Origin of the sequence: Occultella glacieicola (assembly GCF_004353825.1) — a bacterium.
Taxonomy (GTDB): domain Bacteria; phylum Actinomycetota; class Actinomycetes; order Actinomycetales; family Beutenbergiaceae; genus Occultella; species Occultella glacieicola.
On record NZ_SMNA01000011.1, the window covers coordinates 1 to 115343 of the forward strand.

Sequence of the window (115343 nt, forward strand, 5' to 3'; positions counted from 1 at the left end):
GGCCCGGGCGGCGCTCGCGGCGGCCGAGGCCGCCGCGGCTGGGTCCGACCAGCGCTCCGACGCACGCGAGGCGCCGGCGCCGGAACCGGACGTGGACCCCGTCGGCGCGCCTGACCCCACCGGCCCCGAACCGACAGGTGACGACGCGACCGATGCCCCGCCGTCGGCCCCCACCGAGACCACCGACACCGGACCGGCGGCCGACAGCGCCACCCAGGCACCGCCGTCGGGCGCCGACCTGTCCGAGTCCGCGGCCGCGATCGTCGCCGGCTACCGGTTCGAGGGCGGCATGCTGCCCCTCGGCGCGCTCGTCGAGGGCGACCGGGCGATCGCGGGCGCCCAGATCGGCCTGCCGCTGTCGATGATGAACCGCCACGGACTGGTCGCCGGCGCCACCGGGACCGGCAAGACCCGCACGCTGCAGGGGATGGCGGAGGGCTTGTCGGCGGCCGGGGTCCCGGTGTTCCTCGCCGACATCAAGGGTGACCTGTCCGGCCTCGCCGTGCCGGGGGTGGGCAACGAGAAGCTGCTCGCTCGCACCACGAGCCTCGGCCAGGACTGGCAGGGCGTCGCCTACCCGGTCGAGTTCTACTCGCTCGGCGGGATGGGGCACGGCGCCCCCATCCGCACCACCGTCACCGACTTCGGCCCGCTGCTGCTGTCGAAGGTGCTCGGGCTGAACGACACCCAGGAGTCCTCGCTCGGCCTGATCTTCCACTGGGCCGACGCCCAGGGACTCGCGCTGCTCGACCTCAAGGACCTGCGGTCGACCATCGCCTACCTGACCTCCGACGACGGCAAGGACGAGCTCAGGGGCATCGGCGGGATCTCGACCGCGACGGCCGGGGTGATCCTGCGGGAGATCGTCGCGTTGCAGGCCCAGGGCGCGGACGTCTTCTTCGGCGAGCCCGCGTTCGTCACGTCCGACCTGATCCGGCTGGCCCCGGACGGGCGCGGCGTGATCTCAGCCCTGGAACTGCCGTCGGTACAGGACCGGCCCGCGCTGTTCTCCACGTTCCTGATGTGGCTGCTCGCGGACCTGTTCAGCGACCTGCCGGAGATCGGGGACGCCGACAAGCCCAAGCTCGTGTTCTTCTTCGACGAGGCACACCTGCTCTTCAACGACGCCTCGAAGGACTTCCTGGCGCAGGTGGTCCAGACGGTGCGGCTGATCCGGTCGAAGGGCGTGGGGATCTTCTTCGTCACCCAGACCCCCAAGGACGTGCCCGGCGACGTGCTCGCCCAGCTCGGCAACCGGGTCCAGCACGCCCTACGGGCCTTCACCCCGGACGACCAGAAGGCGCTGCGAGCCACGGTGCGCACGTTCCCCGAGTCCGCCTACGACCTCGAGGAGCTGCTGACCTCGCTGGGCACCGGCGAGGCGGTCGTCACCGTGCTCACCGAGAAGGGGGCGCCGACCCCGGTCGCCTGGACCAGGCTGCGGGCACCGCAGGCCTCGATGGACCCCGCGCCCGAGGCGACGCTCGCCGCGATGGTGGCCGGGTCGCCGTCGAACGCGACGTACGGCACCGCGGTCGACAACGAGTCGGCCTACGAACTGCTGACCCGGCGCATCGACTCCGACCGGGCCGCCGCCGCGGCGGCGGAGCAGGCCGAGGCCGAGGCGAAGGCGAGGGAGAAGGAGGAGGACGACCTGGAGCAGATGCAGGAGAAGCTGCGCCAGGACGCGGCGAAGGAGGCCGAACGCGCCCAGCGGGACGCCGAGAAGCGGCGGGCCTCGACCTCCCGGAGCGCACGCGGCGGCCTCGATTCGTTCCTGCGCAGTGCCGGCACGGTACTCGGCAGGGAGATCACCCGGTCCATCTTCGGCACCCGCAGACGCTGACGATCCCCCGCCGACCCGCTCTCTGCGGTTCGGCGAGGGATCGCCTCGGGATTCAGCGTCCTCCTCAGAACGTGCCCGCTTCGATCGCGGCGGTGCGCTCGGCCTGCTTGGCCGCGTCCTTGGGGTACACCCGGTAGAACAGGAACCAGTAGCCGGCGTTCAGCAGGTACGGGACCGTTACCAGGTAGAGCATCACCTGCTGGAGCCCGAGGGCGTCGGCCAGGAAGCCCATCGCGAGGGTCATCAGCGCGCTGATCGCGCCCTGGATCAGGGAGAACAGCACGGCGAACGCCGTCGCCGAGAGCTGCTTGGGCGCCACGGTGGAGACCATCGGCAGCACGCAGGCGGAGAACCCGACCGAGGCGATGAGGCCGAAGGCGAAGATCACCGCGTAGATGGCGAAGCCCTTGCCCCAGTCCATCTGCAGCGCCACGTAGGACATGCCGGCCATCGCGACCAGGTAGATCTGCATGAGGATGATGCGGCCCTTGGCGCCGAACTTGCGGACGAACAGGTCGCCGAGGAGTCCGCCGACGAACGCGGACACCGCCATGCCTGCCGCGAACACCGACCACAGGATCGCCGCGCCGGGGATGTCCCAGCCGCGCACGTCGACCATGTAGGTCACGAAGAAGGAGAACAGCACGAGGCTGGTGACCAGCGGGAGCATGCCGGCCAGGAGGCCGATGGTGGGGATCTTGAACAGCTTCGCCGCGTCGGAGATCTTGAACCGGCCCACGTCGGGGTCGTCGGAGATCGAACTCTGTCGCTTGGGTTCCTTGACGAACAGCAGGATCAGGATGCCGGACAGGACACTGAGGCCACCCATGGTGAACATGCCGTAGCGCCAGCCGTTCGGGTCGTTCGCGAACAGGGCGATGGCCGGGCCGAGGATCATGCCGAGCACCGAGCCGATACCGCGGACGGTGCCGAACGCCCGGCCGCGGGTCTTGTCGTCGAACAGGTCGCCGAGCAGGCCGTTCACGATCGGCTCGGAGGCGACGGTGCCGATCACGCCGATGCCGTACAGGATCACCAACCAGGTGAAGTTCGGCGCGAGGCCGGCGGCGGCGGTCCACAGCCCCCAGACGCCGGTGACGATGAACAGGACCTTCTTGCGGCCGTAGCGGTCGGCGGCGAGCGCCCAGGCCGGTCCGAAGATCATCCGGGCGAACCGGGCCAGGCTGGCCAGGATGCCGAGCGCCCCGAGGGAGAGCCCGAACGCGTCCCGGATCAGCGGGAAGAACGTGTTGATGAGCGAGTTCTCGGAGTTGTCGATCGCTCCTGCGACCGCGAGGGCGCCGACGGCCTTGCCGCGGCCCTTCGTCTCCGGGGTCTCGGTCGCGACCGGACCGGTCGGGGCGACCGGGTCGGCGGTCGCCGTCCGGCCGGCGCCCTTCACTTCGTCGAGCACACTCATGATCTGCCTCTCTGCAGCCGCCGGAGGGTCCGACAGGGCCGACCGGGGGGTTGGTGGTGTGCCTCCATTGAGGCAGTCGATGGCAACCTCCGGACATCTGTTGCCACCCGTTGCCGGGTGGTTGCCGGGAGTTGTTCCGGGGTTGCCATGCGTTGCCCCGGAGCGGGTGTCCCGGACCGGGCGGGGGCGCGCGTGCGCAGGCGACCTCGTTGGCGTCGCGCCGGCGCTGCTACCCGAGCTGCTCCAGGAGTCGGCGCAGGTTGGCGGCGACCACGCCGGCCAGCTCCCACCTGGAGTCGGGTTCCAGGGATCGGGCGATCCCCTCGTAGGAGATGCACTGGTGGACCAGGTTCGCGATCGGTGCGAGAGCGAGCGCGCGGTCGGTGTCCGCTCCCGGTGCGTGCGCGCGCCAGACGGTGGCGAACTCCTCGAGCACGGCGTTCCCCGCGGCCGGGTCCTTCTCCCGTCGGCCGTTCGCGAGCAGCGCGGCGTCCAGGAACGGGTGGGCGATCGCCGCGTCGGTCCAGTCGTAGATGACCAGCCGGCCGGCACCGGTGGCGACGTTGCCGAGGTGCAGGTCGCCGTGGGTGAGCGTGTCAGGGACGCCGCACTCGGCCAGCTCCCGCAGGTGCTTCTCGACGCGGCGTCCGAGCGCGGGCAGTCCCGCGCGTTCGTGCTCGGTCAGCCGGGACAGTTCGACGCTGCCGGTGAGGACGTCGGCGAATGCCGCCAGGGTCGGCTCGATGGTGCGATCGGGACAACCGGCGCCCCTGAGCGCGTCGACGTGCTCCAGCGAGCGACGCTGCAGTTCGGCCATCGTCCGCGCCGTCCCGAGGGCCACGTCCGCGCCCTCGGGTTCGGCGGCCCCGCCGGCGTCGGTCTCGGGGAGCGGGTCGAGCAGGAGCCAGCCACGGGCCGGGTCCGTCGCACGGACCGTCGGCACCCGTTCGGGGTCCAGGGCACCGACCGCGACCGTGATCGCCGGCTCGGCGTGGAACCAGTCGCACGCGGCCTTGAGGTACAGCGGCACGTTCGCGCCGCCGTCGCCGCGGCAGTCGAAGCGGACGACGGCGGACAGGCACCAGATCTTGACCGGTTCGCCCGGTCCCTCGCGACGTAGGCCGAGCGCGGCGATCTGCCGATCGAGCCACGCGGTCGCCTCGTCGAGCCAGCCGGTCCGGTACCAGTCGGGGCGGGCCGGCGGGGTCGGGACGACGCCGTCGCGCTCGGCGAGGGCGAGCACGACGGCGGCACGCACCTCCTCGGGCAGCGTCAGCCGGTCGAGGTGGTCCACCGCGACGCGCTGACCGGTGGGCCATGAGGGCGGGTCGGGGACGTCGAGCACCTGCACCACCGTGTGGTCACCGACCAGCCGGGCCGGGGCGACCGGCCGCGCCGCCGGGAGGCCGGTCGCCGCTCGCAACTCGGTTGCCGAGAGCCATCGGCCCGGAACGCTCGGCAGGGTGCGGGTGCCGTCCGCGGCGAGCGTGGTGAGCAGGTCGGTGCCGGCGATCGCGGCGACCCAGACCCACCCGTCCTGCTCCCGCGACGCCGTCATGGGCCCATCCTGCCTGTCGAGAGTGCTGAAATGGTCGCCATTTCCGCACCCTCACCGCCGGGCGCGTCGCCCCACCGCGCGGCTCACCCTGTCGAGAGTGCTGAAATGGTCGCCATTTCCGCACCCTCACCGCCGGCGCGGGAGTGCTGAACCGGCGCCCACTTCCGCACCCTCACCGCCGGCCTCGGCCGGGTCAGCCGGGTGCGCCGGGCCCGGCGTGGGCGGCGGCCGCGCCACCCGCGACGAGCCGCCGCCTCGGGTGTTCCGATGTCGCACGCCTCGGCGGCGTTCGCGCAGGTCGTACCTGCCGGAGAAGCGATCGCCCCTCAGGCCGGAACGATATTGACCAGCTTCGGTGCTCGGACGATCACCTTGCGGATGCCCCGACCGTCCAGGGCGCGCTGCACGGCGGGGGCGGCCAGCGCCAGCTCCCGCAGCTCGTCCTCGCCGATCGACGGCGGCACCTCCAGCCGGTCGCGGACCTTGCCCTGCACCTGCACCACACAGGTCACGGTCTCCGCGACCAGCAACGCCTCGTCCGGCTCCGGGAACGGGTGGTAGGTCAGCGACTCGTCGTGGCCCAGCCGTGCCCACAGCTCCTCGGCGATGTGCGGGGCCACCGGCGCGGTCATCAGCACCAGCGGCTCGATCGCCTCGCGGGCCACCCGCGGGACGGAGGTCAGGTGGTTGTTCAGCACGATCAGCTTCGCGATCGCCGTGTTCGGGCGCATCGCGGACATCTCGGTGCGCACGTCCGCGATCGTGCGGGCCACCACGCGACGGGTCTCCTCGTCCGCCGGGGCATCGGTCACGGTCAGCTCACCGGTGTCCTCGTCGACGGCGTTGCGCCACAGCCGCTGCAGGAACCGCTGCGCGCCGACCACGGCGCGGGTGTCCCACGGCCGCGAGACGTCCAGCGGACCCATGCTCATCTCGTAGACCCGGAACGTGTCCGCGCCGTACGCGGAGTACATCTCGTCCGGGGTGACCATGTTCTTCAGGGACTTGCCCATCTTGCCGTACTCGCGCTGGACCACCTGGCCGTTCCAGGTCCACACCGGGTCCCCGTCGGAGCCGACCTCCTCGACGACCTCCTCGGCCGGCACATGCACGCCGCGGGCGTCGGTGTAGGCGTACGCCTGGATGTAGCCCTGGTTGAACAGCTTGTGGAACGGCTCCACGCTGGAGATGTGCCCCAGGTCGAACAGGACCTTGTGCCAGAACCGGGCATACAGCAGGTGCAGCACCGCGTGCTCGACGCCGCCGACGTACAGGTCGGCCCCGCCGGTGGTCACCGTGCCGTCCGGGCCGGTGCGCGGGCCCATCCAGTACTTCTCGATCTCCGGGTCGACCATCGCGGCGGTGTTCGCCGGGTCCAGGTAGCGCAGTTCGTACCAGCAGGAACCGGCCCAGTTCGGCATCGTGTTCGTGTCGCGACGGTAGACCTTGGGCCCGTCACCCAGGTCCAGCTCGACGTTGACCCACTCGTCGGCGCGGGCCAGCGGGGGCTCCGGGGAGGAGTCCGCGTCATCGTCGGCGTAGGTGCGCGGGGAGAAGTCCGGGACCTCGGGCAGCTCGACCGGCAGCAGCTCGTCCGGCAGCGCGATCACGCGGCCGTCGTCGTCGTAGACCACCGGGAACGGCTCGCCCCAGTACCGCTGCCGGGAGAACAGCCAGTCCCGCAGCCGGTAGGTGACCGTGGCGGTGCCGACGCCCTTGTCCTCCAGCCAGGCGGTGATCGCGCGCTTCGCCTCGGCGACGTCCAGCCCGTTCAAGCTGACCTCGTCGTTCGCGGAGTTGATGGTGACGCCGTCGCCCGTGTAGGCACCGCCGTCGAAGCCCGACGGCGGTTCCACGGTGTGCACGATCGGCAACTGGTAGGCGGTGGCGAAGGCGTGGTCGCGCTGGTCACCGCCCGGCACGGCCATGATGGCGCCGGTGCCGTAGCCGACCAGCACGTAGTCGGCGATGAACACCGGCAGCCGGTTGCCGTTGACGGGGTTGACGGCGAACAGCCCGGTGAACACCCCGGACTTCTCCCGGCCCTCGGCCTGGCGCTCGATGTCGGTCTTGGCGGCGGCCTGCGCCCGATACGCGGCGACGGCGTCCGCCGGCCTCGTGTGCCCACCGGTCCACGCGGAGTGGGTCCCCTCGGGCCACTCGGCGGGCACGCCGGCGTCCAGCAGCGGGTGCTCGGGTGCCAGCACCATGAACGTCGCACCGAACAGCGTGTCCGGCCGGGTGGTGAAGACCTCGATCTCGGCCACCGCGGGAGCCGCGCCCGTCGCGGCGACGGAAGCACCGCCGTCGCCCCCCGCGACCGCGAAGGTGACCCGGGCCCCCTCGGAGCGCCCGATCCAGTTGCGCTGCATGGTCTTGACCTTCTCCGGCCAGTCCAGCCGGTCCAGGTCATCCACCAGCCGGTCACCGTAGGCGGTGATCCGCATCATCCACTGGCGCAGGTTGCGCTTGAACACCGGGAAGTTGCCGCGCTCGGAGCGACCGTCCGCGGTGACCTCCTCGTTGGCCAGCACCGTGCCCAGGCCCGGGCACCAGTTCACCGGGACGTCCGCGACGTAGGCCAGGCGGTGGGTGCCCAGCACGTCCTCACGCTCGGCCGCGGTCAGGTCGGCCCAAGCCCGACCGTTGCCGGTGGCCCGCTCCCCCGACTCGAACCGCGCGACCAGCTCGCCGATCGGGCGCGCGGCGCCCACGCCGCCGCCGGGCCGCGGCGCGTCGTGGTCGTACCAGGAGTTGAAGATCTGCAGGAAGATCCACTGGGTCCAGCGCACATAGCCGGAGTCGGTGGTGGCGAAGGAGCGACGCTCGTCGTGCGCCAGGCCCATCCGCAGCAGCTGGCGCCGCATCGTCTCGATGTTCTCGTCGGTGGTGATGCGCGGGTGCTGGCCGGTCTGCACGGCGTACTGCTCGGCCGGCAGCCCGAACGCGTCATAGGACAGGGCGTGCAGCACGTTCGCGCCGGTCATCCGCTTGAACCGGCCCACGACGTCGGTGGCGATGTAGCCCAGCGGATGCCCCACGTGCAGCCCCTTGCCCGAGGGGTAGGGGAACATGTCCAGCACATAGAACTTCTCGGCGGGAACCTCGCCGTCGCCGGCCAACCCGCCGGTCGGGTTCGGCGCGTTGAAGGTTCCCTCGGCGGCCCACCGCGCCTGCCAGGAGAGTTCGATGTGCGCCGCCAGGTCCGCGGTGTAGCGGTGGGCTGGGATGGCGGCGTCGGTGACGGCGGTATCGGTGACGGAGGCGTGGTGCTCAGACATGTGCGTTTCCTTGGGCAGGGCCACCGACAGGCGGCGGCGTCACGGAGGCTGACATGAGAAGACCTCCCGGATAAGGGAGGTCGGCCGCGCTGACGCGGCGCCACAAGGGGCGCCCGCTGAAGATCAGCGCGGCTGGCTAAGCAGCGAGTCCGTGAAGAACATGCCCACCAGCCTACCGCAGCCCGATCCGCGCAGCCGCGACGATTCCCGCGCAGTGATTGGTCTGGTCAACCAGACCAGACCAATCTAGCCTTGCCACATGGGTGCCCAGGTCAACGTCCAGGAGGCGAAGACTCGCTTGTCCGAGCTGCTCAAGCGGGTTGAGGCCGGGGAGTCGATCACGATCGCGCGCGCCGGCAGGCCGGTGGCCGAACTGCGGCCCGCCCAACCGGTCGCCCCCGTGTTCGGCGGACTCGTGCCCGGCCTCGTCGTCGGGCCGGAGTTCTTCGAGGAACTTCCCGAGGACGAGTTGTCGCGCTGGGACGGGACGCCATGAGATACCTCCTCGACACCCACGTCCTGCTGTGGTTGGCGAATGAGGCCGAACGGGTACCGGTCGAGACTCGGAACCAACTGGCGCAGGCGTCGGGCCGCGTGGTCTCGAGCGCCTCGGCGATGGAGATCGCACTCAAGACCAGGCTGGGAAGGCTCACGGGTGGCCACGCGATCACGACCGGCTGGCAGCGCGTCCTGTCGAGCTTCCTGGCCGACGAACTCCCGTTGTCCGGTCCGCACATGCTCTATGCAGGCGGTATGGATTGGGCGCATCGTGACCCGTTCGACCGGATGCTCGTCGCACAGGCACTGCTCGAAGGGCTCGTCCTGGTCACCCTCGACCGCGCCATCATCGCGCACGCCGAGGTCGAGACCCTGTCCTGGTGAGCGCCACTCTCGCCACCAATGGTTCCCGCGTCGTCAGGTCGCGTCGATCCCCGCAGTGCTCTCGCGGACCACGAGCGTGAACGGAACCTTCTCGTCGACGGCCGCCGCCGGCCCGGTCCCGGCCGCGAGCTGCGCCTCGAGCATCCGCAACGCCACCTCGGCGAGCGCCGACCGGTCCGGGGAGATCGTGGTCAGCGAGGGCGTGACCGCCCGCGCGTACGGGATGTCGTCGAAGCCGACCACAGCCACGTCGTCCGGCACGTGCAGGCCGCGCAGGTGCAGCGCACGCATCGCGCCGAGGGCAACCCAGTCGGTCACGGCGAAGATCCCGTCGGGGGCTGCGGCGCCGAGTTCGAGCAGGGCCCGGGCCGCGCGTTCGCCCTCCTCCCCCGAGTTGGCCGTGATCGGCACCATCAGCTCGGGAAGCACCGGCAGGCCCGCGGATTCGAGCGCCTCGACGTAGCCTTCCTGGCGGGGCCCGGCGGTCGCCCCGACCAGCGCGATCCGGCGTCTGCCGAGATCGAGGAGATGCTCGACGGCGGCGCGTGCGGCCTCGGTGTTGTCGATCGCCACGTGGTGGGCCGCGTCGCCGAACGTCTGCTCACCGAGGAGCACCAGCGGGGTGCGGTCGGTGCGCTCGGCCAGGTCCGACGGCGCCAGGTGCTGGGCGCTCACGATGAGGCCGTCGATCCGCTGCGGGAAGCGGCCCTCGAGCGCCTCCCGCTCAGCCGCGTGGTCGCCGCCGCTCTCGTGGATGAGCACGAACCACCCGCGGGCCTCGGCCCGTTCGACGACCCGGCCGGCGAGCGCCGCGAAGTACGGCATCTCCAACCGGGGCACCACGAGTGCGATCACCCCGGACCGACCGCGGGCGAGGTTGCGGGCCGAGAGGTTCGGGCGGTAGCCCACCTCCGCTATCGCGGCGAGGACGCGGGTGCGGGTGCGCTCGGTCACGTGCGCGTACCCGTTGATCACGTTGGAGACCGTCTTCATCGACACACCCGCGATCTCGGCGACATCGGTGAGCCGCGGCTGCGGCGACCTCCGGTCCTGGACCACGGCGGTCACCCTACCGGAGCCGTGCCGCCCGGTTGCGGGCCGAGGGGCGCGCCCCCGGACCGGGCGCCGGTCACGATCCGAAGACGCGGGCGGCCTCGTCGACGAACTGGGCGGCGGCGTCGGCCGGGGTCGCGGCACCGAACCCGACGTCCTGGTTCAGGCGCGGGAACGCAGTGCCCTGCAGTTCGCCGTAGCCGGTGGGCCACGCCTCCGGAGACGGCCCGACCTGGCCGGCGATCTCGTCCACGAACGCGACGGCCCGTCCCTCCGCGGTCTCCGGGTCCAGGGCGAGCAGCTCACGCGAGCTCTCCGACGGTGGCACCCCGAGGGTCAGCCCGATGGAGGTGACCGCACGCTCGTCGTTCAGGAGGAAGTCGATCAGCTCGGCAGCGGTGTCCTGGTTCGCCGAGGTGTTCATGACGCACCAGAAGTCGAGCGCCTTGACGAACTGCCCGTCCAGGGACCCCGCCGTCAGTCCCGGCACCGGACCGACGGCGAGCGGGTGCTCGGGAACCAGCGGCTGCAGGAACGCGACCTGCTGCACCCAGCCGAACGTGACCGCGGCGTTGAGCTGCGAGAGCTGCGACGTCTCGAACGTGTCGCTCTCGGCCGTGACGTCCGGCGGGGGCACGGCCCCGGCGGCCCGCAGGTCCTGCCACATCACCAGCCACTCCTCGATGACGCCGGCACCCACGGCCAGGCCCTGCTCGTCGAACAGGTCGGTTCCGTGCTGGCGAGCCCAGACCTCGAACATCTGGAAGTCGCCGCCGGCGTCCGTCGACCCGTACTTGCCCGGCCCGGCCGCCTCGGCGAAGGAGGTGCAGAACTCGGTGAAGTCGGCCCAGCTCCACTGCTCGGGCAGCTCGAGGCCGTGCTCGGACGCCAGGCCGGTGTTCCGGAACGTGGCGTGCGTGATCGAGGACTGGCCGATCCCGTAGAGGCCGTCGTTCAGGGCGCCACTGGTGGCCACGTCCTCGTCCAGTGCGTCGGTGTCGATGACCTCGCCCACGTAGTCACCGAGGTCCAGCAGGGCGCCCCGGTCGGCGTACTCCGCCAGGAACGTCATGGACATCCGCAGCACGTCCGGCCCGTCACCGCCGGCCACCTGGGTGGCCAGCCGGTCCCAGTAGTCGCCGAAGGGAGCCTTCTCGGTGGCGATCGAGGAGTCGGGGTGGTCCTCACCGAACGCCGCCAGGGCCCCCTCGATGCCCTCGTGCGCCGGCTGGCCGCCGTACCAGGCGACCCGCAGAGCGTCCCCGTCCGGCCCGCCGCCCGAGCCGTCGGAACCGGAGCCACCGCCGGCGGAGCGGCAACCGGCCAGGGCGCCGGCCACGAGGGCGGCGCCCCCGGCGCCGAGGAATGCACGTCGATCGATCGTTGACACGGTGACCTCCATTGGTCGCGGCGTGGGCCCGGTCAGGCCCAGCGCCAGTTGTGGGGACGGTGACGGGGTTGGTAGTGCCCCTGGGGTAGGTCGTCCGCGGCGCGCAGCAGCCACTGGACGAGCCGGCGGTGCAGGTCGGCACGGATCTCGCCGTACGCGGGGTCGTCGCTGAGATCGTGGGTCTCGGCGGGGTCGTTGACGAGGTCGAACAGGGCGTCCGCGCCCGTGTCGTCGACGACGAGTTTGAAGTCGCCGGCGACCAGCATCCGCATCTCGCCGCTCATCGTGACGCTGTTCAGCTCGTCGAAGGTGGGCCCGTCGTAGGGGAAGTGCAGGGGGGGCCGGTCCGCCTCGGTGTAGGAGACACCGCCGTAGCCGGACTCACCGAGGATGCTGCCGAACTCGCCCCCCGGGGCCGGGGCGCCACGCAGCAGCGGGGCCAGAGAACGGCCCTGCACGCCGGCCGGGATGGGCTCGTCGAGCCACTCGGCGATCGTCGGGAGCAGGTCGACCATCGAGACGAGCTCGTCCCGGCGCTGCGGCACGATCCCCGGTCCGCGGATGGCCAGTGGAATACGCATCAGTGCGTCCGACATCCCGGCACCCTTGCGCTGCAGTCCGTAGTCACCGAGGAAGTCGCCGTGGTCGGCCAGGAACACGAACAGGGTGTTCTCGCACACGTCGCCGAGGTGGTCCAGCAGCCGCCCGATCTGGTCGTCGATCAGGCGCAGCATGCCGAGGTAGTTCGCTCGGTAGCGCCGCCAGTGCGCGTCGTAGCCCGGCCGCTTGTCCTCGATCAGCCTGCGCAGCCAGCGGTAGCGCCAGTCGAGGGAGTCCAGGACCTCGGGGCCGACGGCCCGCTCCGGCACCTCGGCCTCGGCGAACATGCTGAAGTACGGCTCGGGAACCTGGTAGGGGTTATGGGGCTCCGGGAAGGACAACCAGAGGAGGAAGGGCTGCTCGACGGCGGTGCGTGCGAGCGCGTCGACGGCTCCGTCGACGATCCGGTACGGGAGCTGGGCCCGGACCCCGAACGGGGTCGGCACGGCGGACACGCCGTGGTCCAGCTCGCGCAACCACGCGTCGAAGGCGACGTGGACCGGATCGGTGCCCGGTCCGCCGTCGTGCAGGTACGGCCCGTTGAAGGTGTCGAAGTCGGCCGGGCCCCGATGCATGTGCGGCTTGCCGCTGAAGTGCAGCGAGTAGCCGGCGCCGCGGAGCAGGTCGAGCAGATCGGTGGCGTAGCGCGCGAACTCCGCGGTGCTGTTCTGACGTACGCCGTGGGCGCTCGGGAACCTGCCGGTGAGCAGACTGGTGCGGGCCGGCACGCACACCGGGCTGGAGGTGTACGCGCGCGGGAACCGGGCGCCACCGGCGAGCAACCGGTCCAGCCGCGGCATCGTGTCCGGGCCGCCCTCGCCCGCCGTGAAGCCGGCGCGCTGCTGGTCGGTCATCAGCAGCACGATGTTCGGCCGGTTGCTGGAGGTCATGGGGTCGGAGGTTCCTCTCGCGGGGGTGGAAAGGAATCTACAGCGCTGTAGAACGGGAAGTCCAGAGGCTCGGGAGGGCAATCTCTAGCGCTGTACCGATACCCGCCGACGGCCGAGCGCGGTCGGGCCGACGAAATGCCGGCCCGACCCGCCGCGCGCGGACTCAGGCTCCGGCGTGGGTCCGCGCCGTCGCGAGGGCGAGCCGCAGCGCCTCGTCACCGGCGCGGCCGATCCGCTCGGCCAGGGCCGGCGTGGCGGTTCCGGCCACCCCGAAGTCGTCCGTGGAGGCGTACACCGCCGTCGGGGCGATCAGCGCGCCGAAGTAGGCGAACAGCGGTCGCAGGGCCTGATCGATCGCGAGCTGGTGCCGTGAGGATCCGCCGGTGGCGCCGAGCAGCACACTCTTGCCCCGCATCGCGACCGGGTCCACGAGGTCAAGGAAGGCCTTGAAGATGCCCGCGTACGAGCCCCGGAACACCGGGCTCGCCGCGATCAGCAGATCCGCACCCTCGACGGCGCGCAGGGCCTCGTCCAGCGCGGGGCTGGGCAGACCGAGCACGGTCGCGTTCGCGACGTCGACCGCATGCTCGCGCGCCTCGACGGTGCGCAGATCGACCTCGACGCCTGCGGTCGTCGCGGCCTCGGCGACGGCGGCGAGCAGGTCGTCGGTCAGGGTCCGGGTGGTCGAGGGGAAGCCGACGCCGCCGGTGAGGGCGACGATCTTCAGGGTCCGGCTCATGAGGATCGGAGCTCCGTTCGGGTACGAGTCGTGGGGGTGGTGGTGGGGGCGTCGGACACGGCGGCCCGCAGCCGCTCGCAGATGCGGGTCAGGGCGGCCTGGTCGTCGTCGTCGAGCCCGGCGTCGACGAGCGCCGCGATGTGACGCACGTGCCGCCGTCCGATCTGCTTCTGCAGCAGCGCCCCCGCGTCGGTGAGGACGACGACCACGCCGCGACCGTCGTCGTCGGCCTCCCGCCGGGCGACCAGCCCGGCACCGGCGAGCCGGTCGACCATCCGCGACAGACTCGGTTGCGAGATCAGCAACCGGGCGTTCAGGTCGCGAAGGCGAGCGGCGCCGTCGGGCATCCGGGAGAGGTTGAACAGCACGTCGTACTCGCGTGAGCTGAGCGGCTCGAAGTCCTTCGCAGCCTCGAACCGCTGCATCAGCGTGACCTGCGTGCGGAACAGCGACTCCCACGCCGTCGCGGCGGTCCGGGTGGTCATGACGCGGTGCGGCCGGTGACGGTGTCCTTGACGACCTCGCCCTGGGTGACGTCGGTGAGGTCGACCTCAGCACCCCTGGCCGCGACCAGCGCCGCGTGCGTGGGGCCGTCCGGCACGTGCGCCGGCCGGTTCTTCGCGAACTCGGCGCGCAGCGCCGGAACCACCTCGCCGCCGAGCAGGTCGAGTTGCTCGAGCACGGTCTTCAGCGGCAGGCCGGCGTGGTCCATCAGGAACAGTTGGCGCTGGTAGTCACCGAAGGACTCGCGGAACTCGAGGGTCTTGTCGATGACCTCCTGCGGGCTGCCGACGGTCAGCGGGGTGGCATCGGTGAACTCCTCCAGCGAGGGGCCGCCGCCGTAGACCGGCGCGTTGTCGAAGTACGGCCGGAACTCGCGCACGGCGTCCTGGGAGTTCTTGCGCATGAACACCTGCCCGCCGAGGCCGACGATCGCCTGGTCGGCACTGCCGTGCCCGTAGTGCTCGAAGCGCTGGCGGTACAGGCCGATCAGCTGCTTGAAGTGCTCCTTGGGCCAGAAGATGTTGTTCGCGAAGAAGCCGTCGCCGTAGAACGCGGCGAGCTCGGCCACCTGCGGGGAACGGATCGAGCCGTGCCACACGAACGGGGCGACGCCGTCGAGCGGGCGCGGGGTGGACGTGAAGCCCTGCAGCGGGGTGCGGAACCGGCCCTCCCAGTCCACCACCTCCTCGTCCCACAGCTGGCGCAGGAGCTGGTAGTTCTCCACGGTCAGCGGGATCGCCTGGCGGATGTCCTTGCCGAACCAGGGGTAGACCGGGCCGGTGTTGCCGCGGCCGAGCATCAGGTCCGCGCGACCGTCGGAGACGTGCTGGAGCATCGCGAAGTCCTCGGCGATCTTCACCGGGTCGTTCGTCGTGATCAGGGTCGTCGAGGTGGACAGGATGATCTTCGACGTCTGCGCGGCGAGGTAGCCGAGCATCGTGGTCGGCGAGGAGGGGACGAACGGCGGGTTGTGGTGCTCCCCGGTGGCGAACACGTCCAGGCCGACGTCCTCGGCGTGCTTGGCGATCGTCAGGATCGCCTTGATCCGTTCGCCCTCGGTGGGGGTCTGGCCGGTGGTCGGGTCGGTGGTGACGTCCCCGACGGTGAAGATCCCGAACTGCATCTGAACTCCTCCTCGATCTTCATGCATTTGCATGATTCCAAGGGCTTCAACGTACGACGGCGTCAGGTATTCCCGGATGATGGCTCGCCGCTCGAACGCGAGGTTGTTGGCCCCGATCCGAGGAGACAGGCCAATAAACTTGCGTTCGAGCGCGACCCACAGCCGGACGGTCGGTCAGGGGCGGGCGTTCTCGAAGACGTCGGCCACCTCGGCCAGGGAGCGGATCAACTCGGGCAGCCGGGACCGGCGGGTGGCGTACCCGGCGACCAGGTCCGCGGACACGGGGACCTGAGTGCCGCCGTCGACCCCTCCCTCACCGCCGGGACCACCGACCGCCTGCAGCGCGGTGGCCAGGTCGGCGGCGCCGTCGAGGGCGTACCAGCCGAGGGCGGCGGCACCGAGGGCGGTGCCGCCCGCGTCGGAGGCGATCGCGAACGGCCGCCCGATCGTGGCGGCCATGACCTGGCGCCACAGCTGGGCCCGGAACGGCCCGCCGGTGGCCCGCACGGCCCGTACCGGCGCGGTCGCGTCCAGCAGGTCGACGATGGTGGCGACCTGCAGGCACACGCCCTCGACCGCGGCCCGCAGGAAGTGGGCCCGGCCGTGATGGTGGCGCACCCCGAGGAAAGCGCCGGTCAGGTCCGGGTCCCACAGCGGCGCCCGTTCGGAGAGCACGTACGGAAGCATGACGAGTCCGTCCGCGCCGGCCGGGACCTGGGTCGCGAGCGCGAGCAGTTCGGTGTCCGCGTGGCCGTGGGTGAGCAGGTCCGGAGTGAACGTCTCCCCCGCCCACCGCAGCGTGATACCGCCGTTGCTGACGGCCCCGCCGAGCACCCACAGGTCCTCGGTGAGCGCGTAGCAGAACAGCCGGCCGGCGTCGTCGGTGACCGGGCCGTTCACCGCCATCCGGACGGCCCCGCTGGTGCCGAGGGACAACCCGGCGATGCCCGGCGTGATCGCACCGGTGCCGAGGTTCCCGAGCGGGCCGTCCGCCGCGCCGACCGCCACCGGCAGGCCCGCGGTCAGGCCGGTGGCATCGGCGACCTCCGCGGCCAGCGGCAGGGTGGCGGTGGTCGGCAGCACCTCCGGCAGCTGGTCGGCGCTGATCCCGGCCAGGGCCAGCGCCTCCGGGGACCAGGCGCGCGAGTGCACGTCGAACAGCCCGGTGGCCGAGGCGCTGGAGAGTTCGGTGACCAGGTGACCGGTCAGGTGCTCCAGGACGAGGTCCTTCAGGCCGATCCACCACCGGGCCCGCGCGACCAGGTCCGGCTCGTGCCGGCCGAGCCACCTGAGCTTGACCAGCGGGCTCATCGGGTGCACCGGGGTGCCGGTCAGCCGGAGCAGCTCCGCGCCACGACCGGCCGCGCGCAGTTCCCGGGCCTGCGGTGCCGAACGGGCGTCGGCCCACGTGATCAGCGGGGTCAGTGGCACCGAGTCGGCGCCGAGCCCGATCAGCCCGTGCATGGCGGTGGACACAGACACCCCGAGGATCCGCCGACCGTCCAGCGAGGCGACGACGTCCGCGAGGGCCGCGTCGATCGCGGCCAGGATGGCGGCCGGGTCCTGCACCTGCCAGCCCGGGTGGGGCTGCTCGAGCCGGTACTCGCGCAGCGCCTCCGCGGCCGCGGCCCCCACGGCCGTGGCGGACCGGCCCGCCCCGGTCGCGTCGGCCACCTCGAAGGCGGCCACCTTCGCGGCCGTGGTGCCGACGTCGAGACCGATCAGCACCGGGAGCGGGCCCGCCATCGCCGAGCTACTCCTGGATCGTCGCGGCCTGCGCCACGACGGCCGCGACCAGGTCGGCGTCCGCGCCCAGGCCCGCCTGCAGGGTGTTCAGCACCGCCGGCACCACCTCGGCGAGGTCACCGGAGTTCGCGGCGTCCTGCGCCGGACCGGCGCCGGGGTCCTTGACCGGGGCACCGACACCGCGCAGGTGCAGCACCCACCCGGCCAGGGTGGTCGCGGCGCCGACGGGGACGCGCCCCGCGGCTCGTTCGGCGTTCAGGGTGGGCAGGGTCCGCACCGGGAGCTTCTGCGAGCCGTCGTTGGCGATCTGGGCGAGCAGGTGGCGTACCCGTTCGTTGCGGTACCGGTCCAGGAGCGCGGCCCGGTAGGCGCTCACGTCCTCGTCCGGTAGGCCGAGGTTGGCCTGTGCCTCGTCCCAGAACTGCTCCACCCAGGCCAGGCACCTGGGGTCGGCGATGGCCTGGTCGATGGTCGTGTGGCCGCGGACGCTGCCCACGTAGGCGAGCTGGGAGTGCGACCCGTTGAGCAGCCAGAGCTTGCGCCGTTCGTGCGGGGCCACGTCGTCGACGATCTTCACGCCGGCGTCCTCCCAGCGGGGCCGGCCGGCCGGGAACGTGCCCGAGACGACCCACTCGCTGAACGGCTCGGTCGGCACCGGGGAGGCGTCGTCGTAGCCGCGCTCGGCCGCCACGTGCTCCCGGTCCTCGGGGGTGGTGGCCGGGGTGATCCGGTCCACCATCGAGGTGGCGAAATCGACGTTGGCCGTGGTCCAGTCCACCAGGGACTCGTCCACGAGCGCGGCGAGCTCGGTGACCAGGGTGCGGGTCACCGCGCCGTTCTCCGGCAGGTTGTCGCAGGACAGGATCGTCAGCGCACCGGCGCCGGCGGCCCGGCGGGCGAGCAGCCCGGCGACCAGCTTCGCCGGCATCGTGGTGACGGAGGAGCGCGGGTCCTCGCGCAGCGCCTCGACGTCTGCGAGCACCTCCGGACGCCGGGCGTCGAGGTGGTCGCCGTCGCCGCGCACGTACCCGTGCTCGGTCACGGTCATCGTCACGATGGCCAGCGCCGGGTCGGCCAGGTAGCCGAGGTAGGCGTCCTGCTCCGACGCGGCATGCACGGCCGACAGGGACCCGATCAGCTCGTAGTCGTCACCCTCCCGGCCGCGCACGATCAGCGTGTACAGCCCGTCCTGCGGGCCCAGTGCCTCCGCCTGGTCCGGGCGGCGGCCGGTGAAGGCCGCGATCCCCCACTCGCCGGCGTCCGGGGCGTGGTGGGTGTACCAGGCCTGGTGCGCGCGGTGGAAGTTGCCCACGCCGAGGTGCACGATCCGCACCGGCGCGGCGGCCGGGGCGTCGGGTAGGGACCGGGACAGACGAGGGGTCGCACTCACAGCTTGAACACCTTTCGCGGGTTGTTCGCCACCAGGTCGGTGATGGCCTCGAACGCCTCATCCTCGGGGAGCCGGTGCTCGGTGACCAACTTGGCGATGTACCCGGCGTCCAGGCGGCGGCTCATGTCGTGCCGGGCCGGGATCGAGCAGAACGCGCGGGTGTCGTCGATGAAGCCGGACGTGCGGGAGAACCCAGCGGTCTCGGTCACCGCGGACCGGAACCGCTGGATGGCCTCCGGGGCATCGATGAACCACCACGGCACGCCCACGTACACCGACGGGTAGAACCCGGCCAGCGGCGCGAGCTCACGCGAATAGACGGTCTCGTCGATGGTGAACAGCACCAGGTGCAGGTTCGGGTGCGTGCCGTAGGCGTTCAGCAGCGGCCGCAGGGCATCGGTGTACTCGACCGCGATCGGGATGTCGCAGCCGACGTCGGCGCCGTAGGTCTGATGAGTGGGTGTGTGGTGGTTGCGGCGCACGCCCGGGTGGATGGTCATGACCAGGCCGTCGTCGCAGGACATCCGGGCCATCTCCGAGAGCATGTGCCGACGGAACGCGGTGGTCTCCTCGGCCGTGGCCGACCCGGCGCGGGCGGCGGCGAAGATCCGGCTCGCCTCCGCCTCGGAGAGGATGTCGGTGCGGGCGTCGATGACGCCGTGGTCCGCGGAGACGGCGCCGTGGTCGACGAAGTACCGACGGCGGTTCTCGAGCGCGCCGATGTAGCCGGCGTAGTCGCCGGTGCCGACCCCGGAGACCTCGCCGAGACGGTCCACGTCGGCGGTCCAGGTGGCCAGCGCGGGGTCCAGGTACTTGTCGGGGCGGAACGTCGGGACCACGCGGCGCGTGAACGAGGCGTCCTGGGCGAGCGCCTCGTGCGCGGACAGGTCGTCGCACGGATCGTCGGTGGTGGCCATCACCGCGATGTCGAAGGCGTCCATCAGGGCGCGCGGGCGGAACTGCGGGGTCGCGATCTTCGCGGCGATCTGGTCGTAGATCGCGTCTGCGGTCTCCGCGCTCGGGCGCTGCGTGACCCCGAAGATCAGGCCAAGCTCGTCCTCGAGCCAGTACCGGACCGGGGTGCCCCGGTAGGCGGACCAGTTCGAGCACAGGATCCGGAACGCGGCGCGGGCGTCGTCCTCCGAGAGCGGGCCGCGGCCGACGCCGAGGTCCGCGAGCGAGGCCCCGTGCGCGTGCAGCATCCGGTTCACGTAGTGGTCCGGGGTGATCAGCAGCGAGGTCGGGTCCCGGAACGGGATGTCCTCGGCGATCCACTGCGGCGGCACGTGACCGTGCGGGGAGATGATCGGCAGCTCCTTGACGGAGTCGTAGAGCCGGCGTGCGACGGACCGCTGGGAGGGGTCCGCGGGGAGCAGGCGATCGGGGTGGACGTCAAGGGCTGCGGTGGCTGACATGGTCCTCATCCTCTCGGACCGACCGCCACGGTTGGCAACCCGTTGCCAGGTGTTGCCACGTCGGACCGTGGTCGGTCACGCTTCGATGGCGCTGGTGGACTCGCGCACCACGAGCTTGGTGGGCAGCACCACGGCCTCGGTGGAGCGGGACTGGGCCCCGCGCGAGATCGCGAGCACGTTGCGCGCCGCGGTCACCCCGAGGGAGTGCAGCGGCGAGGCGACCGTGGTCAGCGCGGGGGTCACGATCTCGGAGAGGTTCGAGTTGTCGAACCCGACCACGCTCACGTCCCGCGGCACCTGACCCCCCATGGCCCGCACCCCGCGCATGAATCCGATCGCCATCTGGTCGTTGTAGGCGACCACCGCGCTCGTGCGCTGGCGGGCCCACTCGGCGGCCGCCGCGACACCGCCGTTGACGGTCGGCGGGTACGGGCCGACGCGACGGACCCGCAGCTCGAGCTCCATGCCGGCCTCCCGCAGGCCCCGCCAGCGCATCCCGTCCGCCCAGGACGCCTCCGGGCCGGCCAGGTAGCAGACCTGCTCGTGTCCGAGTTCGCCGAGATGCTCGGCCGCCCGCCGCATCCCGCGCAGATTGTCCGTGACCACGCTGGGGACCCCGGTGACCACGCGGTTCAGCACGATCACCGGCTTGACCTTCGCGATCTGACGGATCGCCGAGTCCGACATCCGCGAGCTCGTCAGGACGATCCCGTCCACCGTGGACAGGGCCCGCTCCAGGACCGCCCGCTCCCGCTCCGCGGACTCCTGCGTCTCGGCCAGCAGCATCGTGTAGCCGGCCTCGTAGGCGGCAAGCTCGGCACCCCGGACCACCTCGAAGAACACCGGGTTCGTCACGTCCGCGAGGATCACCGCGATCATGGACGTGCGGGTGGTGGACAGGGCGCGCGCCTGCGGGTTCGCCCGGTACCCGAGTTCGGCGGCGACCGCGCGGATCCGCTCGGCGGTCTCGGCGTTCACCCGCCCGGGCCTGGAGAAGGCCCGCGAGACGGTCGACGGCGCGACCCCGGCGGCCTTCGCGACGTCGTAGATCGTGGTGGATCGGCCTCCCGGCGGCGCTGCCACGCGGCGAGTCTAGGAGGAACTGCAACAAGTGGCAACCGCTTGCCGTCCGGGTGGGTCGCTGACTGAATGGAGGAACCGGACGCTGGCGCGCCCCGACGTCGACGTCCCGACCGAACCGCCACCCGAACCAGGAGCGATGACCCATGTGGACCCTGTCCGGATTCTCCGATGAGATCTCACCCGACCTTCAGGTGCAGGCCTCGACCGCGAAGGACCTCGGCCTGACCCATATCGAGTTCCGCAGCGCGTGGAACACGAACGTGCTCGATCTGGATGCCGATCAGTTGGCCGAGGCGAAGCGCATCCTGGACGACCACGGCCTCAAGGTCTCCAGCATCGGCTCCCCGATCGGCAAGATCTTCATCGACTCCGACTTCGGCCCGCACCTGGACCGGATGCGTCACGCCGCGAAGGTGGCCGAGCACTTCGGCGCCCCGTTCATCCGGATCTTCTCGTTCTACCTGCGTCCGGGCACCGACCCGGCCTCGGTGCGCGACGAGGTCATCACCCGGATCCGCGCCCTCGCCGAGGTGGCCGCCGAAGCGGGTGTGGTCCTGCTGCACGAGAACGAGAAGGAGATCTACGGAGACATCCCGGAGCGCTGCCTCGACATCGTGGAGTCGGTCGACTCCCCCAACCTGCGCCTGGCCTGGGACTCCGCGAACTTCGTCCAGGTCGGCGTGCGTCCGTTCAGCGACGGGTACGCGATGCTGCGCCCGCACGTGGTCTACATCCAGATCAAGGACGCCCACCTCGCGAACGGCGAGGTGGTCCCGGCCGGCCGCGGCGACGGCGAGCTGCTGGACACCGTCCGCGCGCTGCGCAGCGACGGTTTCGACGGGTTCTTCTCCCTCGAGCCGCACCTGAGCCAGGCCCACAGCCTCGGCGGCTTCTCCGGTCCCGAACTGTTCACCGAGGCATGGCAGGCTTTCACCGACATGCTCAAGGCCGAAGAGATCCCCTTCGCCTGAGCGGCCACGCACGATCTATCGACTGGAGAAACCTGTGCCAACGGCGGCGGTCATCGGCTGCGGTGACATCTCGATCGTCCATCTCGAAGCCATCTCCTCACTCGGCGCGGAGCTCGTCGCCGTGGCGGACACCGACGCCGACCTCGCGCACGCGACCGGTGCCCGCCTCGGGGTCGCGGCCTTCACCGATCACCGACGCCTGCTCGCCGAGGTCCGCCCGGACGTGGTGCACGTGTGCACCCCGCACGACCAGCACGTGAACGTCGCCCTCGACGCGATCGAGGCCGGAGTGCACGTGATCACCGAGAAGCCGCTGGCGCACACGATCGCCGACGGTGAGCGACTCGTCGCCGCGGCCGAGGGAGCCCCGGTCAAGGTGGGCGTCTGCCTGCAGAACCGGTACAACGCCCCGAACGCCCGGATGAAGGAACTGCTCGACTCCGGCGAGCTCGGCGCGGTCCTGGGTGCCTCCGCCGGGGTCTACTGGCATCGGAACGCCGCCTACTACGAGGCGAAGCCGTGGCGGGGCACCTGGGCGCGCAGCGGCGGTGGCCTGCTGATCAACCAGGCCATCCACACGGTGGACCTGCTCCAGTGGCTGCTCGGCGACGTCGAGCAGGTCCGCGGCCACGCGGCCACCCACGTGCTCGGTGACGCGATCGAGGTCGAGGACACCGCCGAGCTGATCCTGGACCACTCCGGCGGCGCCCGGTCCGTCATGTTCGCCACGAACGCGCACTCGGTGAACGCCCCGGTGTTCGTCGAGGTCCTCACCGAGCAGGCCACCCTGACCATGCGCGGCGACCTGCGGGTGCACTACACCGACGGACGCACCGAACACGTCGCCGAGCGCACCGCGACCTCGAGCGGACGGGCGTACTGGGGCCTGTCCCACGAGCTCCTGATCGGTGACTTCTACGCCAGGCTCGACGAGCCGGAGCCGTTCTGGATCTCGCCCGCCGAGGCGGCGAAGTCCCTCGCGATCCTGAAGAGCATCTACGCGCAGTCCCCTGACCTGGGCGCGCCCGCCGAGGCGGTCCCGCTGACCGCGGGCCGGCGCTGAGGGCGACGCGGAACTGAGACGGTCGCGCCCCGGCGCGGTCCGCGTGCCACGATCTAGACCAACCGCCCACACCCTCCCCGACGCGGCGTGTCGGGCCGATCCGAACCTCACCCACACACCCGGAAGGACACCCACAATGAGTTCGTCCCCCAGCGCGACCGCACAGGTCGGCGTCGTCGGACTGGCGGTCATGGGCCGCAACCTCGCGCGCAACTTCGCCAATCACGGGCACACCGTGGCCCTGTACAACCGCACCCAGGCGCGCACCGACGACCTGATGGCGGCCCACGGCAGCGACGGCAACTTCGTGCCCGCCACCTCCGTCGAGGAGTTCGTGGCCAGCCTGGAGCGCCCGCGCCGGATCATCCTGATGGTCCAGGCCGGTGCCGGCACCGACGCCTCGATCGAGTCGCTGCTGCCCTACCTCGAGGAGGGTGACATCGTCGTCGACGGCGGCAACGCCAACTACGAGGACACCCGGGTCCGCGAGGAGAACCTGCGCGCGAAGGGTCTGCACTTCTTCGGCGTCGGCATCTCCGGCGGGGAGGAGGGCGCCCTGAACGGCCCGTCGATCATGCCGGGTGGCTCCAAGGAGGGCTACGCCCAGATCGGCCCGCTGCTGGAGGACATCTCCGCGAAGTACGAAGGCGAGCCCTGCTGCGCCTACATCGGGCCCGACGGTGCCGGCCACTTCGTCAAGATGGTGCACAACGGCATCGAGTACGCCGACATGCAGTTCATCGCCGAGGCCTACGACGTGCTGAAGGCCGCCGGCCTGGACACGAAGGCGATCTCGGACGCGTTCCGCGAGTGGAACACCGGCGACCTCGACTCGTTCCTGATCGAGATCACCTCCGAGGTGCTCGACCAGGTGGACGCGAGCACCGGCAAGGCGCTCGTCGACGTGATCAGGGACGCCGCCGGCCAGAAGGGCACCGGCCGCTGGACGGTCCAGAACGCCCTCGAGCTCGGGGTGCCGGTGAACACCATCGCCGAGTCCGTGTTCGCCCGCTCGGTCTCCGGGCACGCGGACCTGCGGGCCGCCGGACAGGCGAGCCTGACCGGCCCGGACCAGACCTTCACGCCCGACGACGTCGCCACCCTGGTCGAGGACGTGCGCCAGGCGCTGTGGGCGTCCAAGGTGATCGCGTACGCGCAGGGTCTCGACCTGATCCGCACCGGCAGCATCCAGTACGGCTGGGACATCGACGTGGCCGAGGTCGCGAAGATCTGGCGCGCCGGCTGCATCATCCGGGCCCGCCTGCTCGAGCGGATCCGCTCCGAGTACGCGGCCGGGAACCTGCCGACGCTGCTCGCCGCGCCGAGCATCAGCGAGGGCCTGGCCAACGCCCAGAAGGGCTGGCGCCGGGTGGTCGCCGACGCGACGTTGGCCGGGGTGCCGGTGCCGGGCTTCGCGAGCGCGGTGTCGTACTACGACTCGGTTCGCGCCGAGCGCCTGCCCGCGTCCCTGATCCAGGGTCTGCGGGACTTCTTCGGTGCCCACACCTATCAGCGCGTCGACGTCGACGGCACGTTCCACACCGAGTGGTCCGGCGATCGCTCGGAGACGAAGGAAGCCTGACCCATGGGGCACGGACCCACGCTGAGCATCCTCACGCCGGGCCAGATCGAGGCCGGCGCCCAGCGGGTCCGTGCCCTCCTGGCGGGGACCGGGCCGCTCGGCGTCGCCTACTCCGGCGGCGTCGACTCCACGGTGCTGCTGGCCCTGGCGGTGCAGGCCCTCGGCCGCGAGGACGTGGTCGCGATCCTCGGCATCTCGCCGAGCCTCGCGGGCGACGAACGGACGGCGGCCCACGAGGTCGCGGACGTCATCGGTGCGCGGGTGGTCGAGGTGCACACCCACGAGGGTGAGAACCCGGACTACCAGCGCAACGACGTCGACCGCTGCTTCTTCTGCAAGGACGAGCTGTTCAACCGGATCTCGGACGACGTGGTCGCCGAGCACGGCCTGGTCAGCGTCGCCTACGGGGAGAACGCCGACGACGCCAAGCGCCCGGACCGGCCCGGCGCGCAGGCCGCGACGAACCACCGGGTGCTGCGCCCGCTCAGCGAGGCCGGCGTGGACAAGGCGATGGTCCGGGCGATCGCCCGGTCCCTCGGCCTGCCCAATGCGGACAAGCCCGCCGCCCCGTGCCTGGCCTCGCGGATCCCGCACCACCAGGAGGTCACCCCGGCCAAGCTGGGACAGATCGAGACCGTCGAGGCCGGCCTGCGCCGGCTCGGGTTCGCCGACTCCCGGGTGCGTCACCACGGCGAGATCGCGCGGCTGGAGCTTCTCGCCCAGGACATCCCGCGGGCCACGGAGCCGGGACTGCGCGAGCAGATCCAGGAACTCGTGACCGGCGCCGGGTTCGCGTTCGCGGCCGTGGACCTCAAGGGGATCCAGTCCGGTGCGTTCACGATGGCGCTGGTCGAGGGCCGCGGTGCCTGAGGCCTGGACTCCCCCGCCGGAGCTGAGCCGGCTCGCCGATCTGGACCACGACCGGGGCGCCCGTCGCGGCTACCCGGAGGCGGTCTACTGCGAGGGCAAGAGCGTCGAGCAGGTCCGCCTGATCGCGGCCGCCTACGCCGCCCGGCACAACCCACCGCAGCGCACCCCGGCCCGCCCCACCCCCGCCGAGAGTGCTGAAACGGCAGCCACCACCGCACTCCCACCGCAGCCCACCTCGGCCGTGCTGTTCACCCGGGCGAGCGCCGAGCACGCCGCCGCCGTCCTGGCCGAGCTGCCGGACGCCGTCGACGACCGCGAGGCGCGGCTGGTCGCGTGGCCGCCGACGCCGCCGGAACCGACCGGCGGACTCGTGGTCGTGGCCGCGGCCGGGACCTCCGACCTGTCGGTGGCTCGCGAGGCCGAGCTCACCGCCCGCTACCTGGGCCGGCGCACCGTGCTGGTCATGGACGTCGGGGTCGCCGGACTGCACCGGGTGCTGGCCCGGCTCGACCTGCTCCGCTCCGCCGCGGCGATCGTGGTGGTGGCCGGCATGGACGGTGCGCTCCCGGCCGTCGTCGCCGGCCTGGTGAGCGCCCCCGTCGTCGCGGTTCCGACGTCCGTCGGGTACGGCGCGGCGTTCTCGGGCCTGGCCCCGCTGCTGTCGATGCTGAACGCGTGCGCACCGGGTGTGGGGGTCGTCAACATCGACAACGGCTACGGCGGCGGCCACCTGGCCGCCCAGATCGCGGCCACCGCGGGGCCGGGCGACGGCACCGCAGGTGAAACTCGGTAGCATGATCCGCAGCCACGCGATCCGCGGTGGCTGACCACACCCTTCCAGGATGGAGAACATGGGCGCCACCGGCGACTATGACAGTACCGACGACACCGGGTCCGGCGAGCAGCCGACGGCCTCCGATACGGAGAGTCACAGACCCTGGCCCGGACCGGACAATGACGATCCGGAGGGCCATCATCCCGGGCCTCGCGGCCCGCTGACCCGCGAGGCGGCCGTCCGATGACGGAGGTCGCACTCCTCCTGTTCGCCATGGTGCTCGTCGCGGCATGCGGTGGGTTCGTGGCCGCGGAGTTCGCGCTGGTCACCGTGCCCCGGGCCACCGTCGAACATGAGGCGGCCGCCGGGGACCGTAAGTCCCAGGGCGTCCTGACCGCCCTGCGCAGCCTGTCGACACAACTGTCCGGAGCGCAGCTCGGGATCACCGTCACCAACCTTGGCATCGGGTTCCTCGCAGAGCCCGCCATCGCGCGCCTGGTCAGCCCGGGGCTCGAGAACGCGGGCCTGACGGCGTCCGGGGCCTCATCGGTCGCGCTCGCGATCGCGCTGGTGCTCGCCACCTCGATCACGATGATCTTCGGCGAGCTGGTGCCGAAGAACCTCGCGATCGCGGCTCCCCTCGCCACCGCCCGCGCCGTGGCCGGGTTCCAGCGTGGCTTCACGAAGGCGACTGCCTGGCCGATCCGGTTCTTCAACGGCACCGCGAACGCGATCCTGCGCCGCCTCGGCATCGAGCCCCAGGAGGAGCTGGCCTCGGCCCGCTCGGCCGAAGAACTCTCCGCGCTGGTGCGCCACTCCGCGAACTCCGGCACCCTCGCCGAGGACACCGCCGAGCTCGTGGAGCGCTCGCTGGCGTTCGGGGACCGCCGGGCCCGGGACGCGATGACGCCCCGGTCCCAGATGATCAGCCTGCGTCCGCAGGACAGTCTCGACGTGCTGATCACCACCGCGAAGGAGTCCGGCCACTCCCGGTTCCCGGTGATCGAGGTGATCCAGGAGAACGGGCACACCGAGATCGACGTGCTCGGCCTGGCGCACGTGCGCGGCGCCCTGGCGGTGCCGTTCGAGCAACGGGCGCACACCCCGGTGTCCACGGTGGTCACGGACGCGACGCTGGTGCCCGACTCCCTGGAGCTGGACGAGCTGCTCGACGACCTGCGCGCCGGCGGCCTGCAGATGGCCCTCCTGATCGACGAGTTCGGCTCCCTGGCCGGGCTGGTCACGCTCGAGGACCTCGTCGAGGAGATCGTCGGCGAGGTTCGCGACGAGCACGACACCGACGAGTTCGTCCCGGCCGCGGACGCGGACGGGAGCTGGCACCTGCCCGGCCTGATGCGGGTCGACGAGGCGAGCGAACGGCTCGGCGTCGAACTGCCCGAGGACGAGGCCTACGACACCCTCGGTGGGCTGGTCGCGGACGAGTTGGGCCGGCTCGCGGCCGTCGGCGACAGCATCGAGCTGGTCAGCGCGCAGGTGCCCGGCGAGGACCGGCAACGGCTCCGCGTGGACGTGCTCGAGCTCGACGGGCACCGCGTGGAGTCGGTCCGCATCGCCGTGCTCGGACCGGTCGACCCCGACGACGACGAGCCACCCTCGTCCAACCGGGGCGACCACGCGAGCGAGCGGGAGGACCACCGGTGAGCGCCGCCGTCGGGATCCCCCTGACCCTCGCCCTGCTGGCCCTGAACGCGTTCTTCGTGGGCGCCGAGTTCGCGCTGATCTCCGCCCGCCGCACGAAGATCGAACCGCTCGCCCTCGAGGGTTCCCGCCGCGCCCGGATCACGCTGAGCGCGATGGAGCGGGTCTCGATGATGATGGCCGGTGCGCAGCTGGGCATCACGATCGCCTCGCTCGCGCTCGGGTCGATCAGCGAACCGGTCATCGCGCACCTGCTCGAGGTGCCGTTCGAGGCGATCGGCGTTCCGGACGCCCTGGTCCACCCGATCTCGTTCGCGATCGCCCTGTCCCTGGTCACCTACCTGCACGTGGTGCTCGGCGAGATGGTGCCCAAGAACATCGCCCTGGCCGGCCCGGAGCGGATGGCGATGGCGCTCGCGCCGCCGCTGACCGTCATCGTACGGGTCCTGTTCCCGCTGCTGTGGGTGCTGAACGCGCTCGCGAACCTGATCCTGCGCATGATGCGGGTGCAGCCACGCGATGAGGTGGCGAGCACGTTCACGCGGGACGAGGTCGCCTCGTTGGTCACGGAGTCCCGTTCCGGGGGGCTGATCGAGCTCAACGACGAACGCCTGCTGATGGGCGCCCTGCAGTTCTCGGACCGGGACGTGCGGTCCGTGCTGCTGCCCATGGCGACGCTGCGGACGCTGCCCGAGGGGGCCAGCCCGGCGACCGCGGAGTCGGTCTCGGTGGAGGGCTTCTCCCGGTTCCCGCTGCGCCGCCCGGACGGGTCGCTGAGCGGCTACGTGCACATCAAGGACCTCCTCGAGACCGACCCGCTGCTCCGGGAACGTCCGGTGCCGGCCGACGTGGTGCGGACCCTGCCGGACGTGCGGGCCACCGACTCGCTGCGGTCAGTGCTCGCCGCGATGCAGGGCAGCGGCGCGCATCTGGCGCAGGTCCGCGACACCGACGGCGCCCCGCTCGGCGTGGTCACGCTGGAGGACGTGCTCGAGGAACTGGTCGGCGTGATCCGGGACGACTCCCGGCGGCTGCCGGCGCGCTGAGGCCCGACGGCGGCCGGTCGCCTCGGGTCCGAACAGGCCCGACGGCAGCCGGTCGCCCTGGCTGCGCGGGCGCGGCCCGGATCCGGGTCGCCGCGGGCGTCAGGCGCTGATCACCCAGATGGCCGCGGTCGCGTCGGGGCTCAGGTCGACCGAGCCGGCCTCGATCTCGGTGTCGAGGTCCAGCTCAAGGTCGGCGATCTCCCGGAGCAGCTCCGGTTCGGCATCGCTGATCCTGGCGATGCGTACCGGTTGGCCGGGCGTGACGTCTGCCAGGCGGTGCGCCCGCGGCAGCGCCACGGTGCCGTCAGGCTGCGGGATCGGGTCCCCGTGCGGATCGCGGACCGGGTGGCCGAGCACCTCGTCCATCCTGCCGAGCAGCCGGTCCGAGACGGAATGCTCAAGCTGTTCCGCGTCGTCGTGGACCTCGTCCCAACCGTAGCCGAGCTGCAGGGCCAGGTAGGTCTCCATCAGGCGGTGCCGGCGCACCATCGCCAGCGCCACCCGGCGGCCCTGCACCGTCAGCGTGATGCGGCGGTACGGCTTGTAGTGCACGAGTCCGGCGCCGGCCAGCCGCTGCACGTTCTCCGAGACCGTCGGCGCGCCCACACCGAGGCGGGCGGCGAGTTCGGAGGTACTGGCGCCCTCGGGACCCCACTCGCCGATGTTGTAGATGGCCTTGAGGTAGTCCTGCGTGACGTTCGAGGCCGGCAGCTCGACGTCGTCCAGGCGTAGCGAACCGCCGTGGTCGCTCCCCTCGGACCCTGGTGAGAACGAGCCCAGTGCTCCGGCCACACCCGCGTCCGGGTGTTCGCAACGCACGCCCGATGCCAGCGTGAGGCCGGCACAGACCTGTTGCTGCGCCGTCGCCGGCTCGTTCGAGGCGACCACCTCAGAACACCAGCAGCCACTTCTCGCCGAAGGCGAGCACCGCGGCGGCGATCACGATCAGGTACCAGAGCGCGGTGATGATCCAGCGGTTCCCGACCAGGAACGACCGCAGGCCCGGCCCACCGGGCAGCGCGCCGTTCTGCACCGAACGCGCCGTGGTGTGCACGAACAACGGGATGATCGCCGCCCAGACCACCAGGCAGTACGGGCACAGCGCCCCGATCTGGGTGAGCGCCTGGACCTGCAGCCAGGTGACGAACCCGATCGCGAACACGGTCCCGGCGAAGAACCCGCGCCAGTACCAGCGCGGCAGGCGCAGGCCACCCAGCAGCAGGACCCCGGTCGTGATCACCACGGGGAACGCCACCAGCCCGATCACCACGTTCGGGAAGCCGAATGCGCTGGACTGCTCGCTGGCCAGGAACACCCCGCAGCCGATCAGCGGGTTGATGTCGCAGGCGGGCGTGAAGTTCGGGTCGGCGAGGGTCGCGAAGTAGTCCAACGTGAGCCGGATCGAGGCCCACAGGCCGGCGAGCCCCGCCACCAGGGTGAGGATCGCGAACTCCCGACGAGAACCACCGAGCCGCTCATGCTCGGTCGGTTCACTGCGCGCCCCGGCTGCCGGGATCGGCTCGAGCCCGTCGAGGTCGTCATCGGCGAGATGGTCGCCGACCTCGCCGGGAGCCAAGCCGTCGGGTACGTCCGCGCTCGCGCTGGTCGGTTGATCCAGGCTCACAGTCTTGGCTCCGTCACGTCGGGGATCTCACCTCAAGTATGGGACATGCGCGAGGCCCGCTCACTCGTCGGTCGAACCCTGTGCGTCCCCGGGCACGAACGTATCCGGGACCTCCGGGAACGCGTACCAGTCGGAGAGGTCGACGCTGGTGTCCGGGTCGATGGTGATGAGCCGGTAATCCACCGGCAGGCCCGCCTCGGGATCCCACCGGATCACGGTCATCACGGACGGGTTCGCCAGCGGCCCGATCGTCGGGGTGCCGCTGCCCGCGCCCGCGGTGCTCGCGGACGTGTACTGCAGCCCGAGGCCGAGCTGCCGTGGCCCGACCTGCCGATGCAGGTGCCCGGAGATGCTGAGCGTCGCGCACCCGGCCTCGACCGCCTGCCGGCCCGCGAACGGGCTGTGGATGAGCACGATGTCCACCGGCTCCCCGTCCTCATCGAGGCGGCAGGCCTCCTGACTGATCCGGTTGCCCATCTGGTTGATCGTCTCGTCCCGCTCCGGGCGGGTCGGCGCCCCGAGCGAGGTGAGCGTGGGGTCGGTGTCACCGAGGATCCGGATGCCCTGCACGTCGACCGGCTCACCGTGGAGCACGGTCCAGCCGGCCGCGGCCTCCTGCTCGGCCGTGGTGACCGAGTCGTGGTTGCCGTCCGAGACGACGACCGGGACGCCGTCGGGGATCCCGCGTGCGAAGGCGTTCACGCAGTACGACTCGACCGAGGTGCCACCCATCACGGTGTCTCCGGCGTTCAGCACGAGCGAGGCCTCCGACGCGGTCACCGCCGCCCCGACCACCGGGGCCATGCCGACGTTGCAGTGCAGGTCGCTGACCAGCAGCATCGTGACGAGATCGGGGTCCGCCTCGGTGGTCTCGGACTCGTCGGCGCCGGGGCCGTCGGCAGGCCCGTCCGCGTCGGCGCCCTGGGCGTCGGTGGCGTCCGCGTCGGCGCCCGACGGCGACGCGTCCGTTCCGGTGGCGGCGTCGCCGGAGTCCGTGGTCGGGTCGCCCGAGCCCGTCGGGTCGCCGGTGGACGTGGCGTCGCCCGGAGCTGTGGTCGCGTCGCTGGCGAGGTCGGTCGGCCCGGTCCCGGAGTCCGGCGGGCTCTCCTGCGGGGTCTCCCCCTCGGCCGGCCCGAGCGGCTCATCCTCAGCCGCGTAGGCGGCCTCGAGGTTCGTCTGCGCCTGGGCGTAGAACTCGGTGTTGTCGTTGATGGCGTCCACCACGTAGCCGCCGTAGTGGTCCACCAGGGTCGCCAGCCGCCCGGTGATCCGCGCCTCGGCGAGCGGGGTGTCCGCGAGGATCCGCGAGGTCCGGCCCACACCCCCCGAGGTCTGGGTCGCCTCCACCAGCGGCAGCGCGACGAGCGCCACTGCGAGGGCGATACTGACGGCGGGCACACCCTGCTGATGCCACGCGCTCTTGACGGCGTCGCGGAGCACGCCGTGGGCTGCCAACCGCCCGAGCGCGACGGCCACCAGGAGCAGCGACCAGTACAGGATCCACCGCGACACGATGTCCAGGGCGAGCCCGTAGGCGGCGTCCTCGATCGCGGCCTGCGGGTTGGCGAGGAACTGGCTGTAGCTGGTGAGATCGGCGGTGAGGCCGGCGACCGGGTTGGTCTCCGGGGTGCTCAGCTCGATCGGGATCTCCTTGACGAGCACGTCCACGCCGAGGTTCAGCGGCAGCGGTGAGTCGATGATCAGGGCCCCGAGTGGGCCCATGTCCACCTGGATCTCACCGTTCAGACGCACCGTGTAGTCGGCCCGGTGCGGGCCGAGGGAGCCCTCGAAGTCCGCGGTCATCAGTCCAGCGAACAGCGACAGCACCCCGCTGAGCACGAACGCGACGACCACCCGGATCGTCCGGCGCGTGCGCGGCCGCAACTGGTGCCACCACTCGAACCGCCGGCGCCCAGGCTGTGCGTCGCCCGGTTCGGTCACCGTCGGGTCGTCGGCCGATCCGCTCGCGCGGTTCGCCGTGACGGCCGTGCCACCGGCCGGGTCGACGGGCCCAGGTGCGGGGTCGGCAGGCTCTGCCGCCGGGTCGGCAGTCGAGCCGACCGAACCGTCGTCGGCATCCTCTGCCGCTTCCCCCGACCCGCCGCCGTCCGGGCAGACCGAACCAGCACCGGCCTCGTCCGGGCCGACCGAACCAGCACCGGCCTCGTCCGGGCCGACCGAACCAGCACCGGCCTCGTCCGTGCCCCCCGCCGACGATCCATCCTCCGGAGCGACTGAACCTGCACCCTCATGGTCTGCGGCCTGCCCTGTGGCACCGTCAGCGCCAGACCCGGCGGGGCTCGTTGGACCGTCGGGTCGGTCGACCTCGTCCGGAGTCCGGCCGTCGTCGCTCTGGTCGGGCTTGTCGCTCATAGGTCGATTTTCACATTGACCCAGGACTCCGCGCGCACCCGGCCACGCTACGGTCCTGGCGCAGATCCGCAAGCCCGGGGACTCCCCTCGTGGCGGCCCGTGTGCGGCGGTCACGCCACCTCGCGCGTCCGCACGCACCCTGTGGACGGCCCGTCACCAAGGCGTCACGGACCTCGGTTCTGCCTGCTCGCGACTCCTTGGTGTCCCAGCATTCACAACGGAAATCAGGATTCTGGCGATGTCGGTGGGTCGTCCTAGGGTAGAACCAGCAATCGAACATGCGTCCGAGTGATATGAGGCACGAGCGTCACAGAGGGGAGGTGAGCGCACATGGACGACACAGACACCGGCACCGGCGGCATCCAGGGCACCCGCGGCCCTTCGAATTCGGCCGTGGCGCTCGCGTCCCGCTTGCACCTGCCCCTCGGTCACCTGCTGGGTGCGTCGCTGGACGACAAGCTGATCGCCCTCGAGGCGCTGACCAAGTCCATCACGTGCGCCGACCCGATCGACGAAGCCGACCGGTACGGGGCCACTTTCCTGGGCCAGGCGGCGCTCCGGGCCCACTTGATCTCGGAGTCCCTGACCGGTGCCCAGCTCGACTGGATGGGTCTCGAGGAAGAGGCCGGCACCTGGGATCCCTCGCGGGGATTCCGCACCTACCCCCACTTCGTCGCGAAGACGTTCGGCATCTCCGGCGCCAACGCTCGCCGTCTGGTCACGCTGGCCAAGGGTCTCCGCAACAGCCTGCCCGCGACCCGGCGGCGCCTGCGCGCCGGGCAGATCGGCGTCGATCAGGCACAGATCCTGCTCAAGGCCATCGCCACCGAGGCCACCGCCGAGTCCCTCCAACTACCCTCCAGCCCGGCCGAGGCCACGTCCACGGGGTGCGCGAGCAGTGCGGACACCACCGGCACGGCGCCCGCGACGACGGATACCGAGCCGGGCACTGGCGCAAAGGACACCACGGAGCCGGGCGCCGGTCCGGACGGAACCGATGATGTCGCCGAGCCGGACGACGCTCCCGTGGCCGACGCTGCCGACGGTGACATATCCGGCGCCGACCCGGCTGACGACCGCCGTCGGGCCGACGGAACTACCGAGAGGCGGGCGCCGACGGTCGAGGAACTCCTGCTTGATCACGCCGCCATGCGCTCCCCCGAGGACCTGCGCAAACTCGTCGATCACTATGTCGCCGTCGCAGATCCGGACGCCACCGACAAGGCTCACCGGCAGGCCGCCGACCGCGAGTACCTCAGCGTCGACCGCACCCTGGGCGGTTACAACGTGGCCGGGTTCCTGACGATCGAACACGGTCAGTACATCCGCACCGCCCTCGAGTCCGTGATGGGGCCGCCCGCGGCCGGCGAGACCCGGACCGCCGCCCAGCGGCGCGCCCAGGCCCTCGCAGACCTCGCCCACACCGCCCTCGACCAGGGCAAGGTCGGCACGTCGGCCTCAGTGCGCCCCCATGTGGGCGTCCTGATCAGCACGCCCGAGTTCCTCGACCTCGTCCGCAGCACCGAAGCCGCCGAGGCGGCGGGCGGAGTCGGCCGAGGTCCCGCTGCAGGCCCGGAGACGATCGCCGACCCCCTGCCCGGGCTGGCGCCCACCGCCGACCCGATCATCGACAACCCTCCTCCGGGCGCGGCTCAGACAGGCGCGACGCCGGCGGTGCCCGGTCCGGCGGTGCCCGGTCCGGCGGTGCCCGGCCCAGTGGTGCCCGGTCTAGCGGTGCCCGGTCCGGCGGTGCCCGGCCCAGTGGTGCCCGGTCTAGCGGTGCCCGGTCCGGCGGTGCCCGGTCCGGCGGTGCCCGGTCTAGCGGTGCCCGGTCCGGCGGTGCCCGGTCCAGTGGTGCCCGGTCCCTTGACCGCGGATTCAGGCGCCGCTGCCGACCCCGAGCCTGGCCCCGACGCGCCCGCGTCATCTCCCGAGCAGCACACCGGCGTCGGTTCGGACGAACCGGCCTCGCACGAGCCCCCGAACGCCACCGGTGGACCCGCGGCACCATCCGGGGAACCCAGCCCCTGCGATGGGACGGCTCCGCCCACCCGCCGAACGGGCGTCACCGGGTCGCCGAGTCGACCCACTGGCACCGCTGTGCCTGCCACGTCGACCACCGACGCCAGCACCGCCACGCCCACCATGCCGACCACTGACGCCACCGGCGCCAACTCGGCCACGTCGCCCTGCAGACCGCCGAGCGACGCCACCGGCACCGCCCTGCCCACCACGCCGACCACCGACGCCAGCACCGCCACGCCGCCCATCGACGCCACCGGCACCGCCACGCCGCCCACCACCGACGCCACCCTGCCGCTTGGATCCGTCGCCCAGACGAGGGGCAGCGCCATCAGTTCCACCGGGCGGGACTGGGCCGCTCTCCTGGCCTCCGGTCCCGCGACGTTCATCGACAACACCGGCCCCGTCCCCCGCGACCTGCTCGAGCGCATGATCAACTGCCACGGGGAGATCTACCGCATCATCTTCGGGCCCGACAACGAAGTCCTCAACCACGGTCGCGCCCACCGCCTCTTCACGGCCCACCAACGCCGCGCCCTGGTCGCCCGCGACCGCCACTGCGTCCACCTCGACTGCACCGCCCCGCCGGAACGCTGCGAGTCCCACCACGGCGCCCGGGCGTTCGCCGACGGCGGCAACACCGACCTGCACGACGGCTGCCTCCTCTGCTACCACCACCACGCCTGGGTGCACGCCCACAACATCACCATGAGGAGAATCAACGGGACCTGGCACTTCTACAAGCCCGACGGCACCGAGATCCGACCCACCAAGCCGCCCTGGAACTGAGCCGACGCATGGCTCGCACCTTCTGCCGGCGATGACGATCGGCCGGTCCGACCGCGACCACGGTCAGTCGGTTCGACGGACCGGCCAACGGTCAGTCCGGTCCCGAAACGGCCAGGCAGTCCGGCCGACATCGACGGACCGGCCGACATCGACGGACCGGCCGGCGACAATGATCGGCCGGTCCGGCGACCGACGGCCACCGTGCACCTACTGGTAGCTCACGAAGTCCGGCATCGGGGTCACCGCGTAGGTCTGGGCCGGTGTGAGCGTCGGCTGATCCTCGTCGATGAAGTTCTTCCAGCCCCAGTGGACGCCTGCCGGGGCATTGACGTGCAGCGCGGACCAGGTCCCGGCCTTCGCCGCCTGGGTCCCCTGCCCGTCGGCGTGGATGAGCAGCGCCACCTCGGCGCGGCTGGTGTCGAGGTTCTCGCGGCCCTCGATCATCGACACGCTGAACTGGTGCAGCACGATCAGCTTCTGGGGCAGCCGGTTCTCCCGGACGAAGTCGGCGAGGTACGTCACGACCGAGTTCACCTCGTCGATGCCGACGTGCCCGATCTGGCGCAGGTGCACCTGGTCCGACTCGAGCCGCCACTCCGGGTCGAGCGCGATGCCCACGTTCGGGTACCGCAACAGTGACTCGTACGCCTGGACCTGCTCGAGGAAGCTCGTCCGGCCCGGTTGGAAGTCCAGCACCACGTACTGGCCGGCCGCCTGCGCGGCCTCGATCATCGGGACGAACCCCTCGGCCGGCCACTCGTTGGAGTAGTTGCCGTCCTCCCCGGCGCTGCCCGAAGCCACCGTCACGATGATCTCGAGCGCGGGCACGACCGTGTCCTCGGTGAGCGGCTGGTACGTGGCGGCGACGGCTGCGGCGCGCTCGACCGTCGCGGGGGTGTCCTGCTCGCCGAGCAGCCCAAGCGACGCCGTATGTGGACTCCCGTACAGGGCGACGTACCTCTTCCCGTCGAAGACCAGCTGCCCGCCGCCAGGAAGCTGCGTGCCGGTGGCCGCAGTCTCGCTCTGCCAGGCGAACTGGGTCAGGTCGCCATAGGTGGTTCCGATGCCGACGACCGACGTCGCCGACGCCAGCGCCGCCATCGCCTCCGACGAGGCCCGTGGGTCCCCCGCGATCACCAGGACCGTGCCGCCGGCGGCCCGCACGGTCCCGACCGCGGCCGCTTGCACCGGGTCGCCGTCCGCGAGCGCGAGGACGCCCTCGAGCCGCTCGGTCGCCTCGAGCTCGGGCATCTCGCCGACCGCCTCCGGCGTCTCACCCGGGTCGACGGGGTCGCTCGGGTCGGGGTCGGAGCCCTCGCCCGCTGCGGTGGTGCCGGTGTCCTCCGGTGCGTCGGCGGGCGAGCCGTCGGCCGTCGGGGTGGCAGCTCCGTCGGAGCCGGCGTCGGCAGGGTCGGTCGACGCCGGGTCGGACGCCGCAGGATCGGACGCCGCGGGGTCGGTGCCGGCAGGATCGGTGCCGGCCGGATCGGTACCGGCGGAACTGGCGTCGGCAGGGTCGGTCCCGGCCGGGTCGGTGCCGGCCGGCGACTCGCTCGGGTCGGGCTCAGCGTCCGCGGAACCCTCGGGTAGCACCTGGTCCGTGGGGAGCGCCGCCAACGCGGCGACCTCGCCACCGGCCGGTGCGGCCTCGGCCTCGGTCAGGTCCAGCCCGAGCAGTTCGCCGAGGTCGCCCACGTCCGCGGGCGCGGGCGCGATGGTCAGCCCGGTGATGTCGAAGGATTCCAGCACCACACCGCCGACCGTGACCACGGCGCCGACACCGAGCCGGACCCACTCCTGCTCGACGCCGATGTCGTCGACGCCGGTGAGGAGCACGGGCACGCCCAGCGCCGACCCGATCGACGCCGCCCGGGCGCTCGCGGAGACGTCGGCAGCGGGCGCGACCACGGCAACCTGCGCGGACTCGAAGAACGCCTGGCTGGCCATCATGGCCAGCTCGCTCGCCTCACTGGAGGCGAACAGGGTGGTCGGTTCGGTCGGTGGCTGCGGCACTCCGGCCGGCCGCGGCGCCTGGGAGGTCGTCGGGCTCGACGGGTCGGGGTCCAGGTTCACGTTCCCGTCGCAGCCCGCCAGGAGCAGCAGGGCGGCCGCGACCGCGGCCCACCACGCGCGCGAACGATGACGCAAAGGGATCTCCCGCCCGGGTTCTCGAGTGTCTGGCGACCCCGTCACCCGGGGCACCACCACTGTACGCAATGGACCTGAACGTCCGGGGTGTGATCCCGGTCGCCCGGGCGCCCACCGGGCCCGGTCGCCCACTCCGCATGCCCACCCGCCGGGCTCCGTCCGGCGGGCGCGCCACCGCCTCCCCAGGGGCGGCCGGTACCTCGTCCGCCTCCTTCGCGTCCTACCCGGGGACCCGCACCGACTGCCCGGTGCTCAGCCGGACCGGGATGTCCATCCGGGTACCGCCGAGCACGAGGACGTCGACGGAGAGCTCCCCGCTCAGGCACCGCAGCTCGTATCCCCCATGCCGTTCGCGCACGTCGCCCCAGCCGCGGTCGGTCAGCACCGGCCAGGCCCCACCGGCGGGTGGTGCCGCCACGGTGAGCGTGCCGACGGTCGCGTCCCAGTCGTGCCCGGTGAGCGCATCGAGAACGCTCCAGCCGGACAAGGCCCTCACATAGTGGTCGCCGCACTCGATCTGGTTGTACGGGTTCCGGCGCCGCCCGTCGTACCGGTCACGGAGCCCACGCAGCACCGCGTCGGCCTCCTCGGTCAGCCCCTCCATGATCAGGTGCGCTGCGACCTGCCCCTCGGTGCCGGTCCACACCTCGTCGCAGTACTGGGTCGGCACGTCCGGCCGCCCACCGCTGGGCCAGGTGCACATCAGGAGCCCGGTGTCGTCGCCGTCGGCGAACACCCGATCGGTGTTCTCGAAGTCGGCGAAGCCGACGCGCAGGTTGTGCCGCACCACGGACCGCAGCGCGGTGCGCACGTGCTCGGCGGGGAGGAGGTGCCCGAGGCCGAGCAGGTGCGCCCACCACTGCCCGATCAACTGGTCGCCCAGGCACCCGGACTCCCACTGGAACTTCCGCGGGTCGCCCTCCTCGAGCACCTGCACGTAGTACTCGCCGTTGAACAGCGCCGCGTCGTAGGCGGCGCTGCCTCGCTCGAACCACTCGCGCCACCGATCGGCGACGTCGGAGCGCCCCACGAGCCGGGCCAACTCCTCGCCGGCCCGCAGAGCCGCCAGCCACAGCGTGCCCATGAACGGGTTCAGCCCGGCCAGGTCGATGTCATGGGTGGACGGCTGGATCCCGTGCAGCATCCCGGTCCCGTCGGCGTCCCAGGTCCGGGCCACGTACTCGACCAGGCGTTCCACGTTCGGCCAGTACCGCTCCAGCCACGCCGATCCGGCGCCGCCACGCACCTCCCGGTAGGTCTTGAGCACCGTGCCGAGCATGCCGTCCAGCGCGGGCTGCTCGGGGCCGCCGATCGGCCGGTCCCACAACTGCGGGAGGTAGGTCGGCGAGATGACCCGGTGCGGGATGAAGCCCGCCGGTGCCTGCATCACGTCGAACTCACACTCGCGCATGTCCCGCTCGATCTGTGGGAACAGCCGGGCGATGCCCTGGGCGTAGTTGTACACGTGGGTGCAGTTCAGCGGGCAGGAGCCGCCCACCTCGCCGCCCCACATGGTCGTCGACGCACCGAGCACGCCCTCGAACCCGAAGAAGTGCCCGTCGGCCGCCCGGAAGAATGTCGGGCTGCGCACGATCGCGGCCTGCGCCGCGAGATGCTCGACGGCGTCGCTCGCCAGTGCGCTGCCGCGCAGCATCGTGGTCCAGGCCCGGGAGTCGGCCTCAAGGTCCGCCCACTGGCTCCGGACCCGGTCGGCGACCGCCTCCGCGTCGGGGTACACGGTGGCGTAGTGGTTGCCGAGCCAGAACCGGCTCGGCCCCCACTCGGGCCGGGACCCGCCGAACTGGACGAAGTTCACGTACCGGTTCGGGAAGTGCCAGGCGAGCGCGAACCGCACGGTCACGCTCCGGCCCGGGTCCACCGAGAAGTGCGCGGCCAGCCCACCGTTCCAGGTGGACCCCTCGGGGCTGGCTCCCGAGTGCGCCCGCACCCCGTTCGGCTGCAGATCCGCCGTCGTCGGTGCCGTCGCCCAGTCGGCCGGACCGAACGGCTGCCGCCCGCGCAGGAAGTCGAGGAACTGCCGCGGGTGCGTCCACTGGGGCAGCGCGGAGGCCTCGGAGGTGTCGGCTGCCAGGACCATCTGCCCGGCGCCGGGCTCCTCCGGAGCGAGACCATGGTTCTCCAGGATCAGGTCGGTCCATCCGTCCCGGCGGCGGACCCGGTTCGTGTTGCCGCCGTAGCCGGGTGCCCGGACGCCGTCGGGCGCGAGTGTCCCGTCGGCGCCGACGGCGTTCTGCACCGCCCCGCCGAGCCACCCGTGCACGGGCGTGACGTCGGTGTTCGTGATCGTGAAGGTGAACATGGCCACCGGCAGGCTGCTGCGGTCCAGGTCGAGGGGCACCATCGGGGTGAACGCCTCGAGGCTGATCCGCACCGGGAGACCGTCGTCGTGGTAGTCGACGCGACCGAACGGATAGGTGCCCGTGAAGGTCGTGGCCTGGACGCCGTCGGCCTCCCTCAGCAGTTCCCGCTGCCAGCGCGGCACCTCGTCGTCGGTGACCAGCGGGGTGCTGGTGGTGCCCGGCTCGGGCGGTGGTGCCTGCAGCACCCGGACCGCGTCGAACGGCGGGTCCCACTGCGAGACCCGAACGGCGAAGAACGAGTACGGCAGGTCACCGCGGTGGTTGCCGATGTTGTGCAGCTGCCACTGCCGCAGCCCACCGTCCGCACCGAGTGCGAGGTTGCCGGTGCCGATGCCGCCGAGCGGCATCGCCACGTGCGGGCCCTCGGTGTGCGGGATCGAGCGGGCGACGGCGGAGGTCGCCTCCGCGTGGGCGCGTGCGTCAGTCATCGGTGCCGTTCGTCGTGTGTCATGTGATCAGCTCACTTGATCCCGCTGATCCGGATGCCGCTGATGATGTAGCGCTGGAAGATCAGGAACAGCACGATCACGGGGGTGGCGGCGAGCGTGGACCCGGCGAGCAGCAGCCCGTACTCGATGCGCCGCTCGGACCGGAACGTGGCCAGGTACTGCTGGATCTGCGTCAGTGCCGAGTCCGGTTCGGTGATCGTCATGATCGGCCAGACGTACGCGTTCCAGAAGGCCAGGAACGAGGTGATCCCGACCACCACGAACACCGGCTTGGACATCGGCAGGAAGATCGCCGTGAAGATCCGCCACCGGTCCGCGCCGTCGATGAGCGCGGCCTCCTCGATCGAGGTCGGGATGCCCAGGTAGAACTGCCGGATGAAGAAGATGTGCACCGCGGCGGCCGCGCCGGGAACCACCAGGACCGCGAGCGTGTTCAGCATGCCCATCCGGGTCACCACGATGTAGGAGGTGAGCAGGATGGCCATCCCAGGGATGAACATCGTCATCAGGACCGCCACCCAGATGGTCCGCTTGAACGCGAACTCCAGCCGCGCGAACGCGTACGCGGCCATCGAGTTCACGGTCAGGCTCAGCGCCGCGAACAGCAGCGCCCCGCCGAAGGAGACCCCGACGGCCCGCAGGAACTGGGGGTCGGAGGCGATCTCGACGTAGTTCTGCGGCTGCCAGACGTCCGGGAAGAACTGGAACGGTGAGCTGACCACCTCGTTGCGGGCCTTGAACCCCGAGATCGCCATCCACGCCAGCGGGAACAGAGCGGCGAGGAAGATGAGCGCCGAGAACACGTAGCGCAGCACCGTCCCACCCGGCCCGGTGGCGCGGGCCGAGCGCCGCCGGCGGTGCGCGGCGGCGGGGGTCGGTGAGGTGAGTTCCCGGGTGCCGTCGGTGAGGACGATCGGTGCGTTCGCGGCCATCAGCCGTCCACCGCCTTCTCGGAGTTGATCACCCTGAAGATCACCGCGGACAGCCCGCCGAGGACCACGAACAGCAACAGCGCCGCAGCGATCGAGTAGCCGACGGTGACGTCGTTGGTGAAGCGCAGGAAGATGTGCAGGTTCGGGAGCAGGGTGGACTGGGTCGGTCCGCCCTGGGTCATGATCAGCGGCAGCTCGTACTGCTGGATCGTGGCCACGAAGCTGGTCACGAGCAGGTACAGGCCGATGTTGCGCATCAGCGGGATCGTGATGAACACGGTCCGTTGCCACCACTTCGCCCCGTCGAGCTCGGCCGACTCGAAGTAGCTCTCCGGGATGTCCAGCAGCCCGGCGAGCATGATCAGCGAGGCGAGCCCGAGGCCCAGCCAGATCGCCGGTGCGGTCAGCGCCAGCAGTGCCGTGCTCGCACTGCCCAGCCACGGCTGGTTCTCGAACCCGACCAGGCTGATCAGCCAGTTCAGCAGGCCCTGCCGGTACTCGTAGATCAGCACGAACACGATCGAGGCGATCACCCCGGAGATCACCGTCGGGATGTAGATGCTCACCTTGAGCCATGTCGCCATCCGCGACCCCATGGTCTTGACCAGGTTCGCGAACGCGAAAGCCAGGATCATGATCCCCGGGACCACGATCACGGAGAACCGCAGCCCCCGGCCGATCGAGGCCCAGAACACCGGGTCGGCGAGCACCAGGCGGAAGTTGCGCAGCCCGACGAACGTCGACTCCGTGTAGAAGCTCCAGTTGAAGAAGCTCACGTACCACGCATAGACGAGCGGCCACAGCACGAAGATCCCGAGCAGGACCAGCGCCGGCGCGAGCATCAGGAAGGCGATCCTGTTGTCACGGTGGGCGGGTTTGGGGCGGCGGCGCGGCCTGCTCGAGGTCGGTCGCGCCGGTGCCTGGATAGTCGTCATCTCATCACCTTCGAGGTGTCCACGGCTGTCGCCGTCGACTCGGTCGGGTCCACGCAGCGGTCGGAACCGGGTGGGTGCACCCTGGCCGGGTACACCCACCCGCTCCGGTCAGCTACCGGTGCCCGCCAACTGGGAGTTGGCGATCTCGGTGTTGATCTTCTCGTTCGCCGCGGCGAGCGCCTCCTCCACCGCGGTGCCCTGCATGGCGGCCTCGATCGCCTCGCCCATGGCCAGGCTGACGTTCCAGGGGTAGGCCGGCTCCGGCTGGGCGAACGGCACGATCTCCTCCTGGATGACGGCGTTCCACGGGTTCACGCTGTCCACGTCCGGGAGCGCGCTGATCGCGTCCGCGACGGACACCCGCGGCGAGACCTTCGAGAACTGGGTGGCCTCGAAGAACGGCACCACGTTCTCGGTGTCACCGCCGAGCGCCCACTCGATGAACCCGGCCGCCTCGGCCGACCGCTCGCTGTTGCCGTCGACCACCCAGGTCCACCCGCCGAGCGTCGCCGTGGTCTGGCCGCTCTGCCCGTCGAAGGACGGCATCGGGGCGACGGCCACGTTCGGCACGAGGTCCGGGTAGTCGTTGAGCAACTGGCTGGCGGCCCAGGAGCCGTTCGCCATCATCGCGTACTGGCCGTCGCCGAACGTGGCCGAGTCGGGGTAGCCCACGCCGTCCGCGGGCGGCAGCGCGCCGCTGGCGAACAGGTCCTGGAACGCCTGCAGCAGCGGCGCGTAGTCCGTGGTCGCCATGGCCTCGGACCAGTCGTCGCTGATCGGCAGGTGCCCTGCCACGTTCCACTGGTAGCCCCAGGTGGACCAGGACATGTCCGGCGCGTTCTGGGCGAGCCGGATCCCGAACACCTCGTCGTTGGTCAGTGCCTCGGCGTCCGCGACCAGCTCGTCCCAGGTGGTCGGCGGCCCGTCGATGCCGGCCGCCTCGAACAGGTCGGTCCGGTACCAGAGCACCGCGGAAGGCTCCACGAGCATCGGGTAGGCGTACTCCTCGCCGTCGACCGTGACCGAGCCGCGGACGTTCTCCTGCAGGTCGTCCCAGGCCTCGGCGCCGATCAGGTCCGAGAGCGGCGTGATCTCGCTGGCGAGCGCCGCGGCCCGGACGCCGCCGTAGTTCATGGTGCGGATGTCCGGGGCGTTCCCGGCGGCCTGGGCGGCCGTCATCCGCTGCTCCCAGGCGTCCCCGGGCACCGCGGTGAGGGTGATGTGCACCTCGTCCTGGGACTCGTTGTAGGCGTCCACGACGCCCTCGTACCATTCGTTCTCCTCATCGGTGAACGAGGTCTGCCAGAAGGTCACCTCGGTGACCCCCTCGGGAACCTCCTCGCCGGGCTCCGAACCGCCGGTTCCGCCGTCGGGCGTTCCGCTGCAGGCGGCGAGCACCAGAGCGGTGGCGGCCACGACACCGAGGCCGCCGGTCAATCTGCGTGTCGAACGCATCTCATCCTCCTTGATGATCGGCTCCGCGAGGAGCCTCGGTTGGTTTCATGCGGGCGCCGGCACGAGCTCGGCGCTGTACCAGAACACGTTGTAGGGACCCCAGATCGAGAGCGTGAAGTAGATCGTGAGGCCGTCATCGCTGACGTATCGAGGATTCAGGTAGGGGCTGTACAGCCCCGGTGTCTCGGCCTGGGTGGTGAGCACGTGCGGCTCGCTCCACGGCCCCCAGGGGGTGATGCCCTCGGCGAGCACCGCGTCCCCGTCCGTGGAGTAGGTCATCAGCCACCGGTCGAGGGTGGGGCTGTGGACCACGGACAGCTCGCCGATGGTCCCCTCCAGGACGGTCTGCGCGTCCGCCATCGACTCCGACCAGCGGGGGTCGCCGTCATCGTCGGTGCCGGCGAAGTACCGGTAGGCGGACAGGTCCTCGACGGCCTCGGTGGTGGCCGGGACCTTCATCAGCTGCACCCCACCGAACCGGCCGGACGGGATCGACCAGAAGTACAGGAAGTCCTCCCCGTCCTCGGTGACCTCGGCGACCGAGACCTGAACGAAGTTCGAGTCACCGGGCCACTGCGGCGCCGGCAGCGTCTCCCAGCTGGCGCCGCCGTCGGTGCTGCGGGCCAGGCCCGCGTGGTTCGCGTCCCACTGGCCCGGCTCGCCCCAGTGCCGTACCGACATGTACTGCAGGTAGAGCGTCTCGCCGACGGCGAAGCCGTAGGTCGGGATCTTCGTCACCTCGCCCCCGGCGTCGTTGTGGTCGTGCTCGCCGGGCACCACCTCGAGGGCGAGCCCGATGTCGTCGAGCAGCCAGCCGTCGAAGGTGAGCCCGTCGCTCGGATCCTCGTCGGTGGTGTAGGCGACCGCGTTCGAGCGCCAATTGCCGCCCTGGCCGCCGACCGCGTCGGGGTCACGGGTGCCGAACGTGTCGCCGAACACGAGGTAGGTCGTGTCCCCGACGTTGAACATCGAGCCGAGGTCGGTGCCGGCAACCGCGACGCTCGCGGTGTCGTTGACTCCGGAGTCCGGCCCGGTGAGCTGGGTGATCTGCGTGACGTTCGTGACGCCGTCGAGCACGAACGGGCGGTCGGGGTCGGTGTTCACGTCGGTGCCTCCTCCGGTCGAGCCGCACGCGACCAGCGCCACCGAGGACACTGTGGCGGCGCAGATCATCGCCATCCTCGCCCGCCTCATCCCAGCCTCGGCAGCCGTTGACCGACCGGCGCCAGCGTGAGGTGCTCGGCCGGGGTCTCCTGGTACCAGTACGCGGTCGAGGACAGGTCGTCGCTCCGCCGGTTCGCGTGCCCGTGCTCGATGGTGACCCGGATCGACGTGGTGAACGGCACCGGGTCCTCGATGTGGAACCGGTACGTCGAGACCTGACCGGACCAGTTCTCCCCGCCGGCCAGGGTGATGCCGTGGTACGGCGCGCTGTAGCTCTCCGACGGGCACCAGGCCGTGTTGAAGTAGTCCTCGGTGCCGGTGCCGTGCAGGCTCGGTGGCCACGTCTCGCCGTCGACGAAGATCATGTCGTCGCCCTCGCCGTACCAGTTCCACTCGGCGGTGTGGCGCAGGTTCGTCACGTTCAGGACGCAGCCGACGTAGTGCCCGCGGCCGGATGTCTGCAGGATCGTGTAGTTGCCCTCGCCGGTCAGGTTCGGCCCCTCGAACAGCAGCTCGGAGTTCGTCAGGCCTGCCGCAGTGGTCTCGTCCAGGCCGGCCGTCGGGTTCTCCCGGTTCCAGGACGCGTGGAACCGCCCGAGTCCGTCCTCGAGGGCGTCGAACGCGTCGTAGTCGATGTAGTAGTAGAACCAGAGCACCTCCTCGCTGCACTCGCTGATGATCTCGAATCGGGCGCGGGTCGCGAACGGCATATGGAAGAACGAGTTCAGGGCCTTGCCGTCCTGCGGGCTCATCTGCAGCGGCGCCGACGCGTAGTTCACGGTGCGCCCGTGCCCCACCCCGAAGAAGTCCCCGAGCGGCACCAGCACCGACGGGTGCGGCGAGTCGTCCCAGTAGACGGCGAGCACCAGCTTGCGCAGGAAGTCGCGGTCGGCGCTGTCCGGCGTCGGCGCGTCCCGAGGCGCCACCGTCATCCAGATGTGGTTGACCGAGCCGGCGCCACGCAGGTCGGCCAGCTCGACCCGCTCGCCGGGGTGCAGCGTGAGCCGGTCCTCGTTGCCGCCGGACCGGTCCCAACTGGACGCGCGCAGGCGCCGGTGCGTGCGCAGCCGCGGCAGGTCGCGCAGGCTGCTGCCGTACGGGCCGTAACCCCCGGTCGCGATCGCCATCTGATTCCTCTCCATCGAGTCCATGTCCCGCACCCGCCCGGCTCAGGTCCGCGCCGGTGTGCCGGCCAGGTCGAGCACCTCGGCCCGGCGCGGCGCGGACGCCGCACCCCCGCGTCGGGTCACGGAGACGGCGGCCGCGGCGTTCGCGAAGGCCACCGCCTCGGTGATCGGGTCGCCGGCGGCCAGGCGGGCGCCCAGGCTGCCGCAGAACGCGTCCCCCGCCCCGATCGTGTCCAGCACGTCGACCCGGAGCCCGGGCACGTGGACCTCGCCCCGGCCCGGTTCGAGGACGAGCGCACCGTCCGGTCCGAGGGTGACGATCAGCGCGTAGGACCGGCCCGCGGCCGCCCGGCGGGCCACGTCCAGGACCAGCTCGTCGGCGCGGGCCCCGGTCAGCTGTCGCAGCTCCGGCTCGTTCGGGACGAGGACGTCGACGGCGTCCGCCAGGTCCGCCGGGACGGTCGCCGCCGGCGCCGGGTTCAGCACGACGCGTACGCCCGCGGCCCGGGCGATCCGGGCGGCCCGCACGGTGGCGTCCATCGGCAGTTCGAGTTGCAGGAGCAGCACGGTCGCGGACTCGATCCGGGCACGGGCCGCCTCGACGTCGGCGACCGTGACGGCCAGGTTCGCCCGGGGGATCACGATGATCGAGTTCTGGCCGGTCTCGTCCAGCACCGGCAGGCCGACGCCGGTGCCGTGCTCGGGATCGCTGCTCACGTCGGTGGCACCGATCCCCTCGGCGCCGAGGAACTCGCGGAACTCGGCCGCGAACAGGTCCTCGCCGAGGCGCCCGATCACCGCGGTCGTGGCGCCCGCACGCGCCGCCGCGACCGCCTGGTTGAAGCCCTTGCCGCCGACGAACGTGGCGAACTGGCTCCCGATCAGGGTCTCACCCGGGCCGGGGCGCCGCGGTGCGGTGGCCACCAGGTCGTACATGAAGGAGGCCAGGACACAGACGTCGGCGCTCACGAGGACACCTGCCGTGAGCCGGGCCCGAGCAGCTTCTGTCCGAGCGCCCCGCTCGGATGGCGTTCGCCGAACTGCTCCGAGGTGAACCCGGAGAGCGTCATCAGCGCGATCGCGAGCGCGTCGCCCACGGCGAGCGTCGACACCGCCGAGGCCGTCGGGGCGAGCCCGAGCGGATCCGCCTCACCGTCCACGGAGATGTCGAGGGTCACCCTCGCGAAGAACGCCAGGGGCGAGGCCGGGTCCCGGGTCATGGCGATGATCGGCACGCCCCACGCCGTCAGCATGTTCGCGAACTCGCACACCTCCACGGTCTCGCCGGAGTTCGAGATCAGGATCGCGACGTCACCGGGCGTGGCGGCGCCGGAGTCGCCGTGCAGGGCCTCGCCGGCGTGGACGAACTGGGCCGGGGTGCCGGTGCTGGAGAGCGTCGCCGCGATCTTGCGGGCGATGTGGCCGGACTTGCCGAGACCGGAGACCAGGACCCGCCCGTGGGAGGCCCGGATCAGGGTGATCGCTGCCCCCAGGGTGGGCTCGACGAGGTCCGCCGTGCGGGCGATCGAGCGGGACTCGATCAGCATGGCGGAGCGGGCTGCGGCGAGGGCGTCGGCGATGGTGACCACGGTGTCTCTCAGTGCCTCTCAGTGCGTCGGTGCATGAGTGTGACCAGGTGTCGATCAGTGGCGGTAAACGATTACTGGTAATCGATTACTCGAGGGTAGGCGGACGACCTGCGGATGTCAACGCCTCCGGTGCCGCTCGTGGATAACGATCCGCTAACCGACCGCTCGGGCGGCAGCCGCGGACGGCCGGGTTCAGAGGATCTCGAGCTGGTCCACGGTCGGAGTCGGCGGGCGGGCCGCACTCGGCGCATCCAGGTAGAACAGCGCGGTCGAGGCGATGTCGTCGCGCAGCGGGAGGTACCGGCCGCCGGTGCGCCAGCCGAGGGCCTGGATGTCCACGGTGAGGTCGGTCTCGAAGTGGATCGGGTCCGGCACGTGCCAGCGGTACATGCCGAACCGTTGCTGGGAGGCGTAGAGCCCGTCCGGACGCAGTACCTGGTGCAGGCCGAGATAGGGGGTCGTGAACTCCGTGTAGCCCTGCCCGGGCACGTCGAAGTTCCACGCTCCCCCGATGTAGTCCTCGGTGCCCGTGCCACAGATCGTCGGGTACGGCTCCGCCTGCGCCGCGTCCCCGTCGAGGTAGAACTTGATCTCGCCCTCACCCCACCACCCGGTGGAGTTCACACCCCAGGCGAGATAGGTGCCGACGTACTGGCCGCGGCCGCGGACGTCGTCGAGCAGCACGTGCGTGGCTCGGTCCGGCAGCGGGTTGCTGCGCCGCCACTGCGCGTGCAGCCGCCCGGTGCCGACTTCGTCGCCGCCGTCGGTATAGGTGACCTGGAAGTACACGATCACGGGCTCGGGGCCGAGGTTCTCGATGCTCAGCCGGGCACCGTCGGCGAACGGCATCGGCCAGTACGAGTTGAAGCCTCCGTGCGGGTTCGCGGCCACCATCGCCGAGCTGAGCTGAGCGAACGCGCCCCAACCCTGACCGAAGAAGTCCCCGACCGGCACCTCGATCGCGGGTTCGGACGCCCCATCCCAGTACCCGCGCAGCAGCAGCCGGCGCCAGTTGTCGGTGTGGGTGGTGAGCCAGAGGTGGGTGATCCGCCCGGACCCGGTGATCCGGGCCAGGTCGTACGTCTGCCCGGGCTCGATCCGCACGCTCGGGGAGACCTTCCAGCCGACGCCCAGGTCGCGGGCCGCCTCGGCACCGGTGCCCTCGGTGGCCCGGCCACCGCCGCCCTTGGCGCCGTCGGGGTTCTCCGGGCTGATCGAACGGGTCCGCACGTCGCGGAGCGCGGCCAGGTCGCTGTTGAACATGAGGCCTCACATCTGTGTCGGGAGCGGTCGAGGGGGATCGGATCTCAGGCGGCCGAGGTAGTACCCCGGACGAGCAGGTGCGGCGGCAGCAACAGGTGGACCGGTTCGCTGGCCGGGTCCGCGGCGAGGGCCACCAGACGCTCAGCGGCCCGGGTGCCCATCTCCTCGACCGGCTGGGCCACCAGCGTCACCGCCGGGCTGACCATCTGGGTCCAGCGATCGTCGTCGACTCCCACGAGCGAGATCTCGTCCGGCATCCGCAGCCCGCTGGCCTGCACACCCCGGTAGGCGCCGGTGGTCAGCGGTCCGTTCATGGCGAAGATCGCGTCCGGGTGGTTGCGCGGGTCCGCGAGCGCGGCCCGCACCGCGGCCTCGGCGTCGTCGATCTTGAGGTCGGTGCGCACCATCCGGGCCGGGTCGAGGGTCAGCCCGGCGCCGGTGAGCGCCTGCCGCACGCCCTGGAGGCGGTCCTCCGTGGTGCTCACGCCGGAGGGGCCCGCCAGGCACATGATGTCGCGGTGGCCGAGCTCGAGCAGGTGCTCGGTGGCGAGCCGGCCGGCCTCGACGTTGTCCAACAGGATCGTGTCCCCGGTGAAGTCGTGCACGCGCCGGTCGACCACGACGGTCGGCACCTGCGCGGCGAGCAGCGCGCTCAGGTCGGACGTCGCCTCGGAGGTCACCGAGACCACCACGCCGGCCATCCGCTGGGCCACGGCCGTGGTCAGGTAGCTGCGCTCCCGGTCGAGTTGCTCATCGGTATTGCAGAGCATCACCGAGATCCCCGAGCGCACGGCGACATGTTCGACCGCTGTCACCAGCGAGGTGAAGAACGGGTTCTGCACATCGGAGACGATCGCGGCCCAGACGTCCGCCCGCTGGCGCCGCAGGGCCCGGCCGTTCGGGTTCGGGACGTACCGGGTGACCTCGGCGGCGCGCCGCACCCGGGCGGCCAGCTCGGGGTCGACGGAGCCCAGGCCGTTGAGCACCCGGGACACGGTGGCCGTGGAGACCCCGGCCTCCCGCGCGACGTCCGTGATCCGCACCGCCCGCTGCCCGTTCATGGCGCGATCCTCGCACCCTCGCCGTAGACCGCCAGCTCCGACACCGACGTGTAGCCCGCCCAGCCGCCCGCGCGACCTCCCAGCCGGACGCCGGTGCTGATCTGGGCCGGCACGGTGAATGTGTACGTCCTGGTGCCGGTGGCGGTCCAGTCCGCCGGGTAGGGCGGTTCCACGACGGCCGGCACCTCCACCCAGTCCGCGCCGCGGCGCACCTGCACCCGGGGCGGCGCGTCGAACCAGCCGGCGCCGTAGTCGTGTGGCCCGGAGGTGAACTCGAGTCGCTCGATCCGCACCGGCTCCGGCCAGGTGTATCCCCAGTACTCGGCGTCCTTGCGCAGCCCGTTCCAGGAGTCCTCGGCCCGGTCGGTGCTGCCGTCGTTGAGCACCTCGATGCGTCCGGAGCGGCAGGCGGTGGCGATCGCGCGGACGCCGGGCGCGGTGGCGAGATTGCCGGCGTCGGGCTCGGAGACGGTGTCGGCGCCGCGGGCCGGCGGTGCGGTCCGCGCGGCCAGGGCCGCCGGGTCCGTGCGGGGCATCGGGTCCAGTCGCAGCGGCCGCAGCGAGAAGTGGTAGCTCGAGCCGCCGTGGGTGGAGGCTCCGACGAACCAGTTCGACTGGACCCACGCGTCCCGGCCGTCCTCACTGAGGAACTTGCTCGGGATCGTGGTGGCGTACCCGCCGTGCCGCGGCTCGGCGGACCGCGGCCCGGACCAGGGGAACGGGCCGAAATCATGGCTCAGGAACGGGCGCCAGGGGCCCCACGGCGTCGGCGACTCGTAGAACTCGAACGTGAACTCGGTCCAGGACGAGTACAGGTACCGGTCCAGGCCCGGGTTGTAGACGATCCCGCCCTGGGCGAGCACAGAGCCGGGGACCGGTGCCGGTGCCATCGGCACCGGCACCGCGGTACCGACCCGGCGGGTGTCGGTCAGGACCGGGACGCGGTCGGTGAGGACGGACGAGAAGGTGGGGACGTCGTCGGGCCCGGTGCCGGCGAAGAACTCCCAGGTGGAGCGGTCCAGGACGGAGGCCGCGGGGACCCGGGCCAGGTACAGGTCCTGCGGGTCCGGCACGACGCCCGAGTAGGAGGTGCGCCAGTTGTGGTCGAGGCCGTAGGCGTAGACGAAGGCGGCCGGGTCCGGCTCACCCGGGCCGACGGTGCCGGCGGTGGCGCGGAGCACGGCGGCGCGGCGGTTGCTCTGCCCGAAATCGAGGAACATGATCGTGGTGAACTCGTCGGTGAACATGGCCCGCTCGGGTGCGGTCCAGGTGCGCCCGTAGTCGCGGGAGCACACGACGCCGGCGGCGGGCGCGGTGTTGAACGTGTCCGGCGAGGCCCCGCAGCGCAGGTCCTGCACGGCCAGGTAAAGCTCGTCACGGCCGTCCCCGTCGCCGTCCACGGCGACCATGCCGGTCGGCTTGCTGTTGAACCGCTCCGGGTCGGTCCAGACCGGGGCGACCTCCCGGCCCGCCGCCAGCCGTTGCCCGGTCAGGCCCGTACGCGGGTCCCCGTCGACGCGGTTGATCACGAGGTCGGACCACGGACCGTCCGAGAAGCCGAGCCCGTCCCCGCACGCGGCATAGAGGGCGCCGTCGTCGGCCCAGGCGCTCGGCCAGAGGTCGCCGTCGCTCGGCGAGGAGACGCCGGCCGCGTAGGACACCGCGGCGACCGCGAAGAAGTCCGACGGCGGGGGCACGGTCCCGGGGGCACCGTCGCCGGGGCGGTGGCTGCCCCGGGCGTCGCGCGCGCCGCCTGTGCCGACTGTGCCGACGGTGCCACCCGCGCCGCCTGTGTCACCTGTGCCGAACAAGCCGGGCACGCCGGGGAACTCCTCGGGCTGGGTCACTCCGCCTCCGATGCCGGTAATCGATTACGCACAATCTACCCACACCCGGCGCACCGAGTTCAACGCCCACCAGCGCGGGGCGGCCAGCATGACGGCGGTGGCCATGCCGGCCGCGTGCGCCCGGTCGTCGTCGACTGCTACCGTCCGGAGTTCGGCGCGCCGGTGGCGTCGGGCCCGATCACGTCGTCCGGGAGCACAAGACCGCGGTCCACGAAGGTGGCCGTGAGCGCCGCGGCCACCACGCCTGGATCGCTGATGCCGGTCTCGGCGGCCACGGAGGAGGTCACCGCCGGGTCCACGTCCTGCTCGAGTGCGGCCGCGCAGGCGGCCGTGACCGACGCGAGCGGCCCGGTGTCACCGACCTGGATCACCGAACTCACCTGCCAGGCGTTTCGGGACACCCGCTGGGCGGTGCCACTGATCTTGACCACGCCGCGGGCGTTCACACTGAACTCGCCCGGACAGTACTCCGCGGGCACAGGTCCGACCCGGGCGTCGATACCGAGCCCCGCGAACACCTCGACCAAGGCGTCGGTGTGAGCCGCGAACCGCTCCCGCGGACCGATCCGGGCCACCGGGTCCGCCCCGTAGTGCTCCACCACGAGGCTGCCCCGATGCAGCGGCGCGAAGGCGCCGCCGACCGGTCGCACGACCGGCCGGAAGCTCGCGGCCCGGGCGACCTCGACGGCCGCGGCATAGCCGGGGTGCAACTGGTCACGCCGGCTGAACGCCAGGATCCGGCCGGGCCTGCGCAGGTGCAGCAGGCGCACCGGACCGGTCGCCTCGTGCAACCGGTGCAGGAGGGCGGGCACGTGGCCGAACGGGTCGTCCGGGTCGGCCCCCGCGAGTTCCGCACGCCGGTGCGCGAGGAACTGCTCGGTCCGCTCCCCCGGTGGCGCGCCGTCCGGGGTCACCGGGAGGGGTCGGTATCCGGCCCGGCCGGTCCGGGTCCGGCGCTTGTCGGACGAGGATCGGTGGGCCTGCGACCGTCCGGGTCAGTCCTGCCCGGCGAGGTGCCGGACGGGGTGGTCGGGTCGGGCCCGGCGAGGTCGTCGAGTTCGTCGAGCGGCACCGGCCAGTCCAGGGAGCGGGCTCGCGCGGCGCCACGCGGACGCTCGCCGCTCCGTGCCACGTCACCGGAGGCGATCGTTCCGTCGGCGAGGAGGCGGTCCCCGGAGCCGCTCGTGCCCGAGCCGGGCGGCGGGCCCTCGGACGCGCTCGTGCCCGCGTCCGGGAGCGTGCCGCGGGATGTCGCGGCGGGCGGTCCGGCCGACCCGGGACCGGTCCCGACCGCCGGCGGCTCGAGGCCCGGTCCGGGCGCAGGTCGCGGCGCCGGTTCGACGCCCGACCCGGCCCGCTCGTCCGAGCCAGGCGGCACGTTCGACCCGGCCCGCTCATCCGACCCGGCCCGCTCGTCCGAGCCAGGCCGTACGTTCGAGCCCGGCCGCTCGGCCGACGCGGGCCGCTCGGCCGGGCCGGGCTGCTCGCCCGGCGCACGCCTGGTGCGCCGGCGACCGCGCGGCTCCTCCTCCGGTGCCGAGGTGCCGAGCGCCCCGGAGGCCACCTTCCCGCGGAGCTCCTCGAGCTCACGCTTGCGCCGGCGGGAGCTCCAGACCAGATACCAGATCGCGACCGCCAGCAGCACCGCCACGATCACGCCGATCAGGGAGGCGAGACGGAACGAGGGGGCCTGGATGAGCATGTCGTTGCGCGCCACCCGGGTGCTCTCCAGGCCGCCGACGGCGACCGCCAGGGTGAGCACGTTCGGCGCCGTGAACAGCACCGCCACACCGCCGATGATCAGCCGGGTGCGGGTCGAGTACCGGGCCCGGACCGCCCAGAACCCGAGTGCGATCGGGACGGCCGTGAACACGAAGCCGATCGTCAGGCCGAGTAGGACCCCGGCGCTGCTGACCCCCTCGACCTGGTTGCCGATGGTCCGGGCCCACCAGCCCGGAAGCACCGCGCTGCCGACCAGGTACAACACCGCCACGACCGCCACGGCGGCGACCACGACGGTGGGCCACCGCAGCCACGCGGGGATGGCTGCCTTGGATCCGAGCGTGGTACCCCTCGCGGGATCCTCCGGCCGTTCGGGCGGGTTCCCATCCTTGGCTGATCGTGGGCTCATGCGTCACATCCTGTCAGCCCTCGCCCGAGCACGCCCGAGCCACTCCGGGCGGCCGGGCGGCGAGTCAGTCCCCGCCCTCTCGACGTAGTCTGAAACAGAGGGACGCGGCGACTTCCTCGAGGACCACGCGACTGCATCCCCGGCCCTCATCCCGCGCCGCTCAGACCAGCGAGTCCTCCCACGCGTGGTGCAGCGCCGCGAACCGGCCGTCACCGGCGATCAGCTCCTCGGGAGTGCCGTCCTCGACCACCCGGCCGTCGCTCATCACGAGCACCCGGTCCGCGATCGCCACCGTGGACAGCCGGTGCGCGATGATCAGCGCGGTCCGGTCGGCGAGCAGCGTCTGCAGACCACGCTGGACGAGCCGTTCCCCGGGGATGTCCAGCGAACTGGTCGCCTCGTCCAGGATCAGCACGGCCGGGTCGGCAAGGAACGCCCGGGCGAACGAGATCAGTTGCCGCTGTCCGGCCGAGACCCGGCCCCCACGCTTGTTCACGTCGGTGTCGTAGCCGTCCGGGAGGGCCAGGATGAAGTCGTGGGCACCGACGGCCCGGGCCGCGGCCTCCACCTCGGAGTCCGTCGCCTCCGGCTTGGCCAGCGCGATGTTGTCACGCACCGTCCCGGAGAACAGGTAGGCCTCCTGGGTCACCATCACGATGGCGCGGCGCAGGTCCCGGGAGGCGAGCTCGCGCAGGTCGACACCGTCGAGGGTGACCGAGCCACCGGTGACGTCGTAGAACCTGGCCACGAGCTTGGCCACCGTGGACTTCCCGGCGCCGGTCTGCCCCACGAGCGCGATGGTCTGCCCGGCGGGGATGTCCAGGTCCAGGTTCGGTAGGACGACCTTCCCGGCGCCGTACCCGAACTCCACATCGGAGAAGCGCAGGGCCCCCTTGGCGTTGGGCAGCGGCACGGGATCGGCAGCCTGCCGGACCGTCGGGATCTCCTCGAGCAGCCCGGAGATCTTCTCCAGCGCCGCCGCGGCGGACTGGAACGAGTTGTAGAACATCGCCATCTGCTGCACCGGCTGGAAGAACCGCTTCGTGTACAGCAGGGTTGCGATCAGCACGCCGACCTCGAGCGAACCGTCCAGGACCCGGAACCCACCGAACGCGAGCGCGACGGCCACCGTGACGTTCCCGGTCAGCTGCAGCGCCGGGTCGTAGATGCCGTTCAGGCCCATGGTCCTGGCGGTGTTGGCGCGGTAGTCCTCGGTGAGGGCGCCGTAGCGGGCGTTGTTGGCGTCCTCGCGGCGGAACGCCTGGACGGCCCGGATCCCGGTCATGTTCTCGACGAAGTTCACGATCAGACGGGCCGAGGCGACCCGGGAGATCCGGTAGAGCACCTGGGAGCGCTTCTGGAACCACCGGGTGATCAGCCAGACCGGGATCGCCGCGACCAGCAGCACCAGCCCGGCCTGCACGTCCAGCACGAACAGCGACACGGCGGTGAAGACCATGTACAGGAAGCCGGACGCCAGCGACGTCACGCCCGAGTCGAGGAGCTCGCGCAGCGCCTCCAGGTCCGAGGTCTGGCGCGAGATGATCCGGCCCGAGGTGTAGGACTCGTGGAACTCCAGGCTCAGCCGCTGCGTCTGCCCGAACACCCGCTGGCGCAGGTCCAGGAGCACGGTCTGGGAGACCCGCGCGGCGAGGCGGATGAACGCCGCCGTGGTGGCGCCGGCCACGATCGCGGCGAGGACGTAGCCGCCGCTGATCCAGATGGCGGGGCCCCAGTTGCCGGCCTGCGCCTGCGGCAGTGCCGTGTCGACCGCGAGCGCGATCAGCGCCGGCCCGAGCACCCGCGTGGCCTGGGCGATCACGACGAGTACCACGGTGCCCACGAACGTGGCCCGCAGCGGGGCGAGCGTCGAGCCGAGAAGCCGCAGCGACCGCCGTCGGACCGCCTTGCTGTGCACCCGGTCGAGCTGGCTGTTCTCCTCGTCCTGGACCCCGAGCGGCACGGACGGGGTTGCCGGTACCCCTTTCATGAGCGCACCTTCCCCACGAGCTCGCTCTCCTCGTCCTCGATCAGGCTCGAGATCACGAACCGGTAGTGGTCATGGCTCACGAGCAGTTCGGAGTGGGTGCCCACCCCGGTGACCCGGCCGTCCTGGAGGACGGCGACCCGGTCCGCGAGCGCCACGGTCGAGGGCCGGTGCGCCACGATCAGGGTGGTGGTGCGCTCGAGCTCGGCGCGCAGCTGCTCGGTGACGGCCTCCTCGGTGCTCACGTCGAGGGCGGAGAGCGGGTCGTCCAGCACGAGCACGTACGGCCGGGCGGCGACGGCCCGGGCGAGCGCGAGCCGTTGCCGCTGTCCCCCGGACAGGCTCATCCCCTCCTCGCCGATCAGGGTGTCCACGCCGTCGGGCAGGTCGTGGACGAACAGGGCCTGCGCCACGGTGAGCGCCCGCTCCAGGTCCCTCTGGTCGTCCTGGCCCGGTGGTGCCCCGAACAGCACGTTCTCCCGCACCGACGCGGAGAACAGGGTGGCGTCCTCGAACGCGATCGACACGAGCGTGCGCAGGTCGCGGCGGGTCAGGTCGCGCACATCCACGCCGTCGATCCGCAGGGAGCCCGCGGTGACGTCGAACAGCCGCGGCACCAGGGACGCCATGGTCGTCTTCCCGGACCCGGTCAGGCCGACCAGGGCCATCGTCTCCCCGGGTCGGATGTGCAGGTCCACCCCGGACAGCACCTCTTCCCGTGGCGCCTCGCTCGGCACGGTCGTCGGGGCCGGGATGAGGTCGATCGGTGGCGCGTCCGCGTAGTGGAAGTGGACCCCCTCGAACGTCACCTCACCGCGCGGGGCGTTCACCCGCACCGGTTCGGCCGGGTCCGTGACCTCGTTCACGGTGTCGAGGACCTCGAAGTACCGGTCCACGGCGGTCTTCGCGTACAGCGACATCGAGACGAGCTCACCCAGCCGCTCGACCGGGCCGTTGACGACCCCGGCGGTGGCGAAGAACGCGACCAGCGCACCGACGGTCATCTGCCCGTCGACGACGAGCCATACCCCCGCGAACACGCACAGGCCGAGCACGACCTCCGAGATCGTCATGATCGCGAACGAGAACATCGACAGGACGCGGGCCTTGCTCAGTTCGGTGCCGCGCAGCTCGTCGGCCTGGCTGGAGAAGTTCCGGTAGGCCTCCCGGCCCCGACCGTACGCCTTCAGCACCCGGATGCCGTGCACGGACTCCTCGACGGTGGTCGCGAGGTCTCCGGCCTGGTCCTGGCTGAGCCGGGAGATCCGACGGAACCGGCGGGAGAACCGGTAGGAGAAGAACACGACGGGCAGGGCTCCGATGAGGTACGCGACGCCCAGCGGCGCCGCCATCCGGATCATCAGGACGATCCCGACCACGATCGTGGTGGAGTTCACCACCAGCATCACGATCCCGAACGAGAGCCACCGGCGCAGGCTGGACAGGTCGCTCATCGACCGGGACAGCAACTGCCCGCCCGGCCACTGGTCGTGGAACGCGATCGGCAGGTCCTGCAGGTGCCGGAACAGCGACATCCGCAGACCCGCCTCCACGCGCGTGCCGGGGATGAGGATGAAGGCACGCCGGGCGGCGATCAGCCCGGCCTCGAGGATCCCGAGTCCCAGGACGAGCAGAACCGCGAACCAGACACCCGAGGTGTCGCCGGCGTCCACGGAGCCGAGCAGCGGCCCGTTGACGGCGTACTCGAGGACCTGCGGGATCGCGAGCGCGCACAGGCTGGCGCCGAGGGCGCAGATCATGCCGGCGATCAGGCGTGGCAGCGCCGGCTTCACGAATGGATAGAGGCGGGCGAGGGTGGCGACGACCGGCGTGTCCGCCGAGGAGGCCGCTGGCCGGGACCTCACGAGTGCGTCGGGGTTGTTCGAACCTTCAGTGACGGCATGGCAGAGCGCTGACCTCCGAGGGTGCAGGTCGGTTGTGACGTCCGCATCGGCCGTCCGACAGCGGGGTCGGCGGGGGAATACGGCGGTTACCTCAACACTACTCTCATCGGCGTCGCACCTGCACCTGGATTTCGGTCCGTGGGACGCCGACGGCGCAACCCGCGCCGGACTGGTCCGCTCGCCCCGCCCGGGCGCGGTACCGGCAGGCCGCAGTGGGGTCGACGTCGAGGTCCAAACGTTTCGATCATGGGATGAGGCGTGGCCGGGTGGACCTCGACAGAGGCCTCGGCGCGGTTCAGGCCGACTTCTTGGTCCGCCGTCGGGTCGGCTTGGCCTCCTCTGCCTCGTCGTCCGCCTCCGCCTTCGCGGTCTTCGACTTGGTGTCCTTCGCCGTGCCGGACTTCGAGGCGGCGGACTTCGAGGTCTTGGCCGCGCCCGAGGTGGACGTGCTCTTCGCCCGGCTCGAGGAGGGCTTCGACGCAGGCGACCCGCCGTCGTCGTCCGCCTCGGCGGTCGTGCTCGCCGTGTCCCGCTTCGCGCGCGACGCCTCGACGCTGCGGCGCAGGGCCTCCATCAGGTCGAGGACCTCGCCACCCTCCTCGGCCTCCTCGGGCGCCTCGTTCTCGAACGCCTCGCCCTTCTCGAGCTTGGCCTCGATCAGGCGCTTCATCTGCGCCTGGTAGTCGTCGGTGAACTCCCCGGGAGCGAAGTCCGACTCGTAGCTGCTGACCAGGGCCGCGGACATCTGGAGCTCCTTCGCGGAGATCTTGACGTCGTCGGCCAGGGCCGGGAAGTCCGCTTCGCGCACCTCGTCGGACCAGAGCAGGGTCTGCAGCAGCAGCACGTCGCCGCGCACCCGCAGCGCCGCGAGCCGGGTCTTCTGCCGGAGGGTGAAGGAGACGATCGCGGTGCGCTCGGACTCCTCCAGGGTGCGGCGCAGCAGCACGTAGGACTTCGTCGACGCGGACGTGGGGGCCAGGTAGTAGGAGGATTCCAGCATGATCGGTTCGACCTGCTCGCTCGGGACGAACTCGAGCACATCGATCTCGCGACTGCGCTCGGCCGGGAGCGTCTGCAGGTCGTCATCGGTCAGCACGACGGTCTGCTCGCCGTCCGTGTAGGCCTTGTCGATGTGCTCGTAGGGCACCACCTCGCCGCACACCTCGCACTTGCGCTGGTACCGGATCCGGCCGCCGTCCGCATCGTGCACCTGGTGCAGCTTCACGTCGTGGCTCTCCGTGGCCGAGTAGACCGACACCGGCACGTTCACGAGCCCGAACGTGATGGCCCCCTTCCAGATCGACCGCATCGGCCCTCGCCTCTCCCTCGACACCACGATTGTCAGTCCCAGTACACACGTCCGACGGACCGAGCGCCAGACCACGCGGCGTCCATCATGCGGGACGTCCGGACGGTCGGTGGTTGTGCCGGCCCCGCGCTCCTAGCCTGGCAGACGCCCTGACGCCAGCCGAGGAAGAGGACCATGTCGCTGCTGCTCATCGAGACCACCACCCCCGCCGACGAGGGAGCCCGCACCTATCTGGACCGGATCGCCGCGGCCATCGACCCGGTCGGAGCCGACTTCGTCGAGGCGCAGGTCACCGCGGACGGCAAGGTCTTCGTCATCGCCGACCTCGAGGGCGGCGCGACGAGCGAGGCCACGTTGGCCGCGCTCGCCGGGGCCGGGATCGGGGTCGAGGACTCCGCGCCGGTGCGGCTCGTCGGTGCGGACCTCGCCCAGATCAAGGCGACCCGGCCCGCGGGCCAGTACCTGGTGGAGTGGGACATCCCCGCCGGGATCAGCATGGACGCCTACCTGACCCGCAAGGCCGAGAAGAGCCCGCTCTACGACCAGGTGCCGGACGTGCAGTTCCTGCGTACCTACGTCCGCGAGGACATGGTGAAGTGCCTGTGCTTCTACGACGGTCAGGACGAGGCCGCCGTCCGGCGCGCCCGCGACGTGGTCTCGACCCCGGTGGACCGCCTGCACGAACTGGACACCAAGGTCTTCGGATGACGGTCGCCGCCGCGCCCACGGCGCTCACGGACCGGTCCCCCCTGCCGGGCACGCACCTGGACGAGATCGCGGCGGACGCGGCCCGGGTGGATGCCGAGCGCGTCGACCTGCGGCCGGCCGTGCGCCGGATCCTCACCGGCGGCGGGCTGCACCGGGGTACGGACGGCGTGGCGACCCAGGCCGCAGTGATCGCCGAGGTGGCCGGGCGGTGCATGAGCACCGCGTTCTCCCTGTGGGGGCACCGGATGGCCGTCGAGTACCTGGACCGGTTCGGCGGGCCCGAGCAGTCCGGTCGGCTGGCCGACGTGGTGGCCGGGGTCCGGCCCGGGGTCTCCGCGATGGGTGCCTCGTTCAAGCACTTGGCCCAGCTGCGGGCGGGCGTCCCGCCCGCGGGTCTCGGCATCCGGGCCCGCAGGGACGACTCAGGTGGCCCGGGTGGCACGGACCTGATCCTGGACGGGTTCGCGCCGTACGCGACGAACCTGCATCCCGACGCCGTGGTCGTGATCGGCGCGCACCTGGTCGAGGAGAACGGCGTCACGGACGTGGTCCTCGCGATCGACCTCGACCAGCCCGGCGTCGAGGTCAGGGAGGCCACGGATCTCCTGGCGTTGAACTCCACGACGTCGGGGTCCGTGCGTCTGGACGGCGTCCGGGTTCCGGCGACGGCCGTGCTCCCGACTCCGTTCGAGGACCTCGTGGGCGGTGTCCGGGGCGTGTTCCTGGTGCTGCAGTCGGCGTTCTGCCTGGGGCATGCCGCCGGCTCGCTGGCCCACGCGGACGGACCCGGTGGCCCGTTCGCGGACGAGATCGCGGCACGCCGGGCCGACCAGGATCGCCTGGCCGGGACGTTGGGCGATCTCGCGACCGGCGCCCATGCCGCCGCCGACCACACCGAGTACCTGCGGGTCCGCCTTGAGTCGATGGAGCAGGCTCAGGCGAGCGCGCAGTTGGCCCTGTGCCTGACCGGGGGGCGCGGCTACGCCCGGACCCACCCGGTCGCCCGCGGGCTGCGGGAGGCCGCCTTCCTGCCCGTGCAGGCCCCGACGAAGGGACAACTCCTGTGGGAGCTGCAGTCGCTGAACTCCGCGGCGTAGGCGTCGCCTACGGCGGGCGTCCGGTGCTCGCCGACGTCGACCTGCGGATCGAACCGGGTGAGCTGCTCGCCATCGTCGGCCCGTCCGGGGCCGGCAAGTCCACGTTGCTGCGGGTGCTCGCGAGCCTGCGCGAGGCCGACTCCGGGCAGGTGCTACGGCCGGAGGCCGGCGGTGGTTCGACCCGCGTGGTCTTCCAGGCCCCGCACCTGCTGCCGTGGCGCTCCGTGTCCGGGAACGTCCGGATCGGGCTGGAGTACCGCGCCAACGGTGGCCACCGCCGCCGGGGCCGCGCGGACGCGAACGCCCAGGTGGCCACCGCGCTGGACGAGCTGGGCATCGCCGATCTCGCGAACCGGCGTCCCGGGCAGCTGTCCGGCGGACAGGCCCAGCGGGTGGCGGTCGCCCGGGCGGTCGTCGCGAATCCCTCCCTGCTGCTGCTGGACGAGCCGTTCGGCGCCCTCGACCCGCTCACCCGGGCCGACGCCCAGGAGTGGCTGCGCGGCGTCCGCGAGCGGCTCGGGATCGCCATGCTGCTGATCACCCACGACCTCGAGGAGGCGCTCTACCTCGGCGACCGGGTCGGCCTGCTGCATGCCGCGCCCGGACCGCTGGAGTTCCTCGACTCCCCCGTTCACGAGCGCGCCGATCTCGCGGACGGCACGGCGCGCGCCGCCCTCCTGCACCGGTTCACGAGCAGCGGTGAGAGCAGCGACCTGGACAGTTCCGCCGTCGGACCGGGATCCCTCGCCGAACCGGAACCGGCCGGGGCCTCCCGGCGGCAACTGCTCACGGTCGGTGGCGCAGCCACCCTGCTCGCCGTGCCGGCCGTCGCCGCCGGCGTGGCCCACGCCCGGGAAGTGCCCGCCGACGCCGGCGACGACGCGCCCGGCGCCGATCCTGCCGAGGTCGCCACCCTCCGGATCGGCTACCTGCCCATCACCGACGCTTCGCCGCTGCTGCTCGCCCATGCCGACGGCGACTTCGCCTCGCGGGGCATCGACGTCCCCGAGCCCACCCTGTTCCGCGGCTGGGCGCCCCTGGTCGAGGCACTGCAGGGGGGCCAGGTGGACATCGTGCACCTGCTCATGCCGCTCGCGATCCAACTTCGCTACGGCGCGGGCGTGCCGGTCAAGGTTCTCGGCTGGAACCACACCAACGGATCGGCGCTCGCGGTGGCCCACGACGTGGACGACCTCGCCGACCTCGCTGGCACCACCTTCGCGGTGCCTGGCTGGTACTCCGTGCACAACGTGGTCTTCCAGAAGATGCTGCGCGACGCGGGCCTTGAGCCCGTCATCGACACCGAGCCGGGACCCGGGACCGTCCAGTTGGTGGTGCTGCCGCCCGCGGACATGCCGACCGCGCTCGAGGCGGGGACGGTCTCCGGCTACATCGTCGCGGAGCCGTTCTGCGCCGTCGCCGAGGTGCAGGGCATCGGGAAGATCCTGCGCTTCACCGGGGACGTCTGGAAGGACCACGCCTGCTGTGTGACCGTGGTGCACGAACGGCTCGTGACGGAACGGCCCGACGTGGCGGCCCGTGCCCTGGAGGCGATCGTGGCCGCCCAGCTGCGGATCCGCGACGACCGGCACACCGCCGCCGTCGGGCTCTCCGAGGGTGGGTACCTGCCCCAGCCGTTGCCGGCGATCGACCTCACCCTCACCGAGGAGCAGGATCCCGCCTACGTGACCTCCGGGGCCGTGCAGCACCCCGAGTGGGAGTCCCACCGGATCGACTTCCAGCCCTATCCGTTCCCCGGCTACACCGCGGAACTCGTCGACGCGATGCGCGAGACCACGGTGGACGACTCGCTCGACTGGCTCGACGCCGTCGAGACCGGCGATGTGCACGCCGACCTCGTCGCGACCGATCTGAACCTGGCCGCGATCGAGTCGGTCGGCGGACTCGCCGCGTTCGGGGTCGGCCCCGACCGAGTGGAGGTGATCGCGCCATGAGCGACGTCCAGCTCGCCGAGGCACCGGTCCGAACGCCCGCCCCGACAGTGCGCCCGGCCGGTGACGACCGGAGCAGGCCGCCGCGCGGCGCCTCCCTGGCCGCCCGCGTGCTCGCCCGGGTCGCCGTGGTGGCCGTCGTCCTCGCGCTCTGGTGGCTCGCCACCGGGGTGATCTTCGCCGACAACGCCGTCGTCGCCCGGATGGGTCCGTGGGCCGCGATCTCGGAACTGGTCCTCAGCCTCGGCGACGTGGCGACCCTGGACGCGGTCGCCGTCTCCCTCGGCCGGCTGCTGGCCGGGCTGGGCCTGTCCATCGTGGTGGCGGTCCCGCTCGGGCTGCTGCTCGGGTCGAACGCGCTGCTCGACTACGCCTCGGCACCGGTGGTGCAGTTCCTGCGGATGACGTCGCCGCTGGCCTGGGCGCCGCTGGTGATCGTGCTGCTCGGCAGCGGTACCCCCGCGGTGATCGCGCTGGTCGCGCTCGCGACCACCTGGCCCGTGGTGCTCGGCACTGCGAGCGGCCGCCGGGCCATCGACGCCGGCATGCTGGACATGGTCCGCTCGCTCGGCGCCACCCGGTGGGAGGGGATCCGCACCGTCGTCCTGCCCGGACTCGTCACGCACCTACGGACTGCGGTCCGGGTGGCCCTCGGGGTCGGTTGGGTCGTGCTGGTCCCGGCCGAGATGTTCGGGGTCACGAACGGGCTCGGCTACGCGATCCTGAACGCCCGCGACAACCTCGACTACGAGGCCCTCGCCGCCACCATGCTGCTGATCGGGGTGGTCGGGTTCCTCCTGGACTCGATCCTGCGCGCGGTCGGCGCCGACGACCAGGCCTGACCGGCCGGCGAGCTCGACCCGCGGTCGCGCACCCGCCTCGCCGTAGAAGCGACCCTCGCGCGCCTTCACGGCGGCCACGAGCACGAAGCTCAAGGAGACCAGCAGCGCCCACGAGCCCCACTTCCCGGCGTGCACCATGCGCCAGATCTCGGTCTGGTCGGGGTACTGCCACGCCCCCAGGAACGTCGCCGCGTTCTCGGCGACCCACAGGAAGAAGCCGATCAGGACGAACGAGACGGTGAGCGGCATCGAGTACCGGCGTGCGCCGACGACGTAGAACACCCGGCTGCGCCAGAGGGCCACGACGAACCCGGCGGCGATCAGCCACCTCAGGTCCGCGATCACGTGGTGGGTGTAGAAGTTCGCGTACGCGGCCGCGGCCAGGACCACGGCCGGCACCCAGCGGAAGTCGGTCACCCGCAGGTCGAACCGGCGGAACGCCTGGCACAGGTAGGAGCCGACGGCCGCGTACATGAAGCCCGAGTACAGCGGGACCCCGCCGACCTTCGCCCACGCGTCCTCGGGGTAGGCCCACGACCCGGCGTTCACCTTGTACAGCTCGAGCGCGAGCCCGAGCAGGTGGAACGCCGCGATCACGGCGATCTCACGTCCGGTCTCGAGGCGGAGCAGGTAGAACACGACCGTGATCGCCACGCCGTACAGGGCCAGGGCGTCATAGCGGGCGATCGGCAGCGGCACCACCGCGCTGGCCGCGAGACCGGCGAAGATCGCCGCGGCGAACAGGCAGCACTGCACCTGGAGCCAGCCGAACCGCAGCAACTGCCCAACGGCGGCCGCCACCCCTCTCGAAGGAGCGGCGGCGAGGGCGATGGGCGTGTCGGTCACGGCCAGAAGCGTGCCAGCGCCACCGGCCGACCTGCGCGCCCGGACCGCCGGTTCCGCAAGACCCGCCCATCAGTCCCACCCAACCTCCCCGCGGTGTCCACGATCGGCCGGGCCACCGACACCCGGGCGAGCGTGCGATTCCCCGGCGCGTCCGGCCCATCGGCCGTGCAACGGCACCCTCGCGCCGATCGGCTCCCGGCGAGCGTGCGGATCTTCGGCCCACGTGACCGATCGGCCGCAACATGCCTCTCTCGCACCACCGACCGCGGCGAGGGCGAGCACCTGAGCGAGCGGACGCCGTCGTCGGCCTGTCACCATGGGTGGATGGCCCGCAACTCCGAGACGTCCGTCGCCGTCGACGGTCGGCGGGTGCGCCTGACGAACCTGGACAAGGTCCTCTACCCCGCGACCGGCACCACGAAGGCCGAGGTGATCGCGTACTACTCGGAGATCGCACCGGTGATGCTGCCGCACTGCTCGGGCCGGCCGGCGACGCGGAAGCGGTGGGTGAACGGGGTGGGTACCGAGGACGACCCCGGCCAGGTGTTCTTCACGAAGAACCTCGACTCCGGCACGCCGGACTGGGTGGTGCGCGCCGAGCTGACCCACAGCGACCACACGAACGTCTACCCCCTCGTCGGCGACCGGGCGACCCTCGTCTGGCTGGCGCAGATGGCGGCGTTGGAGATCCACGTCCCGCAGTGGCGGTTCGACTCCGCGGGGCGCCCACGCAACCCCGATCGGATCGTCTTCGACCTCGACCCCGGCCCCGGCATCGAGCTGGCGCAGGTGGCGCAGGTGGCCCGGTTCGTGCGCGAGGTGCTGAGCGGAATGGGCATGGACGCCGTTCCGGTGACCAGTGGCTCCAAGGGCATCCACGTGTACGCGGCGCTGCCCGGCGTGCATACCTCCAGCCAGATCAGCGACCTGGCCAAGGAGCTGGCGCGGAGCCTGGAGGCCGACCATCCGGACCTGGTGGTCTCGGAGATGGCGAAGGCCAAGCGGGTCGGCAAGGTCTTCATCGACTGGAGCCAGAACCACTCGAACAAGACGACCGTGGCCCCGTACTCGCTGCGCGGGCGCCATCATCCGACCGTCGCGGTCCCCCGCACCTGGGACGAGCTCGCCGAGAAGGACCTGCGCCACCTGGACCTGACCGAGGTGCCCGCCCTCGTCGCCGAGCGCGGGGACCCGATGGCGGCGCTGGAGAGCGTGGCCCACTCGACGGACACCGCCGGGGGGCATGGTCCGGACCGGCTGACCGCCTACCGCGCCAAGCGGGACGCGGCCCGGACCCCCGAGCCGGTGCCGCACGCGGCGCCACCGGAGGTCACCGAGCCGGTGTTCGTGATCCAGGAGCACGACGCCAGCCGGCTGCACTGGGACCTGCGCCTGGCCCACGAGGGCGTCCTGGTGAGCTGGGCGCTTCCGAAGGGGGTGCCGACCGATCCGGCCGGCAACCACCTGGCCGTGCAGACCGAGGACCACCCGATGGAGTACCTGACCTTCCACGGATCGATCCCGCGGGGCGAGTACGGTGCCGGCGAGATGACGATCTGGGACACCGGTACCTACGACCTGGAGAAGTGGCGCGAGGGCAAGGAGGTCATCGTCACCCTGACCGGGGCCGACGGCGGTGGGCTGGCCGGGTCGGTCGGGCGCAGCGCCCGGTTCGCCCTGATCCGGACCGGCCGCCGTGACGGCGACGATAACCACTGGCTGATCCACCTCATGAAGCCCCCCGGGCCGGCCCCGAACGGGATGACCGCCGACGGCGGAGGGCGGGTCCCGAAGGATGGCTCGCCCGGTCGCGTCTCACCGGCCCGAGCCGGCCGCGCCGTCAGCGCTTCCGCGGAAGCACCGACACCGGGGACGAGGATCACCACCACACCCCCACCACGACCCGCTTCCGCGCAAGCGCTCCCGAACCACACCCGCACCGCCGGACCGCCCACCACCGCTTCCGCGAAAGCGCGCGACCGCGTCGGCGGCTCGACCTCCGCCGCCCGCTCCGCGGCTCCGCCGCTCCCGATGCTCGCGACGCTCGGCTCGCCCGTCGACGTACCGGACGGGCCGGGGTGGGCGCTGGAGATGAAGTGGGACGGGATGCGCGCGGTCGCCGTCGTGGACCGGGACGCGGACCCGGTCGTGAGGTTGTGGGCCCGGAGCGGACGTGACATCACCGCGACGTTCCCGGAACTGGCGGCGCTCACCGACGCGGTCTCGGTCGAGCGGGCCGTGCTCGACGGCGAGATCGTCGCCCTGGACGCCGGCGGGCGCCCGGACTTCGCCGATCTGCAACCCCGGATGCAGGCCACCAACCCCCGGGAGATCGCGGCCGCCGCAGCCCGCCGCCCCGTCCACCTCATGCTCTTCGACGTCCTGGAGGTGGACGGCACCGAACTCCTGGACCAGCGCTATGACGACCGACGGGCCGCACTCGAGACCGTCGTCGACGCCCCGGCCGGCGGCATCGTCCAGGTGCCGCCGGTGTTCGACGGCGACCTCGACGCCGCCGTCGAGGCGTCGCTGGCCTGGAACCTGGAGGGGGTCGTGGCCAAGCGGCGCGACTCGCGCTACCTGCCCGGGCGGCGCGCCTCGAGTTGGATCAAGATCAAGCACACCCGCACGCAGGATGTGGTCGTCGGGGGTTGGCGCCCCGGGCAGGGCGGCCGCACCGGGCAGGTCGGCTCGCTCCTGGCCGGGGTCTTCGACGACGACGGCGCTCTGCACTACGTGGGCCGGGTGGGCTCGGGCTTCACGGCGGCCGAGACCTCTGCGTGGGTCCGCGAGTTCACGTCCACCGCCCGGGACCGCAGCCCGTTCGAGGAGGTGCCCGCCCTGGACGCCCGGGACGCGCACTGGCTCGAGCCGACCCGGGTCGGGGAGGTCGCGTTCGGCGAGTGGACCCCGACGGGCCGGCTGCGCCACCCGCGCTGGCGCGGCTGGCGGCCGGACCTCGACCCGGCCACCGTCCGGCGCAACGGCTGACGGCGCGCCCGACCCGAACCGCGGCGGGCCCGCTCAGAGTGCGGCCGGGACCCGCCGGCGTCGAGCCCCATGGGGGTGCGAGGCCCGGTCGAACGGGTCCGGGTCGTCGAGCGAGTCGGTGTCGTCGTAGGACGCCCGGTCCTCGGTCAGCCGCGGCCTGACCGCCACGACGTCCTCGGGCGACTCGGCGTCGGCGAGCGGCGTGACCTCGGTGCGGGGCGACCCGTTCCCGAGCGACGTGCCGTCGGCGGTGGGCCCGACGTCGGCGACCGCGACGTGCCCGGCGAACGGCTCAGGCTCGGCGAACGGCTCAGGCTCGACGAACAGCTCGGGCTCGGCGATCGGGCCCCCATCGGTGACCGACCCCGCATCGGCGACCCGCTCGCCCGACGCACGCTCCGCCGTCGGCCCGGTTACCGCGGTGACCGCTACCGGCACCGCGACCTCCTCGACAGCCTCCGCCGCTCGCGGCGGGGGGACGTCGAGACCCGCCTCGGGGGCCGGCCCAGCCACGGCAGCGACGGGCACGACCGGTGCCGCCGAGACCGTGCCGGCGCCGTGCACCCGCGGCACGACGTAGACGAAGCCGCGCCCCGGCCGGTTGCGAAGCCGCAGCACCGGCTTGAGGTCACCGCGGCGGGCGAGGATGGCGCCGACCACGGCGACCCCAAGCAAGGGGCCGACGGCGCACGCCGCCAGGCCGGCGTGGGCACCATGGTGCTCGGCGACCCAGCCGATCAGTAGGCCGGAGAAAGCCTGCGCGCCCATGTTGATGAGCACGTACAGGGACAGCACCCGGCCACGCATCGCCGGGTCGGCGCTCGTCTGCACGAGCGTGTTGCTCCGGGTCAGGTAGAGCAGGCAGCTCAGCCCGACGCCGAAGAGTGCCACCAGGAACAGCCAGAACACGGACAGCGCGGAGGCCACCAGGAGCAGAACCCCGAGCGTGGCGGCACCACCGACGAGGGTCCGCAGCCGCAACCGTCGGGCGCGGCCGGCGAAGATCGCGCCTGTGCACGCCCCGGCGGCGAGCGTCGAGGTGAGCAGGCCGTAGCCGCTGGCGCCGGCGCCGACCACCTCGCTGGCGTACTGCGCGAGCACCGTGGCCATGTTCACCCCGGTGATCGCGACGAACCCGACCAACACGCAGGCCCAGAGGATCTCGGGCTTGCTCCGCACGTGGGCCAGGCCCTCGCGCAACTGTCCCTTGGCCCGTGCCACCACCGGCGCGAGGTGCATCTCCGCTCGCCTCATCCGGAAGATCAGGAACGCCGCGATCCAGCAGGCGAGCGCGTTGGCGACGAACGCCCAGCCGTTGCCGACCAGGGCGATCAGCGCGGCGGCAAAGGCCGGGCCGATCAGCGCGCCGAGCTGGAACACGGAGGTGTTCAGGCTGATCGCGCGGCGGAGCAGCTTCGGGCCGGCGATCTCGTGGATGAACGCCTGACGGGCCGGGTTGTCGATGACGATCGCCATCCCCCCGAGCAGGGCCGAGGCGAGCACGTGCCAGACCTCGACCACACCGAGCAGGGTGAGCACCCCGACCACGAGCGTGAACGTGCCGAACAGCGTCTGGGTCACGGTCAGGATCCGCTGACGGTCGTACCGGTCCGCGATCACACCGCCGAACAGGCCGAACAGCAGCATCGGCGCGAACTGCAGCGCGACGGTGAGACCGACCAGCGCGGCGGAACCGCTCAGTTCCAGCACCAGCCAGTCCTGGGCCACGCGGGCGGCCCAGCCGCAGGTGCTGGTGAGCACCTGGGAGGAGACGTAGTACCGATAGTTGCGCACGCGCAGGGCATCGAGGATGCCGGAGCCGGCGGCCGGCGAGCGGAGGGGGCGGAGGGCGAACGGGGACGGGAGCCTGGGGAGGCGGGCCGAAGACACAGGGGGTCCTTGGAGAAGAGCGCGAGTGAGTGAGTCGGAGTCGGACCGAACGAACGGTTTCGAGGTAGTACCGGGGGGCTCACGGCAGTGCGAACGGCACCGGGGCGACCCCTCGGAAGTGAGGCGGTACCGCCAACCCTAGGTAGCCTTGACCCATAAGTCGAAGCCATACATCCTATAAGTGCCATTGCCAATCGCAATGAGTAGCACGACATGATCGAATCGTTACGACGACAAGGTGCGGCCTTTGTTCGATCCCACCCTGCTGCGTACCTTCCTGGTACTGAGCGAGACGCTGAGCTTCACCCGGACCGCCGAGCGGCTGGGCATCTCGCAGCCGACGGTGAGCCAACACGTGGGCCGATTGGAGCGCGCCTCGGGCCGTTCCCTGGTCCTTCGGGACACCCGGGCGGTCACGCTGACGGACAACGGTGAGGCGATGGCCGGCTTTGCCCGCACCATTCTCGCCGCCCACGACCAGGCCGTGGCGTACTTCACAGGCTCGGCGATGAGCGGCCGGCTCCGGTTCGGCGCGGCCGACGACCTGGCCCTGACCCAACTCCCCCGGATCCTGCGGGACTACCGCCAGTTGCACCCGCGGGTCAGCCTCGAGCTCACGGTGGCCCAGTCCGGCCTGCTGCACCGGCGGCTGCTGGCCGGGCACCTGGACCTGGTTTTCATCAAGGAGAACCCCGGCGAGACCGAGGGACAACTGGTCCGCCGGGACCGTCTGGTCTGGGCCGGACTGCCGAGCACCCACATCGACCCCGGCGACGTGGTGCCGCTGATCACGTACCCGAACCCGAGCCTGAGCCGGCTCACGGCGGTGCGCGCGCTCGAGGACGCCGGCCGCACCTGGCGGGTGACCTGCACGACGCGGGAGATCAACGGGGTGCTGGCGGCGGTCCGCGCGGGCCTGGGCGTCACCCCGCTCGCCCAGAGCCTGATCCCGCAGGACCTCTCGATCCCGCCGGCGGCGTCGGGCCTGCCCCCGCTCGGTGACGTCGACCTGACCCTGGTCGCCAACCCCCGCGCACCGGTCGCCCCGGTCGCCGCGCTGTCGGCCGCGATCCTGGGCCGCGGCGGCGACCCGCTGGTGCCGGTGCAGCGCTGACGGCGGCCGGCTTGGCGGGAACTACCCGCCGCAGGTCGTGCGCGTCAGACCTCGGACTTCGTGGACTCGAGCGCCTTCGCCTGCTGCACGAAGTAGTCGACGAACAGCCGGCCCACCGTCAGCACCACGAACCCGAGGGCTGCACCGCTGACCAGCGAGACGATCCCGCCGAGCAGGCTCCCCACGCTGCCGTACGGGCCGAACGCCCAGAACTGTCCGATCGCGTTGAACAGCCCACCCACTGCGAGCACGCCCGCCAGCACGATGATCGCGATATACGCGAGCTTCGCCGTCTTCAGCGTCGAGGGTTGCGCGAACTCGGTGTCGAAGAGCCCGGGCCCACCCGGCGCCGTCGGGTACGGCGCGCCGCCGTACTGACCACCGAAGCCCTGCTGGCCCGGCTGGCCGTACTGGCCCTGTTGACCGTGCGGGCCCTCCTGGCCGTATTGGCCCTGCTGTGCTGGTTGCCCGGGCTGCTGGCCGTGCTGCGGGTAGCCGGCGGGCTGCCCGTAGGCGCCCGGAGCCTGGCTCGCCTGCCCGTACGCATCCTGGACCGGAGCCTGGCTCGCCTGCCCGTACTCACCGGACGGGTTCTGTGGTGCGCCGTACTGCCCGGGGACACCCTGCGGCGACTGTGGTGGCTGGTACTGGCTCATGTGTCGAAACCCCTCGGAGAACGTGATCGGCTGCGCAGGCATCACCCGCGCTCAGCAACCTTAGGCCCCCAGCCCCACGGGTCCGGCAGGGCGGGTGGGCAGTCCTACCCGTCGGACGCCGGCGGCCGGCCGGCTCCGCGACCGCCCCACCACCCGCGGACCCCGGTCTTGTGCCCGGCAGCGGGCGCTCAGTACGGTCGGTCCTGACCGACCAGGAACAGGAGACACCACGTGAGCGACGCCCGCGCCACCGGCTACCTGCGGGAGAACACCAGTGGCCTGGAACTCGTGTTCGAGCGCACCCTCGAGGCTCCGGTCGCCGAGATCTGGTCCGCGCTGACCACTTCCGAGGGCACGGCCTCCTGGATCGGCACCTGGACCGGCGACGCCCGGGAGGGCGGCACCGTCTCGTTCACGATGACCGCCGAGGACAGCGCCGAGCCGGAGGACGTCACGATCCTGGAGTGCCAGGCACCGAGCCGGCTCCAGGTCGAGTTCTCCAGCGAGGCCGGGGTGTGGCACCTGGAGGCCGACCTGCAGGAGGTCGACGGCGTCACCAGGCTCGAGTTCTCGCAGCTGCTCGATCAGGGCCAGGACATCACCGGCATCGGCCCTGGTTGGGACTTCTACCTGGACCGCCTGGTGGCGTCCCGCACCGGCGCGGCGATGCCGTCCTGGGACGACTACCACCCCGCCCTCGCCGAGCACTACGCCGGACTCGGCTGATCCACTGTCGCGCGGCGGCGCCGTCGGGCAGGATGGGTGCAGCACACACCCGCCTGCGAAGGAGCGACGATGACCAGCCACGAGGTCCGCGCCGGGGTCACGGACCTGGACGGTCTGGCCCGTGAACACCTGGCCCTGGCCGCCGAGTCCCCACACGGGCGCAGCGCGCACCTGTTCGTCCACGACGGGCCACTGCGTCAGACCATCGTCGCGATCCTCGCCGGCTCCGAACTGCCCGAGCACAACGCCCCGCCGGCCGCGAGCCTGCAGGTACTGACCGGCCGGATCGTGCTCTGGAGCGCCGACGCCGAGGACGAGGTGGCCGCCGGCGGGGTCATCTCGATCCCGCAGACCCGGCACGGCGTGCGCGCCGTCGAGGACTCCGCGTTCGTGCTGACGGCGGTCACCTCGACCCCGCTGGGCGGTCGGGACTGGGGCATCAGCCAGGCGCACTGACCCTGCCGCGGACCGCCGGGAATGCCGGGCTACCCGTGCTCGTTGCCACCGATATGACGAAACCCTCCCTCACCGTTGACATCTGGTCCGACATCGCCTGCCCGTGGTGCTACATCGGCAAGCGGAAGTTCGAGGAGGGGCGCCGCGCCTACGACGGCGAGGTCGAGGTGCGCTACCACTCGTTCGAGCTCTCGCCGGACACGCCCGTCGACTTCGAGGGCAGTGAGGTGGACTTCCTCGCGACCCACAAGGGCATGCCGGCCGGCCAGGTGCGGCAGATGCTCGACCGAGTCACCGCGATCGCCGCCGAGGTCGGGCTGACCTACGACTTCGGCACGCTTCGCCACACGAACACCCTCCTCGCCCACCAGGCGCTGCACTACGCGAAGGCCGAGGGAAAGCAGCACGACCTCCTGGAGCGACTGTTCGCCGCGTACTTCGAGCAGGGCCGCCACCTCGGTCACGCCGAGGAACTTGCCGACCTCGGGGCCGAGGTCGGGCTGGACCGGGAAGCCCTGCTCGCCGCGCTCGAGGCGCAGACCTACGCCGACGACGTCCGCGCCGACCTCGACCAGGCCCGTGCGCTCGGGATCTCGGGCGTGCCGTTCTTCGTCATTGACGGCAAGTACGGCGTGTCCGGAGCCCAGAGCCCGGAGACGTTCACCGAGGTTTTGGAGCACGTCGCCGCCGACGAGGCTCGCGCCGGAGCCGGCGTTGAGTGAGCCGGCGTTCCCTCCGCCGGCCATGCCGGGCCCGGCCGGCCTCGCCTCGATCCCCGGGCTGCCGGACCTCGAGGCGGTCGGCTGGTGCGGGCCCGACGGCGTCTGTCACGTTGCTCAGGACCACGCTCCTCAGGACCACGTTCCTCAGGACGCGGCGGCCGCCCGTACGGGCGCCGAGCCCGCCGACGAGACCGAGAGCCGGTGGCGCAGCGCGGCCAGCTGACCCGTCAGCTCGGCCGGCAGCCGGTCGCCGAACCGCGCGAAGAAGTCCTCGGTGAGGTCGGCCTCAGCGAGCCACGCCTGCTCGTCGACGTCGAACAGGGCCGCCAGTGCGCCGTCGGACAGTTCGAGGCCGGCCAGGTCCAACTCGCCGGTGGCGGGCACCGTGCCGACCGGGCTCGGCCGGCCGGGCACCTCTCCGGCAACCCGGCGCAGGACCCAGTCCAGCACCCTGGCGTTCTCCGAGAACCCGGGCCACAGGAAGCTCCCGTCGGTGCCCTTGCGGAACCAGTTCACGGCGAAGATCTTCGGTGCACGCTCGCCGAGGACCTCACCGACGTCGAGCCAGTGCCCCCAGTGGTCGGCCATGTTGTAGCCGCAGAACGGGAGCATTGCGAACGGGTCCCGGCGCAGCTGCCCGACCGTGCCCTCGGCCGCCGCCGTCTGCTCCGAGGACACGGTGGCGCCGTAGAACACCCCGTGGGCCCAGTCCTGGCTCTGTGAGACCAGCGGCACGTTGGTGGCGCGGCGGCCTCCGAACAGGATCGCGTCGACCGGCACGCCGGCGGGGTCGTCCCAGTGCTCGTCGATGACCGGGCACTGGTCCGCCGCCACCGTGAAGCGTGAGTTCGGGTGGGCCGCGGGCCGGCCCTGCGCCGCCCCGAGTTCGGGGGTCCAGTCCCGGCCCTGCCAGTCGACGAGATGCGCCGGCGCCTGCGGTGTGAGCCCTTCCCACCAGACGTCGCCGTCGTCGGTCAGAGCGACGTTCGTGAAGATGACGTCGTGGGCGAGGGTCTCGATCGCCGTCGGGTTCGTGGTGATCCCGGTGCCGGGAGCGACACCGAAGAAGCCGGCCTCGGGGTTGATCGCGCGGAGCCGGCCGTCGGGTCCGGGCCGCATCCAGACGATGTCGTCGCCGAGGGTGGTCACCTGCCAGCCGGGGATCGACGGGCGCAGCATGGCCAGGTTCGTCTTGCCGCACGCGCTCGGGAACGCCGCGGCCACGTGGTACGCGCGGCCGGAGGAGTGGGTGAGCCGGATCAGCAGCATGTGTTCGGCCAGCCAACCCTCGTCCCGGGCGATCGCTGAGGCGATCCGCAGGGCGTAGCACTTCTTGCCGAGCAGGGCGTTCCCGCCGTAGCCGGAGCCGTAGGACCAGATCTCCCGGGACTCGGGGAAGTGCGTGATGTATTTCGTGTCGTTGCAGGGCCAGGGCACGTCATCGATCGGCTCGCCGGAGGCACCGACCAGGGGCATGCCGACCGAGTGCACCGCGGGCACCCAGGAGGCGCCACCGGCGATCTGGTCCAGGGCCGCCGCGCCGACGCGCGTCATGATCCGCATGCTCGCCACGACGTACGGGGAGTCCGTGATCTCGATGCCGACCTGGGAGATCGGTCCGCCGACCGGGCCCATGGAGAACGGCACCACGTACATCGTGCGACCACGCATGCTGCCGGCGAACACGTCGTCGAGGACCTCGCGCATCTCGGCGGGGTCCATCCAGTTGTTCGTCGGGCCGGCATCGACCTCACGCGCCGAGCAGATGTACGTGGCGGACTCGACCCGTGCCACGTCCGACGGCGCCGAGCGGGCCAGGTAGGAGCCGGGCCGGATCCGGGGGTTCAGCGGGATCAGGGTGCCGGCGTCGACGAGCGTCTCGATGATCCGGTCGTTCTCCGCGTCGGAGCCGTCGCACCAGTGCACGGCGTCGGGCCGGGTGAGGGCGGCGATCCGGTCGACCCAGGCGCTCACCTCGGCCAGTGGGCGGCTCGGCAGCCGGGGGGCAGCCGCGCGGCGGTTGTCGAGTGCGCGGGACGGCCGCTCGGCGGTCAGCGCGACCGGGGACTCGATGACGTCGTCGTCGGATTCGTCGATGGCGGAGAGGAACATGTGCGGGACCTTTCGTCGCTGCGGGCCGGTGAGACCACACTGACGCGACTCGGATCGGATTCCCCGGTACATTCGCTGGCAACTTCTGCCGAAGTTGCCTTATCGTCAACTCATGCGTCAGACCGGCGAGCCGTCGACTCAGCCCACGATCACCGCGCCGGTGATCCCGCTCGGCGGTGGCGTGCCCGGCGCCGAGCCCCCTGCCTCGCCGGCACCGGACGGGCTCACGCTCGGCCGCCGAATCCGGCACTTCCGGACCGAACGTGGTCTGACCCTCAAGGAACTCGCCGCGCGGGTCTCCTCCACCACCAGCCAGCTCTCGCACGTCGAGAACGGCAACCGGGAGCCGCGGCTGTCCCTGATCTCCGCGATCGCCACGGAGCTCGAGGTGGGCGTGGCCGACCTGCTCGAGCCGGCGCCGCCGCCGGACCGCCGCGCGGCGCTCGAGATCGCGCTCGACCGGGCCCAACGGAGCACTCTGTACGCCGGGCTCGGGGTCGCGCCGGTCCGGCCCGGCCGCACCGTGCCGCTGGGCGTCCTCGAGTCCTTGGTCGCGCTGCACACCGAGCTCGCCCGGCGCGCCGCGGAGGCCGTCGCCACCCCGGAGGAGGCCCGTCGGGCGAACACCGAGATCCGGAGGTTCATGCGGACCCGGGACAACTACCTACCCGAGATCGAGGAACTCGGCGAGGACCTGATCCGACGCGCCGGGTACACCTCCGGCGCGCTGACCCACAGCACCGTCTCCGAGATGGCTCGCACGCTCGGCTTCGAGATCATCCACGTGCCGGACCTGCCGCACTCCACGCGCACCGTGACCGACCTCGCGAACGGACGGATCTATCTGCCTCCGGCCTCGATCCCCGGCGGGCACGGCCTGCGGTCCCTGGCGCTGCAGGCGATCGCGCACCGCGTGCTCGGACACACCCGTCCGGTCAGCTACGCGGACTTCCTGCGCCAGCGCTTGGAGATCACCTACTTCGCGGCGACCTGCCTGATCCCCCGCAGCGCCGCCGTCGAGTATCTCTCCGAGCGCAAGCGGAGCCGCGACCTCGCCATCGAGGACTTCCGCGACGCGTTCGGAGTGACCCATGAGGCGGCCGCGCTGCGGTTCACGAACCTGGCCACCTCGCACCTGGACCTGCCGCTCCACTTCCTGCGGGTCTCCGACGACGGCGCCCTCTACAAGGGCTACGAGAACGACGGGGTCGGCCTGCCCGCGGACGTGCACGGCGCGATCGAGGGCCAGTACGTCTGCCGGCACTGGGCGGCCCGGGCCGCGTTCGAGCGACGGACCCGCACCACCGAGTTCCACCAATACACCGACACCCCGGCCGGCACGTTCTGGTGCTCGACGCAGACCGGACGCTCGGACGCCGGGGAGTTCGCGATCACCGTGGGTGTGCCGTTCAACCACGCCAAGTGGTTCCGCGGCCGCGAGACCGCCCGGCGGGCCGCCTCGACGTGTCCGGACGAGGCCTGCTGCCGGCGTCCGGCCGCCGACCTGAGCCGGCGCTGGCACGAGCACTCCTGGCCGAGCGCCGCGCTGCACGCGCAGATCCTCGCACCGCTCCCCTCCGGCACGTTCCCCGGCGTGGACGATGCCGAGGTGTACGCCTTCCTCGAGGCGAACGCGCCCGACGCCCGCTCGCGGGAGATCCCGTAGGGACGCGACCGCGACCGCGGTCACCGTGCTCACGCCAACCGGCGCATCGCCCGCTGGAGCTACCGACGATGCCCGAACGCCGCCCAGCAGCGCTAGCCTCACCGAGTGATCAACGACGTCGCGCCCGGCGCCCCCACCGACGACGACGCCGTCGCCGCGCTGGTGGCCCTGGTCCGTATCCCGACCGTCTCGGTGGGCGGTGAGCCCTCCACGGGAGTCCCGTTCACGGACTTCCTCGCCGAGCACGCCCGCCGCTTCCCGCTGATGCACGCACGCCTGGACCTGACCCTGCTGGAAGGCACGGCGATGCTGTTCCACTGGCGCGGCGCATCGAGCGAGCGTCCCGTGGTGCTGATGGCGCACCTGGACGTCGTCGGCGTCGAGGAGGCCGATCCCTGGCGCCATCCGGCCTTCTCCGCAGAGATCTCCGACGGCGAGATCTGGGGGCGCGGCACGCTGGACGACAAGGGCTCCCTGGCCGCGCTGTGCGTCGCCGTGGAACGCCTGCTCGCGCGCGGCGTCACGCCGGCCCAGGACGTCTGGCTCAGCTTCGGCAACGGCGAGGAGGTGTCCGGTGCCGCCGCGTCGGCCGCGGTCGAGCAGCTACGGACCACCGGCGTGCGGCCCTGGTTCGTGCTCGACGAGGGCGGTGCGGTGGCGGCGCGCGCGTTCCCGGGCGTGTCCCGGCCGCTCGCCGTGATCGGGGTCGCCGAGAAGGGCACCACGACGGTCGAGCTCACGGTCGCCGGCCGCGGGGGCCACTCGTCCACGCCCGCCCGCGGGGACGCCGTCGCCCGACTGGCCCGCGCGATCGTGCGGCTGGACAGGTACAGCTTCCCCGCTTCCCTACCGGCTCCGACGATCGAGATGCTCACCCGCCTGGCCCCGCACGCCGCACCCGCGATGCGCCCGGTCCTCTCCCGCACCGGGCGGTTCGGCGGGGCGATCACCAAGGCGCTGCAGGCGGCCGGGCCCGAGTCGGCCGCGATGACCCGCACGACGGCGGTGGTCACCACCCTGGCCGGCTCACCCGGGCACAACGTCCTCGCGTCGGTTGCCCGGGCCGGGGTGAACCTGCGGATCATGGTCGGGGACACCGTGGCCGGTACGGTCGAGCGGATCCGCCGGGTGATCGGGGACGACCGCGTCCGGATCACCGTGATCGATGCCAACGAGCCGTCGCCGATCTCCCCGTGGGACGACGACGCGTTCCGGCTGATCGAGACCGTGATCGCCGGGTCCCACCCGGACGCCATTCCCACGCCGTACGTGATGATGGGCGGCACCGATGCGCGGTTCTTCACGACGATCTGCCCACGCGTCTACCGCTTCGCACCCCTGCGGATGAGCAAGGAGCAACGGGCCTCGATCCATGCCTATGACGAGCGGGTCGGGGTGCGCGACTACCTCGACGGCATCGGTTTCTATGTCGACCTGATCGAGCGGATCGGCTGATGGACGACCGCGCGGCCCCGGCTCCGGGGTCGACGGAGCCGGCGACCGGGCCGAGTGCCGGCCCCACCCTGACGCACGGCCTGTGGGCGGTCGTCGGCTTCCTCATCTGCGTGGAACTCGCCTCCGGGATCCTCCAGGGCTTCTACACGCCGATCTTCTCCGACATCGCGACGCATCTGGGCATCCAGGACGCGGACGTGAACTGGTTCGAGGCGGCGCAGCTGATCGTGTCCGCGCTGTGTGTGCCACTGCTGGCCCGGCTCGGGGACGTGATCGGGCACCGCAGGGTCCTGCTGCTCTCGACGGCGGTCACCGCGCTCGGGTCCTGGATGCTCGCGTTCTCTCCCACGTTCTCCACGTTCCTGATCGGCTGGGCGCTCCAGGGTGCGTACGTCGTGTGGCTGCCGTTGGAGGTCGCGATCATCCACCGCCGCACGGCGGCGAGCGGCCAGCAGGCGCGCCTCACCCGCCGGGCCGCCGGGTTCCTGGTTGCCGGGCTGGAGGCCGGGGTGATCGTCGGGGCACTGACGTCCGGGGCGCTGGTCGAGGCGACGTCGATGACGGTGCTGCTGATGCTCCCGGCGGTCGCCGTGACCGTCTGCTTCGCCGTGATCTGGTTCGGCGTCGAGGACGTCGCCGGCACCTCGACGGGCGGGATCGACTGGGCCGGGCTCGGCATGATCACGACGGTGCTCGGACTCATCATGGCCGGGTTGATCACGATCCGGCTGCAGGGTCCGGGGAGCCCGCTGGCCTGGGCCCTGATCCTCGCCGGTCTGGTACTGGTGCTGCCGTTCGTGCGGATCGAGCGCGCGCTGGCCGAGCCGCTCATCGACGTCAGGCTGCTCATGCAGCCGGCGCAGTGGCCGGTGCAGCTGACCGCGTTCCTGTTCGGGATGTCCGTGCTCGGCGCACAGATCCCGCTGTCCACGTTCGCCCGCACCGACCCGGCGACGGCGGGTTTCGGCCTGGGTGCCAGCGCCGGCTTCGTCTCCACCTTGGTGGGGCTCTACGTGATCTCGATGGCCGCCGGCGCCCTGCTCGTGCCGGCGCTGGCCGGACTGATCGGCCCGCGCCGTTCACTCGTGGTCGCGGCGTTGCTGGTCGCGGTCGGCTATGCCCTGTTCCTGCCGTTCCACGACACCACCTGGCAGACGATGACGAACATGGCGGTGGCCGGTCTCGGCTCCGGCGCCCTGGTCGCCTCGCTCCCGGCTGCGGCTGCCGCGGCCGCGCCGCCGGAGCGGACCGGATTCGCGACCGGGATGACGAACGCCATCAAGACCGTGGGTGGGGCGATCGCGTCCTCGGTGTTCGCGATCGCGCTGGCCGCGACCGGGTCGCTCGAGGGACCGGCCGCCGGGCACGCACCACTGTCCGGCTACCTCACCGTCTGGGCGGTGTGCGCCGTGACCGCGCTGGTGGCGGCGGTGTGTCTGCTGCTCGTGCCGAGGACCGCGTTCGGCGACTGAACCCGGCTCGGCCGGCTCACGCACGCGAACGCCCGACGGCGGGGGCTGCCGTCGGGCGTTCGGGTGGCCGGATGCCGGTCTCCCGTGGGAGGTCGACCGCGCGGTCAGTCGCCGGAGTCGGCGGAGGGCGCGGACGCGGGGCTGGCCGGGGAGGCGGGGCTCGCCGGGGAGGCGGGGCTCGCCGGGGAGGCTGGCGACGCGGGGCTTGCCGGGCTCGGCGCGGACACCGGGCTGGGCGCGGAGGCCGGGCTGGCCGGGCTCTGTGCGGACGCGGGGCTGGCCGGGCTGGGTGCCGACACCGGACTGGCCACCGGCGACGGCGCCGAGACCGAACTGATCGCGGTCACGGCGGAGACCGCGCTGCCCGGGTCGACCGTGGCCGGGTCCGTGGTGGCCGGGGTGGTGGCCGGGGCCGTGGGGGCGGCGGGCGAGGCCGCCGAGGGGGCCGCCGGTGAGGGGGCGGAGGTGGCCGGGGCCTGGGACTGCTCCGGCGCCGGCGTCGACGTGAACGTGTCCGCGCTCGCCGCCACGGCTCCCCCGGCAACGGCCACGACACCCAGGGTCCCGGTCACGATCCAGGCGGTGCGCTTGTTCATTCTGATTCCTCCGAAGTCCAGGGCCCCGGTTCGGGACCACCTCATCTGTTGCTGACATCCATCAGATTCCCGGGCCACGATGAGCCCACAAGGAGAGGAATGTGAAAGCCTTCTCATCCGGCCCGGTGCCCGATCGCCAAGGGACACCGACGCCGATCCCGGCGGGCGGCGACGGCACGGCGGAGCACGCCCGTCGGCACGCGGGCCGGTCCCGGTCGACGGCCTCAGGCAGATCCGCTGTCAGGCGGTGACGACGTTGCCCTCTCGGATCTGCACGGCGACCTCGGGAAGCGGCTGGTCGGCCGGGCCGGAGACGACCGCCCCGGTGAGTTGCTCGAACTCCGACCCGTGGCACGGGCAGTACAACACGTCCTCCCGCACCCGCACGCTGCAGCCCTGGTGGGTGCAGATCGCGCTGAACGCGACCACCTCACCGTCCGTAGGCTGCGCGACGACCAGTTCCACGCCGTCATCCGTGGTGAGCACGAGCGAGCCCCCCACCGGGACGTCTGCGAGCGCGACCAGGGTCTCCCCCGCCGTCGGTTCCTCGACCTCGGGTGCGCCGGTGCAGGCGGCGAGCCCGGCGAGGGTGACCCCGCCCCCGGAGGCGAGCAGGACCTGGCGGCGGCTGGGGCAGGGGCACATGGGGGTCAATCTAGTCCGGCCGGACGCACGGCGCCCGCCCCACCGCGAGGGTGGGACGGGCGACGGTCGGCGACGGGCCGCCGGTCACGAAGGCAGGTCAGGAACGCTCGGCGAACTTACCCTCGTCGCGGATGCGCTTGTTCAGCTCGTCGAGGTAGCGGTCCTCGTCGAGGTCCAGCGGGACCTCCTCGCCGAGCCAGCTCGAGAGGTGGATGGCGTTGGCGAGGCGGACCCCGTTGATGCCCTCCGACCCGGGTGCCAGCAGCGGTGTCCCGTCGAGGATGTTCGCCGCGAAGTTCTCCAGGACGCCCGCATGCTGCTGGCCCCACGGGCGGTCGTACTCGATGGTCTCGGTCTCCTGGTAGGAGTCGAGGTTCATCTCGCCCATGAACATCTTCTTGACGTCGTCCGGGCCGATCGAGTCCGAGATCTCCTGTTCGGTCTTGGACAGCCGGGTCACGTACGCGGTCTTGGAGCCCTCGACGACGATCTTGCCGGAGTCCCCGAGGATCTCGAACCGGTCGGTGCCGATCAGGTCGTGGGTCGCGGTCACGAGCACCCCGGTGGCACCCTCGCCGTAGTCGACGACCACGGTGACCTCGTCCTCGGTGGCGATGTTGCGCCGGAAGCCGTAGGCGACCTTCGCGAAGACGGACTTCGGCACACCGGCGATCCACTGCAGCAGGTCGAGCTGGTGCGGGACCTGGTTGACCAGGACTCCACCGCCCTCGCCGCCCCAGGTGGCGCGCCAGTCGCTCTGCTCGTAGTAGCCCTGCGGCCGCCACCAGGTGGTGATGATCCAGTTGGTGCGGCGGATCTTCCCGATCTCGCCGGCCTCCACGATCTCCTTGATGCGCTGGTAAAGCGGATTGTTGCGCTGGTTGAACATGATCCCGAAGGTCAGTTCGGGCTTCGTCGCCGCGTACTCGTTGAGTTCCTTGACCTGCTTGGTGTAGACCCCGGCAGGCTTCTCGACGAGCGGGTGGATCCCGCGGGACAGGGCCGCGATACCCATCTCCGGGTGCAGGTAGTGCGGCACGGTCGTGACGACCGCGTCGACGTCACCGCTGTCGAGAACGCTCTCGAAGTCCTCGTACACCGGGACGCCCGGGTAGGTCGACGCAGCCAGTTCGCGCTTGGCCGGGTCGTGATCGACGATCGCGCCGATCACCATGTTGGGGACCTTGCCGTCGGAGATGAGCCTGGCGTAGAGCCCGCCCTGGGCGCCGAGCCCGATGATGCCGAGTCTGACCTTGTCTGCCACGTTGGAGTCTCCTGATGTCGTTCGAGGGAAGCATCGCTGCCGATCCCCCGAGGCTAGGGCGCGCCCGCCGGGCCGGACCATCGGTTGCCGCCTGTTGCCACCCGGCCCGCGCGCGGGCACCGGAAGCGGTTCCGTGGTTGCAGCCGGCGCGAGGATGCAGACCTCTGCCCATGTCACCGGCCCGAGGATTGGTGCGAGGATGTGGCCCATGATCGTTGTGACCACGAATGAGATCCCCGGCTACCGCATCGACGCAGTGATGGGTGAGGTGATGGGCCTGACCGTCCGCTCCGCGAACATCGGTCAGAACTTCGTCGCGTCGTTCCGCTCGATCGGCGGTGGTGAGGTGACCGAGTACACCCGGCTGGTCTACGAGAGCCGCCAGGAGGTCATGAACCGGATGACGGTCGAGGCCCAGCGGCGCGGGGCCAACGCGGTGATCGGGATGCGGTTCGACACCGGTGACATCGCCCAGGCATTCAGCGAGGTCTGCGCGTACGGCACGGCCGTGTATGCCACGCCGATCGGCGAGGACGAGGACGGGCACACCAAGCAGTCCGTCGAGCAGGCGAAGAACCCCGCCAACGTCGGCCCGGCCCCGGCCCCGAACCCGGGTCAGCCGCCGGCCCAGGGCTACGGCGGCGCGTCCGGCCAGCCGCAGGGCGGATACGGCCAGCAGCCGGGGTACGGCCAGCAGCCGGGCTACGGTCAGCAGCCCGGTCCGCCCGGCCCGCCGCCGGCCGGTGGCTACCAGCAGCCGCCCGCGGGGGGCTACCAGCCGGGCTACTGACGCCGCGAGCGGTCCGCGCGGGGGTCCTCCTCCCGGGGACGGACCTAGAAGTCGACGGGGTCGCGAGCGATCGGGCAGGTCATGCAGTGCCCGCCGCCGCGGCCCCGGCCGAGTTCGGCCCCGACGATCTCGACCACCTCGATGCCGGCGTTGCGCAGCAGCGCGTTCGTCTGGGTGTTGCGGTCGTAGGTGATCACCACGCCGGGCTCGAGGGCGACCGCGTTGTTGCCGCTGTCCCACTGCTGGCGCTCGGAGGCGTAGAAGTCCCCACCGGTCTCGATGACGTGCATCCCGGAGAGCCCGAGGGCCTCGGTGACGACCTTGACGAAGGTGCCCTCACCCTCGTCGATGACGTCGAGCCCGGCGGGCCCGTCACCGGGCACCAGGGTGAACGTGTGCACGCCGTCCATGATCCGCGGGTAGAGCGTGACGACGTCCCGGTCGGCGAACGTGAACACCGTGTCCAGGTGCATGGCCGCGCGCAGCTTCGGCAGCGCGGCCACGACCACGCGTTCCGCCGCGCCGTGCGCGAACAGATTCGCCGCCACCTGCGTCACCGCCTGGCGGGACGTCCGTTCGCTCATGCCCATCAGCACCACCCCGTTGCCTACCGGCATGACGTCGCCGCCCTCGAACGTGGCCTGGCCCCAGTCCGCCTCCGGGTCACCCCACCACACCCGCGACCCGGCCAGCCCGGGGTGGAACTCGTAGATGGCTTTCATCAGCAGGCTCTCCCCGCGGCGTGCCGGCCAGTACAGCGGATTCAGGGTGAGCCCGCCGTAGAGCCAGCAGGTGGTGTCCCGGGTGTAGAGGGTGTTCGGCAGCGGCGGCATCAGGAACTCCTGCGCCCCGCGGGACTCCCGGGCCATGGACAGCGCCGCGGACCGGAACTGTGCCGGCAGGTCGCCGGTCGCGAGTCCGCCGATGAGGTACTCGGCCAGGGTCGCCGCGTCCAGGGTGTCCAGGTAGGCGCGGATGTCGTCGATGACCCCCAGCCCGACGACGTTCGCCACGATCTTGCGGTCGAGCAGCCAGGCCCGCGCCTGCGGGATGGCCATGGTCTCGGCGAGGACGTCGTGGAGCTCGAGCACGTGGATCCCGCGCTCGACCATCCGGGTCACGAAGTCGGCGTGGTCGCGCTGGGCATTCTCCACCCACATGACGTCGTCGAACAGAAGCGCGGCGCTGTTGCTCGGCGTGAGTCTGTGGTGCGCCAGCCCGGGGCGACAGACCAGCACCGTCCGGAGCCTGCCGACCTCCGAGTGCACGCCGGGGATGAGGGTGGCATCCGCTGCGATGGGCATGCCCGAGCCTCTCACGCCGGCTGGTCGGGGCGCGACGGTCGGGGCGCGACGGCCGGGGCGCGACGGTCGGGGCGCGACGATCAGGGCGCGACGATCAGGGCGCGACGATCAGGGTGCGATGATCAGGCAGGGGCTCGACGCGGTGGCGAGCACCCGACCGTGGGCGTCGCGCAGGTCCGCCTCCGCGAACGCGGCCCGGCGGCCGGGCTTGGTCACCCACCCGTGCGCCGTCACTGGACCGGTCTCGACCGAGATCGGCCGCAGCAGTGAGATCTTGATCTCCAGCGTCGTGTATCCGACGCCGGCCGGGGGAGCGTCGAGTGCACCGCGCAGCCGCAGGCGGAGTCCAGGAGGGTGGCGGCGAAGCCGGCGTAGACGGACCCGATCGGGTTGTCGTGGGAGTCGTCCGGCACCCCGGTGAGCACGACGTCCCCTTCGGCCACGGAGACGAGGTCCATCCCGACGTGAGCGGCGATCGGAGGTGGTGGCGTGGTGCCGGCGATCAGGGCCTGCAGTTGCTCGACGCCGGTGCGCTCGAAGGAGCCGGCAGCATGCGGCAGCGGATCCTCGTAGCGCAGCGTCCTGGTCCGTTCGGCGTCCGTGCTCACGCATCCACTCCTTCGTCGGGGGTCGGGCCGGCCCGCCTCCATTGCCGGGTCGGCTCAGCCACCGTACCGTCGCCACCAGCAGATCCGACTCACGGCAGGAGCGCGGCACATGACGGACTGGGTGGCCCAACCGGGGCACGACGACGACCTCGTGCGCTCGAACACCGGACACGGCTGGGACGAATGGGTCCGCCTCCTCGACGCCGGTCCGGGGCGCGCGGCCGGCCACACCGAGCAGGCCCGGTGGGTCCGCGAGGAGCATGGCGTCGACGGGTGGTGGGCGCAGAGCGTTGTGGTCGGCTACGAACGGATCGTCGGGATCCGGCTACCCGGACAGATGCCGGACGGAACCTTCACGGTGTCCCGATCCCGCATCCTCGACATGGACGCGGACACCTGGCGGGCCCGGCTCCTCGACGACGCCACCCGCGCAGCGCTGTTCGAGCCACTGGGCACCACCCTGCGTTCGAAGCCGGAGGCGCGCAGCCTGCGCTTCGACCTCGCCGACGGCGACACCTCGCTCGGTGTCGTCGCGGTCGCCCTCGACCCGCTGGCCGAGCGGGTCCGGCTCACGATCACCCACGAGAAGCTGGCGGACCCGGGCGCGGCCGAGCGGTGGAAGGACCACTGGTCGGCCTGGATCGGCGGGCTCGGGACGGAGCAGTCCTCCTAGCCGCATAGGCTGGACCGTTGGAGCTACACCCGAGGAGAGGCGGTCACGATGCCGGGTGGCGAAGAGATCCTGGTCGAGACGGTCGACGAGCAGGGCCGGGCGGTCGGCACCGCCGAGAAGCTCGAGGCCCATCGTGAGCCCGGGGTGTTGCACCGGGCGTTCTCGCTGTTCGCGTTCGACGGCGCCGGCCGGCTCCTGCTGCAGCGCCGCGCCGCCGGCAAGTACCACTCGCCGCTGATGCTCACGAACAGCGCCTGCGGCCACCCGTTCCCGGGTGAGGCCCCGGCGACGGCGGTGGCCAGGCGTGCCGCCGAGGAGTTGGGCGCGCCCGTGCGGGACCTGACCGAGCTCGGGATCGTGCAGTACCACGTCCACGACGACGCGACCGGGCTCTACGAGCGCGAGTACAACCACGTGTTCGCGGGCCTGGTCGACGCCGAGTCCCTGGCGCACGACCCCGACGAGATCGCCGAGATCGTGTTCGTGACCGGTGCCGAACTGGCCGCCCTGCGTGCCGCGGAGCCGTTCACGGCCTGGTTCGACGACGTCTGGGGCGTCACCCGCGGGCATCTCAGCCACTGGGGCTTCCGGGACGCGTGATCCGCTGGGATGCCGCCGGGCTGCGCGAGACGCACACCGGTCCCCCACGACACCTCCGCGACACCGGCTCCGCCACGGCCGCCACACGCATGGCACGGCGGCACGAGTCACTAGACTCAAGCCCGTTCCGCCCATGGCGACCGGCGCCGTGGGCCACGACCCCACCCACACACGAAAGCCCTGCGATGCCACGAACCCCTCCCGCCCGGTACGACCGGGTCGAGGCCTCGTGATGGTGGCGTCGTCCCCGATCGTGGGCGCGGGCCGGAGTACCGGCGTCGGCGCGGTCGACCCGGTGGCCGTCGGCGCGGGCCACGCCAAGGCGATCCTGATCGGTGAGCACTCGGTCGTCTACGGGCACCCGGCCATCGCCCTGCCGCTCCTGCCCCTGCGCACCGTCGCCCGGCTGCGGGCCGTGCCCGGCCCGCTCAGCGCCCGGCACGGGGACCGGCGGCTCCCGGTGGCGGACCTGCCCGAGCGATTCGCACCGGTCGGTGCCGCCGTCACGGCCGCGCTGGCCCACTTCGGCCTGCCCGGGGACGACCTCGAGATCGAGCTCGACAGCGACATCCCACCGGGCGCCGGCCTGGGCGCGAGCGCCGCATCCGCGCACGCCATCGTCGAGGCCGTGCGCGCCCACGCCGACCGGGAACTCGACGAGGAGGCCCGGTTCGAACTCGTCCAGACGGCTGAACGGGTGGCACACGGCAACCCCAGCGGTCTGGATGCGCGAGCCACCCGGGCCCGCACCCCGGTGGCGTTCAACGACGGCGTGACGTCCAGGCTCGAACTCGGCGCGTCGTTCTCGTTCGCGGTCGCCGACACCGGCGTGCGCTCGCCCACCCGCGACGCCGTCGCCGGGGTCCGCAGCCTCGTCGAAGCCGACCCCGACCACGGCAGGGAGCTCCTCGAACGCCTCGCCGAACTGACCCGGACCGCGGCCGAGGATCTGCGCGACGGCCGGATCGGTGACCTCGGCGCACGACTCCACGCCGCGCAGGACACCCTCGATGCGCTCGGCGTCGGGCACCCCGCCATCGACCGGCTGGTCGCCGCGGCCCGGGCCGCGGGCGCAGCCGGGGCGAAGCTCACGGGCGCCGGGCGCGGCGGCTGCGTCATCGCGGTCACGGACTCCCCCGAGCGCGCCGCGGAGATCGTGACCGCGATGCGGCAGGCGGGCGCGGTCGGGGGCTGGATCGTCACGGCGGGTGGCCGGTGAGCGTCACCGCCGTCGCGCACCCCAACATCGCGCTGATCAAGTACTGGGGCAAGGCCGACGAGCGGCTGTCGCTGCCCGCGACCGGCAGCCTCTCCCTCACCCTCGACATCGCCCCGACCCGAACCACGGTCACGCTCGACCCCGAGGCGGACACCCACGTCGCGTCCTGGAGCGGTGAGCCGATGACCGGCGGGGAACTGGCGCGGGTGAGCGCGTTCCTGGACCTGGTCGCCGAGCGCGCCGGCAGCCGCGCCCGCGCCGTCGTGGAGACGGCCAACGAGATCCCCACCGGTGCCGGCCTGGCCTCCTCGGCGGCCGGGTTCGCGGCGCTCGCGGCCGCCGCGAGCAGCGCCTACGGGCTCACCCTCACCCCCCGCGAGCTGTCCCGGCTCGCCCGGCGCGGCTCCGGGTCGGCGTCCCGGTCGGTCTTCGGGGGGCTCGTCCAGTGGCACCCGGGCGACGACGAGGGCTCGTTCGCCGAGCCGATCGATGCCCCGGGCCTGGACCTCGCGCTCGTCGTCGCCGTGCTCACCGCCGGACGCAAGCCGATCGGCAGCCGGGAGGCGATGCGTCGCACGGTGGCGACCTCACCGTTCTTCGACGCCTGGGTCGCGAGCGTGCCCGGCGACCTGGACGCGATGCGAGCGGCGATCGCCCGGGCCGACTTCACGGCCGTCGGCGAACTGGCCGAGTCGAACGCGATGCGCATGCACGCGACCATGCTCGGCGCCGTCCCGCCGGTCCGGTACTGGAACGCGGACACGGTCGCCGCGCTCGACGTCGTCGCCCGGTGCCGGCGCGATGGCATCGAGGCCTACGCGACCATCGACGCCGGACCGAACGTCAAGGTGCTCTGCCGGCCCGAGGCGACCTCCGCCGTCGCCGAACGGTTCGCGGACGCGTTCGACGGCGTCAAGCTGCTGGTCTCGGGGACCGGCCCGGGCGTTCGGATCGTCGGGCCGACCGCATGATCACCGCCCGGGCACCCGGCAAGCTCTTCATCGCCGGCGAGTACGCCGTCGTCGAACCCGGCGGGGACGCGGTGGTCGTGGCCGTGGACCGGCACGTCGTCGTGACCCTGGGTCCGGCGCGGGACCGCGGCAGGATCGACTCCGACCAGCCCGGCTGGGCACCGCTGACCTGGTCGCGGGAGGCCACCGGCGTGGTGGCCGAGGACGGTCGCGGCCTCGATCATGCGCTCTCGGCCGTCCGGACGATCGATGAGTTCGTGATCGGTCTCGGCATCGACCCCCGCAACCACTCCCTGCGGATCTCCAGCGACCTCGACGACGCCGACGGGCACAAGTATGGGCTCGGCTCCAGCGGCGCCGTCACGGTCGCCACGATCCGGGCACTCGACGAGTTCTACGGGCTGGGGCTCACGCGACTCGAGCAGTTCCGGCTCGCCCTGCTCGCGATCGTCGACGTCGCGCCGTCGTCCTCCGGCGGCGACGTCGCTGCGAGCACGTTCGGCGGCTGGGTCTCCTACCGCTCCCCCGACCGGGCCGCACTGGCCGAGCTACGCGCCCGCGACGGAGTGCTCGCCGCGTTCCGGGCGCCTTGGGCGCCGCTCGCGATCACCCCGCTGCCGTCCCCGGACGCGCTCGAGCTCGTGGTCGGTTGGACCGGCGCCGCGGCGTCGACGGCGCGACTCGTCGATGACGTGCAGGCTGCGGTGGGCGCCGGCACGTCGGCGATCCAGGCGCTGCCCTACGAGGAATTCCTGACCGAGAGCCGCGCCCGCGTCGCGGACGTGGCCGCCGGCCTCACCGACGGCGACCCCGCGCGGGTCCTGGCCGCGGTGCGCGCGGCGCGGCGGTTGCTCGTCGGACTCGGGTCCACCCTCGACGTCGGGATCGAGACGCCGACGCTGACCCGGCTGTGCGACGAGGCCGAGGCCATCGGGGCAGCGGCGAAGTCCTCCGGTGCCGGCGGCGGCGACTGTGGAATCGTGCTGGTGCCCCGCGGCACCGACCTGACCGCGATGCTGGCCGGCTGGGAACGCGCGGGAGTGCGCAGGCTCACGCTCGCGGTGGCGCCCCCGGAGCCGCTGGTCGGTGCGCGATGACAGACAATAGGGCGATGAGCGAATCCGTGGCAGCGGTCCCCATGCGCTGGGTCGGTCCGATCCGACTCAGTGGCAACGTGCTCTCCGGCGAACAGGAGGTGCCGCTGGCCACGTACGAGTCGCCGCTGTGGCCGTCGGTGGGCCGCGGCGCCCGGATCTCCCGACTGATCGAGAGCGGCATCGCCACGACCCTGGTATCGGAGCGGATGAGCCGCTCGGTCTATTTCGAGACCGACGGCGCCGGGGTCTCCGTCCGCACCCTGGCCGAGATCCGCGCCGCCTTCACCGAACTCCAGGAGATCGTGGCGGCGAGCAGCAGGTTCGCCCAGCTCATCGACCTGCACAGCGAGATCGCGGGCCGGCTGCTGTTCCTGCGTTTCGAGTTCCTCACCGGCGACGCCTCCGGCCACAACATGGCCACGCTCGCGGCGGAACGGCTGATGTCCCACCTCATGGCGACGTGGCCGCACCTGCGGTACGGCTCGATCTCCGGCAACTACTGCTCCGACAAGAAGGCGACGGCCGTCAACGGCATCCTCGGGCGCGGCAAGCACGTGGTGACCGAGGCGGTCATCCCGCGGGACGTCGTCGTGAAGCGGTTGCGCTCCACCCCCGAGCAGATCGCCGCGCTCAACACGAACAAGAACCTGGTCGGCACCATCCTGGCCGGCGGGCTGCGCTCGGCGAACGCCCACTACGCGAACATGCTGCTGGGCTTCTACCTCGCGACCGGGCAGGACGCCGCGAACATCGTGGAGGGGTCGCAGGGCGTCACGCAGGCGGAGGTCGACGACGGCGACCTGTACTTCTCCTGCACGCTGCCGAACCTGATCGTCGGCACCGTGGGCAACGGCAAGGGGCTACCGTTCGTGGAGGAGAACCTGCAGCGGCTCGGTTGCCGCGAGGAACGCGAGTCGGGCGAGAACGCGCATCGGCTCGCCGCCCTGTGCGCGGCGTCGGTGTGGTGCGGCGAACTCTCACTGCTCGCGGCGCAGACCAATCCCGGCGAGCTGATGGCCGCTCACGTGGCCATCGAACGCTCCGCTCGCCACAATGCAGACACCAGCACCTCGACCCAGGAGTGAGACATTTCCCCCGCAATCGGCATCGATGACCTCGCCTTCGCCACAGGCTCCTTCCGTATCGACCTCGCGGTCCTCGCCGCCAGGCTCGGCGCCGACCCCGAGAAGTACTACCGCGGGCTCGGACAGTCCGAGATGAGCGTGGTGGCCGAGGACGAGGACATCGTGACGATGGGCGCGGCCGCAGCGCAGCAGATCCTCGACCGCAGTGGCGGCGCGGGCGTGCGGACCCTGATGTTCGCGACCGAGACCGGCATCGACCAGTCCAAGGCGGCCGGGGTGTACGCGCACCGGCTGCTCGGACTCGGCCCGAACGTCCGGGTCGTCGAGCTCAAGCAGGCCTGCTACTCGGCGACGGCCGCGATGCAGTTCGCGGTGGCGCTGGTGGCGCGGGACCCGAGCGAGAAGGTGCTCGTGATCGCGAGCGACATCGCCCGCTACCAACTCGACAGTGCCGCGGAGCCGACCCAGGGCGCCGGCGCGGTGGCGTTCACGGTCGCCGCGAACCCCGCCCTGCTCGAGCTCCACCCCGCGAACGGCGTCTACACCGACGACGTCATGGACTTCTGGCGGCCGAACCACTCCACGACCGCGATCGTGGACGGCAAGAGTTCGATCACGGCGTACCTGGACGCCGTCGCCGGGGCGTTCGACGACTACCTGGCCCACGGTGGTGTGCCGTTCGAGCAGATCGACCGGTTCTGCTACCACCAGCCGTTCACGAAGATGGCCGTCAAGGCGCATCGCCACCTTGCCGCGCGCGCCGGCTCCGAGCTCGACCCGGCGGCCCTGCAGGCGCAGATCGAGCCGACCATGGGCTACAACCGGCGGATCGGGAACAGCTACACGGCCTCGGTGTACCTGGCGCTGCTCGCGTTGCTGGACGGCGACGAGGACCTGACCGGCAAGCGGGTCGCGATCGCCAGCTACGGTTCCGGCGCCGTCGCGGAGTTCCTCACCGGAACCGTCGCGGACGGCTACCGGGCGGGGCTGCGTCGCGCCGAGAACGAGGAGCGGCTCACCGGACGGACGCCCGTGGACGACGCCGCCTATCTGGCCCTGCAGCGCACGGCCGCCCGCCCCGACCCCTCGAACTTCGAAACCGCCCGGCAGACGCCGTCCCCGTTCCGGTTCGGTGGGGTCCGGCAGGACCAGCGGGTCTACGAGCCCACGGCCTGAGCCCTCCAGCACCAACGGCTCGGTGCCCGCCCGAACTCACGCCGGCGGTTCGGTGATCGCCGCCACCAGCACATCGAGCGAGGAGTCGTCGTCGCCGGCCCGGAGCATGATGGCCGTGCGCGGGTAGCGGTCCAGGTCCAGCCGCTCCAAGGCCGCGGTGAACCCCGGCGGTGCCGCGTTCGATCCGGACAGCAGCAGCCGGCCGTGCAGCCACTCGGTGACCAGCATGGTCAGGCTCGCGGCCCGGGCACTCGGATGTCCGACCGCATCGACGAAGAAGTCGAGCAGGGCCTCGTTCAGGGCCAGGGTGCGTGGCCCGGCGATCCGCTGCGCGGCCAGGATCGCGACCTGGCCGGGTGCCCCCTCGGCGACCCCGAGCACATGAGCCAGGAACTGCCGGAGCGCGTGCGCCGGGCACGCCTGGCGCAACAGACCCAGGTCGAACCGCCCGACGAAGTCGTCACCGATGCGGTTGCGGAGGGCCGCCATATCCTCGAAGTAGGTGTAGATGGCGTTCGGGGTGACGCCCGCCTCGGAGGCGACGGCCCGCAACGTCAGTGCCGCGGCACCACCGGTACCCAGGACCCGCTGCGCGGCCTCCAGAAGGTCCTCGGGACGGATGTCCCCACGGGGGCCACGGCGGTGGTGCCGACTCGTCATCCGGTCACGCTAGCGTGACGATTTGTGCAGCGAACAAATAAGGCTGAGATCCGCGCAGCGCGTATCTTCGTGAGCATCGTCATGGGCGCCATCATGGCGATCTGCGCCGTCTTCCTCGCGGTTGGCGCCACCATCCCGGAATGGTTCGTCATCGCCGGCCGGTGGCTGCCCGCCCTGGTCTCGCTCCTCGTGCTGCGGGTGGTGGCACTACCCGGCGGGCCGGTTCGCTGGTGGGCCTTGCGGGCGGGCGGATGGCGCCAACTCCTCGGGGGCAGTGCACTGACGATCCTCGCCCTGCTCACCGTCTACGTCCTGAGCGTGCTGCCCGTCCTGATCCTGGGGACCGCGCAGCCACAGCCCGCGGCCGCCCTTGGCCAGGTGGCCCTCGCGCTGATCCCGACGATCGTGCTGTTCTCGCTCAGTACGTTCGGGGAGGAGGTCGGCTGGCGGGGCTTCCTGCAACGGACCCTGGCCGACCGGGGGTTCTGGCGCGCGTCGCTCACGGTCGCCGCCGCCTGGGCGGCCTTCCACGTTCCGCTGCACGGTGCGATGGCGATCCAGGGCACGATCCCCTGGCTGATCGCGGCCACCTCGACGGTCGGCCTGATTCCCCTCGGCCTGTTCCTGAGCGCCGCGGTGGTTCGGTTCGGCAGCGTCTGGCCGGCGGTCTTCGCCCATGCCGTGCCGCTGTCCGCACTGAACCTGATCTCGAACGCCGGCGACCTGCCGCCGGGCACGCACTGGATCCTGACGGCGGTCACGGCCGTGCTGCTGACCGGCGCCGCGGCCCTGCTCGCGCGGCGTCAGCCCGCCGCGGACAGCGCCCGCAACGGCCGCATGCCCTCCTCGACGACGTCGGCGATCGGGCGGGTACCGCCGTCGTCGAACCAGCGCTCCAACGCGGCGAAGTAGCCGAACGCGAGGGCGTGGGCGACGACCTGGGCCTGCGTGCCGCTGCGCCCCGGCCCGGCGAGCAGGGGTGCGATCCGGTTGGCGGCGCGGTCGAGAGTGACCAGCACCGCCGCTCGGACCGACGGTTCGGCGAAGAAGTAGCGGACCCGGCGCCGTGAGGTGGGCTCCGCGGACCCGCCGCCGAGATCGGTGGGCGTCTCGTACCTCAGCACGGACTCGAGCAGGCTGCCGACCGGGTCCGCCGGGTCGAACCTCTCCGCGAGCTCGGCGTCCGTGAGCGTGTCGAAGTCATCGGCAACGAGCAGGCCCTCCTTGGTGCCGAAGTAGCGATACACCGAGGACGGCGAGACCTCGGCCGCGGCCGCGATCTGCTCGATCGTGACGGCCGCGTAGCCGTGCTCGTCGAAGAGGTCGAGGGCACGTTCGGTGATGGTGTGCATGGCGGCTCGGCGCCACTGCTCGCGAAGTCCCGACATACCCAGGATCCTAGTCAGGAGACAGTTACTGTCCAGTTGATGTTGACTGCCTTGGTACCGAATGGCAGAGTTGCTTTCGTACAGACAGTCACTGTCTGTATTCCCCAAGAGATTCTGGAGGGTCTCCATGACCGCCATGTCCACGTCGCCCCCACGTCCGAGCCAGCGGGCCGCGCTGCCCGCACTGTGGCTCGGGCTCGTGCTCACGATCGCCGTCGGTGCCTACGCCGCGCTCGACAACATGACCACCCACGTGCTCGCCGATCACATCCGAGCCACCTACCCGGCCGTCGGCGAGCCCGGCGTCCAAGCGGGCGTGACCACGTATGTCGCGATCCTGCTGACCGTAGGCGGCCTCGGCGCCCTTGGGTGGCTCGCGACCATCTGGGTGGCCCACGGCGGCCGGCGCGGGACGCACTGGGTCGCGACCGGCCTGCTCGGCGCCGCCGTCGCGGTCGCCGTGGTGGGCCTGACCACGCTGGACACGTCCGGCGAGGTCGGCCTCGCGCCGCTGATGGGCTGGCTGGTGCTGCTCCCCTGCGTGCCCGGCCTGGTCGCCGTCGTCATGCTGTGGGCCCGGCGTCGCACGGCGAGCACACGTGGCTCGGCGAACACACCATGAGCCGTGCCACGGCCCGGCCGCGGGCCCCGGCCTCCCGGCTCGGCCGGGCCGTGGTGCACCGCGCCGGGGCTCTCAAGCGTGCGCTCTACCGGACCGGCCGACCGACGGCACCGATGCGCTGCTGGAACCGTCTCGATGCCCGGCTGTACGCACTCTGTGGGCTCGTCCCCCGGCGGGCAGCCGTGCTCGAGGTCCCCGGTCGGCACTCCGGCCAGGTGCACCGGGTCCCTGTCGCCATCGCGGATCTCGACGGCGATGAGTACCTGGTCTCGATGCTGGGGCCCGGGGCGAACTGGGTGGGCAACGTCGAGGCGACCGGCGCGCGGGCAACGCTGCGTCGGCGCGGGCGGAGTGTCCGGGTACGCCTGGAGCCCGTGCCCGTGGCCGAGCGCGCGCCGATCCTACGGCGCTATCTCGCGGTCGCCCGAGGAGCGCGGCCGCATCTGGCGGTGTCCCCGGAGGCGCCGCTGACCGAGTTCGCCCGGATCGCGGCCAACCATCCGACGTTCCGCGTCCAGGATCGGTGAGCCGGCCGCTATCGCTCCAGGACCGCACGCAGCTTCTCGGCGAACGCCGCCGGATCGTTGTCGGGCGTCCACTCGTTGGCGGCGAAGCCGCCATGGTCGCCGGGGAACACGACGGGCTCGACGCCCAGCCGGGCGGCCAGTGCCTGGCCACCGCGCCGCGCCATCGTGCCCTCACCCTCGGCGCCCACGGCCGGGACGATCCGCGCCGGCGAGCCGAGCAGGGCCGCGACGTCCGGCGTGTAGGGCGGTGCCGCCATCGTGTGGGCGAGCAGCGGGTCGGCGCGCGAGCCGTCGTCGCCGGTGGGCAGACCGTACTGCGCGGGATCGGGTTCGGGCTGTTCCAGGTAGTCCGCCGGTAACGGGCCGGCCTGGGTGACCAGCCGAAGGAACTTGGCCATGGCGGGCCCGAACCCACGGTCCCGGTAGGTGGAGACGATGTCGGCGTTGACCTCGGCCAGGATGTCGGCGTCCTCGAGCAGCGTGGCGAGGGGCGGTTCATGGGCGACCAGCGTCCGAACCTGATCCGGGTGGCTCACCACCCAGCAGAGCGCGACCGTCGCTCCCCCACTCGAACCGAACACGTCGACCGGACCCGGTCCGACCGCCTCCCACACCCGGTGGATGTCGTCAGCGTGGATCTCGGTGGTCGCCACGCCGCCGGTGGTGAGGTGGCTGCGGTCCGCCATCCGGGGGTCATAGGTGATCACCACCCGGTCGTCGAGATGGGACACCAGCTGCTCGAAGCCCGAGGCACCCATGGGCGAGCCGACGATGACGAGCGGCAGGTGCTGCGCCGGACGCTCCGGCTCATGCACGTCGTAGGTCAGCACGGCTCCGGGCACGTCCAGGGTCCGCGTCGTGGTCATCGTCATGCTCGAATCCCTCCGGCGGTCGCGTCAGTCAGTCGGTGGATCGGTAGGTCAGGAGCAGGCTCCCCTTAGGGGTGTGCTCGGCGGCGACGAGGTCAAGCCTCGGATGGTGCCCGGCGCCGTCCAGGAGCCGCCGCCCGCTGCCCGCGATGGACGCCGCGACCACGAGCCGGAGCTCGTCGACCAGCCCCGCGGCCAGGAGTGCACGCGCCAGGGTGATGCTGCCGTGCACGCCGATGTCACCGCCGTCGCCGCGACACAGCTCGGCGACGTACTCGGGCGCCGGGCGGTCGACCGGGATCGTATTGGCCCACTCCCCGTCCAGCGGCCGGGAACTGAAGACGTGCTTGGGCGTGGTGTTGATGAAGGTCGCGAACGGCTCCACCTCGGACGTCGGCCAGTAGCCGGACCAATAGTCGTAGGTGCCACGCCCCAACAGGACGTCCTCCTGGCGCGCGATGATCGTCGCGAGATTGTCGAAGATGGGCCGGTCGCCGTCATGCATCCAGTCGCCCGGCTCCTCGGCGACGCCGTCCAGGGAGATCAGTTCGTAGAGCACCACTCGGCGCATGGTCGGACCCGTTCCCTCGCTCGTTCGGTCTGGCGGTCGCCACGCGTCGATCATGCCCGCCGGTCTCGGACGGAGCATACGCCGGTGGGCGTATCTTCCTCGAGGGCCCCGCGATGGGACGGGCTCAACCGGGCAGGACCGCGATGACCCGGAACCGACCGTCGCCGGTGCCCACCAAGATCTCGCCACCCACGGCGTCGACCCGTCGGCGCATCCCCGTGATCCCGAAACCCTCGCTGACCGGCCCGGCGTGCGCCGTCGGGTTGACCACCTCGAGGTGCACGGCCGCGAGGACGTACCGCAGGGTGACCGTCGCATGGCGTCGGCTCGCATGCTTGGCGACGTTGGTGAGCGATTCCTGGACCACGCGGTATCCGGCGACGTCCACTGCCGGGTCGAGCACCCGCGGCGTTCCGGTGATGGCCAGGTCGACGTCGACACCCGACTCTCGCATTCGGGCGCACAGGTCCGCGAGCCGGGCCAGACCCGGAGTCGGGGCGCGGGACTCGGTGGACGCAGTGGTGGCGTCGTGCGGGGCGATGGCCGCGAGCGTGACGCGCAGCTCGGCCAGCGCCTCGGCGCTGGCCCGGCTGATGGCGTCGAGGGCGATGTCCGCCTGCTCCGGCTTGCGGCCGCGGACGTGCCGCGCGATGTCGGCCTGCATCTGGATCGCGGCCAGGCCGTGTCCGACGATGTCATGGACCTCGGACGCGAGCCGGAGCCGCTCCTCGTCCAGAGCACGTCGCTCGGTCTCGGCTCGCTGTCGCGCGGCCGACTCGACGACCAGGCGCCGAGTCAGTCCCACGCTGAAGGGCACCACGATCCAGGCCGATCCGGGCAGGAAGCCCCAGAGCCCGTCGAGCGCCGCCGCGTTGGTGAACACGTGCACGAGCAGGAGTGGCAGAGCGATCCCCGCGGCCAGCACGGCCGGCCGCATCCGCTCCCGGCGGGCCATCGTGTAGGTCGCGACCGCGACGCAGAGCAGGATCGACCCGTAGGGGTAGCCGACGATCAGGTACACCGACGCTGAGATGGTGCAGATCCCGAAGGAGATCAGCGGCCACCATCGCAGCCCCGCGGAGATGGCCGCCACCACCACGAGGACCACGGCCCAGGCGTCGATCGGTCGGGACTGGGTCCCCCAGACGTTCAGCAACGGAAGGCTGACCACGCCCAGGACCGCGAGGAACCCCATCAGGACGAGGTTCCCGATGAGGTCGCGGTTCGCGCGCGTCACCACCTCACCATGGTGCCGTACCCGGCGCGGCGGGCACGGCCGCACGCGCGCGGTGGTAGGCGGTGCCGGCGACGACCAGGGTGACCATGCACGCCAGACGTCCCAGGGGCAGGAACAGGGAGGCGTAGTAGATCGCGATCGACAGCAGCGACAGGACCGCCAGGCTCCCCGCGATCCGGGCAACCACCCGGACCGACCGGCTCCAGCCGTGGGCCACACTGATCGACAGCACGAAGACGCCGAGGGCGACCACGTGGGTCACACCGCCGGCGTAGAACGAGACGCTGCGCACCGTGGCGACCACGCCGGTGCCGGCGGTCTCGGCGATGAGGCCGAGGACGACCGAGAGGATCGCGCTGGTGAGGATCGCCGCCACCGCGACCCAGCCGGCGACCCGGCCCAGTCGCTCCAGCCGCCCGCGCGCCGGCTCCGTTGCGGTCGTTCGGGTGAGCGGCCCGGCGACGACGATGGCGAGGCCGAGCCCGGAGACGCCCTGGAGCAGCCCGGTGAGCAGCGACGGGGTCGTGTTCGCCGCGAGGTACTCCTGCACCTGCGCCGGCGGGGACCCGGGCAACGGCAGGTCCCCGACGCTGAACGCGCCGGCGACCGGCGAGACGGCCAGATAGAACAACAGGAAGAGCAGGGCGCCGAGCAAGGGCGAGGGAGTGCGTGCGGTCATGCAGGTCAGCCTCGTCGTGCGGCGACGTCGCGTCGTCCTGCCACGAGCGTCATTCTGAATACGTCCACCGCCGTATGCACCGCGCCGGGACGTGTGCCGATACTGGGGTCCCGACCGGACCGGAGGAGCCCAGATGACCACCACGGTACCCACCGCGCCCGACCAGTCCACCGCGTCGGCGGGCCGAGCGCCGCGCCGGACCAGCCCGATGGAGCCTCGCCCGCGCTCGTGGCCGCGACTCGGTGCCCGCGCGCGTCGGGTGGTGCTGATCGTGCACCTGGCCTCCGCCGGGTCGTGGCTCGGTCTCGACGTGGTCCTCGGGGTCCTGGTCGTCACCGCGCTCGGTGCGGCACCCGCCACGGCCGCAGCCCTCACGGTCGCGATCGGCACGTTCGTCGGCTGGCCGCTCGTCGCCGTCGCCCTGATCACCCTGCTCAGCGGCGGTGTGCTCGGGCTGGGGTCCAAGTACGGGCTGGTGCGCTACCGGTGGGTCCTGACCAAACTCGTCCTGACCCTGGTGCTGATCGGGCTGGTCGTCGGCGTGCTGGTCCCGTCCGTCGCCGAGCTCGCGGCGACGGCGACGGCGTCGGCGCCGCCTGTCGGGACAGGCACCTTCGAGGTCGGTCGGCAGTTGATCTTCCCTCCGATCGTGTCCTCGCTCGCCCTGTTGTTCGCCATCACGCTCTCGGTCACCAAGCCATGGGGTCGCCGCCGGGCCGCCGGGTTGGCCCGATGATCCGGGTGCTCCTGGTCGACGACCAGGACCTGGTCAGGATCGGGCTGCGGACGCTGATCGAGAACGAGGACGGGTTCGAGGTCGCCGGCGAGGCGGCGGACGGCCTGGCCGCCGTGGACGAGGCGATCCGGACCCGGCCGGACGTCGTCCTGATGGACATCAGGATGCCCGGGATCGACGGCCTCGAGGCGACCAGGCGGATCGTCGCCGAGGCGGACCTGGCCGGGACCCGGGTGATCGTACTGACCACGTTCGAGCGGGACGAGTACGTGTTCGAGGCCCTGCACGTCGGGGCGTCGGGATTCCTGCTGAAGGACACCCCGCCGGCGCACCTGCTCGACGCGATCACCACGGTGGTCGACGGCGGTGCGCTGTTGGCACCGAGCGTCACCCGGACCCTCATCGCCGAGTTCGTCACGGCCGGCCGCCGGGTGTTGACGCCCCACCCGCAACTCGACCAACTGACCGCCCGGGAGACCGAGATCGTGACCCTGGTCGCCGAGGGTCTCAACAATCACGAGATCGCGCAGCGGCTGTTCCTCAGTCCGGCCACCGCCCGCACCCACGTCAGCCGGGCCATGATCAAACTCGGCGCACGCGACCGCGCGCAACTCGTGGTCTTCGCCTTCCAGTCGGGCCTCGCCTGAGACCGAGGTGCCGGGTTGGACAACGAGAAGAACCCCGCTCCGCGAACACGCGGGCCGGGTTCTGCTTACTTCGCATTCTGTGGAGCTAAGGGGAAACGCACCAGCATCGCGCTGGCCAGGTCAGACACCAAGAAGCTGAGAGTTGTGCCAGCCTTGTGCCAGTTCTGCGGATATCCGGTGCTGGCCACCGGCATAGGTTGCAAGGGAGGTGGACGGATGGGCTCTTGCACCCCTTGACCAGCTCCGTTCCGCAAGCAACGCAAGGATCCGACCCATTGGGTGCAACGAACATCGCGCGTGGCTCACGCCGTTCGGGTGGGCTGGGCGTCAGCATGCCCCACCGGGGTTTCCCATGCTGAGCAGTTGACGTTGTCACCGGCGAGTTGAGGCTGGCTCTGGCATGTCGTCCCACGTGCGGCCCTCAAGCTGACGACCGTTCGCTTTCGGTGTCCGACCACCCCACTGCTTGAAGAAGAACGCCACGTCTGCTTCTAGGCACTGATCGCGGAGGTCCTCCACCCAGGCCGGGTCCATGGCACGCGCGCGAGGGCCGGACTCTCCGCCGGCGATGAGCCAGTCGATCCTGTCGAGATTCAGCGCAGGCAGCGCAGTGATGAGCGGTTCACAGGATAGGAACCGGGTAGATGCGGGGACCGCTCGGAGATGGTCGATCCTGTCGACGGCATCGTACGACTCTATCGAGACTCCCATCCAGAGGTTGTCGGGCCAGTCGAGTCTGTCCGCCACTCTCGCCATCCGGTGGGCACGCTTCGTCAGCACCTGGTAGGTATGCTGGGGAGTCCGGCGGATGACGTCGAAGATGCCACGGATGAAGTCGATTGGGACCTTGGCATGGAACAAGTCACTCATTGAGTTCACGATGACCCTGTCCTGGTGGAAGCAAGAGCGCATCACCCCGGCTGATCGACACGCTCGGTGACGAATTGCTTGAGGTGCTCCTCACCTTTGAAGTCCCTGGTGCAGTCCCACATTCGACTGCCAGACGTGCGCGAGCACCTTGCGCGGGATGGCCGAGTGATGCTGGCGGATGCGGTACGGCGTACGTAGCCGCGGCTGGTGTTCTCCGCGCACGAGACCAGCGAGTGTCCGGGGCATTGAACGAGGGACGAACGTGGGTTGAGGTCTTGATCATCGAGCCCAAGCCCGGGTCGACTCTCGTGCGGAACTTGGCGAGACTGTCCGTCGACCGGGAGTCCATCTGCGCACACTCACCTGCCAAGAACTGTTGATTCCCGAATCAATCTTGACAGCATGGACAACCCGCATATCTACTCGGTACATAGTTGCGACCGTGCCACCTTGCCCTTCTGTCACATCGGCGGCGCGGCCGGGCGCATTCTGCGCAAGCAGTAGCAGCGGGTCGATGTTCGGCACTTCGTTCGGAAGGTTCCACCGAAGAGCAGTCACTACTCGCTCACGAGACATCTGGGAGAACACACATGGCCCGCTCCGAATATCGGAGTTCGCTTCACGAGCCGAGACGTCAGATCCCGCTCGACGACGAGTCCGATGTTGTCGTGTGTGGAGGTGGACCAGCCGGCGTCGCCGCCGCACTAGGTGCTGCGCGGCTCGGCGCACGCACCACACTCGTCGAGTCTCAGGGCGCGCTAGGCGGTGTCTGGACCTCGGGCGCGTTGTCCTGGATCATCGATGCCGCTCTAAAGCCGGGAATCATGGCTGAGATCGTGGAAGCGCTGGAGGCAGCTGGTGCGGACACCCCCGTCGGCTTCCCTGACTTCTCCTACGACGTCGAGAGAATGAAACTCGTGCTCGAGAGTATGTGCACAGCCGCCGGGATACGGATGCTATTCAACACCGATGTAGTCGGCGCTCGGGTCCACGAAGGCCGACTCCAGGCAATCATCACTGAGTCGAAGAGTGGCCGCATTGCCTTCTCCGCGTCGACATTCGTCGACTGCACGGGCGACGGCGACGTCGCTGCACTGGCCGGTTGCCAGTTCGAGATCGGCCACCCTCAGACTGGGCAACTGCAACCCATGTCTCTCATGGCACTGGTCAGCGGCATCTCCGTCGACGAGATGCACGACGTGATTATAGCCAACGACGTGGTTCGCGCAGATGAGGAGGACTTTTCACTGGCACGCAGGCGAAAGATCTCCAAGCACAATCTTCTTCGCGAGCTCGGAAGGGCTGGATTCGACCCGAGCTATACGGGTATCAGCCTCTTCAAGGTTCACGACGATGTCTTCGCGCTGATGGCGAACCACCAGTACGACGTTCGGCCAGACGATGTCGGCGCGATTACCTCGGCAACGATCGAAGCGCGCCGTGAGATCAATCAGGTCGTCGAGGCCCTCCGTCTGTTGGGGGGGCGCTGGTCGGGTTTGCGCCTCATCAACACTGCTGCTCAAATAGGGGTACGTGAAGGGCGGCGCATCGCTGGGCGCTACCACATCACGCGAGACGACGTCATGCGGGGCGCTGAGCACGAGGACGCTGTGGCGCGAGTCGCCTTCGGCTTCGACGTGCATGCCCTCACACGCGCGGAAGGCGGCTACCGCAGTCCGACAATGTCTGATGTCGAGACCCGCGCGCGGCCCTACGAGATCCCGCTTCGCGCCCTCATCGCGCGGGATGTCGATGGCCTGCTGATGGCCGGACGGTGCATCTCTGGCGACTTCTGGGCTCACTCGAGCTACCGCGTCACGGGCAATGCCGTTGCCACCGGCGAGGCGGCAGGGGTCGCGGCGGCGGTAACAAACTCATTGGGATGCACGGTCGCCCAGACCCCGTGGGCCGCGATCGCCAAGGCACTGCCATACCAAGCTGAACGGATTCTCGAACAGGCCTAATCCGGCTCATCGCACACGAGGGTGTAGCGGTGGTGCCCGGGTAAGGGCCGAGGTCCCAGGATGGAAATTCTCACACTGCCCATCCGGAAGACCTCGACGTGGACGACGCTACCTTCTGGACTCCTGACCTGACGAGGCTCTGCCGCTTGGACGAGCTTGGCCTCGTGGCTGTCGGGCAGGCACTGGAGCCCGATCGGGGAGTGCTGGCTTGCAGGGTGGTCGAGCCCGATGGGTGGTGCCGCCGCTGCGGGTGCGAAGGCGTGCCGCGGGGAACTGTGTGCGCGGCTTGCGCATGAGCCGTTTGGCTGGCGTCCCACGGTCTGTTGGTCCGGATGCATCGCTAACGGTGCTGCGGGTGTGGGCACGTGTGGCGTCAGGACTCCACCACAGCGGCGCCGCCGCGGGCGAAGCTGTCCCGGGCGGCAGTGCGCTGGGCCTTGGTCGCCCTGGTCGGCCACCTGACAGTCGCCACGATCGCCGAAGCCCTCGCGGTGTCGTGGCACACCGCTAACGACGCCGTCCTGGCCGGGGCCGTCGGGTCCTGATCGACGACCCAACCCGGTTCGATGGCGTCGCCGTGATCGGAGTCGAGGAGCACGTGTCGCGCCACACGTCACTTCACGTCAGACGCCCAGCACGAGCATGCTTCACCATCGGCAACAACGGCGGTGGGTGTGTTTGCGATGGGCGGCCAAGCACCCCAGATCGGGACTCGCGAGCCGACCTGCCCACTGCCGGAGAGCTGACCCGCGACACTGCCCGTGCGGGTGTTCTGTGTTCCGAAGTCTTCGACCCAGGCAATCGCGAACGGCGATGAGTTGATTGCCCGATCAATCTTGACTCAACTGGATCGGAACAGTTGACTCAGCTGGTCGAGCCGTCCGGTTCCCTGCCGTAGGTTGGGCCTCACATCCTGGCGAAACGGCACACCACAGCAGGATTTCAGCACGTCACCATGGCGTTGAAGCCACGAGAAGGAGTAGCAGTCAATGGCGAAGCATCTACTCTTCGGCACCTCATACAGTCGGCGGACTGCACTGAAGGTGGCCGCAGCGGCGTCCGCCGGTGTCGCGTCCGGGCCACAGGCGCAAGCCTGGACTCACGGGTCCGGTCCAAGCAGGACCGACGACTCCCATCCGCGTCTCCTCGCGAGGCCCAGCGACTTCGACGCAGTGGCCTCTCGCGTCGTCACGGACGAGGTATCCCAGGGATGGTTCAGCACGCTGGAGGAGCTCGGGACGGAGTTGTTGGCGGTACCCACGCCGACCTTCCCGAACGGCGCAAGCCTGCTCAACACCGCCAGAACTGCCGTCAATCGCATCTACACACTCGCCCTGCTCGAGCAACTCGCCGCCGACCCCTCCTACGCACAGCGCGCGCGAGCTGAGATCGCGGCAATCGCGGAGTTTCCTCAATGGAGCCGAACGAACCCACCGAAACTCGCCGACGACTTCCTCTCGGTTGCGGAGATGACCCACGCGATGGCAATCGGGTACGACTGGCTGTTCCACACCATGAGCGACGACGAGCGTGCCGATGCCCGCGAAGCCATCATTGAAAAGGGGCTGCGCACAGCCCTGAACGCCTACCGGGAAGATTCGATCTACACCGGTTCACCAAACAACGTCGGGATCGTCACCAACGCTGGATTCGGTGTGGGGGCACTCGCCATCGAGCCAGAGTCGCCCTTGATCGCACGGGACATCCTGCGCAGGAGCCTGCACTGCATCCGACCAGCCGTCCAGCAGCTCAGCCCCGACGGGAGCAGCCCCGAGGGCGGCTATTGGGGATATGTCATCAGGTACCTCGGCATCTACCTCGCAGCACTGGAGTCCTCTGGCGTCCGCGATAACGGGATCTCACAAACCGTCGGGCTGTCCGAAACAGGAAACTATGCGATCTACCTGACCGGTCCCGCGGGGCAGTTCTTCAACTACTCGGACTCCGATCCAACGTCGCAGCAGCCTCCGGAACTGCTGTGGCTCTCTGAGCGGTACTCGAATCCCGTCTACACATGGTGGGGCAGCCGGAGCCGGTCGACGAGCACCCTCTACCTGCCCCGCTACTTGTTGTGGTACGACCCCAGCAAGGACGTCGGTCCGCTCGAGTCCGACCTGCCACTCGACATCCATTTCGCCAGCGTGGAGGTTGCAACCTTCCGCAGCGCGTGGGAGGACCCGGACGCCCTGTTCGCCGGCTTCAAGGCGGGCGACAACGCCAGCAGCCACGGTGACCTCGATCAGGGCACCTTCGTCATCGATGCGAATGGGCGCAGGTGGGCGACAGAACTAGGCAAGGACAGTTACGGCCTTTCCGGCTACTTCGACTACGGCGGTGGCAGGCGCTGGAACTACTATCGCAAACGCGCCGAGGGCCAGAACACCCTGGTCATCAACCCGACCTCGGCACCCGACCAACTCCCCAACGCCTCCTGCCACATCTCCCGCTACGAGTCATCCGCCGCCGGCGGATACGCGATCGCGGACCTCACCGGTGCAGTCCCCGGAGATGCGGTCACGTCCTGGCAGCGCGGCGTCGCCATGGTCGACCAGCGTCGGCGCACCCTGGTGCAGGACGAGGTGACTCCGAACGGTCACATCACGGCGTGGTGGTTCATGCACACGACCGCACAGGTAGCGGTCTCCGAGGATGGCCGGTCCGCATCGTTGACCATGGCGGATGAGGACGGCGGCAACCCCGCCACTCTCCTGGTCCAGATGGTGTCCGCTCCCCCGGACTCGGCATTCACGGTTCGTGCTGCAACACCACTTCCGACGTCTCCCACCCCCCAGGGACAATCGGCGAACGCAGGCGTCTCGAAACTCACGATCGAACTGGCGGCTGATGACGCGTTCACGCTGGCGGTGCTCTTCAGCCCGATCACCGAGCCGGCCAACCCGGATTTGACGACTCCCAGCGTCGTCGCGCTGCATGATTGGTCGACGGACATGTAACGGGCTCTCATTCTGGCTCGCAGGTGCGTCGCCGGGCAGCTCACCGAGGTCACCACGGGGCGACCGAACTGCCGCCCAGCACCTACACAATTCTGCTCCGACAGAAGTCCCTCGGAACTCACCGCAGCGATCAGCACCAACCGCGGTCGGCAAGCGTATGCCGGTCATCGGTCCGTGTTGACGCGCCCTCCTAGACCGCTCCGCACACAAGATTCGGGAGTACCCATGCAGCACCCATCCTTCGACCGACGCACTTTCCTCCTGGGAGCGGGCGGAGCCCTCACTCTCGCAGCCTTGCCAAGTTGCTCCACCGGCGGCACTGGTTCCGAAGCTCCGACGACTGACAACAGTGGCGTCGAGCTACCCTCCTACATCCCCTCGACGGGTGTTAAGCCGGACCTTCAAGGTACGCCGGAGGGCGTGCCGGACGGGTTCTTCAACTACCCCGCCGATCAGCATCGTTCCGTCACCGAAACACCGGGGGCGGGTGAGTCGATCAGCGGGATGGCGATGATCTCCACGGCGGTCCCGCCGACCCGATCCGAGAACGCCTACTGGCGAGAGCTGGAGGACCGGCTCGGTGTATCGCTCGACCTGATGATGACCCCGTCGGCCGATTACGATCAGAAGTTGGCCACCGTCGTTGCAGGCGGCGACATCCCTGACATGGTTCAGATTCGGGATGCCCCGGATCTTCCTCGACTGCTCGAGTCGCAGTTCCAAGACCTGTCCGAGTACCTCTCCGGCGATGCGATCCAGGACTACCCGAACCTGGCCACCTTGCCGCCTCTGACGTGGCGGGGGGCCATCTACAACGGTGGCATCTACGGCATCCCGAATCCACGGCAGGCGATCGGGAGTTACGTGTTCGTACGCCAGGACATCTTCGACTCGCTGGGGCTGTCGACCGAACCCGAGAACCTTGATGAGTTCCTCGAGACCTGTCGCGCGCTCACCAACGCCCAGGAGAACAGGTGGGCGATGGGCGATTCCGGATCGGCGGCTGCGCTCGTGATCATGGGCATGTTGTCCGGAGTGCCGAACGAATGGCGCAACGAGAACGGCTCGCTCACCCATAAGTACGAGACGGACGAGTTCGCGCGTTCGGTCGAATGGGTTACGCAGCTCTGGCAGGACGGCTTGATGCACCCGGATACGTTCGCGAGCTCCGACACGAGTGGTCAGTGGTTCCATGCGGGCCGAACCGGGATCTGGCTGACGGGCAACGGACACTGGAACAGCGCATTGAAGAACCATCCGACGTCAGAGCTCGGACTGATGACCCTGCCGAACTGGGATGGTGGCGGCCTCGCACCGTGGCGGCTCGGGTCAGGCTTCTTCTCGATCAATGCCTTCAAGAAGGCCGAACCCGAGCGAATCAAGTTGCTGCTCCGGGTCTGCAACTGGCTCGCTGCTCCGTTCGGCAGTGAGGAGAACTACCTCCGCGCGTATGGGCTGGACGGCGTTCATCACACCGTCGACGCCGATGGGAATCCGACTCTCACCGAGTTGGGTCAGGCAGAGCTGCGGCTCCCGGTCAGTTATCTGGCGGCGCCGCCGACTCCGCTGTACACACCCGGGCGGCCCGACGACACGAGGGTCCAGCATGCCTATCAGTCCGAGGTGATTCCCGTGGGCGAGCCCAACCCGGTGATCGGTCTCTACTCGGCCACGGACGCCGACGACGGGGTCAGGCTGAAGCAGACCTTCGACGACGCCGTCAACGACATCATCACTGGCCGGGCGACCATCTCCACACTCACCGAGTCCGTGGACGCGTGGAAGCGCGATGGAGGCGACGCGATGAGGGCCGAGTACGAGGAACAACTCGCCGCCTACCCGATCGACTGACCAGGGAGGCAATGCGATGAGACGCCCAGTGATGGGACACACTGACCTCGGCATCGAGATCTCGCAACCGAGGACGACGATACGGCCAACGCGGGGGTCACGATGGTGATCGTCAAAACCGCTCCGAACGCGGGTGGACGAGAGCAGATGACGAGTTCCCGTGGCCCCAGTCCTTCAGAGCAACGCCGTGGACGGCGCCGTGGTCGCTGGCGGCGGGACAGGTTACTGCTGTTGTTGGGTCTGCCGGGGCTCGCGGTCGTAGTGCTGTTCAACTACGTTCCGCTTCTGGGGAATGTCATTGCCTTCAAGGACTATGTGCCGTATGTCGGGATTCTCGAGTCTCCCTGGGTGGGCTGGCAGAACTTCCAAGTCATATTCAATGGGGATCCGGAGTTTCTGACGGCGCTGTCGAACACGTTGATCATCTCGCTCGTGCAGATTGCATTCGTGTTTCCGGTACCCATCGCGCTCGCACTGCTGCTGAACAGTCTGGTCAGTGAACGAATCAAGCGCGTGGTGCAGTCGGTTCTGTACCTGCCCCACTTCATGTCGTGGGTGGTCGTCGTCGCGATCTTCCAGCACATGCTCGGAAACGCTGGACTGTTGAACAGCTGGCTACGCTCGCAAGAATTGGTCACACTCCCGATTATCGGCAACCCGGACCTGTTCATCGGGCTCATCACGTCGCAGGTGATCTGGAAGGATGCCGGTTGGGGCACGATCATCTTCCTGGCGGCGTTGTCCAACATCGACGTGCAACTGTATGAGGCGGCCGCGGTCGACGGCGCCAGTAGGTTAAGGCAGCTGTGGCACGTCACCCTGCCGGGAATCCGGAGTGTGATCTTCTTGATGCTGATCCTCAAGCTGGGTGACGTACTGACCGTCGGTTTCGAGCAGATCCTGCTGCAGCAGGGTCCGGTCGGACTGCATGCGTCAGAAGTGCTGGATACCTACGTGTATCGGAACGGCGTCCTGAGCGGCGACTGGGGCGTGGCCGCGGCCGTCGGCCTGGTGAAGGGCCTCGTCGGAGTGATGCTGGTTCTTGGCGCCAACAGGCTGGCCCACGTGTTCGGCGAACGAGGGGTCTACTCACGATGAGAGCCAAGATCATTCCCGGGCGACCGTCGACGGCGCGAAGCACAACTGGTGCGATGGCCCCGCCAAGTCCGCTGATGCGTGGCTCCAAGGGACTCCTCCTGATGCTGTGCTGCGCCGTGGTCATCGTCCCATTCCTTTCGGTGGTCTCCACCAGCCTGGCAAGTCCGGCGGAGGTCACGGCCGCCGGCGGGTACGTGCTCTGGCCATCGCAGCCAAGCCTGGATGCCTACCGAGCGATCTTTGCCGGAGGGGTGGTCACTCGTGCCTTGCTGGTATCGGTCGGGATCACAGTGGTGGGCACCACACTCTCGCTGGCCTGCACGACCCTCTTGGCCTACTCCCTCAGCCGCCCGGGCTCGTTCGGTAGCAAACCCGTGCTGATGATCGTGCTGTTCACGCTGCTGTTCAGCCCGGGCATGATCCCCATGTACCTGCTGATCAAGCAGCTTGGGTTGCTCGACTCCTACTGGTCGCTCATTTTGCCTGGCCTCATCAGCGGATTCCTCGTGATCATCATGCGCGGGTTCTTCCTTGACCTCCCCGGGGAACTGTTCGACGCAGCGCGTATCGACGGCGCCAATGAGGTGCAGACCTTGCTGCGTATCGTGGTGCCGCTGTCGAAGGCGGTGATGGCCGTGGTCGGCCTATTTATGGCTGTGGCCTATTGGAACGCCTTCTTCAGCGCATTGCTGTACATCAACGACACAGACAAGTGGCCGCTACAGCTCGTGCTGCGAAGTTACGTCGTGAACGATACCCCGGTCGGCGCAGAGGGCTTCGTTGGGGAGGTCGCACCTCCCCAACAATCCCTGCAGATGGCGATCCTCGTCGTCAGCCTGATCCCGATCGTCCTCGTCTACCCGTTCCTGCAACGCCATTTTGCCAAGGGCATGCTCATCGGCGCCGTCAAGGGGTGAGCGTCAAAACCGCGACGTGCAATCGGACCGGCGCCGCGGCAAGCCTTCCTGGGCGAACGCCGGTGATGAGCCCGTCTGGTGCCGCCCTGGTCCGGGCGACGGCCCCGATGTGTCCCAGGGCGTGCACTCACACACCGCAACCATCCCGATGGAGGTCCCACGTTGGAGTCAGACTCGAAGAACGGTCGGGAGGTCGCGCAGCATCCGCGGCTCTTCGGCAGCGACCTTTCTCATGTTCAGGAGCTGATCCTCGACGACGATCGTTCGCGCGGCTGGTACCGCAACGTCGAGCAGCAAGCCGAACAGCTCCTGTCCACGCCTGCTTGTGAGTACCTGATTCCCGATGGCAAGCGTCTACTGGACACGAGCAGGGAGGTCCTCCGGCGAACCTATTTGCTAGCGCTGGCACACCATGTCTCGCGTCGAAAGGAATTCGCCGACCGACTCTGGCTGGAATTGCTGACCGCGTCGCGATTCTCCAACTGGAACCCAAGCCACTTCCTCGACGTGGCGGAGATGGCTCACGCTTTTGCAGTCGGATACGACTGGCTGTACGAAGAGTGGGACGCCACCCAACGAGAGCACCTCGAGCACGCAATTGTGATGCACGCTCTGCGCCCTGGACTCCAGGCGTACAGGGAAGCTCATCGATGGACGGTCCGCACTAGCAATTGGAATCTTGTGTGCAACGCCGGCCTCCTGATGGCGGCTCTGGCCATCGCCGACGTGCACGGTAATCTCGCACAGGAGGTGATCGACGCGGCGATGGCGTCCATGGCCCGGGCGGTCGCTGTGTACGGCCCGGACGGCGCCTACCCCGAAGGCCTGGGCTACTGGAGCTACGGCACCCAGTACCTCGTCTTGGGCCTCGCCGCGTTCACGACTGCGACGGGCATGCCTGAGCAGCTCAGTTCCGTGCCAGGTCTCGACCGCACGGCGAGATTCGCCGTCCACGTCACTGGTCCCCTGGGGTTGGCGTTCAACTACTACGACGGCGCGGCGCGCGTCACGGTGCCGCCGGCTGGTTTCTGGCTCGCGCGCCGCTTCGACGATGGCTTGGCGGCCGGGTTGGCAGCCCAAGGCGCCGATGAGCTGCTCACGGACTGGGATCAGCTTCCGACCAGCCTGCTGTGGTACCGGCCGAGGTCAGAGGTCGATCCCGCAACAGCAGGCGAGCCACTCGACTCCTACTTCCGGGCATCGGAGGTCGTCACCATGCGCAGCGCGTGGCAGCAGCGAACTGCGGTGTGGCTGGCAGGCAAGGCTGGCGACAACGCAACCCCGCACGGCGACCTAGACCTGGGTACCTTCGTACTCGATGCGCTGGGCACCCGTTGGCTGCACGACCTCGGGTGGGACAACTACAGCCTGCCGGGGTACTTCGACTTCACGGGAGGTCAGCGCTGGACCTACTACCGCAAGCGCACCGAGGGACACAACACGCTGGTGGCCAACCCAGACGCCACCGGGGGCCAGTCGTGCTCGACGACTCTTGGCGAGGCGGCCGGGACGGGAACCGGGGCTGTGATCGCACATCAGAGCAACGCTTCGGAGGCCTACGTCGTGCTCGACTTGACCAGTGCCGATCCCGCGTACCGCTCCTGGAAGCGTGGATGGCGCCTGTTCGACTTCCGCAGGCAGGTGCTCCTGCAGGACGAAGTCACCCTGCACGAAGCCGGCGAGGTCTGGTCGTTCCTTCACACGTCGGCGCAGATCGACATTGCCGACGACGGGCGAGGCGCCGTGCTCCGCGACGGGCCCAAGCGCCTAATCGTGCGACTGTCGGATCAGACTCCGGGTCTACTCGTGGAAATGGAAGCCACCCCGATGTGGACCTCGCCCGCCCCTCGGGGACAGAGCACCAACACGGCGATACGGAAACTCGCGCTACGGGTCTCAGTCGAGGGTCCGGTCACCCTCGTCGTCCAATTGTCACCAGTAACCGAGCACGAGCCAGTACCCCCACCGACCTCGGTGATGCCGCTTGCGAACTGGACTGTGAGCACCGAACCCGTCGCGCAACTGGAGCGCCTCGCCATCGACGGAGAAGACGTTCCCGGGTTCTCACCAGAAGTTTGGAGCTACGAGATCCCCGCATCGCAGATCGGACAAATCCAGGCGACTGCTCCCGCCGGCAGCACCGTCGACCAAATCCGCGAGCCCGGAGGCGATGTCGTGCTCGACGTCCACGCTCGAGGTGCCCGGACCGGCAGTTACCGACTCCGACGACTCCTCGATGACTCTCCACAGGCGATGACCTCGCCGATCTTCGCGAGAAGTGACGACGGGAACGTCGCCGCCAACGCTTTCGACGGGACGGCGGACTCGTTCTGGCGACCCGGTACCGCGGGCCCCGAGTGGATCGGATGCGATCTCGGTGTCGAGACCGGGTTGGGTGCCGTCCTGATCGCTTGGCACGAGGGCGCGCGCGCTTCAGTCCAGTTCGATGTCGAACTGGCCGGAGCGGAGGGGACGTGGCAGCAAGTCTGGACCGGATCGTCCTCTGGTACAACAACAGCGGCTCAACGGGTGACCTGGCCACCGCGGAAGGCTCGTCACGTACGCATCGTGCGGCGAGATGACGGGCCCGCCTCGCTGTTCGCCGTCACCTCGATGGAGCTGCCTGGGCGCCTCCCGCGTCAACCGTCGCAGCTGCGAAGCACTGACATCCACCTTTTGGTGCCGGCCTTGCGGGCGGGCTCCGCCCAACAAGCTTCCGTTTCGTTGAGATCGCCGCAGGGAGGAATCGTCCCAAGTTCTGACTACACCGTCGAACTCATCTCTTCCGATTCCTCGGTTCTCCAGATCGCTGGTGACCGCCTGGCCCCAATCTCGCCGGGCACCGTCGTCGTGACCGCCGTCGTCCGAACCAAGGAGCGACTCCTGCTTCATCACAGCGTGAATGTGCAGGTGCAACCGCCACAGCCTGCCTGATGCCCTGAGCCAGGGGGTGTCTGGACCTCAAGTTGTTGAGCGCTTCAGTCCTGGGTCTGCGGCCACCCACGTTCGACCGCCCGATGCGGTTCGCGCAATCGTGAGATGGTGCCCATCTCATATTCGTCGATCGCGTGCGCAATCCACCCTGCGGACCGTGCGATACCAAACATGACCTCGCTGGCACCGTGCTCCATTGATGACGAGTCGGCAATCATGCCGAGCGCCAGGTACACGTTCGGGGGCGGGAGCCGGCGACTCTTGAGGAGCGCCAGCATCTCGAACGATCGCTGAAGTCTGGCGTCTTCTGTTGCGAGCGGCTTGAGCAGCTTCAGTAGGTGGCTGGCCCTAGCGTCCCCTTGCGGGTGCTGTGGGTGCCCGAATCCAGGTAGCCGTCCTTCGTCCCGGAGTCGTGCACTCAACACGAACATGGTCCCGTGTGTGTCTCCGAAGGTGCTCAGCATTGCTTCAACGGCAGTCGCGGACGCACCGAGTACGGCACTGCTGCCCACTCCTAGCCCTGCGGCTAGAACACCGTAGAGGTCGGCGTGTGCCGACGCTGCGATCTGTGCGGCGTACGTGGACGGCGACAACCCGTGATCCGCGAGCAACACAAGGGCGGCGTTCAGGACACGGACCTGCTCCTCGTTGGGCGTGATGGTCGAAAGGCGTGACCAGAGCATGGATGCCAAATCAACATCGATCGGTTCCGATCTCTGAGGCATTGCCTCCACCAGAGTCCGCAAGAGCGGTCCCGCAGCGTGCGCAGCCGATTGGATACTGGAGTCGGAGCGAAACGGATCCGCGGCAGTGACGGCGGCAAGCATGACACGGAGCCGGTCAGAGGAGATGGTTTCCTGCGGCAACGACGTACCCACTCGCCGGGCCACGGCCACGGATTCCGCGTTGGCCACCCATCCGACGCTCTCCTCCCACCGCCCGGTCCAGAGGAAGTGCGCCACCGACTCGAAGGGTTGCTCAACGAGTTCAGACACAGGTCTGGCCCGGTAGTGGAGCATGTCGTCCTTCAACGTGCTCAAACGGGAGGTCTTGCCAAACTCGTTGAGCGAGGGCCGACGGCCTTCCTGCAGCAATCGGTCCACGTCCTCAGGGCGAAAGTAACTGATCCTGCCATCCCGCTGCCGTGGCAATGCTCCACGGCTGACATAGGCGTAGATCGTCTCGCGCTTGACTCCCAGCCGTGCCGCGGCCTGTGTCGCTGTCAGCAAGTCATTCATCTGGGTCTCCTCTGACGTCCCGCACCCAAGATAGCGGACCATAGTTGATTCATGACTCAATCTTGACGCGACTTGATCAACTCTGGTTCGCTCGCCGAGACCGAACAACACCGAAGAAGGAGCAACGTGGCCGAGCAGTTGGCAACGAGTCATCACGACATCGTGATCGTCGGAGGCGGAGCAGCAGGAGTCGCCGCTGCGATCGCAGCGCGCCGCAGCGGCCTCGACACCGTGCTAATCGAGGCAGGACCGTTCTTCGGCGGCGAGCTCGTCAGCGGATTGCCCATCGACGGCTGTCTCAACGCCCGGGGTGAGTGGATCGTTGGAGGCGTCGCACGACAGCTGTTCGACGCCGTCGAGTCGGCCGGGAGCTTTGCCCGGGCGATGTCCGACTACCGCCAGATGTGGGCGGTGTGCGTCGATCCGGAGATGCTCAAGATGAGCATCATCGAGGCATTGGCCGAAGCCAGGGTCAACCCACGGCTGTACCTCACCAGCCAGGATGTGGTGGTACGCCGCAACCGCGTCGAGGGAATCATCGCGGTAGGAAAGGGGAAGCGCTACCTCATCACCGGAGACGTCTTCATCGACTGCACCGGCGACGGACAGTTGGCTGTCTCTGCGGGTGCGCCCTTCGAATTCGGCGGCCGAGCGGGCGAGCTGCAGCCGGTGTCACTGACCTACCGACTCACGAACGTCGACTACAGCAAGTACCTGGACTGGGTGGCCGCCGAACCGGACCTCTTCCTCCTCGCAGAGAACCCCGCCCTGGGCTACGCCGGCAAGCGCGAGGCAGCACGTGCGGCGCGAGATGGCGGGTTTCCATTCGTCGCCCTCGATGCGAACGGAACTGTCCTTGGGGACGCGATCGAGCGTGGCGCGATGGACCCCTGCACCGCGTTGTACTTGTGGCCGACATCGCCAGCGCGCAACGAAGTTGGCATGAACACCACGCGATTGTCAGGGGTCGATGGCACCAACCCCCAAGAACTGAGCGAATCCCTCTCCACCCTCACCGCCCAGATCAACCGCTGCATCGATTTCTGCCAGAAGAACATTCCGGGCTTTGCGGATGCGCGCCTTGCCGGAATCGCACCCCGAGTTGGGGTCAGGGAGACCAGGCGCGTGGTCGGCGAGTACGTCCTCACTGAGGAAGACGTGGTCGAGGGCAAGAAGTCTGATCGCGGCGTCGCCAAGGGCGGTCACCACGTCGACATCCATGGCGAAGGCACCGCACAAGTTCGACGGGCAGTGAATGATGGCCGCTCGTACGACATTCCCTACGAGGCACTCGTGCCCAAGAATATCAAGAACGTGCTGATGGCCGGCCGGTGCCTCTCCTCTACTAGGGAGGCCAACGGCTCGGCTCGCGTCATGGGCACCTGCATGGCGACTGGAGAGGCCGTCGGCGTGGCCGCAGCAATGATGGTCGAGGCTGGTCTGCGTGATGTCCGCGAAGTCGATGTCGCGAC

Annotated in this window: 93 protein-coding genes and 2 pseudogenes (1 of these 95 running past the window's edge); 45 read left to right on the top strand and 50 right to left on the bottom strand. The window is 70.8% G+C overall.

What is annotated here, in order from left to right; genetic code table 11:
- Positions 1 to 1846, top strand: a 1846-nt coding sequence (locus tag EXU48_RS19380) for a helicase HerA-like domain-containing protein (RefSeq protein WP_407938759.1), incomplete at its 5' end; no start/stop codon positions are given.
- A gap of 64 nt (positions 1847 to 1910) precedes the next feature.
- On the opposite strand, the gene EXU48_RS19385 is transcribed toward EXU48_RS19380, so the two are convergent.
- The 3 genes from EXU48_RS19385 to leuS all read right to left on the bottom strand — a co-directional run bounded on the left by EXU48_RS19385 (position 1911) and on the right by leuS (position 8105).
- Positions 1911 to 3266 carry an MFS transporter gene (locus tag EXU48_RS19385; protein WP_133109344.1) on the bottom strand — a complete coding sequence of 452 codons (1356 nt, stop codon included), beginning with the start codon at positions 3264 to 3266 and terminating at the stop codon, positions 1911 to 1913.
- 229 nt (positions 3267 to 3495) lie between these two features.
- The gene (locus tag EXU48_RS19390; RefSeq protein WP_133109345.1) at positions 3496 to 4824 is read right to left on the bottom strand and encodes a phosphotransferase; all 1329 of its coding nucleotides are present in this window, start codon (positions 4822 to 4824) and stop codon (positions 3496 to 3498) included.
- A gap of 326 nt (positions 4825 to 5150) precedes the next feature.
- The gene (gene leuS / locus EXU48_RS19395; RefSeq protein ID WP_133109346.1) at positions 5151 to 8105 is read right to left on the bottom strand and encodes a leucine--tRNA ligase; all 2955 of its coding nucleotides are present in this window, start codon (positions 8103 to 8105) and stop codon (positions 5151 to 5153) included.
- Positions 8106 to 8364: 259 nt separating this feature from the next.
- Between leuS and EXU48_RS19400 the strand changes: the two genes are divergently transcribed.
- Entirely contained in the window at positions 8365 to 8601 is a 237-nt protein-coding gene (locus tag EXU48_RS19400; RefSeq protein WP_133109347.1) for a type II toxin-antitoxin system Phd/YefM family antitoxin, read from the top strand.
- A complete protein-coding gene (locus EXU48_RS19405; protein ID WP_235857149.1) occupies positions 8598 to 8987 on the top strand; it encodes a type II toxin-antitoxin system VapC family toxin in 390 nt (129 codons plus the stop codon). Before EXU48_RS19400 ends, EXU48_RS19405 begins: the two co-directional genes overlap by 4 nt.
- 33 nt (positions 8988 to 9020) lie before the next feature.
- Here EXU48_RS19405 and EXU48_RS19410 read toward each other — a convergent pair whose 3' ends face one another.
- From EXU48_RS19410 to EXU48_RS19455, 10 genes are all read right to left on the bottom strand, one after another.
- Complete coding sequence (locus EXU48_RS19410) at positions 9021 to 10046, bottom strand: LacI family DNA-binding transcriptional regulator (RefSeq protein ID WP_207947833.1); 1026 nt, start codon at positions 10044 to 10046, stop codon at positions 9021 to 9023.
- Between the two features lie 70 nt (positions 10047 to 10116).
- Complete coding sequence (locus EXU48_RS19415) at positions 10117 to 11430, bottom strand: ABC transporter substrate-binding protein (RefSeq protein WP_133109349.1); 1314 nt, start codon at positions 11428 to 11430, stop codon at positions 10117 to 10119.
- Positions 11431 to 11462: 32 nt separating this feature from the next.
- Positions 11463 to 12920: a sulfatase-like hydrolase/transferase gene (locus EXU48_RS19420; protein ID WP_133109350.1), complete on the bottom strand. Its 1458-nt coding sequence runs from the start codon at positions 12918 to 12920 to the stop codon at positions 11463 to 11465.
- Between the two features lie 163 nt (positions 12921 to 13083).
- Positions 13084 to 13659, bottom strand: coding sequence for a CE1759 family FMN reductase (locus EXU48_RS19425; RefSeq protein WP_133109351.1), 576 nt, complete (start codon positions 13657 to 13659; stop codon positions 13084 to 13086).
- Entirely contained in the window at positions 13656 to 14144 is a 489-nt protein-coding gene (locus tag EXU48_RS19430) for a MarR family winged helix-turn-helix transcriptional regulator (protein WP_133109352.1), read from the bottom strand. The genes EXU48_RS19425 and EXU48_RS19430 overlap by 4 nt, the downstream gene beginning before the upstream one ends.
- A complete protein-coding gene (locus EXU48_RS19435; RefSeq protein WP_133109353.1) occupies positions 14141 to 15286 on the bottom strand; it encodes an LLM class flavin-dependent oxidoreductase in 1146 nt (381 codons plus the stop codon). Before EXU48_RS19435 ends, EXU48_RS19430 begins: the two co-directional genes overlap by 4 nt.
- Positions 15287 to 15460: 174 nt before the next feature.
- Entirely contained in the window at positions 15461 to 17032 is a 1572-nt protein-coding gene (locus EXU48_RS19440; protein ID WP_133109354.1) for a gluconokinase, read from the bottom strand.
- A 7-nt stretch (positions 17033 to 17039) separates the two neighbouring features.
- A complete protein-coding gene (locus EXU48_RS19445; RefSeq protein WP_207947834.1) occupies positions 17040 to 18422 on the bottom strand; it encodes a mannitol dehydrogenase family protein in 1383 nt (460 codons plus the stop codon).
- Positions 18419 to 19837, bottom strand: a complete 1419-nt coding sequence (gene uxaC / locus EXU48_RS19450; protein WP_133109355.1) for a glucuronate isomerase — start codon at positions 19835 to 19837, stop codon at positions 18419 to 18421. Before uxaC ends, EXU48_RS19445 begins: the two co-directional genes overlap by 4 nt.
- 75 nt (positions 19838 to 19912) lie before the next feature.
- Positions 19913 to 20920 (bottom strand): LacI family DNA-binding transcriptional regulator, encoded by a 1008-nt coding sequence (locus EXU48_RS19455; protein ID WP_133109356.1) that lies wholly within the window; start codon positions 20918 to 20920, stop codon positions 19913 to 19915.
- A gap of 143 nt (positions 20921 to 21063) precedes the next feature.
- Here EXU48_RS19455 and EXU48_RS19460 point away from each other — a divergent pair, with 143 nt between their 5' ends.
- The 7 genes from EXU48_RS19460 to EXU48_RS19490 all read left to right on the top strand — a co-directional run bounded on the left by EXU48_RS19460 (position 21064) and on the right by EXU48_RS19490 (position 28886).
- Positions 21064 to 21891, top strand: coding sequence for a sugar phosphate isomerase/epimerase family protein (locus EXU48_RS19460; RefSeq protein WP_133109357.1), 828 nt, complete (start codon positions 21064 to 21066; stop codon positions 21889 to 21891).
- 34 nt (positions 21892 to 21925) lie between these two features.
- Positions 21926 to 22954 (top strand): Gfo/Idh/MocA family protein, encoded by a 1029-nt coding sequence (locus EXU48_RS19465; RefSeq protein WP_133109358.1) that lies wholly within the window; start codon positions 21926 to 21928, stop codon positions 22952 to 22954.
- Between the two features lie 136 nt (positions 22955 to 23090).
- Positions 23091 to 24536: an NADP-dependent phosphogluconate dehydrogenase gene (gene gndA / locus EXU48_RS19470; RefSeq protein WP_133109359.1), complete on the top strand. Its 1446-nt coding sequence runs from the start codon at positions 23091 to 23093 to the stop codon at positions 24534 to 24536.
- A gap of 3 nt (positions 24537 to 24539) precedes the next feature.
- Entirely contained in the window at positions 24540 to 25406 is an 867-nt protein-coding gene (locus EXU48_RS19475; RefSeq protein ID WP_133109360.1) for an ATP-dependent sacrificial sulfur transferase LarE, read from the top strand.
- Entirely contained in the window at positions 25399 to 26199 is an 801-nt protein-coding gene (larB, locus tag EXU48_RS19480) for a nickel pincer cofactor biosynthesis protein LarB (protein WP_133109361.1), read from the top strand. Before EXU48_RS19475 ends, larB begins: the two co-directional genes overlap by 8 nt.
- Positions 26200 to 26424: 225 nt before the next feature.
- Complete coding sequence (locus EXU48_RS19485) at positions 26425 to 27843, top strand: hemolysin family protein (RefSeq protein WP_133109362.1); 1419 nt, start codon at positions 26425 to 26427, stop codon at positions 27841 to 27843.
- A complete protein-coding gene (locus EXU48_RS19490; protein WP_133109363.1) occupies positions 27840 to 28886 on the top strand; it encodes a hemolysin family protein in 1047 nt (348 codons plus the stop codon). The genes EXU48_RS19485 and EXU48_RS19490 overlap by 4 nt, the downstream gene beginning before the upstream one ends.
- Positions 28887 to 28985: 99 nt before the next feature.
- Here EXU48_RS19490 and EXU48_RS19495 read toward each other — a convergent pair whose 3' ends face one another.
- Genes EXU48_RS19495 through EXU48_RS19505 form a run of 3 tightly spaced genes read right to left on the bottom strand, consistent with a single transcriptional unit; the run spans position 28986 to position 32451 of the window.
- Positions 28986 to 29774, bottom strand: coding sequence for a metal-dependent transcriptional regulator (locus EXU48_RS19495; protein ID WP_328591659.1), 789 nt, complete (start codon positions 29772 to 29774; stop codon positions 28986 to 28988).
- A 1-nt stretch (position 29775) separates the two neighbouring features.
- Entirely contained in the window at positions 29776 to 30510 is a 735-nt protein-coding gene (locus tag EXU48_RS19500) for a vitamin K epoxide reductase family protein (protein ID WP_133109364.1), read from the bottom strand.
- 60 nt (positions 30511 to 30570) lie between these two features.
- Complete coding sequence (locus EXU48_RS19505; protein WP_133109365.1) at positions 30571 to 32451, bottom strand: metallophosphoesterase family protein; 1881 nt, start codon at positions 32449 to 32451, stop codon at positions 30571 to 30573.
- A 762-nt stretch (positions 32452 to 33213) separates the two neighbouring features.
- Between EXU48_RS19505 and EXU48_RS19510 the strand changes: the two genes are divergently transcribed.
- Entirely contained in the window at positions 33214 to 35694 is a 2481-nt protein-coding gene (locus EXU48_RS19510) for an HNH endonuclease signature motif containing protein (RefSeq protein ID WP_133109366.1), read from the top strand.
- Between the two features lie 207 nt (positions 35695 to 35901).
- On the opposite strand, the gene EXU48_RS19515 is transcribed toward EXU48_RS19510, so the two are convergent.
- From EXU48_RS19515 to ku, 17 genes are all read right to left on the bottom strand, one after another.
- The gene (locus EXU48_RS19515; protein ID WP_133109367.1) at positions 35902 to 37842 is read right to left on the bottom strand and encodes a hypothetical protein; all 1941 of its coding nucleotides are present in this window, start codon (positions 37840 to 37842) and stop codon (positions 35902 to 35904) included.
- A 220-nt stretch (positions 37843 to 38062) separates the two neighbouring features.
- A complete protein-coding gene (locus EXU48_RS19520) occupies positions 38063 to 40651 on the bottom strand; it encodes a GH116 family glycosyl-hydrolase (protein ID WP_133109368.1) in 2589 nt (862 codons plus the stop codon).
- A 32-nt stretch (positions 40652 to 40683) separates the two neighbouring features.
- The gene (locus EXU48_RS19525) at positions 40684 to 41604 is read right to left on the bottom strand and encodes a carbohydrate ABC transporter permease (RefSeq protein ID WP_133109369.1); all 921 of its coding nucleotides are present in this window, start codon (positions 41602 to 41604) and stop codon (positions 40684 to 40686) included.
- The gene (locus EXU48_RS19530) at positions 41604 to 42539 is read right to left on the bottom strand and encodes a carbohydrate ABC transporter permease (RefSeq protein WP_133109370.1); all 936 of its coding nucleotides are present in this window, start codon (positions 42537 to 42539) and stop codon (positions 41604 to 41606) included. Before EXU48_RS19530 ends, EXU48_RS19525 begins: the two co-directional genes overlap by 1 nt.
- 108 nt (positions 42540 to 42647) lie before the next feature.
- Positions 42648 to 43994, bottom strand: a complete 1347-nt coding sequence (locus EXU48_RS19535; RefSeq protein WP_133109371.1) for an ABC transporter substrate-binding protein — start codon at positions 43992 to 43994, stop codon at positions 42648 to 42650.
- Positions 43995 to 44039: 45 nt separating this feature from the next.
- Complete coding sequence (locus EXU48_RS19540) at positions 44040 to 45098, bottom strand: DUF4185 domain-containing protein (protein WP_235857150.1); 1059 nt, start codon at positions 45096 to 45098, stop codon at positions 44040 to 44042.
- 86 nt (positions 45099 to 45184) lie between these two features.
- Entirely contained in the window at positions 45185 to 46285 is a 1101-nt protein-coding gene (locus EXU48_RS19545; protein ID WP_133109373.1) for a glycoside hydrolase family 172 protein, read from the bottom strand.
- Positions 46286 to 46327: 42 nt separating this feature from the next.
- Positions 46328 to 47254, bottom strand: a complete 927-nt coding sequence (locus EXU48_RS19550; RefSeq protein WP_235857151.1) for a ribokinase — start codon at positions 47252 to 47254, stop codon at positions 46328 to 46330.
- Positions 47251 to 47874: a KpsF/GutQ family sugar-phosphate isomerase gene (locus tag EXU48_RS19555; RefSeq protein ID WP_235857152.1), complete on the bottom strand. Its 624-nt coding sequence runs from the start codon at positions 47872 to 47874 to the stop codon at positions 47251 to 47253. Before EXU48_RS19555 ends, EXU48_RS19550 begins: the two co-directional genes overlap by 4 nt.
- 192 nt (positions 47875 to 48066) lie before the next feature.
- Positions 48067 to 49137: a glycoside hydrolase family 172 protein gene (locus tag EXU48_RS19560; RefSeq protein WP_133109374.1), complete on the bottom strand. Its 1071-nt coding sequence runs from the start codon at positions 49135 to 49137 to the stop codon at positions 48067 to 48069.
- A gap of 44 nt (positions 49138 to 49181) precedes the next feature.
- Positions 49182 to 50198, bottom strand: a complete 1017-nt coding sequence (locus EXU48_RS19565) for a LacI family DNA-binding transcriptional regulator (protein WP_133109375.1) — start codon at positions 50196 to 50198, stop codon at positions 49182 to 49184.
- Complete coding sequence (locus tag EXU48_RS19570; protein ID WP_133109376.1) at positions 50195 to 52045, bottom strand: DUF4185 domain-containing protein; 1851 nt, start codon at positions 52043 to 52045, stop codon at positions 50195 to 50197. Before EXU48_RS19570 ends, EXU48_RS19565 begins: the two co-directional genes overlap by 4 nt.
- 137 nt (positions 52046 to 52182) lie before the next feature.
- Positions 52183 to 52959 carry a lipoate--protein ligase family protein gene (locus EXU48_RS19575; RefSeq protein WP_133109377.1) on the bottom strand — a complete coding sequence of 259 codons (777 nt, stop codon included), beginning with the start codon at positions 52957 to 52959 and terminating at the stop codon, positions 52183 to 52185.
- Entirely contained in the window at positions 52956 to 54176 is a 1221-nt protein-coding gene (locus EXU48_RS19580) for a polysaccharide biosynthesis protein (protein ID WP_133109378.1), read from the bottom strand. Before EXU48_RS19580 ends, EXU48_RS19575 begins: the two co-directional genes overlap by 4 nt.
- A 160-nt stretch (positions 54177 to 54336) precedes the next feature.
- Positions 54337 to 56166 carry an ABC transporter ATP-binding protein gene (locus EXU48_RS19585; RefSeq protein ID WP_133109379.1) on the bottom strand — a complete coding sequence of 610 codons (1830 nt, stop codon included), beginning with the start codon at positions 56164 to 56166 and terminating at the stop codon, positions 54337 to 54339.
- Positions 56163 to 57923, bottom strand: coding sequence for an ABC transporter ATP-binding protein (locus EXU48_RS19590; protein WP_133109454.1), 1761 nt, complete (start codon positions 57921 to 57923; stop codon positions 56163 to 56165). The genes EXU48_RS19585 and EXU48_RS19590 overlap by 4 nt, the downstream gene beginning before the upstream one ends.
- A 439-nt stretch (positions 57924 to 58362) precedes the next feature.
- A complete protein-coding gene (gene ku / locus EXU48_RS19595) occupies positions 58363 to 59376 on the bottom strand; it encodes a non-homologous end joining protein Ku (RefSeq protein ID WP_133109380.1) in 1014 nt (337 codons plus the stop codon).
- Positions 59377 to 59550: 174 nt separating this feature from the next.
- Between ku and EXU48_RS19600 the strand changes: the two genes are divergently transcribed.
- The 4 genes from EXU48_RS19600 to EXU48_RS19610 are packed head-to-tail and all read left to right on the top strand — an operon-like array spanning position 59551 to position 63975.
- Positions 59551 to 60084, top strand: a complete 534-nt coding sequence (locus tag EXU48_RS19600) for a DUF4242 domain-containing protein (protein ID WP_133109381.1) — start codon at positions 59551 to 59553, stop codon at positions 60082 to 60084.
- Positions 60081 to 61181 (top strand): acyl-CoA dehydrogenase family protein, encoded by a 1101-nt coding sequence (locus EXU48_RS24605; protein WP_165962900.1) that lies wholly within the window; start codon positions 60081 to 60083, stop codon positions 61179 to 61181. The genes EXU48_RS19600 and EXU48_RS24605 overlap by 4 nt, the downstream gene beginning before the upstream one ends.
- The gene (locus EXU48_RS19605) at positions 61148 to 63136 is read left to right on the top strand and encodes an ABC transporter substrate-binding protein (RefSeq protein WP_165962901.1); all 1989 of its coding nucleotides are present in this window, start codon (positions 61148 to 61150) and stop codon (positions 63134 to 63136) included. Before EXU48_RS24605 ends, EXU48_RS19605 begins: the two co-directional genes overlap by 34 nt.
- Positions 63133 to 63975, top strand: a complete 843-nt coding sequence (locus EXU48_RS19610; protein WP_133109383.1) for an ABC transporter permease — start codon at positions 63133 to 63135, stop codon at positions 63973 to 63975. The genes EXU48_RS19605 and EXU48_RS19610 overlap by 4 nt, the downstream gene beginning before the upstream one ends.
- A 96-nt stretch (positions 63976 to 64071) precedes the next feature.
- Here the strand turns inward: EXU48_RS19610 and EXU48_RS19615 are convergent.
- A pseudogene (locus EXU48_RS19615) lies at positions 64072 to 64821 on the bottom strand (DUF817 domain-containing protein); the annotation flags it as partial.
- Between the two features lie 324 nt (positions 64822 to 65145).
- On the opposite strand from EXU48_RS19615, the gene EXU48_RS19620 reads away from it, so the two are divergent.
- On the top strand, positions 65146 to 67812 hold the full coding sequence (locus tag EXU48_RS19620) for an ATP-dependent DNA ligase (RefSeq protein ID WP_133109384.1): 2667 nt from the start codon (positions 65146 to 65148) through the stop codon (positions 67810 to 67812).
- Positions 67813 to 67845: 33 nt separating this feature from the next.
- Here EXU48_RS19620 and EXU48_RS19625 read toward each other — a convergent pair whose 3' ends face one another.
- Positions 67846 to 69702: an MFS transporter gene (locus EXU48_RS19625; RefSeq protein ID WP_235857153.1), complete on the bottom strand. Its 1857-nt coding sequence runs from the start codon at positions 69700 to 69702 to the stop codon at positions 67846 to 67848.
- A 247-nt stretch (positions 69703 to 69949) separates the two neighbouring features.
- On the opposite strand from EXU48_RS19625, the gene EXU48_RS19630 reads away from it, so the two are divergent.
- Entirely contained in the window at positions 69950 to 70816 is an 867-nt protein-coding gene (locus EXU48_RS19630) for a LysR substrate-binding domain-containing protein (RefSeq protein WP_133109385.1), read from the top strand.
- Between the two features lie 44 nt (positions 70817 to 70860).
- Here EXU48_RS19630 and EXU48_RS19635 read toward each other — a convergent pair whose 3' ends face one another.
- Entirely contained in the window at positions 70861 to 71472 is a 612-nt protein-coding gene (locus tag EXU48_RS19635; RefSeq protein ID WP_133109386.1) for a DUF4282 domain-containing protein, read from the bottom strand.
- A gap of 231 nt (positions 71473 to 71703) precedes the next feature.
- Between EXU48_RS19635 and EXU48_RS19640 the strand changes: the two genes are divergently transcribed.
- From EXU48_RS19640 to EXU48_RS19650, 3 genes are all read left to right on the top strand, one after another.
- On the top strand, positions 71704 to 72198 hold the full coding sequence (locus tag EXU48_RS19640) for an SRPBCC family protein (protein WP_133109387.1): 495 nt from the start codon (positions 71704 to 71706) through the stop codon (positions 72196 to 72198).
- 69 nt (positions 72199 to 72267) lie between these two features.
- Positions 72268 to 72654, top strand: coding sequence for a cupin domain-containing protein (locus EXU48_RS19645; protein WP_133109388.1), 387 nt, complete (start codon positions 72268 to 72270; stop codon positions 72652 to 72654).
- A gap of 53 nt (positions 72655 to 72707) precedes the next feature.
- On the top strand, positions 72708 to 73376 hold the full coding sequence (locus EXU48_RS19650; protein ID WP_133109389.1) for a DsbA family oxidoreductase: 669 nt from the start codon (positions 72708 to 72710) through the stop codon (positions 73374 to 73376).
- A 144-nt stretch (positions 73377 to 73520) separates the two neighbouring features.
- Here the strand turns inward: EXU48_RS19650 and EXU48_RS19655 are convergent, their stop codons facing one another.
- Positions 73521 to 75488, bottom strand: coding sequence for a phosphoenolpyruvate carboxykinase (GTP) (locus EXU48_RS19655; protein ID WP_133109390.1), 1968 nt, complete (start codon positions 75486 to 75488; stop codon positions 73521 to 73523).
- A gap of 112 nt (positions 75489 to 75600) precedes the next feature.
- Here EXU48_RS19655 and EXU48_RS19660 point away from each other — a divergent pair, with 112 nt between their 5' ends.
- From EXU48_RS19660 to EXU48_RS24610, 4 genes are all read left to right on the top strand, one after another.
- Entirely contained in the window at positions 75601 to 77154 is a 1554-nt protein-coding gene (locus tag EXU48_RS19660) for a helix-turn-helix domain-containing protein (RefSeq protein ID WP_133109391.1), read from the top strand.
- Between the two features lie 105 nt (positions 77155 to 77259).
- Entirely contained in the window at positions 77260 to 78609 is a 1350-nt protein-coding gene (locus tag EXU48_RS19665; RefSeq protein ID WP_235857154.1) for a M20/M25/M40 family metallo-hydrolase, read from the top strand.
- Positions 78609 to 80081: an MFS transporter gene (locus EXU48_RS19670; protein ID WP_133109392.1), complete on the top strand. Its 1473-nt coding sequence runs from the start codon at positions 78609 to 78611 to the stop codon at positions 80079 to 80081. Before EXU48_RS19665 ends, EXU48_RS19670 begins: the two co-directional genes overlap by 1 nt.
- Positions 80082 to 80165: 84 nt before the next feature.
- The gene (locus tag EXU48_RS24610) at positions 80166 to 80732 is read left to right on the top strand and encodes a hypothetical protein (RefSeq protein ID WP_165962902.1); all 567 of its coding nucleotides are present in this window, start codon (positions 80166 to 80168) and stop codon (positions 80730 to 80732) included.
- A 185-nt stretch (positions 80733 to 80917) separates the two neighbouring features.
- Here EXU48_RS24610 and EXU48_RS19680 read toward each other — a convergent pair whose 3' ends face one another.
- Positions 80918 to 81322 (bottom strand): QcrA and Rieske domain-containing protein, encoded by a 405-nt coding sequence (locus EXU48_RS19680; protein WP_133109394.1) that lies wholly within the window; start codon positions 81320 to 81322, stop codon positions 80918 to 80920.
- A 97-nt stretch (positions 81323 to 81419) separates the two neighbouring features.
- Positions 81420 to 82586, bottom strand: a complete 1167-nt coding sequence (locus tag EXU48_RS19685; protein ID WP_133109395.1) for a Gfo/Idh/MocA family protein — start codon at positions 82584 to 82586, stop codon at positions 81420 to 81422.
- Between the two features lie 208 nt (positions 82587 to 82794).
- On the opposite strand from EXU48_RS19685, the gene EXU48_RS24830 reads away from it, so the two are divergent.
- On the top strand, positions 82795 to 83376 hold the full coding sequence (locus tag EXU48_RS24830) for a YbjQ family protein (RefSeq protein ID WP_207947836.1): 582 nt from the start codon (positions 82795 to 82797) through the stop codon (positions 83374 to 83376).
- A 44-nt stretch (positions 83377 to 83420) separates the two neighbouring features.
- On the opposite strand, the gene EXU48_RS19695 is transcribed toward EXU48_RS24830, so the two are convergent.
- The 3 genes from EXU48_RS19695 to EXU48_RS19700 all read right to left on the bottom strand — a co-directional run bounded on the left by EXU48_RS19695 (position 83421) and on the right by EXU48_RS19700 (position 85288).
- Positions 83421 to 84680, bottom strand: coding sequence for an arginine deiminase (locus EXU48_RS19695; protein ID WP_133109396.1), 1260 nt, complete (start codon positions 84678 to 84680; stop codon positions 83421 to 83423).
- A 108-nt stretch (positions 84681 to 84788) separates the two neighbouring features.
- The gene (locus tag EXU48_RS25185; RefSeq protein WP_235857160.1) at positions 84789 to 85019 is read right to left on the bottom strand and encodes a PaaI family thioesterase; all 231 of its coding nucleotides are present in this window, start codon (positions 85017 to 85019) and stop codon (positions 84789 to 84791) included.
- Positions 84911 to 85288: a PaaI family thioesterase gene (locus EXU48_RS19700; protein WP_235857162.1), complete on the bottom strand. Its 378-nt coding sequence runs from the start codon at positions 85286 to 85288 to the stop codon at positions 84911 to 84913. Before EXU48_RS19700 ends, EXU48_RS25185 begins: the two co-directional genes overlap by 109 nt.
- 109 nt (positions 85289 to 85397) lie before the next feature.
- Between EXU48_RS19700 and EXU48_RS19705 the strand changes: the two genes are divergently transcribed.
- The 7 genes from EXU48_RS19705 to EXU48_RS19735 all read left to right on the top strand — a co-directional run bounded on the left by EXU48_RS19705 (position 85398) and on the right by EXU48_RS19735 (position 92109).
- Positions 85398 to 85961: a DUF4287 domain-containing protein gene (locus EXU48_RS19705; protein ID WP_133109397.1), complete on the top strand. Its 564-nt coding sequence runs from the start codon at positions 85398 to 85400 to the stop codon at positions 85959 to 85961.
- Positions 85962 to 86009: 48 nt separating this feature from the next.
- Positions 86010 to 86561: an isopentenyl-diphosphate Delta-isomerase gene (gene idi, locus EXU48_RS19710; protein ID WP_133109398.1), complete on the top strand. Its 552-nt coding sequence runs from the start codon at positions 86010 to 86012 to the stop codon at positions 86559 to 86561.
- 232 nt (positions 86562 to 86793) lie between these two features.
- The gene (gene mvk, locus EXU48_RS19715) at positions 86794 to 87780 is read left to right on the top strand and encodes a mevalonate kinase (protein ID WP_165962903.1); all 987 of its coding nucleotides are present in this window, start codon (positions 86794 to 86796) and stop codon (positions 87778 to 87780) included.
- On the top strand, positions 87777 to 88751 hold the full coding sequence (mvaD, locus tag EXU48_RS19720) for a diphosphomevalonate decarboxylase (RefSeq protein WP_133109400.1): 975 nt from the start codon (positions 87777 to 87779) through the stop codon (positions 88749 to 88751). The genes mvk and mvaD overlap by 4 nt, the downstream gene beginning before the upstream one ends.
- A complete protein-coding gene (locus tag EXU48_RS19725) occupies positions 88748 to 89848 on the top strand; it encodes a phosphomevalonate kinase (protein WP_133109401.1) in 1101 nt (366 codons plus the stop codon). The genes mvaD and EXU48_RS19725 overlap by 4 nt, the downstream gene beginning before the upstream one ends.
- A 14-nt stretch (positions 89849 to 89862) precedes the next feature.
- A complete protein-coding gene (locus EXU48_RS19730) occupies positions 89863 to 90933 on the top strand; it encodes a hydroxymethylglutaryl-CoA reductase (protein WP_207947838.1) in 1071 nt (356 codons plus the stop codon).
- A 21-nt stretch (positions 90934 to 90954) separates the two neighbouring features.
- Entirely contained in the window at positions 90955 to 92109 is a 1155-nt protein-coding gene (locus EXU48_RS19735; protein ID WP_268958245.1) for a hydroxymethylglutaryl-CoA synthase, read from the top strand.
- Positions 92110 to 92145: 36 nt separating this feature from the next.
- On the opposite strand, the gene EXU48_RS19740 is transcribed toward EXU48_RS19735, so the two are convergent.
- Positions 92146 to 92769: a TetR/AcrR family transcriptional regulator gene (locus EXU48_RS19740; protein WP_133109404.1), complete on the bottom strand. Its 624-nt coding sequence runs from the start codon at positions 92767 to 92769 to the stop codon at positions 92146 to 92148.
- Between the two features lie 69 nt (positions 92770 to 92838).
- Here EXU48_RS19740 and EXU48_RS19745 point away from each other — a divergent pair, with 69 nt between their 5' ends.
- Entirely contained in the window at positions 92839 to 93681 is an 843-nt protein-coding gene (locus tag EXU48_RS19745; RefSeq protein ID WP_133109405.1) for a CPBP family intramembrane glutamic endopeptidase, read from the top strand.
- Here EXU48_RS19745 and EXU48_RS19750 read toward each other — a convergent pair.
- The gene (locus EXU48_RS19750) at positions 93573 to 94157 is read right to left on the bottom strand and encodes a TetR/AcrR family transcriptional regulator (protein WP_133109406.1); all 585 of its coding nucleotides are present in this window, start codon (positions 94155 to 94157) and stop codon (positions 93573 to 93575) included. The genes EXU48_RS19745 and EXU48_RS19750 overlap by 109 nt on opposite strands.
- Positions 94158 to 94284: 127 nt before the next feature.
- Here EXU48_RS19750 and EXU48_RS19755 point away from each other — a divergent pair, with 127 nt between their 5' ends.
- Both EXU48_RS19755 and EXU48_RS19760 read left to right on the top strand, forming a co-directional pair.
- Positions 94285 to 94779, top strand: coding sequence for a hypothetical protein (locus EXU48_RS19755; RefSeq protein ID WP_207947839.1), 495 nt, complete (start codon positions 94285 to 94287; stop codon positions 94777 to 94779).
- The gene (locus EXU48_RS19760; RefSeq protein ID WP_207947840.1) at positions 94776 to 95306 is read left to right on the top strand and encodes a nitroreductase family deazaflavin-dependent oxidoreductase; all 531 of its coding nucleotides are present in this window, start codon (positions 94776 to 94778) and stop codon (positions 95304 to 95306) included. The genes EXU48_RS19755 and EXU48_RS19760 overlap by 4 nt, the downstream gene beginning before the upstream one ends.
- Before the next feature lie 8 nt (positions 95307 to 95314).
- Here EXU48_RS19760 and EXU48_RS19765 read toward each other — a convergent pair whose 3' ends face one another.
- The 4 genes from EXU48_RS19765 to EXU48_RS19780 all read right to left on the bottom strand — a co-directional run bounded on the left by EXU48_RS19765 (position 95315) and on the right by EXU48_RS19780 (position 98662).
- Positions 95315 to 96178, bottom strand: coding sequence for an alpha/beta fold hydrolase (locus tag EXU48_RS19765; protein ID WP_133109407.1), 864 nt, complete (start codon positions 96176 to 96178; stop codon positions 95315 to 95317).
- A 28-nt stretch (positions 96179 to 96206) separates the two neighbouring features.
- A complete protein-coding gene (locus tag EXU48_RS19770; RefSeq protein ID WP_133109408.1) occupies positions 96207 to 96746 on the bottom strand; it encodes a dihydrofolate reductase family protein in 540 nt (179 codons plus the stop codon).
- 124 nt (positions 96747 to 96870) lie between these two features.
- On the bottom strand, positions 96871 to 97983 hold the full coding sequence (locus tag EXU48_RS19775) for a sensor histidine kinase (RefSeq protein WP_207947841.1): 1113 nt from the start codon (positions 97981 to 97983) through the stop codon (positions 96871 to 96873).
- 4 nt (positions 97984 to 97987) lie between these two features.
- On the bottom strand, positions 97988 to 98662 hold the full coding sequence (locus EXU48_RS19780; RefSeq protein ID WP_133109409.1) for a hypothetical protein: 675 nt from the start codon (positions 98660 to 98662) through the stop codon (positions 97988 to 97990).
- A 133-nt stretch (positions 98663 to 98795) separates the two neighbouring features.
- Here EXU48_RS19780 and EXU48_RS19785 point away from each other — a divergent pair, with 133 nt between their 5' ends.
- On the top strand, positions 98796 to 99398 hold the full coding sequence (locus tag EXU48_RS19785) for a hypothetical protein (protein ID WP_207947842.1): 603 nt from the start codon (positions 98796 to 98798) through the stop codon (positions 99396 to 99398).
- Positions 99395 to 100045, top strand: coding sequence for a response regulator transcription factor (locus tag EXU48_RS19790; protein ID WP_133109410.1), 651 nt, complete (start codon positions 99395 to 99397; stop codon positions 100043 to 100045). Before EXU48_RS19785 ends, EXU48_RS19790 begins: the two co-directional genes overlap by 4 nt.
- A 372-nt stretch (positions 100046 to 100417) precedes the next feature.
- On the opposite strand, the gene EXU48_RS19795 is transcribed toward EXU48_RS19790, so the two are convergent.
- Entirely contained in the window at positions 100418 to 100957 is a 540-nt protein-coding gene (locus EXU48_RS19795) for a DUF5131 family protein (RefSeq protein ID WP_268958243.1), read from the bottom strand.
- 548 nt (positions 100958 to 101505) lie between these two features.
- Between EXU48_RS19795 and EXU48_RS19800 the strand changes: the two genes are divergently transcribed.
- The 7 genes and pseudogenes from EXU48_RS19800 to EXU48_RS19830 all read left to right on the top strand — a co-directional run bounded on the left by EXU48_RS19800 (position 101506) and on the right by EXU48_RS19830 (position 112633).
- Complete coding sequence (locus tag EXU48_RS19800; RefSeq protein ID WP_133109411.1) at positions 101506 to 102879, top strand: FAD-dependent oxidoreductase; 1374 nt, start codon at positions 101506 to 101508, stop codon at positions 102877 to 102879.
- Between the two features lie 98 nt (positions 102880 to 102977).
- A pseudogene (locus EXU48_RS19805) lies at positions 102978 to 103492 on the top strand (ISL3 family transposase); the annotation flags it as partial.
- Positions 103493 to 104051: 559 nt separating this feature from the next.
- On the top strand, positions 104052 to 105833 hold the full coding sequence (locus tag EXU48_RS19810) for a heparinase II/III domain-containing protein (protein WP_165962904.1): 1782 nt from the start codon (positions 104052 to 104054) through the stop codon (positions 105831 to 105833).
- A 420-nt stretch (positions 105834 to 106253) separates the two neighbouring features.
- Entirely contained in the window at positions 106254 to 107684 is a 1431-nt protein-coding gene (locus EXU48_RS19815) for an extracellular solute-binding protein (RefSeq protein ID WP_165962905.1), read from the top strand.
- 102 nt (positions 107685 to 107786) lie between these two features.
- Positions 107787 to 108782: an ABC transporter permease gene (locus EXU48_RS19820; RefSeq protein ID WP_207947843.1), complete on the top strand. Its 996-nt coding sequence runs from the start codon at positions 107787 to 107789 to the stop codon at positions 108780 to 108782.
- The gene (locus tag EXU48_RS19825; RefSeq protein WP_133109414.1) at positions 108779 to 109699 is read left to right on the top strand and encodes a carbohydrate ABC transporter permease; all 921 of its coding nucleotides are present in this window, start codon (positions 108779 to 108781) and stop codon (positions 109697 to 109699) included. Before EXU48_RS19820 ends, EXU48_RS19825 begins: the two co-directional genes overlap by 4 nt.
- Positions 109700 to 109861: 162 nt before the next feature.
- Complete coding sequence (locus EXU48_RS19830) at positions 109862 to 112633, top strand: discoidin domain-containing protein (protein WP_133109415.1); 2772 nt, start codon at positions 109862 to 109864, stop codon at positions 112631 to 112633.
- 44 nt (positions 112634 to 112677) lie between these two features.
- Here the strand turns inward: EXU48_RS19830 and EXU48_RS19835 are convergent, their stop codons facing one another.
- Entirely contained in the window at positions 112678 to 113871 is a 1194-nt protein-coding gene (locus EXU48_RS19835; protein WP_165962906.1) for a citrate synthase, read from the bottom strand.
- A 126-nt stretch (positions 113872 to 113997) separates the two neighbouring features.
- Between EXU48_RS19835 and EXU48_RS19840 the strand changes: the two genes are divergently transcribed.
- A protein-coding gene (locus EXU48_RS19840; protein WP_165962907.1) for an FAD-dependent oxidoreductase crosses the window boundary here: on the top strand, positions 113998 to 115343 show its 5' portion. 52 nt of this gene lie beyond the right edge of the window; the window shows 1346 of its 1398 coding nt (coding positions 1-1346); its start codon is at positions 113998 to 114000; its stop codon lies beyond the right edge, outside the window.

Bases quoted from the DNA above. Each gene is read 5' to 3' on its own strand.
- EXU48_RS19385 (WP_133109344.1), bottom strand. From the start codon at position 3,266: ATGAGTGTGCTCGACGAAGTGAAGGGCGCCGGCCGGACGGCGACCGCC.
- EXU48_RS19390 (WP_133109345.1), bottom strand. From the start codon at position 4,824: ATGACGGCGTCGCGGGAGCAGGACGGGTGGGTCTGGGTCGCCGCGATC.
- leuS (WP_133109346.1), bottom strand. From the start codon at position 8,105: ATGTCTGAGCACCACGCCTCCGTCACCGATACCGCCGTCACCGACGCC.
- EXU48_RS19400 (WP_133109347.1), top strand. From the start codon at position 8,365: ATGGGTGCCCAGGTCAACGTCCAGGAGGCGAAGACTCGCTTGTCCGAG.
- EXU48_RS19405 (WP_235857149.1), top strand. From the start codon at position 8,598: ATGAGATACCTCCTCGACACCCACGTCCTGCTGTGGTTGGCGAATGAG.
- EXU48_RS19420 (WP_133109350.1), bottom strand. From the start codon at position 12,920: ATGACCTCCAGCAACCGGCCGAACATCGTGCTGCTGATGACCGACCAG.
- EXU48_RS19425 (WP_133109351.1), bottom strand. From the start codon at position 13,659: ATGAGCCGGACCCTGAAGATCGTCGCCCTCACCGGCGGCGTCGGCTTC.
- EXU48_RS19430 (WP_133109352.1), bottom strand. From the start codon at position 14,144: ATGACCACCCGGACCGCCGCGACGGCGTGGGAGTCGCTGTTCCGCACG.
- EXU48_RS19435 (WP_133109353.1), bottom strand. From the start codon at position 15,286: ATGCAGTTCGGGATCTTCACCGTCGGGGACGTCACCACCGACCCGACC.
- EXU48_RS19440 (WP_133109354.1), bottom strand. From the start codon at position 17,032: ATGGCGGGCCCGCTCCCGGTGCTGATCGGTCTCGACGTCGGCACCACG.
- uxaC (WP_133109355.1), bottom strand. From the start codon at position 19,837: ATGTCAGCCACCGCAGCCCTTGACGTCCACCCCGATCGCCTGCTCCCC.
- EXU48_RS19460 (WP_133109357.1), top strand. From the start codon at position 21,064: ATGTGGACCCTGTCCGGATTCTCCGATGAGATCTCACCCGACCTTCAG.
- gndA (WP_133109359.1), top strand. From the start codon at position 23,091: ATGAGTTCGTCCCCCAGCGCGACCGCACAGGTCGGCGTCGTCGGACTG.
- EXU48_RS19475 (WP_133109360.1), top strand. From the start codon at position 24,540: ATGGGGCACGGACCCACGCTGAGCATCCTCACGCCGGGCCAGATCGAG.
- EXU48_RS19485 (WP_133109362.1), top strand. From the start codon at position 26,425: ATGACGGAGGTCGCACTCCTCCTGTTCGCCATGGTGCTCGTCGCGGCA.
- EXU48_RS19510 (WP_133109366.1), top strand. From the start codon at position 33,214: ATGGACGACACAGACACCGGCACCGGCGGCATCCAGGGCACCCGCGGC.
- EXU48_RS19520 (WP_133109368.1), bottom strand. From the start codon at position 40,651: ATGACTGACGCACGCGCCCACGCGGAGGCGACCTCCGCCGTCGCCCGC.
- EXU48_RS19525 (WP_133109369.1), bottom strand. From the start codon at position 41,604: ATGGCCGCGAACGCACCGATCGTCCTCACCGACGGCACCCGGGAACTC.
- EXU48_RS19530 (WP_133109370.1), bottom strand. From the start codon at position 42,539: ATGACGACTATCCAGGCACCGGCGCGACCGACCTCGAGCAGGCCGCGC.
- EXU48_RS19535 (WP_133109371.1), bottom strand. From the start codon at position 43,994: ATGCGTTCGACACGCAGATTGACCGGCGGCCTCGGTGTCGTGGCCGCC.
- EXU48_RS19545 (WP_133109373.1), bottom strand. From the start codon at position 46,285: ATGGCGATCGCGACCGGGGGTTACGGCCCGTACGGCAGCAGCCTGCGC.
- EXU48_RS19560 (WP_133109374.1), bottom strand. From the start codon at position 49,137: ATGTTCAACAGCGACCTGGCCGCGCTCCGCGACGTGCGGACCCGTTCG.
- EXU48_RS19565 (WP_133109375.1), bottom strand. From the start codon at position 50,198: ATGAACGGGCAGCGGGCGGTGCGGATCACGGACGTCGCGCGGGAGGCC.
- EXU48_RS19580 (WP_133109378.1), bottom strand. From the start codon at position 54,176: ATGAGCCCACGATCAGCCAAGGATGGGAACCCGCCCGAACGGCCGGAG.
- EXU48_RS19585 (WP_133109379.1), bottom strand. From the start codon at position 56,166: ATGAAAGGGGTACCGGCAACCCCGTCCGTGCCGCTCGGGGTCCAGGAC.
- EXU48_RS19590 (WP_133109454.1), bottom strand. From the start codon at position 57,923: ATGATCTGCGCCCTCGGCGCCAGCCTGTGCGCGCTCGCGATCCCGCAG.
- ku (WP_133109380.1), bottom strand. From the start codon at position 59,376: ATGCGGTCGATCTGGAAGGGGGCCATCACGTTCGGGCTCGTGAACGTG.
- EXU48_RS19600 (WP_133109381.1), top strand. From the start codon at position 59,551: ATGTCGCTGCTGCTCATCGAGACCACCACCCCCGCCGACGAGGGAGCC.
- EXU48_RS24605 (WP_165962900.1), top strand. From the start codon at position 60,081: ATGACGGTCGCCGCCGCGCCCACGGCGCTCACGGACCGGTCCCCCCTG.
- EXU48_RS19610 (WP_133109383.1), top strand. From the start codon at position 63,133: ATGAGCGACGTCCAGCTCGCCGAGGCACCGGTCCGAACGCCCGCCCCG.
- EXU48_RS19620 (WP_133109384.1), top strand. From the start codon at position 65,146: ATGGCCCGCAACTCCGAGACGTCCGTCGCCGTCGACGGTCGGCGGGTG.
- EXU48_RS19635 (WP_133109386.1), bottom strand. From the start codon at position 71,472: ATGAGCCAGTACCAGCCACCACAGTCGCCGCAGGGTGTCCCCGGGCAG.
- EXU48_RS19645 (WP_133109388.1), top strand. From the start codon at position 72,268: ATGACCAGCCACGAGGTCCGCGCCGGGGTCACGGACCTGGACGGTCTG.
- EXU48_RS19650 (WP_133109389.1), top strand. From the start codon at position 72,708: ATGACGAAACCCTCCCTCACCGTTGACATCTGGTCCGACATCGCCTGC.
- EXU48_RS19655 (WP_133109390.1), bottom strand. From the start codon at position 75,488: ATGTTCCTCTCCGCCATCGACGAATCCGACGACGACGTCATCGAGTCC.
- EXU48_RS19660 (WP_133109391.1), top strand. From the start codon at position 75,601: ATGCGTCAGACCGGCGAGCCGTCGACTCAGCCCACGATCACCGCGCCG.
- EXU48_RS19670 (WP_133109392.1), top strand. From the start codon at position 78,609: ATGGACGACCGCGCGGCCCCGGCTCCGGGGTCGACGGAGCCGGCGACC.
- EXU48_RS19680 (WP_133109394.1), bottom strand. From the start codon at position 81,322: ATGTGCCCCTGCCCCAGCCGCCGCCAGGTCCTGCTCGCCTCCGGGGGC.
- EXU48_RS24830 (WP_207947836.1), top strand. From the start codon at position 82,795: ATGATCGTTGTGACCACGAATGAGATCCCCGGCTACCGCATCGACGCA.
- EXU48_RS19695 (WP_133109396.1), bottom strand. From the start codon at position 84,680: ATGCCCATCGCAGCGGATGCCACCCTCATCCCCGGCGTGCACTCGGAG.
- EXU48_RS19705 (WP_133109397.1), top strand. From the start codon at position 85,398: ATGACGGACTGGGTGGCCCAACCGGGGCACGACGACGACCTCGTGCGC.
- idi (WP_133109398.1), top strand. From the start codon at position 86,010: ATGCCGGGTGGCGAAGAGATCCTGGTCGAGACGGTCGACGAGCAGGGC.
- mvk (WP_165962903.1), top strand. From the start codon at position 86,794: ATGGTGGCGTCGTCCCCGATCGTGGGCGCGGGCCGGAGTACCGGCGTC.
- EXU48_RS19725 (WP_133109401.1), top strand. From the start codon at position 88,748: ATGATCACCGCCCGGGCACCCGGCAAGCTCTTCATCGCCGGCGAGTAC.
- EXU48_RS19730 (WP_207947838.1), top strand. From the start codon at position 89,863: ATGAGCGAATCCGTGGCAGCGGTCCCCATGCGCTGGGTCGGTCCGATC.
- EXU48_RS19740 (WP_133109404.1), bottom strand. From the start codon at position 92,769: ATGACGAGTCGGCACCACCGCCGTGGCCCCCGTGGGGACATCCGTCCC.
- EXU48_RS19750 (WP_133109406.1), bottom strand. From the start codon at position 94,157: ATGTCGGGACTTCGCGAGCAGTGGCGCCGAGCCGCCATGCACACCATC.
- EXU48_RS19755 (WP_207947839.1), top strand. From the start codon at position 94,285: ATGACCGCCATGTCCACGTCGCCCCCACGTCCGAGCCAGCGGGCCGCG.
- EXU48_RS19760 (WP_207947840.1), top strand. From the start codon at position 94,776: ATGAGCCGTGCCACGGCCCGGCCGCGGGCCCCGGCCTCCCGGCTCGGC.
- EXU48_RS19765 (WP_133109407.1), bottom strand. From the start codon at position 96,178: ATGACGATGACCACGACGCGGACCCTGGACGTGCCCGGAGCCGTGCTG.
- EXU48_RS19770 (WP_133109408.1), bottom strand. From the start codon at position 96,746: ATGCGCCGAGTGGTGCTCTACGAACTGATCTCCCTGGACGGCGTCGCC.
- EXU48_RS19780 (WP_133109409.1), bottom strand. From the start codon at position 98,662: ATGACCGCACGCACTCCCTCGCCCTTGCTCGGCGCCCTGCTCTTCCTG.
- EXU48_RS19785 (WP_207947842.1), top strand. From the start codon at position 98,796: ATGACCACCACGGTACCCACCGCGCCCGACCAGTCCACCGCGTCGGCG.
- EXU48_RS19790 (WP_133109410.1), top strand. From the start codon at position 99,395: ATGATCCGGGTGCTCCTGGTCGACGACCAGGACCTGGTCAGGATCGGG.
- EXU48_RS19795 (WP_268958243.1), bottom strand. From the start codon at position 100,957: ATGCGCTCTTGCTTCCACCAGGACAGGGTCATCGTGAACTCAATGAGT.
- EXU48_RS19800 (WP_133109411.1), top strand. From the start codon at position 101,506: ATGGCCCGCTCCGAATATCGGAGTTCGCTTCACGAGCCGAGACGTCAG.
- EXU48_RS19820 (WP_207947843.1), top strand. From the start codon at position 107,787: ATGGTGATCGTCAAAACCGCTCCGAACGCGGGTGGACGAGAGCAGATG.
- EXU48_RS19825 (WP_133109414.1), top strand. From the start codon at position 108,779: ATGAGAGCCAAGATCATTCCCGGGCGACCGTCGACGGCGCGAAGCACA.
- EXU48_RS19835 (WP_165962906.1), bottom strand. From the start codon at position 113,871: ATGAATGACTTGCTGACAGCGACACAGGCCGCGGCACGGCTGGGAGTC.